This is a genomic window from Chitinophaga silvisoli (assembly GCF_003412465.1).
Classification (GTDB): domain Bacteria; phylum Bacteroidota; class Bacteroidia; order Chitinophagales; family Chitinophagaceae; genus Chitinophaga; species Chitinophaga silvisoli.
Map to the genome: position 1 here is coordinate 518,088 of NZ_QTJV01000006.1, position 115,343 is coordinate 633,430.

The window sequence follows — 115,343 nt, forward strand, 5'->3', positions numbered from 1 at the left end:
TGCATCGATCGCTTTGATCTGTTCGTTCAGTTCATTGATATCGAGACGGTAGATACGGCGAACCGGCTTCTCAGTCAGTTTCACAATATCCTCACGCATGATCTCCCGCTTCAGGTTCTTCTTATAAGGTACAAAGCGCTTGTCGATCGCAGCGATCACGGCATCCCAGTCTTTATGCTTTTCTTCCAGCTCCTTGTAAATCTGCTTTTCGAAGAAGATCTTTTCCAGGGAGGTGTAGTGCCATTTTTCCTGCAGTTCATTCAGCTTGATTTCCAGCTCACGTTTCAGCAGGTCTTTGGTGAACTCAGCGGAATATTTGAGCAGGTCAGAAACGGTAATGAAGCGCGGTTTATCTTCTACAATCACGCAGGCATTGGGAGAAATAGAGATCTCGCAATCGGTGAATGCATACAGCGCATCGATGGTGATATCAGGAGAAATCCCCGGTGCCAGCTGTACCTCGATTTCAACATCCTTGGCAGTATTATCTACTACTTTTTTGATCTTGATCTTACCGGTATCGTTTGCTTTTACGATAGATTCCATCAGGGCGGTGGTGGTTACACCATAAGGCACGTCCTTCACGATGAGGGTCTTTTTGTCCTTCTCTTCTATGTGGGCACGTACACGTACTTTACCACCACGCTTACCATCGTTGTAGTTAGCGATGTCGATCATACCGCCGGTCATGAAGTCCGGGTAGAGTTCGAACTTCCTGCCTCGCAGGTATTTTATAGAAGCATCAATCAGTTCGTTGAAGTTGTGCGGCAGGATCTTGGTAGACAGGCCCACGGCGATACCTTCAGCACCCTGTGCGAGCAGCAGGGGGAACTTCATAGGCAGTGCCAGCGGCTCGTTTTTACGGCCATCGTAACTTACCTGCCAGGAGGTCGTCTTTGGGTTGTAGGCTACATCCAGCGCAAATTTAGAGAGGCGAGCCTCAATGTAACGGGCTGCTGCCGCATCGTCGCCGGTGCGTACATCCCCCCAGTTACCCTGTGTGTCGATCAACAGGTCTTTCTGCCCCAGGTTCACGATAGCATCTCCGATGGAGGCATCACCATGCGGGTGATACTGCATGGTAGAACCGATAATGTTGGCCACCTTGTTAAAGCGTCCGTCATCCAGTTCCTTCATGGCATGAAGAATACGACGTTGTACTGGCTTTAATCCATCTTCCACGCTGGGTACAGCACGCTCCAATATGACATAGGAAGCGTAATCCAGGAACCAGCTTTCATACATTCCCCCGATGTGGGTAATGTTATGTAAGGATTCGTCCGTTGGTTGTGTATTATCGATGTCGCTCATAATCTATTTGTTGATCATCTTTTCAAATTCATCTCTCCAGATCCGCACCGAGTCATTCCGCACATCGTCCATGGAGTTCATTTCTATAAAGCAGCAGTCGGTGTCGGCTACCAGCTGATGCCATACCAGGATAGGTACTTCTATTCTGGCAGGAGCAATGGCCCTGGTGGTCTGAATGCTGCCGCCGCCCAAAGGACACCAGTGGATGCTGGCTTCTCCTGTGAGGAGGTACAATATTTCAGGATTCTTACCGGCACTTTTGCCTTCGTGGTAATGCTGTCCGCTGCTGCTGCCAGCTTTTCGGTAGCAAAGGATCATTTCGCCGGTACGGTCACTGGACCATATGTGGTTACTCCCTCTGTTGTCGGCACCTACCAGTTCTACTGGTGTTACTTTGATCATGATTATACCAGTTTAACTTCGAAGTCTTTGCTCGTTTTCAGTTCACCCTTACTTTCCAGTTTCCCCTGTTTCACCAGTTCTTTCACACGCCAGCCCAGGTATTGGTCCATGACAGGATATTTCATCTTACCAGTTACCTGGTTGACAACTTTATTCGCTTTCTGGAATTCTGCATTGCTTGCAGCCAGCAGGTCTTTATCGTAAAAAGTAGCCGGCTCACCTCTCAGTTTCTTTCCTCCTTCCAGCAAGCGGATGCCTGCATTCTCGTTCATCAGGCGGCTCCATTCATCACCATCCAGTTCGAATTCCGCCAGGGAAATCGCCCTTGCCAGTTTCTTTGCTTTCAGGAATTCTTTCGGGAGAATCTGATGCAGGTGAGTGGGATAAAAAACACCTCCTTTTTCATTCAGGAAAGGAAGGTTGTTGAGATAGATGATGAAGATACGGCCTGCGAAGTCATAGAGTTGACTTACCAGCCAGAAATAACCGGTCACATCACGGGCATTCTGCCCTGCCCAGATCCATACCTGGAGTTCGGGATCTGCCTTGAGACGTGCTTTGAGTGCTTTGAACTTTTCCGGGTCAGGGCTGGTTTCCTCTTCTACAGGTTGCGCTTCTGTCTCGTTTTCGATCAGTACAGGCGCAGCAGGTGCCGGTTCTACCCCTGCCAGCTGGTTCCACCATTGGCGGCGACCAGCCTGTCCATCTTTAGTATCGAGTATGAACAAGGGGCCGATGGACAGATCATCCTCAAAATACAGGATGTCTCCCTTCAGCTGCTCATCCAGTTCAAACGCGCCCTGAATGGGGGCTACGGATGATTCACCAAATACGATATGCACCGTTTCCATTCAGTCTTTATTCTGCTTCTTCAATCAGGTCTTTTTCGTACCTGAGGTTACCAATAATAAATTCCTGCCTTGTCTGGGTATTCTTGCCCATATAGTATTCCAGCAGTTTCTGGATATGTGTGTCCTTGGACAGGATCACCGGTTCCACCTTCATATCATCATTGATGAAGGTGCCAAATTCCTCGGGAGAGATCTCTCCCAGACCTTTGAACCGGGTGATTTCCGGTTTGTTGCCCAGTTTTTTGATCGCTTTCTGTTTCTCTTCTTCTGAGTAACAATAGATAGTTGTCTGCTTGTTACGCACACGGAAGAGGGGTGTCTCCAGGATGTACAGGTGACCATTCTTCACCAGGTCCGGGAAAAACTGCAGGAAGAAGGTCAGCAACAGCAGGCGGATGTGCATACCATCCACATCGGCATCGGTAGCTACTACGATCCTGTTGTAACGCAGGCCTTCCAGTCCTTCCTCGATGTTCAGCGCATGCTGGAGCAGGTTGAACTCCTCATTTTCATACACGATCTTCTTGGTCAGACCAAAACTGTTCAGTGGTTTACCACGCAGACTGAATACTGCCTGTGTTTCCACGTTGCGTGACTTGGTAATGGAACCGCTGGCACTGTCACCTTCTGTAATGAAGATGGTCGTGTTCAGGCGTTTATTTTCCAGGTCTCCTTTATCTCTTGAAGGTATTTCGTCATTGAAGTGCAGGCGGCAGTCGCGCAGCTTGCGGTTGTGCAGGTTCGCTTTCTTCGCTCTTTCATTTGCCAGTTTCTTGATACCCGCCAGTTCTTTACGCTCACGTTCACTCTGCTCGATACGGCGCTTCAGGGCATCGGCAGTAGCAGGGTTCTTGTGCAGGAAGTCGTCCAGGCTCTTGGAGAGGAATTCCAGCACGAAGGCCTTCATTGAAGGACCACCTTCATAAACAGTGAGGGATCCCAGCTTGGTTTTGGTCTGGGATTCGAACACCGGTTCCTGTACCCTTACTGAAATAGCCGCACAGATAGAGGTACGGATGTCAGTTGCTTCGTAGTCTTTCTTGTAGAAGTCCCTTACGGTCTTTACGAAGGCCTCACGGAAAGCTGCCAGGTGCGTACCACCCTGGGTGGTGTGCTGACCGTTTACAAAGGAGTAGTATTCCTCACCGTATTGGCTGGCATGGGTGATGGCCACTTCAATATCCTCCCCTCTTAAATGAATAATGGGGTAGCGCAGTTCATCCTCATTGGTTTTGCGCTGCAGCAGGTCCAGTAATCCATTTTTAGAGACGTATTTCTTATCGTTGAAGTTGATGGTAAGACCTGCGTTCAGGAAACAATAGTTCCAGATCTGGTTTTCCAGGAACTCGGGGATATAACGGTAATTGCGGAATACGGTATCATCCGGGGTAAAAGTCACCAGGGTACCGTTGGGTTCCTTGGTAGGTCCTTCCTTGTGTTCCCTGGTCAGAACGCCTCGCTCGAACTCGGCTACCTTGGAGCGGCCATCGCGGATGGATTCCACGCGGAAGTAATTGGAAAGCGCGTTCACTGCTTTGGTACCCACCCCATTCAGACCCACAGATTTCTGGAAGGCCTTACTATCGTACTTGGCACCGGTGTTGATCTTACTCACCACGTCTACCACCTTTCCGAGGGGAATACCACGCCCGAAGTCGCGGATCGTTACACTATGTTCTGTCACTTTAATATCCACCTGCTTGCCGAAGCCCATTGTGTGCTCGTCAATACAGTTATCTACCACCTCTTTCAGCAAAATATAGATACCATCGTCCATACTGGAACCATCTCCCAGCTTACCGATGTACATACCCGGACGAAGGCGGATGTGTTCGCGCCAGTCCAGCGAGCGTATGGAGTCTTCGGTATAGGCTGCTGCTGTTAGATCTTTCTTATCCGTGTTAGCCATATTATATAGAAATTCCAATTTTCAGTTCAAAATGGGGCAAATTGCCTGACCGGGAGCAATATTACTAAAACTTTTAGCAAAATCCGGTTGCGGGCAAAAATAAAGGTTTCATTGTATGATCCCAAGTAGAAATTATACAATATGAGGAATTAAGTGGTAAACAGGCCCTTCATATTATCAATTTCCTCCCTGCTTTCCGGTATTTTTCATAAAAACCCATGCAAAATTACACTTAAATGTTACTCAGTGCATTACCTTTACATGAGTAAATTTTCTATATTTACGAAGTAACATTCTTTTGTCTTAACACCTATGTCCTAAACTATGAAAACACTTTTTCTTATCCTTATGATAGCAATGCTCGCTGCAGCATTCGTGGTTACTTACCTGGTAAATAAGGAGCAGCGCTCCATGAACCGTTTAAGTGGTACTTTCATCAAGATGATCCAGAAGTTCGACTCCTGGCAGATGATGAGATAGTTTTGTTTTTTATTCTCCTAAAAATTATTCCATTTTCCTATGAGAACCAATCTTTTATTCAAGCTGGCGTGTATGGCAATTGCGGCAGTGGTGCTTTCTGTGCACCTCATGCGCAAGCGGCTGCGTGCTTAAAGAAATAACCTGATTAAGTAAAAAGCCGGATCGCAATTGCAATCCGGCTTTTTTGATTTAATCGAAAAAATTATCTGTTATAATACTTATTGACAGCGTCTGTACGGCTTCTTACATGTAGTTTCTCGTAGATATTGTGAACGTGTCTTCTCACCGTTTCTATGGAAATAAAGAGATTACTTGCGATCTCCTTGTATAAGAATCCTTTACTCAACTGATCCAGGATCTCCTTTTCCCTGGATGTCAATGCTTCGAGTGCCGGGTTTGGCTTCGCCTGCTTCTGGAAGTAAGCTACCACTCTTCTGGCAATCTGGGAGCTCATCGGAGAACCACCTTCATGCAGGTCCCTGATCGCTTCCAGCAATTCTCCCGGAGGTGTCTTTTTTAAAATATACCCACTTGCCCCTGCCTCCAGTGCCTGAAAGATTTTATCATCATCTTCATACACCGTCAGCATCATAAAGTGCATATCCGGATATTCGTTTTTCAGTCGCGCAATGCACTCAATACCATTCATCCCGCCAGGCAGGTTAAAATCCATCAGAACTACATTGGGTAACAAATTAGGGATCTGTTCAACGGCCGTCTCCCCATTATTGAAGGCACCAATACACGCATAACCATCAGAGCCATTGATCAACAGTTCCATGGCTGTACGAATATCATGGTTATCTTCAACAATCGCCACGGAAATAATATCCATGTTATCCTGCGATTTCTTCTTAGAGTATACAGTCATTTATATCAGTTGTTATTATTTTCTATGAGGTCAACCCAATAATACAAATATATAATTAAATTAATGGTATATCCAGGAAAACTCTGGTTCCATTGTCTGATGAGATATCAGCCGATCCGCCTACTGCCGCCATCCTTTTCTGGATGTTTTTTAAACCATTTCCAAACAACCTTACCTTCTCCTGATCAAAGCCCTTACCATTATCTTTTATCATAATGGTCATGTTCTTATGCATTTCTATTTGTATCACTACTTCAGTAGCCTGTGCATGTTTCACCACATTGTGTAAGGATTCCTTCACAGCAAGGTAAATATTCCGCCTGGTTCCGCCACTTAACTTAATATTGGGTATGCTTTCCGGGATATAAAACTGATGCGTTATATGCGCATGTTCCAGGAAGTCAGCCGCAAAGCTACGCATATATGCGATCAAATTCTCCAAAGAATCATTTGAAGAGTTCATCGCCCAAATTATTTCACTCATTTTGTCTACAAGCTCACCCGCTGCTTCCGAGATCCGCTCTATCTCCCGCGTCTGGTTCGTATCCTGGATCTTGCGCTTTGCAATTTCACTGAGTAATCGTATTGTAGACAAGCCGGAACCAAGGTCATCATGCATATCGCTGGAGATACGTGCCCTTTCCTGGTCTACCGCCTGCTCTTTTTCAAGTTTTAACTTCTCATGCCGGATCTTGTAGTCAAGGTAGAGCGTGGAGAAATAATACGCCACACCCAGCAGGAGTAACAACAACAGGAACCTGAACCACAGCGATTGCCAGAATGGAATACGTATCACAATTTCCAAAGTCGTAGGGGTACTGTTCCAGATATCGTCATTGTTGGATGCCCGCACATTAAAAGTGTAAGTACCCGGCCGCAGGTTGGTATAACGTGCCATCCTGAAAGTACCCGCCTGCACCCAGTCTTCATCTGCCCCATCCAGTTTATACTGCACTTTATTCTTCAGTGGATTAGTAAATTCCAGCGGCACAAATTCTATGGCGATTGTATTGTGGTTGTAAGGTAATTCGATCCTGCGCAACAGGGATAGGGCTGTATCTGATTCGTATGGTTTATCCAGCACTTCCATGCGCATGATTACAACTTTCGGTTTGGAAGGGTTGTTCCTGAAATCCTTCGGATAGAAACCATTCACCCCCCTGATGCCTCCAAAAAATAATTCACCATCGGTCGATTTATAAAATGCACCGGTGTTGAACTCGTTTGATTGCAAGCCATCTTCGTAATTGTATGTAGTGATTTCATCAGTGACCTGGTTGATCTGGGAAAGGCCTTTGTTGTGGCTCACCCAGATGCGGTCCTTATCGTCGAGTAATACACCGTAGAAATAATCATTCACCAGGGACGGGAAGGTGTAACTATTGTAATGCTGGATGATCTGGTTCTTTTCATCCATTACGAACAACCCTTTGGAAGTCGCTACGAGCAACTGTTTGTGCGCGTTCTTATTGATTGATTTTACAATCGTACCAGGCGGTAAATTGATCTTTTCCCAACTCGGGCTATCCGCCTTTTTCACATACACTGCTACCTTGGTGCCCACATATTTATTGCCCAGGAAATCTTCAAAATAAGTAGTCAGTATTTCGTCCGGGAACTCGTGGATGATAGAGGCTTTGTAAGTTCTGCCTACAGGCATCATCTGCAGCAGGTAACTGCCGTAATTGAAGTAAACTTCGCCGGTGTTGCGCTTGAACAGGAATGGATAAATATCTTCCTGGTTCGGCATGCCAAGTGCTTTTACAGATGCAGTAAGATCTTCGAAACGATGGTTGTGTACATTGAACAAACCGATGAACATATCAGAGAAATGGAACCATAGGTGTTCAAAATCTTCTCTGCAGATGGCATTCAGGTTCTTGGCAGGGAAGATATTATTCCGCCCGTCATCCCCCGGTATACGTTCCAGCCACTTCCCTCCTTTCTCATAAATATCCAGTCCATCGTGCATGAGGCCTACATAGAGTTTGCCATCATCATGCTTGTACACAGCCCTGACCATATTGTGCGTGATAAAGGGCGAGCGGTACAGGTTGAACACCTTCTTGTTCGGAGAATATTTTTTAATCCCATCCCCATCTGTGCCTACCCACATATTGTCGCTCGCATCGCGGTACAGGTAGGTCACAACATTCCAGCTCCTGGTTTCAGAGCCATTAAAAGTGACAATGTGATTGATAATTTCGTTGCGTTTAATGTTGTAGACGATGATTCCGTCCGTACCACCAATCCATACATTGCCATGCTGATCCAGCTCCATACAGAGCGGTACGAATGAGATATCTTTTTCATCGTGCTGGTCAAAGGTGAGTGGTGTATACTTATTCAGTTTTTTATTAAAGAGCACTACATGTCCCTGAGATGCGATAATGAGCGTATCACTATTCAGGTTGCGGATCACAGGGTGAGTGGTAATTCCCGGAAGACAGTACGTAGTAACGCGGAGTGTTTTGATATTCATGGCCAGCAGTTCACCGGCTTCGAAGATCATCCAGATTGTGTTGCCATCTTTGATTACGGCGGATGCCGACAAACCTTTGCGCAACATGGCTGGCGGATAGAGGATCAGTCGCCTGATGGCGTAGGTCTTGTAGTCGAGTACATAAAGGCCTTTTGCTGGTCGCCATACATAGAGCGCATTCTGTGCAGTATCCTCACCCAGGATCTTGAACTTACTGCCGGTATCCCGCTCGCCATTACTTGCCCAGGTAGTGTCTTCCAGTACGTTTTCAAAACTGTTGCGGTATTCGTCGTAGACACTGATACCGTAGTTATGTGTAAGTATCAGCTGGTGATGAGCGTTGCGGTACAGGGAATAGCCCTTGTAGCCTTTCAGGGCGAAGCGGTTGATGAGGGCACGGCCACCGGTGTTGCTCCGGGTCCCCAGATTGCCTTTCCCCTGCCCCGCTATCTCGCGGGAACTGGGGTTGTAACGGTATTCATTGAACACATAGCCATCAAACCGGTTCACACCGTCATGCGTAGCAATCCACATGAATCCCTGGGTATCTTCCAGAATGTCATACACGGAATTTTGAGAAAGCCCTTCATTCACCCCGTATGAGTCGAAGATATACGGCTTTTCCTGTGCCTGTAACACAGTCACTGGTAAGGTGCATAGGAAAAACAATAAAAGAGTCCTTATTTTCTGCGCCGCCCGTTGCAATGACAATATTAAAGTTAAAAGAGGTTAGTAATGCATGTTTAACTGTGTCCACAAAAACGCAGTGCTTGCAAATATATAAATCTGCTACACACTTTCTAATGATTTTGTAATTTTCTTGCCTGAACTGTCAATAATAACCCATGCAAAAATTCATCAAATCCTTACTCCTGCTACATTCTGTATTCTTTTTTCATTTTTCCCAGGCCTATGCGCAGCAAAAACCAGTCATTAAACTACTTGAAACCCCGCCTATAGCGAGTATCAGAGGTATGTCCGTCGTAAATGACTCCATTGTGTGGGTGTCTGGCACCGGCGGACAAGCAGGCTTGACCACTGATGGTGGCAGGCACTGGCAATGGATAAAAGTTCCCGATCATGATAGTATGGACTGGAGGAGTCTGCAGGCATTTAGTAGCCAGCAGGCACTGCTGTTAAATGCCGGTTCTCCTGCCCATGTCATGCGCACCACAGATGGAGGCAAAACCTGGAAGAAAGTATATGAGGACACTACAAAGGGCATTTTTTTTGATGATATCGTATTCCTTGATGACAACAGAGGTTGGGCTATCGGTGATCCCATTCCACCGGATGCTAAATTTGCTTTAATTAATACATATGACGGTGGTAAAACCTGGGTGAAAAGTCAACATTACCTGCTGGCAGAACCCGGAGAAGCTCTCTTTGCAGCCAGTGGAACAAACCTGGTAGCTCAATACTATGAAAATAAAATCGTGGGAGGTATGGTCACCGGTGGAAAGGTGAGCAGGTTCATTTACGATTATAACATCGTCGTATTACCTATCACCCAGGGCAGCCCCAGCAAGGGCGCTTTCTCCCTGGCATTTGAAAGGGATGGGCAAAAAGGCGTGATCGTAGGCGGAGACTACCTGCACGATAAGGATACTACCAGGAATTGTGTGTATACAAATGATTATGGGAAAACCTGGAACCTGTCTGTCACGTCTCCCGGGGGCTATCGGTCCTGTGTAGTACATGTAAGCGGAGATCTGTTCCTTGCCACCGGTACCTCGGGCACAGACATCTCCCGAGACGGAGGGGTGCATTGGGAAAAGATCAGTGATGAAGGATTTAATGTAGCCGGCGTGTCACCAAATGGAAAGAAGATCTGGCTGGCAGGCAGCCGCAAACTGGGTATCATCGAACTACCTTAATAAAAAAGGGGTATTGAAAAACACCCCCGAAAAAATAGGTTAAAGCAAAAAGTATATTATTCAGAGTGGAAAGATAATCCGGGAATGCATTACTTGTATGTGAATTTTCGCCAATGTGTTATTTTTACAGGTAACGGCAGATAACCAGCGCCGAATGATATAATATCAGGTAGCGTATCAGTTTGAATTTCATTTTAAAAAACAGGATTTTGTGTATAACAAAGCATTAAAATCCGGAAGAGGCCGGCAAACGGTTGCATTAAATTTAAACTGATCTGCTACCTAAAATCGAAACACTGTTATAACAATATTTTTTTGCCTAATTTAGGCACCGTTAGGGAAAGAGAATGGTTTTTAATAAAAGCGAACTATGCAAGTAACGACCTCATCTGGTAAGTATTCCGTGAAGCACTATCCGGATACAATTAAGGAGTGGAAAAAAGAAGGCAACTACTTCTATTTTTATACATCGGAGACCATCCTGGAAGTAAGGATTATATCAGATAAGATCATCCGGTTCCGCTATGCTGCTGATGGAAAGTTTCAACGTGACTTCTCGTACGCAGTAAGTGACCGGCTCGAAGAAACACCTGTCAACTTTGGACTTCGGGAGTATGAAGAGAACTTCGAACTCTACACTGATATTCTGCGCATTTACATCAACCGCGATGACCTGCGCCTCACTATTACCGACTCGGAAGGCCGCATCATCAACCAGGATGAAATGGGCTTCCACTGGCAGTATTACCTGCAAAAGGGTGGTAAAATAGTCTACTGCAGCAAGCAGATTCAAGAAGGCGAATGCTTCTATGGTATGGGCGATAAACCGACCGATCTGAACATGCATGGCAAGCGCGTAGAAAACTATGGCACGGATGCTTATGGCTATCAGAAAGACACTGATCCACTCTACAGAAATATCCCGTTTTATTACGGCCTGCACCAGGGCATAGGTTATGGTATTTTCTTTGACAACACCTTCCGCACTATCTTCGATTTCGGTAAGGAAAGAGAGAATACAACCAGCTTCTGGGCAAGAGGTGGTGAAATGAATTATTACTTCATTTACGGTCCTGAATTACTGCAGGTAGCCGAAGGATATACAAAGATCACCGGTACACCGGACCTGCCGCCACTGTGGGCTTTGGGCTATCAGCAATGCCGCTGGAGCTACTACCCCGATAAGCGCGTCAGGGAGATTGCCGCTGAATTCCGTAAACGCGAAATTCCCTGTGATGTTATTCATCTTGACATCGATTACATGGAAGGCTTCCGCTGTTTTACCTGGAGTAAAGAAGGATTTCCTGAACCTGCCGGATTGATCAAAGACCTTGCTGCCATGGGCTTCAAGATCGTTGTAATCATTGACCCGGGTATAAAGGTAGACCCTGACTATGCTATTTATCAGCAGGGTATTCAAAAAGACTATTTCTGTAAGCGTGCCGATGGCGCACTCATGGAAGGGGATGTATGGCCGGGCAAATGCGTATTCCCGGACTACACCAATCCCGAAGTGAGAAAATGGTGGGCGAGCCTCTTCAAAGGACTCGTTGATACCGGCGTGCGCGGCGTGTGGAACGATATGAACGAACCCGCCGTGTTCGAAATGGGCACCTTCCCGGAAGACGTGCGCCACGACTACGATGGCGAAGCAGTGAGTCACCGTAAAGCACACAACATCTACGGTCACCTCATGAGCAAGTCGACGGAAGCCGGTATGCGCAAATACCTCATGCCACACCGTCCTTTTGTGATCAGTCGCTCCTGCTATGCCGGTGCACAACGCTGGACTTCACTGTGGACGGGCGATAACGTAAGCAGCTGGGATCACCTCTGGCTGGCCACCATCCAGGCACAGCGACTCGCTGTATCCGGCATCTCATTCGTAGGCAGCGATATCGGCGGATTTATTGGCGAACCTGATGGTGAACTCTATGTTCGCTGGATACAGTTAGCCGTATTCCATCCACTCATGCGTACCCACTCCGCCAGCAATGAAACAGGGTTCAACCAGGAACCATGGAGCTTTGGCGGCGAATATGAAGTAGTAGCGAAGAAGTTCATCCAGCTACGCTACCAGCTCTTGCCTTACTTATATACAACCTTCTGGCAATACAGCGTGAATGGTACACCTATGATGCGCCCGCTCGCATTCGTAGACCAGCACGATAAACAAACACATGACCGTACACACGAATTCATGCTCGGCGATAACCTGCTCATCAGTCACGTGAGCGAAAAGGGCATGAAGGAAAAAGAAGTCTACCTTCCGGAAGGGCTGTGGTACTACTACTGGAATGACCAGGTCTATACCGGGAAGCAAACAGTGAAAGTGGCTACCCCGCTGGAAGAAATGCCGCTGTTTGTAAAAGCAGGAGCAGTCATACCTCATTACAATAAAATCCAGTACGTAGAGCAGCGCGATACGGAAGAAATGATCCTCCATGTATATTACAGCGATGTAGTCACCAGCAGCGTACTCTACGAAGATGCAGGCGATCACTACGGTTATAAGAATGGCCAGTACAATAATATCCGTTTCAAACAGGTGTCTACCAAACAACAGTTTGAGTTGAGAAAACGCTTCTTTGGCAACTACGATGCTGCTTACAGAAAGCATCATATTTACATCCACGGATTACCATTCAAACCAAAGGAATATATCATAGATGGCAAGGCCGTAAAACTCTCTGCTGCCAACGCCAGCGCGGGGGTATTCAAGATAATTGCTGAACGTAAATTTGAGACGCTTGTGATCAAATAAATAATCTTGCTTTTATAAAACTACAAATCCCAAATTCTCATTCCTGAAGAATTTGGGATTTGTAGTTTTAAACCAGTTTTGATTTAAAAAAAAAGGGCACTGTAGATTGAGATCTTAGTGCCTTTTCATAACCTATGCCAACTTTAGAGTTAATCAAAATTAATACGTTATAACGTATACACAAACACTCCGATCAAAATGAACAAAATGAACGGAACGCTGAACAATGAACGAAGCTTATTTCGTTAATAAGAAGTTATGAAAAGGATTTCACTTGTTACCACAACCATTTCCTTAACAAATTGTTTAGAATAAGGGCAGATTCGCTACATATTGTTAAGCATCCTCCACGCACCATACACCCTGAAAAGATGAAATAGTATGTCTAATCCTGTAATACAATGGGTTATAAATACGCGGCATAATAGTTGTGCCTCCTTTGGCAGAGAATATGTTTTATTATCTGATGTTAAACGGAACCCATTATTAAACCTTTCAAAATTCATTCTTATGGCTGCAGAACAAAACAATCACTTCACCCAGGAACAAGAAAAACTCGAAAGGGAGCATTCGCACGAGCACAATCATGGACATGAGCAACATGGTAACAATGCTCACCAGAGTCACAATTCTGAAGGAGAAGAAAAATCTAAATCAGAAACTCCTAGTCGCAAAGATAAACGCGGGTTTGCCTCTATGGATGCATCCATGCAGCGTGCGATAGCCAGTAAAGGCGGTCGTGCCGCACATGCACAGGGCGTAGCCCACGAGTTTAATTCTGCGGAAGCACGCGAAGCCGGCCGTAAAGGCGGCGTAGCAGTAAGCCGGAACAGACAGCATATGGCCGAAATTGGTAAGAAAGGCGGAGAAGCAGCGCACAATAAAAGAAAGAAAGCACAGCAACAACAGAACGCTGAATAACGGTTTTTTGCCCTGAAGTTTTTCCCAAAGAGGGATTACCTGGAATGTGGATCTCACATTGCGGTAATCCCTTTTTTTTATGTGGCGAACAAATTTCCACAAATGAGATTTTTTTTCCGGGGAATGGAAAATCAGATTATTTTTATTCCTATTATGAAAGCAAGCATCCGCCAACTCCGGTATTTTTTAATTCCCTACACCCTTCTTTTTGTCATTTCACTCACACTTAAGATCATCTTCACCAGGGAAGAGATTTACTTTTTTATTAATGGATTACATTTTCCGGCAGGAGATGTGATTTTCAGGTATGCGACCGAAATGGGCGGGGCTACGACAGCGGTATCGCTGGTGTTGATTTTATTATTCGTGCGGTATCGCTACAGTTTATTACTGGCCAGCAGTTACCTGCTGACCAGTCTCATAAATTTTCCTTTAAAATATATTGTAGGCGCTCCCAGACCTAAGCTGTATTTCACGGATTCACCCAAAACCATTTACTGGGTACCCGATGTGGAAGTGCTCTCCAATCATTTCAGTTTTCCTTCAGGACATACTGTGTGCGCATTTACCACGGCGGTTGTGTTGACTTTTATCAGCCCCCGCAGGTGGTATGGTTGTATTTACTTTTTGCTGGCAGTCATGGTTGCTTATTCAAGAATGTACCTCAGTCAGCATTTCTTTGAAGATGTGACGGCCGGTTCCTTTGAAGCAGTAGTTGTTGTGACCTGTTGGATTACCTGGTTTAATAATCGTGCTTTCTTCCGGCATCCTGCCTGGGAAGGAGCGCTGAGCAGGAAAAATGATGATGAATGATGAATGCCCCCCGGCATGCATGTTTTTAGTGCTGTTTCTTAGCCGATTGATGTGGCAACTGTGAGGGTTGTGCAGGCAGCTTTTTTGGAACTTTGTTGGTAATTGTATCCAGCTCTTCCGGACTTACCGGCTCTCCCCTCTTGTAGTATTCTTTTACCATGTTCCCATCTTCATCATAAATCTTCCATAGACCATCGCGAAGAGAAGTCGCATTTCTTTTGATCTCTTCAAATTTTTCCTCCTGTGTGATGGGGTCAATCACACGGTAGGTTTCTACGGTGTCGTCAATATCTTTGGCTACAAAGTTGCCCTCGGCACTGACCAGACCATTAGAGTAAAAATAACGGGCCGGACCATTCAGCACATTGTGCTTGTAGTTTTCTTCGGCAATCAGTGCGCCGGACGGAGCATACTTTTTCCACAGCCCCTCTTTGCGATCGTCAACATAGTTGCCTTCCCAGGTGTAGCCATCTTCACCTCGGGTGGCCGCCACTTCTTCGGACCATTCGCCTTGCTTGCGTTTCTGGTCATCCCTTTTGTTTTGTTTAATAGTAAAGCCCTGCGAATAGACAAAAAAGCATAACAGTTGTAGTACAGAAAAAACGAGGATTTTTCTCATTCAGAAGTATTTTTCACAAGTTAGTAATTTTTATCATATCTACTTTTTGAAAGCCATTGCATTCACCCTATTAAAATCACCTAGAATCTTTCTTTTGATCCCATCCCTCCAAAATGAAGAAAGGCTATATCAATAACGACATAGCCTTTCATTTTATGATTGTGTGTCTTATTCCTTATATCCTAAATACTCAACTTACTTACTCAGCTTAATTGCATCTACTGATGTGTTCTTACCAGTTTCAATCTTAACACCGGTAATGGTAGTATCAGCGTATCCATTGGATGCATTTACAAATACATTGTAAGTACCAGTATTCAGGCCCCTGATCTTCCATTCCCCATTTCTCCAAGGCAAAGCATAAGCAGTGTCAGTATCATTGTATACGGTCAGCACCGGATAAGCATCATAAGGAGTTACTTTACCGGAGATACTACCTGTTTCAGATACCAGGAATACGTGAATTACAGGGCGCAGTATAAACTTGCCATTGCCGGTTTGAACGATAGAACGATCTACATCAAAATCCAGCCACAGGCGATAGTTACCACTCTGGTATTCTTCCCACTCTTCAGGACGAATGTTTACAACCAGTTTAACCTGACCATTCAGCGCCTTCAGCGGGTACTGTACGCTGTCTTTTACAACGTAGCTGTTATCGCCCAGGTTGATCTGAATTCTTCTTACTTTACCTGTAGGCACTACACCTTCAGAGAGTAGCGTATCCGCTCCGTTACGCAGGGAGAGCACATCGTATACACCAGGAGAGACCGCCAGGGAATCCCATACCTTACAGGAATCGTCCCGGTCGTTTTTATCTTCACCCCAGTGACAACGGTTGTAATCATTGCCCCAGTCATAGTCCCCACCTTTGTCGCTGCCTTTACCTTTTCCATTTGCACCATCGCAGGTATCAACAAGTACCTGTACGGATTTGATGTCCAGAAATACATTGTCAAAACGGCTTCCCGGATCATCTGCCAGGAATACATTCAGTCTTTGCTGGTTGGCACCCAGGCTTGTTGATGCGCTGGAGTTATCCTTTTTACAGGAATACACGACTAAAGCCAACAATACTAACGTGGCCAGCCCCCATCCGGAAGTGCGGAGATAGGTCTTCATAAAAGAATGGTTTTTGGTTTAATAATAAAGATTGCGCCTACTACAGACGTGCATAATTGTTTACTGCTATCAGTAAGCTAACTTTAGATAGAAAAAATAAACAAAAGTTTAACAGAGTGTAATTATTTCCCATACCTCTCACAATAAACTATTATTCAATTTTTTACGAAGAGTGATTTTTGATTCTTTGTGCAATTTAGTGCTCTTCTTGATGGGGATTCATCGCGGAATTCAGGTATTTTACGACAAACATTGATCCAAAAAAAAGTCCTTCCCAAAGGAAAGGACCGCTAACTATCTAAATAAGAATAATATCTACACTTTTTTGAATATGGCAGCACCCAATGGAGGGAGTCTTAACAACAAAGTATACTCCTTCCCGTTATACGCTTCCTGTTTTGCTTTTACAACAGCTGTATTAATAACACCACTTCCAAAAAACTCTTCCGCATCACTGTTCAATATCTCTTTCCAGCTACCTGCATTATTCACCGCCAGCAAATAATTTTCTCTCGCCACCGGGGTCATATTCAGCACGATCAGGATATCCTCTTTCGGATCCATTCCCTTTCTCATATAGGCTAACACACTGTTGTCATAATCGGATACATTTACCCACTCAAAACCGTAGTACTCAAACTGCTTTATGTACAATGCCGGTTCCGCCCTATAGAGATGATTCAATGCTTTCACAAATGCCTTCAAACCCTGATGCGATGCGTGATCCATCAGGTGCCAGTCGAGCTGTGATTTATAATTCCACTCTGATGTCTGTCCAAACTCATCGCCCATAAACAACAACTTCGTACCCGGGTGCGTAAACATATAACTATACATCAAACGCAGGTTTGCAAATTTCTGCCAGTCATCCCCAGGCATCTTATACAACATAGGCGACTTACCATGCACCACTTCATCATGACTCAGCGGCAACATAAAATTCTCCGTAAATGCATAGGCGATACTAAACGTCAGCTGGTCCTGGTGGAACTTCCTGTAATAAGGATCGCGTTTGAAAAACGCCAGCGTATCATTCATCCATCCCATCATCCACTTCATCCCAAATCCAAGTCCACCCATAAACACAGGTCTTGACACACCATAGAAGGAAGTGGATTCCTCAGCGATCGTCTGCACATCCGGGAAGAGTGAATAGATCGTAGTATTCATATTCTTCAGGAAAGAGATCGCCTCCAGGTTCTCCTCCCCCCCATGTTCATTCGGTTCCCAGGCACCTGCATCGCGGGAGTAATTCAGGTGGATCATAGAGGCTACTGCATCCACACGCAAGCCATCCGCATGAAACTTATCTAACCAGAATATCGCATTGCTTAGCAGGAAAGACCGCACCTCATTGCGCGCATAGTTGAAGATGTAACTGTTCCAGTCAGGATGAAAGCCTTTCCGCATATCCGCATACTCATAAGTATGATTGCCGTCGAAACGAAACAGGCCATGCTCATCGTAAGGAAAATGCGAAGGCACCCAATCCAGGATGACCCCGATCCCCTCCTGGTGAAAGGCATCTACAAATGCCATGAACTCCTGCGGTGTACCATACCTTGAAGTAGGCGCATAATACCCCGTACCCTGGTAGCCCCAGGAGCCATCAAAAGGATGCTCCATAACCGGCATAAGCTCCACATGGGTAAAACCCATCTCCTTCACATATGGGATCAATCTTGCGGCTATTTCGCTATAATTATAAAATACTTCGTGGTTGTCAGGCTCGGGACGCTGCCAGCTGCCCAGGTGTAACTCGTATACTGAATAGGGGCTCTGCAGACTATTGTGCTGCGCCCGTGTCTTCATCCAGCTGCTGTCCTTCCATTGGTAGTCCAGCTCCCAGGTCACAGAGGCCGTTTTCGGGCGCAGTTCCCAGTAGTTGGCATACGGATCCCCTTTGCGTAGTTCCTCCCCGGAATTAGAACGGATAAAGTATTTGTAGAGAGTGCCCGGTGCTACCTGCGGTATGAAACCTTCCCAAATCCCCGATTTGTCCCAACGTGGATACAAATGGTGACGATGCTGATCCCAGTCATTGAAGTCGCCGATCACGGATAAGTAAGTCGCATTCGGTGCCCATACGGCGAAATACGTACCACTTACCCCCTGAAAGGTGGTTTGGTGGGAACCAAATTTTTCATACAGGTGCGGATGCAGGCCCTCCTGAAACAGTTTGATATCTTGCTCAGAGAAGAGTGAAAAGGGCTCTACGGGCTGTAATTGATGCGTGTTGTCTTTTGTCATAAACCGGGAAAGGGCTGTGGATACAAGATAGTTCAAATTTTGAATTTAGAAGGCCCAATCGTGATCATATCATCAACTATCCGGCCATAAAAAAAAGCAGGCCGCACAAAGTTGCCATCCATTATCACACAAAAAAATCCCGTCTTGCATTAAAGCAAAACGGGACTTCCTGATTTTATTCAAGTCGATTAATATCTCTTCTTAAATCCTGGGCGTGAACCTGCGCCAGTGCCACTTCCACTACCTTCCCAACGGCGTCTGCCACCACCGTCTTCACGGCTACGGCCGCCACCACCCGGGCCACCACTTCTGCGGCGATCGCCATCCTGTGACATTTCAATTCTTACGCTGCGACCATTGTACTCAGCTTTCTTGAAAGTCTCCTGGAATTTATCAACCACATCGTTTTCAACTTCGAAGAAGGAGTAAACACCCTTCAGGTCAATACGGCCGATCTTGTTACCACGTACGCCACTGGTATCGCACAGGTAGCGCAGCATATCGCCACGGGTAAAGTCGTCTACTGAACCCAGGTTGATGAACAGGCGGGTAAATTTACCATTACCACGCACGCCACGTTCGCCACCTTCGAAAGTACGTCTTTCTTCTTTCACGTTCAGATCAGGTGCATCCTGGTAGTATTCCAGGAACTGATTGAATTCAAGAGAAGCGAAACGTTTGATGATTTCTTCTTTGGTCATGTTCTGGAACTCTTCAAATATGCGTTCCAGATAGGGCTCGATCTGCTCTTCGTTTACAACTACGTTGTGTACTTTGTGTACGAGGCCAAACAGTTGTTTTTCACATACTGCGAAACCATCCGGTACTTCAGCTTTCACAAACTTCTTACCAATTACGCGCTCGATCTGGCGGATCTTACCGATGTCACGGCTGCTGATGATAGCGATAGATACACCTGATTTACCGGCACGTGCAGTACGACCGGAACGGTGGGTGTAGTTCTCAACATCATCAGGCAGTTCGTAGTTGATTACGTGTGTTACGTTGTCAACGTCGATACCACGGGCAGCAACATCAGTTGCTACCAATACCTGCAGTGACTTTTCACGGAAACGTTTCATCACTTTATCACGCTGTTGCTGGGTCAGGTCACCGTGCAGTGCATCGGCATTGTAACCGTCGCGGATCAGTGATTCAGCGATTTCCTGTGATTCTATTTTAGTACGGGTGAAGATGATACCGAAGATCTCAGGGTTGAAATCCACGATACGCTTCAGGGCCGCATATTTTTCGCGCGGACGCACTACGTAGTATTCGTGCTCGATGTTGGCGTTACCACTGTTCTTGTTACCTACAGTCAGTTCAAACGGATCGCTCATATATTTCTGTGCGATACGGCGTACTTCCTGTGGCATAGTAGCGGAGAACAACCAGGTTGTTTTCTCATCGGGGGTATTGGAGAGAATGCTGTTGATGTCTTCCTGGAAGCCCATGTTCAGCATTTCATCTGCTTCATCCAGTACTACATAACGTACGTTTGTGAAATTAACCGCTTTACGGTCAATGATATCCAGCAAACGACCAGGAGTAGCTACCACGATGTGTACGCCTCTCTTCAGGTCACGCAATTGCTGCACAATGCTGGAACCGCCGTATACCGCTACGATGCTTACGTCTCCCAGATGCTTGCTGAAGTTCTTCAGGTCATTGGTGATTTGCAGGCACAGTTCACGGGTAGGGCATAATATAAGCCCCTGAGGGTGACGCTGTTTAATATCAATCTGCTGTAAAAGAGGCAGGCCAAATGCTGCCGTCTTACCGGTGCCCGTCTGGGCTAAACCTACAAAGTCTCTATCTCCGCCGAGGAGTACAGGGATAGCTTTTTCCTGTATCGGTGTAGGCGCTACGAATCCGAGGTCCTGGATTCCTTTCAAAATGGGCTCTTGTAAGCCTAATGTTTCAAATGTTGTCATTGATTTGCTTTGATCAGGCTCCGTCGGGAGCCCTGGTATATCATCCCAGTCAATTCTATGCACTGGGTTACTTTTCCTGATGTTTCTTTTGAACGAAACTTACGCATTCATACCTGCGTTGGATGTGCTTCTAAACAAGTTCACCTTCCAGGTCATAATCGTAAGCTTTCGTAATTCTTACGTTGACAAATTCACCGGGTTTCAGGCGCTTGGTGGTGTTGATGATCACTTCATTATCTACTTCTACTGAATCGAATTCTGTACGTGCCAGATAACGGCCTGATTCTTTTTTGTCTACAATCACGCGATAGATCTTTCCAACCATCTCCTGGTTTTTCTCAAGGGAGATTTCCTGTTGTACTTCCATGATCTCCTGTGCTCTTCGTTCTTTTTCTTCTGCCGGGATATTATCTTCCAGGTCATAAGCGCTGGTACCTTCTTCATGGCTGTAGGTGAAGACCCCTACCCTGTCGAAGCGCATCTTTTCAAGGAAGGCCTTAAGCTCTTCCACGTCTTCAAGCGTTTCGCCGGGGAAGCCGGTGATCAGTGTGGTACGGAGCGCGATGCCGGGTACTTTTTCCCTGATAGCTGTTACCAGTTCCTCCATTTCACCACGGGTGATCTGGCGTTTCATGGCTTTCAGCATATTGTCAGCAGCGTGCTGCAGGGGCATATCGATATAATTACAGATGTTCGGGAACTCCTTCATTACATCCAATATTTCCATTGGGAACTTGTGCGGGTAAGCATAGTGCAGGCGAATCCACTCAAGTCCTTTCACGTTCGCCAATGCACGCAATAAATCTGCCAGTTTACGTTGCTTGTACAAATCCAGACCATAATAAGTCAGTTCCTGTGCAATCAGCATGATCTCCTTCACACCGGAGTTCACCAGTTTCTCTGCTTCTGTTACAATCGCTTCAATCGGCTTGGACACATGTCCGCCGCGCATAAGCGGGATGGCACAGAATGAACAGGTACGGTTACATCCTTCTGCAATTTTTAGATAGGCGTAATGTGTAGGTGTGCTCAGCAATCTTTCACCAAGCAGTTCTGCTTTATAATCAGCATCAAATTTCTTGAGAATAAGTGGTAGTTCCATGGTACCGAACCAGGCATCCACACCTGGGATTTCTGATTCCAGGTCGCCACGGTAGCGTTCACTGAGACAGCCGGTTACGTACACCTTGTCGAGACGGCCATGTTGTTTCAGTTCTACCTGTTCGAGGATGGTATTGATGGATTCTTCTTTGGCTTTGTCGATAAAACCGCAGGTGTTTACCACTACGATATTATGATCTTTTTTAGCACTCTCGTGCACTACATCAATTTCATTGGCAAGCAGCTGTCCGCTGAGTACCTCAGAATCTACCATGTTCTTGGAACATCCAAGCGTAATAATGTTAACCTTATCTTTCTTTAAAGTTTTTGTCTTCAAGCGCGAATAATTTTTTATCGGGCAAACAAGCAGATGGCTTGTCTGTTTACCGCCACGAAGACATCCAGACACGAAACTGAAGAGAACAGCGAGACTTGCTGTTTAGTGACTATGAGCCTTAGTGGGGGTTATATTTTGTTCAAAGAATTGCAAAGATAACTAATTAATTACGAATTGTCAATTCCCATTTATGTATAAAACGTCAATTTTGTGTACGTATTGTAGGAAATTCTAATTTTATCCCTATAAAAAAGCCCTGCAATTGCTTGCAGGGCTCCCAATAGTTTTATTCAAAATCAGCCATTTATACTGAACAAAGAATCTACAAATTCTTCTTTACTGAATACCTGTAAGTCCTCCATCTTTTCGCCAATACCGATATATTTAACAGGAATCTTAAATTGATTGGCAATCGCCAGTACCACACCTCCCTTGGCTGTACCATCCAGTTTGGTGATGGCCAGGGCCGTCACTTCCGTTGCCGCGGTAAAGTGTTTCGCCTGTTCCAGTGCATTCTGGCCTGTAGAGCCATCCAGTACCAGCAGTACTTCGTGTGGCGCATCCGGCAGTACTTTCTTCATCACACGCTTGATCTTACTCAGCTCATCCATCAGGTGTGCCTTGTTGTGCAAGCGGCCTGCAGTATCGATGATAATCACATCCACATCTTTGGCGGCACCACTCTGTACGGTATCGAAAGCCACTGCACCGGGATCAGAACCCATAGCCTGCTTCACGATAGGCACCCCCACGCGATCACTCCAGATAGTGAGCTGGTCTACGGCTGCTGCACGGAAAGTATCGGCTGCACCGAGCAGAACGGATTTACCTGCTTTCTTAAAATTGTAAGCAAGTTTTCCGATGGTGGTAGTTTTGCCTACTCCGTTTACACCCACCACCATAATTACATAAGGCTTTTTGCCGGCAGGGGTATCGAAATCACGGAAACCGCTATCTGGCGCATCCACGAGCAGACTGGCAATTTCCTCCTGGAGAATCTTATTCAGTTCACCGGTACCCAGGTATTTATCTTTAGATACTCTCTTTTCGATTCTGTCGATGATCTGTACGGTGGTGTCCACTCCTACATCCGCAGATACAAGGGCTTCTTCGAGGTTATCGAGTACTTCTGTATCTACGGTAGATTTACCTGCAATGGCACGGCCAATCTTGTTGAGGAAACTTTCTTTTGTCTTCTGTAATCCCTGATCCAGGCTTTCCTTCTTTTCTCTTGAAAAGAGCTTATTGAAAAAACTCATAGCTGTCTGTTTTTTGCCGCGACGGACTGACAAATGTGGATGAAATATTAATTACAGCGCCAATTTACAGAAAAATGTGCAGCTGGGTATTAAAATACTACCAGAAGCCCTGCTTGTTGCGATCAAACGGTCCTGGTTGGCCCTTCCTTCCGTTGAAAGAAACACCATCCTTTTCTTTCGGTGCTCCCCTTCATCTAAAGAAAAAAGCTGCCCCGTTTGTAAACGAGACAGCTTTCTATATAATTTATAAAGCCGAATTATTTAGCCATGTACTCCTGCACCTTGTCCTTGTGCACGATAGCCTCTTTAAAGGTATATGCACCAGTTTTCGGAGAACGTACAGCCTTGATCACCTTAGTCCAAACTTTGGATTCAGCGGCTGCTTTAGCATCTTTTACCTTCGAGTTCTTGGAAGCTGCTTTTGCCATAATATTTTTTACTTAAAAGTTAAGTGAATTGTCAAAAATTTACCCTGTTAATTGCCAATCGCATCAAGAGGATAAACGATTAACTACCAACATTAACGATCAATTATTTGATTTCTTTGTGTACAGTTACTTTCCTTAAAATTGGATTGTACTTCTTCAACTCCAGACGTTCAGGAGTGTTCTTTTTGTTCTTGGTGCTGATGTAGCGGGAAGTACCTGGCTGACCAGAAGTCTTATGTTCTGTGCATTCCAGTATTACCTGCACCCTGTTACCTTTTTTTGCCATTTTGTATACAAATTAAGTTGAATGCTTACGATTAGATTGTTTGTCCAGCTGCACGCAATTCTTTAACTACTGCATACAAACCGTTTTTGTTGATGGTTCTTAACGCATCAGCAGAAACTTTCAAAGATATCCAGCGATCCTCTTCCGCCAGGAAAAAACGTTTTTTCTGCAGGTTAGGCAGAAATCTTCTCTTAGTCTTAATGTTAGAGAAGGAAACATGGTGACCCGTAATAGGCTTCTTTCCTGTCACCTGACATACTCTTGCCATGATAGAAAAATTTTGGACTGCAAAAGTCGCAAATTATTTTGAATTTGCAAACTATCACACCCCGTGATTAATGAATAAAAGTATTTAATTTGATGTTTTACAACATTAAGCGGTGGATTTCAATCATTTACAAGCGAAGACGATTATTAAAAAACCTACACGAACAGTTTAAAAACCAAACGAACGGCTATTTAAAAATCCCAACGCCCTTAATATTTACTACCCACACCTTAGAAATCTGTCAGGAACGCCTTATGGCAGGCTTCCCGGTCATTATTGTTATCATAACAACCATTCCTGTTTTACAACAGTATCCAGATTTCCGCACCTTGAAAAACTTATCCACATTAACTGTCGGCAGGCCATTCATCCCTCCGAAATGCCCATGGCAATGACGAATTTCAGGATTATTGTTCTTCCGGTAAGATCTTCCCCGGTAAGAAACCTATCACTTACAGTAACACGATTAAACTTCTCAAAACCGCGCCCAGCCTAACTGCATCTAAGATACGGTTCTGGGTGGTGCCGTGTTTTATCAGTGCTTCTTCGTGCGAAGATACACACATTTCACATCCGTTCAAAGCAGAAACTACTAAACTTACCAATTCGAAGAATTCTTTACCTAAAACAGGGTTCGCCATAATGCTCATACGGATCCCTGCTGGTTGAGCTGTATAGAACTCTTTCTTTACAAAGTGACGGAAACGGTAATATACGTTATTAGCCACCAGCAGACTCGTACAGCTGATCACCTCCGCTACTTCCTTATCATTTGCACCTTCTGCCAGCGCCAGTTTCTCAAATGCCGCCTGCAGTTCAAAATGCTTCTCATTCACCGCTACTGACAAACCGATCAGGTAGGCTTCCTTCTTCGTTAAGTTACCTGAATTCAGTCCGTTTGTCACGTTTATCTTCAAATCTTTCAGGTAACGGGCATCTGAATTGGACAGTTGATGTAAACGGGTGGACAATGCACTCTCTGTCAGTCCCACTGCCTGCAACAGCTGTACAGCTGTATCCTGGTTGGATGTTGCGAACATATCTATATAATATTATAAAGTTACGGGTAAGAAAAAGTCCATAGCCGGACATCCCAAAAGGCGCTGACTATGGACCTCGAAATAAAAAAATTATGCGTTCAGGGTAGCCTGACCTTTTTCCCAGTTACAAGGGCACAGCTCGTCTGTCTGCAGTGCATCCAGTACACGCAGTACTTCCTTCACATTACGACCTACGTTCAGGTCGTACAGGGATACCCAACGAATAACACCCTGAGGATCAACGATGAAAGTAGCACGGTAAGCAACCTTCTCATTTTCCTCCAGGATACCTAATTCGGTAGCCAGAGATTTGCTGGTGTCAGCAAGCATTGGGAACTGCAGACCACGCAGATCTTCATGATCCCTTCTCCATGCAGCGTGTACGAATTCACTGTCAGTAGAAGCACCGATCAGGATGGCATCACGGTCCACGAAATCCTGGTGAGCTTTGTTGAACTCAGCGATCTCAGTAGGACATACGAAAGTGAAATCTTTAGGCCACCAGAACATTACTAACCATTTGCCGGAAGCTTTCAGCTCCTCAGAAGTCAGTTCATAAAACTCTTTTCCTTTCTCGATAGATACTACTGCCGTTTTCTTGAACTCCGGGAACTGTGCACCCAGAGATAAAGTTGCATTCTTCATGTGCTTGATGATTATTTATTATGTTGGTTACTATTTCGTCCTTTGGTTATTTTATCCGGGCATTGCCACGGTTGGTACTATTACTCCCCCTGGTTATTTCCTCCTTCGATTTTCTCCCCCACGGAAAATTTTCCTCTCCATTTTCCAACTTCGGGAAAATTTCACCCACACCCCGCGGTAAAATTTCCGGTGCAAAGGTCACAGTCTATTCATAATTAGTCAAATAGATTTTTCCTTATAGGTTATTGAAAAAGTCTATATACCTCCAATCCCGGTACCGTACTAATGAATTTCAATTATGTGTTTCACTTTCTCCCCCCTTTAATACAATCTTAACGTTTTTCGAAAGTATTCGTAACATTTTGGCACGTTATTTAGTTATATAAGTATACTCATCAATTATTTAAAACGACAGGATATGAAAACGAAAAATGTACTCTTAGCGATCCTTACGATAGGCCTTGCACTGATTCCGTTCATCAAAAACAGTTTCAGTAAACATGATGAATTTGATGCCACTCAAGATCTGTTCATCTAATGTTTGACGGGCAACGGTGTTTCCTACACTCACCATTACTACTTCCCAAACCGGGCAGTCAGGTTCCTATTGCCCTTAATTATTCCAATCTTTTTCTACTATATCCATAATAATTTAACTGTTCCTTAGCCATTCATTATATGGCAAAGGAATGGTGTGTTTGTCAAACTACCCTTTTACTCCCTGATCCTCCATTCAAATGCTGTCATTTTCCGGCTTTTTGCACCCCGCAGTCTTCATGCTATAAATGCAATAACACATTACAACAAATTGATAATCAGTAAAATAATTATCGAAACCGGGCGTGATCCTCAGGTTACATTTCCAATAAGGTCATTAAAGCTCCTGATACCCAGCATCTTAGCAGTCGTAAACCCTTCTGCATAAGGTACTCCTACCAGTTGCCCGAAAGACCTGTCCCGGCTAATAATATTCTCAAAAAATGCAGGGGAAGAAATAAAGGTAGCCGGCTCATTGTCTGCCGCCGGTGCCAGAAATTGTGTCTTAAATGCCCTGATCGCATCCTTCTTCCGCTCTATTACAGAAGAGATATCTACCACGAAATCAGGATTTTCTATTTTATTCTGCAACATATGGAATACCTGTTTGGGGCGCCAGGCTTCCTGTGATTGTCCATCTAATGCTGTCTCTATTCTCCTCAAACCAGAAAGAAAACAACTATCTGCTACCAATACCGCCGCACGGCCATGATCCGGATGCCGGTCCTCACGGGCATTTGTCAGCACGACCTCAGGACGGTATTTCCTGATCATCGTAATCACTTTCAATTGCTCCTCAGTATCATTCCTGAAAAAACCATCCGGCAAGCCCAGGTTCTCTCTTACATCCAGTTCCATGATCCGGGCGGAGTCTGCCGCCTCAGCTGCGCGTATTTCGGGAGTACCACGGGTACCTAATTCTCCCTTTGTCAGGTCCAGAATACCGATTTTCATTCCCTGTGCCGCGTGTACCATCAGGGTACCTGCACATGCCAGCTCCACATCATCGGGATGCGCGACAATTGCTAATATGTCTAATTTCATCGTAAATACTTTCCTTTCGGGTGCAAATATAACCCGAATGGAGAGAACTGTTTTTATCTTCAGAAAAGACCTTAATCCCCTTTTTAGCTCTTACCGCACTTTCATATCGTTTTATTTCGATGTAATGATCACCCCCACCTTCTTATCCTTCTCCTTCACATCGTACTTACTCTTCAGCGTCGCCGCATCTACCACCACCAAACTCCCAATCCCTTTCTTCTCCAGCGCTGCCAGCATATTCATAGAGGCCTCGTCTATTTTAGTCCCATCCAGGATGTACTGGAACAAACTATCACTCCCATACTTCTTCAGTGCCGCCTCAAAAGCCGGTGATAACTCCGAAAACAAACGATTATAACGCCTGCGCGCAAAAGGTTTCGTCTCTATATAAATGATCCCATTCTCCGCCCTGGCTCCATATTTCGCCTGTAATGTCGGACTACTGACCACATTCATAAACGCAATCTTATCAGGAGATAGGTTATTGAGACCATTCTCCACCTCAACGCTGTCAACTATAAACAATGTACCGTCCTGGGCCTTAGAAACCATACTCCAAAGCAGGAAGCCCGCTAAAATTAATCTGAATTGCATCTTTGTAAGGTATAAAAAAAGCGGCAGGTGCCGCTTCAAAGTCTTGTTAATTATATAATGGAAAGTGAATTTCATGGATGATGTATGTACAGTTAATTATATGCCCGTGAACCCCGGTATATTTCTATTTCCTGCACAATCGCCTCTATATCCTTGTCTTCGTTCAAATCATACTCACTTTTCAGATTCCCGCCAAAGAAAAAAGCCACCGTTTGCCACATCCTCGCCGAAAATCCACCCTTCAATTCCTTGATGATCTCATAACAGTTCTGCCCCGTCTGCCGGTTGATCAGCTTCATTAAGATCCGTCCCTGGTATATCGACAGATTCTCCAACTTATCGCCGAACTGTGCCTTCATTTGCTTCTCCACCGATGCCAGGTATGCCTTCCGGTCCTTTTTGTCATGTAAGGTAGCCAGCCTGCTGTTTACATCCCTCAGTATCCGGGATGCCTGCACCGCATAAGGGTATGTGACGTACACCGCATTGCGCAGCCGCGTCCAGGCCTCACGTTGTTTACGGAACTTCTTCGGTAATTTATCGATTACTTCTACTATCTGGAGGGTAATACTGGGAATAGTGTCGCCATTGACTACAATCGCGCTTACAGGAATGCTATCCAGACCGTGCCTGGTCTGGGCATTGACCCCTACACGACTAAAGAGGCATAGCATGATAAGCATGAAGAATGCGGATATTGAGCGACCCATTTTCTTAAAGTTCTCCTAATACTATGCTAAAGTTAAGGTAAATTAGTATAGAATGTGTTATTAATATTTCATGATATTATACCGCCAGGAGAAGGAATTTCCCCCTTTGAAAATCAATTACTTTACAATCATCCCCTTTAAAAATCAATTACTTTATAATCAATTATCTGCCTGCTGCATCACCGTATCCATCTTCAGCCGCTTTTGCGCAAACTCATATATCTCCCTCTCCACCCCCTTCACATCATGCGATGTCATATAACAGCCTATCACATGAGTCCCCGCTTCCGGTATGGCCACCGCATCCTTCAAACTATCCGGCGTACCCAGCAAGTGCTCCATCTTCAGTATGGCACTCACCTTCACCGTCGGGTCCTGGTGATTCAAATCCTTATAATAATATAAATTCAATACCGGCTGCTTGATTTTCCTGAACGTCGCCGGCACCATGGTGCTCTCCAGCAATCCCTGCAGCTCTCCTACCGCTTCCAGCCTGTACTTATTATACCAATATTGCGCCCGCAGCGCATTCGTATCTTTCGATTGGTTATAATTCCCATGCATCACGATCCTGGACAACTGCAATCCCCAGGGATTATTCGTCAGGAATGCCATATCATTATTAATCTCGATATTCGGCGATAAGTTAATCACCGCATACACATCATTCGGGTACATTGCTGCCAGGTACAATGCCAGGGTACCACCCGTAGAGGTGCCCATCAGGATCACCTTCTCCCCCAATGCCTTCCCAATCGCCAACGCTTCCTTGGCATCCCGCCATAAACCAGTCGCCGTCATCGTCAGCAAAGGCTCTGTAGTATCCAGGCCATGTCCATCCAGCCTGGACAGGAACAGGTTACAACCATATCGCTTTGCAAAATCCAGGTGTACAGGATTACCCTCTCCCTGGCTGGCTGAAAATCCATGTAAATACACTATCGCGTATTCTGTTTTGGTATGCAGGGAATCATGCCATATTATCCTCGCCTGGTTATCCGGCTTCAGGCGATGCCGGGATTCCTTCTGGTTAATGTACTTTTCCAGGCCGGCAGCATCTTCCGGTACCTGGGGAAACTTAGGATCATAAACAGGTACGGGAGGTCGGGGACCCAGGTAGTAAATCAGGATCAGGGATGTTAAAACCATAAGGGCTACGCGCAGCCATCTGCTATTCATACAAATAGTATTAAAAAACAATACAGGTAATAACCGGAATTATTACCTGTATTCAATATTATATAGTCAGGCTATTAAACTGCCCTTTCCTTCGTCAAAGGCTTCTTTACAGCTGGCTTTTCTTTGTTCTGACGCAGGCGCTGGAACATACTCATAATGAAACCGATCACCGTTACGATCACCCCAATCCATAACACGTTGATGAATGGGAAGATGAAGGCTTTCATCACTATGTAATCCCTGAAAACGGTGGATTCTTTTACTTCCAGTTCTACTTTTTTATCCTTTGGAAGAATTTTACTAAAGCGAACATAGAGTGACAATGGTGCCACGGTATCCGGGATATTATATTCGTAACTACTGTCGCGGATCAGGTAAATCGGCTTCAGGTTGTACTGGTCATTGTTCTTGGTATACACCTTCAAAGTTGCACCTACTGCCAGGTCATTTGGCTCAGCCTGATAGTTACGGTTAGCCGGTTGCGGGTCAAGGCCTTCCATGACCATGTAACCATTGGAGAAGAAGATCGAATCACCCTGCGCTACCACATGCGGCTGATAAGTCGCTGTGTCACTATCATCTTCTTTCAGGGGAACTGCTGTAATATAAGTAAAGATATCCTTGTTCCAATAATGTTTTGAATCCGGGTTCGGTGTCAGTGTCTGCTCTCCCTTGTTACTCAGGAAGGCATCCGGATGTAAGGTAAAGGCTTCCAGTGTCTTACCGCTGGTAGGATCTTTACGCTCGTATCTTACCAGGTAATAAGTCTTGGATTCCCCGGCCGGCAGGGAGTCACCCGCATAGGTGACATGATAATCGCCCATCTGTACCGGGAAGTTACGTGGCAACATCAGGTTCTCACGTGGATTCTCCTTGCTGTTCGCACCAAAGAAACCACCGTCCAGCATCTTCATTCTGTCGATGGAGATCGTCTCTTTCTTTGAGGAAGTGATCACTATACCCAGCAACACCATACCGAAACCGATGTGTGCCACAGAAGCGCCTGCCGCCTTCAGCTTACCTTTCTGGCCGATCCAGATGTAAGCGAGGTTTGCAATAATCGCATAGTAGCTGGCAAACATCATCAGGTAAATCGCCATCAGGAACCCTGCCCCATATGTATCGTAATTCACCTTACCCAGCCAGCCGGAAAGCACGGTAGCAATCAAAGCCAGGGCAGTAGGAATCATCAGTTTGCGGGTAAACTCCCCTCTTGGCGTATCCTTGTATTTCAGGAACTGCACGATAGCGGATAGAATACCTATCACAATCGCCACCCAGATCTGGATTTTATTATAGTGGAATACACCGTCAGATGGAGGTGCAATATCGTTTGTCAGGTTCAGGAGTTTCTTGATCCCCAGGTTGTTAATCAGCTTGTTCCACACCGGGATGGAAGTGGTAAAGGTGATCTGGATAGCGGCGATCATCAGGATCAGTGAACCGATGAAGAGCCAGAACTCGCGGGAATAAGTACTTTCTTCCTTGTGAACAGTAGGGATCTCTTTCCTGCGGGCGATCAGCATGCCAAAGGCAGGGATGAACGCGAAAAGGAAGAAGGTAAGCTGTCCGCTCATACCCAGATCAGTAAAGGAGTGTACAGATGTATCACCCAATACGCCGCTACGGGTCAGGAAGGTAGAATACAGGATTAAAATAAAAGTAATGAAGAAGAAGAAGAATGTCGCCTTCAGTGCATGGCCGGATGACTTAAAGGCCAGCAGGGTGTGAATACCCGCTACCAGTGTCAGCCATGGTACCAGCGATGCATTTTCTACAGGGTCCCATGCCCAGTAACCGCCGAAAGTGAGTGATTCATAGGCCCATGCAGCTCCCATCATAATACCCAGGCCCAATGCAGCCGCGCTGAACAGGGCCCATGGCAGGGCTGGTTTAATCCATTCTTTATATTCCCTGGTCCAGAGACCGGCAAAAGCAAAGGCAAAAGGCACAACGGTAGAAGCAAAACCCAGGAACAATACCGGCGGGTGAATCACCATCCAGTAGTTCTGCAGGGAAAGGTTCAATCCATTACCATCCTTGATGAAGTTCAGGTAATTAGGACTGTTTACCCATGGCAGGCCCTGGTTCTCTGCCGCATGGCGCAGCAGCAGGAATGGGTTGCTACCTACTTTATAATCCAGGATGAAAATACCGATCAACATACTGCTCAGGCACACCTGCGCAAATGAGATCATGGTCATTACAGGAGCTTCCCACCTTTTAGTGGTACGGATCAGCACCAGGCCCAGGATACTCTGCCAGATAGACCAAAGCATAAAACTTCCCTCCTGGTCAGACCAGAAGCTGGACAAGAGCAAACTAACCGGCAGATCGCGGCTGGAGTTGCGCCAGACATATTTATATTCAAAATAGTGATTGTATAATGCAAAATACAGGCAACCAAATACGGCAAATACAGATGCTGCCTGGATGATAAATGCCCAACGGCCCTGCAATCTCCAGGAATTACGTTTTACCTCGTCTCCGGTACGTACGCTTACCCAATAGCTGGCAGTGGCCACCATCGAGGCAACCAGGGCCAGCACTGCAAAAAAATGTCCAAACTGCCCGGGCAATAAATGCTCTCCTATATATGTCGTCTTCAAGATAAAAGGTGCTAGAATGAAGAAATAGCCCGACGGTGCGGGCCATTAACTACTTTTTAAAATATATGAATGCGAATGGCTTATACTTTATTGCCAACCGCTACCTGGTCATTTTTATATTTGGATGGGCACTTCATGAGGATTTTACCACAATGAAATTCACCATCTTTGATCATCTTGCCGGTCAGCACGACGCTTTCTGCTTTCTCAAAGTCAGTGGGCTTGGTGCCGAAGTAAATAACTTTACATACATCACCGGATTTATCCTTTACGTAGAATGTAAAAAGGTTGGCATCCTTAGCAGCATCGTATACCATGGTTTTGGTAGTATCCAGTGTTCCGATTACCTGGAATTCTTTTCCTTCTTTCTGACGAGCTGTGGCAAATGTTTCATAAGTACTGAAATCACCGGCAACTGTTACAATCACCCCAATTGCTACTGCAATCAGCACTAATAAAACAATATTAGATTTCTTCATATCGCAAATAGTTCTTAAGCTTCCTAAAATGCTTCCCCTTAATGTGCTTGTTAATGTGCTTTTTTATCCATCAAAACGGTCCATTCACATTTCGATGCGCAAAATTACGGCAAAATGAGGTGTGAAAGTGGATTTTTTACATGAAAGGAGATATGATATTTATCATAAATGCCGGCGCAAGCGTACCGTGCTGGTCCGGAAGCCCCAAAGCATCCACGCTGTACAATACCGCTTTATGTATAAAGTACTATCTTTGCGCCGAAAATTAGTATAAGAACTTCATAATCATGGCGGATTTATCCAACTTTGATCCCAATTCTGTCAGCCTGGTATCTAACAATATCTTTGGCTTACCTACGACTGAAGAGGATGCATCACTCATCTTACTTCCTATTCCATGGGAAGTGACAGTATCTTACTGTCACGGCACCGCAAGAGGACCCGAACAAATCTGTAAAGCAAGTTTGCAGATTGACCTGCTCGATCCGGATGTAAAAGAAGGCTGGAGGAAAGGTTTTTATATGCGTGATCCGGACAAGCACATGTTGCTGCGTAGTGATTACCTGCGTAAAGAAGCTGAACTCTACCTAAAATTCCTTACCGAAGGTGGGGATATTTCCGAAAATGAATTTTTGAAGAAGACGCTGGTAGATGTAAATAAGGGCACGGACCTTATGAACGAGTGGGTGTACAACCAAACGAAGGCCGTACTGGAACAGGGCAAGATGGTAGGCCTGGTAGGTGGTGACCACTCAACTCCTCTCGGCTATATTAAAGCATTGGCAGAAGAGAAAGGGGAGTTTGGCATTCTGCAGATCGATGCACATTGTGATTTGAGAAATGGGTATGAAGGGTTCCAGTACTCTCATGCTTCTATTATGTATAATGTACTGAATGAAGTTCCCCAGGTAAGTAAGATTGTGCAGCTGGGCATCCGTGATTATTGCGAGGAGGAGCTGCAGTATATCCAGGATCACCCGGAGAGAGTGAATACGTTCTTTGACAGGGATATTAAACACCGTCAGTATGAGGGAGCTACCTGGGCTTCTATCTGCGATGAAATTGTAGCGCAGCTGCCGCAGCAGGTGTATATCAGTTTTGATATTGATGGATTGGATCCAAAGCTTTGTCCGCACACGGGAACGCCTGTACCAGGTGGATATGACTGTGAGCAGATTTATTATTTGTTCAAAAAGCTGCTGGCAAGCGGCCGTAAATTAATCGGCTTTGATCTGAGTGAAGTGAGTAGCGCACATGAGGAGTGGGATGCGAATGTGGGAGCAAGAGTGCTTTTCAAATTATGCAATTTGATGGTGCACCCGGGTAATAAATAGTCTTTTGTATTGGAGCGTTCTGAATAAGCGCGGCTTATTGATACAAAAAACCGTTCGAATCTGATAATCTGGTAAAAGGTAGTTTTTAAGTTCAGGAAGCAATATCACATGCAATCTTATAAAATCAGGATCTTACATCCCAATGCCATGACCCGCCTGCGCCTGCAACCCGCTATGCATGGCCTCATCGGCATTCTCTTTTTACTCATTACCATTGGCGTATACAACCGCCCTGATCCTAACTGGGCAGTAGCTGCATTCTTCTTCCTCCTCGGAATTGGAAGCCTCGTCTTCCCGTTTATGATGAAGCGGTTTAAGAATATCCAATCTGCGAACAGCCTGGCCCGTACTGTACAAGCCTTCGCCTGTCTGACCGGTTGTCTTTTTGTGCTGACGCATATGCAGCCCCTGGCAGCTGGGTTCCTGTTCCTGACAGGCATTGCAGCTGCTTATGTAGGCTATGCTGAATACAAGATTTTCATGCCTTCATATATAAAGGTTGATTTCAACGGGGCGACTTTGCCAACCACCTTCTCAGAAAAGGTGATTAGCTGGAGCCGCCTGAATAACTTAATTTTGCGCAACGACCTGCTCACTTTAGATTTTAAAGACAACAAAGTACTGCAACTGGAAGTCCTGGATGAACCCGGTGCAGATAAGGAAGCTGAAATGAATGCATTTTTTAAGAGCAGGCTTTAATCACAACTCAATATGTTAAAACAGTCGCCGTATATTTTATATTCCGACGGAGAGGGGAATATATTTGAAGATACTTCTATGCTCACCACCGGTCGTAGTGGCTGGGATGCGTGGCCGATAGAACTGGACGAATGGATTGAACTGCCGGAAGGTGGCTCACTGTATGAATTACCTGGTCGCCGTGGAATTGGTTTGAATGCCGAAACCGGTGAAATGCAGTTGTGCGACAAAGGATGGGCAGTAGCTGCCTTTATACCGCCTGCACATACTGGTTTTTACATGGCGGCATATGAGACCATGCCGGATGCCCCTACCCTGCCATTGTTCTGCTATACGGCAGTAGGTTGGCTGGATGGTAAGTTCTATGTACCAGCGGTAAGGATTGAGCAGGATATCAGGCAGGAATGTGGTGGTTTTGATGAGAAGAAGGTGAAACAGGGGGTAAAAGACCTGATCCAGGCATATCCGCATAACAGGCTGGTAAAGCACCTGGCCGATAACTGTGCACTGACATATCATTGCCCGGCAGCACGTAACTATTTCATGGGTCGCTGGGAATGTCCGATTCCTTCCTCGCCGGCATGTAATGCAAATTGTATAGGCTGTATCTCGTTCCAGCCGGAAGAGGAGACCATCGTTTCCACACAGGATCGTTTGCGTTTTAAGCCTACCGCGGAAGAGATTGTTGAGTTTACAGTACCCCACCTGGAGACAGCCCCTTTCCCGATTGTGTCTTTTGGACAGGGATGTGAAGGAGAGCCTTTGCTGATGTGGGAGACGATTCGTGAGTCGATTATAGAGATGAGAAAGCATACTTCTAAAGGGAGTATCAATATCAATACGAATGGGAGTAAGCCGGATGCGGTGCGTGAACTGTGTAAGGTGGGATTGAACAGTATCCGTGTGAGTCTGAACTCCGCGCAGGAGAAGTATTATACGCCTTATTACAGGCCGAATAACTACCAGTTTGAGGATATCGTGGAGAGTTTGAAGGTAGTGAATGAGTTTGATGGGTGGACATCGATCAATTACTTTGTGTTCCCGGGTATGACGGATAGTGCGGATGAGTATGAGGCACTGAGAAAGTTGATTAAGGATACGAACCTGAAGATGATCCAGTGGAGAAATTTCAATATTGATCCGGATTGGTATTTGGGTCGGCTTGGCATTACGGAGACGGGGGAGTGTTTGGGCGTGAAGCAGTTGCAGGAATTGATATTAGAGGAGTTCCCGCATTTGAAGTACGGGTATTTTAACCCGCCGATGGAAAGGATCAAGGGGGATTATACGCAGGACTTCGCACATTTTTAAATTACACAGAAAGGCAAACTATTACAGTTTGCCTTTTTTATTGGAATTACCGAAAAACGGGGCAAGTTTTCTCGAATAAGTGACATTGCTGAGGATGAGTTCCTGTTTATTTCGTTTTAGTTTTACGATTGCTTTAGAGAGATCCATCCACAGAGAATCGAGTCTATGAGAATATTTGTCAGGATCTGCAGGTGGTATAGATTTCAATTCCAGTCTTTTTTCTGCATCATTCCATTTCCAGGTTCCTTCGGAAAAATAAATAGCCGCGTTGTACCCATTGAATTTGAAAGTGCTGTCAGCATACAAACAAATGCAGTTACCTCCGAGCATATGCCATCTGGGACTGGCATAACAGACATTTCCTGTCATAGTGGTGACAACCTTTTTATAGGAGCAGGAAACTGTCAGGAGAATAAGGATAATACTAAAGGATTGTTTCATATTTTTCGATGTAAAATCAGGGGAATAATGACTTTAACAGGATGCTTAAAATAATGTATTTCCATAAAAGCCAGTTTTAAGGGATGTAAACCAGTCGGGCTGTATATCTTCTATTTTCGATAAGATGAAGGGGCACTTTTTTCACACAATCTGTAACACTGGAATTAGACTTTGCTAAAAGTGTAAAATAATAAAGATCCCTGCTGAATGAAGCAATGCCTCCCCCGCTATGACACCATTCAAAACAACCAGGTATGTCTTCCACTTTCGTCTCTCCACCATCTTTGCCTCGCATAATGATTTTAAATGTTTTTGAATCCATGCTAAACTGTTCGGGATTATAATGCGTTTTAAATTTATTCAGGTAGTGACATCTTAACTCATTTTCTGTAGGCAGTCTATATCCCTGGAATTGGCTAAGGTTCCTAATCATGAAATGCTGTATTGTGAATTCTCCATCAGGAATATTATAGGCCGGTGAATATCCATTGTCAGTATTCATTTTATTACAATAAATAAGCAGATCAGTTAAACGAAAATCTTCATAAAATGAAGTTTGATCAATATCAGGGCCATTATCAAACAATAATGAAATGAAATTTCTATTGTTTAAAACCTTTCTTTGAATGAGAAATGGAGAATTAATCTCATGAGAAATTTCCCAACCATTATTATAAATTACTTTAAGGTCCTCAACAAACATATCCGGATTCATTTCCTCATAAAATTTCTTTGCCATATCCATCCCTTTAAAATTCATTTCCCTTATATACCGCGGATTACGGTGGGCTTCCTTCGCCAGGAAAAACTCAAAAATAGATTTATGGGCAAATTTCCAGTTGCCCACACCATCACAGGTTAACAATGACTGTCCTGTGATTTCGTTCGGCCTGAGATCTATTTCAAACAGTTTTGCAGTTTCTACCGCTTCCTCCTTTGATACACTCATCCTGCCATCCTGCTTCCAGTTCGCATGAATAGCAATCGCTATCTGCATCGATAATTCACGAAGGTTTTTTATAAAACCCGCCCTGCCGGCAATACCGGTCCTTTTCTCCGCCTCCCGCAATAACCATTTATCTACCAGCGTTTCATAGATATTACAGGTATTCACTGCCACCATTTCATCTTCAATCAAATAATCGATATAACTCAGCAACATGGGCCGCATAACCAGGTTCCTTGACTGGGACACAATCCGGAGCGCCCTGCGTTTCTTCTTCTGATTAATAAAAGGGATGATTCCAAACTTCCTGTTTAAGTAGCTCTTTACCTCCTTTTCATTAAATGGGGATATATACAGCTTATTGAGTGTATACAGTCCGCGCTCATCAGGCCGTTTTACTTTTAACTCATAAGGATCTTTTTCCTGGCCCGGGAAATACTGTGTACGACAGGTGATCACTACTTCTTTAAAATTCCTCGTAATATCTATTATTTCATCAATCCTCTTTTGGAACGCCTGCGCATCGCTCACATTAGGATCAGTAGATATAATTCCGGGATCCTCATCCAGCGCATCCAGCAATAAAATGGTTTTCTTAGCGCCCGCGAGGCTGATGGCTTTGATCTGCCCAATCATGTCAGGGTTAGAGAAGCGTAGTAATTTTATATCGTCCTTCTTCCTGGAAAAACGGGAAGTATAACTCATATAAAGATTGATCATAAACGTTGTCTTCCCCATACCGGAATCTGCGAGGATCAGGTAAAAGCGTTCTGAATCTATCTCTTCATTAAAAGCAGTTTCTATAAAAAATGGAATAAGTTTATCCCGCGCGATGTATTTATGCGTAAACCCCGGTTCATCCTGCCTGGCAGGTGAAGCGTTTTGGTATTGGGTCTGTATATAAAATCGCCTCGCCTTTTTAATTGACAGGTGATCAAACTGGGGTTTGATATCTGCCAGGGCCGCTTTTTTAAAATTATAATGCTTTAATAAAAACTGGTACAGTTTTACAATGCCGGCTGTAAACAGTGAAATGAAAACCAGCGAAAGAAAGGCACTCCATTTATCGCCTACTCCTAAGCGTTGAAAGATCCAGCCAAAGGGCTGTAAGTCGAGGAACTTTTCAATGATTGCGTCCATACGTGGGATAAGTTTGATAAGATCAAAAAGACATTCTTACTTCAAAATCGAGTAAAATTGCGCTCATTATCAAACCATAACATGCCTATCTCACAAAGAATAACTGCGTTTTTTCTCAGTCACCTTCTGGTACAAATAGTTAAACCCAACTGCGGACATCAGGCATAAACCTGCTGCTACATACCACCACACCTTAAATCCATAATGTGCAATCATGGCCGAACCGATTGTAGGAGACAGGATCGTAGAAACCGCAAAAGACACTGTATACAAAGCAGCATATTGTCCGCGGTTATGCTCTCCACTCCTGCTGATAAAGAAAGCTGTCATAAAAGGGATACTCAGCATCTCCCCTGCCGTGAATAACACGATAAACACAATACTTACAAAACCTGCTGCCGGCAAAATATTAAAACTCAGGTAGGCCAGGCTGGCCAGTGCCACTCCACGGGTCATGAATTCCAAAGGGTGCTTGCGGTTTTCTATTTTATAGATGAGCACCATTTCTATGGCGGCGACCAGCAATCCATTGATGCCCAGGACCATCCCGATCTGTGCTTCTTCCAGGTGGAGCACCTCCTTGAAGTATAAAGCCACCATGGTAGAGAGCTGTAAGAAACCTGTTGTAAACAATATACTTAAGGCAATAAAGGCAAGATAAACTCCATCCCTGTACACACTTTCTGTCTTTACCGTAGCCTGCTTCACTTCGTGGGTTTTAGGTGCTACATGTACCGGAGGAATCAGGATCCGCATGACAAGTATTGCTACCATGCAGGTAAGACCATCTACCCAGAACAGGAGATGGTAACTAAAACTGGCTACGATGCCTCCTACCGCAGGGCCTACAGACCAACCGAGGTTGGATGCCAGCCTGTTCAGGGAGTAAGACCTTGTCCTGTTTTCCGGGTTACTATAGTGAGCGGTAGCGGCGGTATTCGCAGGCCGGAATGCATCGCCGACTGCACTGAGCACGAAAATGCAGATACAGAACTGGAGAAGGGTATGCATTTGTCCGAGAACTAAAAAAATCATCCCTTGCAGGAGCAGGCTCCAGAACTGCACGGGGTAAAAGCCGTACCGGTCGGATAAACGGCCGCCGGCAAATGCGCCGACAATGCCGCCGATACCATAGCAGGTCATGACCAGGCCGGCCTGTTGTACAGAAAAGTGAAGTTGCTGGGTGAGGTAGACGGTCATAAATGGAATTACCATCGCGCCACAGCGATTGATAAGGAGTACAACAGCAAGTATCCAGGTTGAGGTCGAAAGGCCAGCGTAGGCTTTTTTGTAAAGAGAAAACAAATGAATGTGGTTTTTAAAAGCAAAAATCAACGCAAAGGTAGTTAGAATTATTTCTATTAAAAATCTTCAGTTTTGCGGCGGGAAACTGGTTTTCTGCGCTTTACCCCGGGGCAGGACTGGCAACCCTGTTTTCCTTTTTAAACCACAAACCTGAATTTTCAATACCAAACGCAACACTGAATTTTCAATACTAAAGCAACACCGGAATTTTCAACAACAAATGCAACAGCGATTTTCAAAAAAAACGATACTTCTCACTATAATATTTTCGTTTACCCCTTATAGGAATTCTCCCTTATAAGCCTTACTGTAATCTTTATTATTGTAGGTGTATAGATCACGAAAATTTTGCTGGTGGTTTAATGTTTTGCATACCATTTTTTGGGCGAGCGCTTTCCAATTTTTAGTTCCTTTTCTTCCCACGTGTCCTGGAAGGATAAACATACTCATTTAATTCCCTGCCTCCCTCCTGAAAATGTAACACAAATTCAAAAAAAGGAATAAGTTGCCATCACCCGTTTTCGCCCGGATCATGACATCACCTGGCTCCCTGAGCATATAAACCATAGTGCAGGAATGAAGCCCCTCTTTGGAATGGTTTCTGTTATAATAAAACCAACCTGGAATCATATCCAGGTAGTTTTTAACAGTACACCCACATACACGTATTAGAAAATATCTTATTTTTGATCTATGCAGCTACAAAAAAGTAACTTTTCAAAAAGTAACTATACCAATACCAATACGAAGGAAAACAATACTGACAAAAACATAAAAGCAGTCGGTGTCACTATTGCCGTGCATGCTTTAGTTTTATTAGCATTGATCCTGGGTGGATTCTCCGCACCTCCTCCCCTCCCTAACCAGGACCTGGGCATGGAAGTGAACCTCGGTACATCCGACGACGGTATGGGCGATGAGCAACCACTCAACCCCAACCCACCCAGTGCTGACGCTGCCAATGCATCAACCCCTCAAAACGAGCCGGTACCTACCCAGGACAACTCCACCCAGGAAGATATCGCTACCCAGGACAACGAAGACGCTCCCGAAGTAAACAAGCCGGAAAAACCGGTGGAAAAACCAAAGGAAGTCGCAAAAAACCTGGACTCCAAACCAACAAAAACAACAAAGAAAACATCTGAAAATAATCCGGTTGCAGTAGAAAAACCACAAAAGGCAAAAGCCGTATTCGGTGGCGGTACCTTCACCGGCAACAATAGCGGTAACAACGCCAGCGGTTCCAACAACTCCACCGGCGAAGGCAATACCGGCAAGCCCGGCGATCGCGGCCAGATCAATGGCAATCCGAATGCCAGCGGCTATACCGGCGGTGGCTTAGGTGGTGGGAAATCAGATTTCCGCCTGAATGGCCGTAGCCTCATCAGCAAACCGAACCTCACCTACGACGGAGATGAATCAGGTTATGTCGCTGTAAACATTAAGGTTGATAGAAGTGGCAACGTTATCGAAGCCACTCACTCCCTGAAAGGATCTACTCTCAGCAACCCCCGCAACATCGCCACAGCGATCAGAGGAGCGAAAGAATTGAAATACAATGTAAATGCTGATGCGCCTGATATCCAGTATGCCACTATCCGCTTCTTCTTTAAAGTGCAGTAAGCAAAAAAAATTATAGAAAATCAATCCCTTCCTACAGCAGGAAGGGATTTTTTTGTGCATCTCCCTAAATAGCTCATTCTATCCTCATTTATAATAACATAATTTAATAACAATAATATATTTAGATATATTTGCATGGGAAATTCTTTTGTAGCGCTCGCCAATATATAGGTACTTTTTGCGTTATAAAGGAGAAAAACCGTACTGCCAACTAATTAGATATATGCTGTTTAGAGTAATTCGAGCCTTAGGCCTTGCAACTGTCATTGCCATATCTTTAATCGAGCCATACAAGGCAAAGGCCCAGATGAATATGAACATGGGCGGGTATGCAAATAGTCATTACGCAGGTATTTATGGAGTACCCTCCAATCCCGCAATGGCTGCAGGCACACACTTCAAATGGGACATTAACGTGGCTGGGGTAAACGCCGCTTTGGGTAACACCTATGCACGCTTTCCAAAGTCGCTCATCTTCCATCCACCTGATTCCCTGGAAGGATTGAAACGTAACAGGGACTATTTCCTGGACACATTGTCGACCGGGAAACAATTCGGCTGGGGTAATATGGATGTGATGATGCCATCCTTCATGTACTCCCTCGATGAAACCAAATCTATTGCATTCGTTTGGCGTGTTCGCGCCCAGGGCAATGGCGGTGGTATGAATACCGACGTGGCTAACTTCTTTGCGAACAACTTTCCAAATTCACAATACAACAACCAGCGTTTCGATATGGAAGTAGCCAGCGGCAGCTTCCACATGTGGAACGAATATGACCTCACTTACGCGCAGATCATTAAAGACGATGGAATGCACCTGCTCAAAGGTGGTGTGACACTGAAAATACTGAATGGGATCGCTGCCGGCTACGCCCAGGTAGAAGATGCCAGCTTTACCATGAACTCCGCTACCAGCGCCGACATTTATAGCGGTACGCTGAAAGTAGGTTACAACGACGGTATTAATAACTGGAAAAAACCAAACACAAGCAATTACAAGCCCTTTACGGGTAACTGGGGCTTAGGTATGGACATCGGTGTGGTCTACGAATGGAGAGCCGAAATGGACGGTCTGCAGGGCTATGACGATACCGACTGGAACCCTGAAGGCGATGACTATAAGATGCGACTCGGTGTAAGTATTACTGACTTCGGGGGCATCTCCTACAAAAAAGTAGCATCCAACACCGATCTCAGTCTGATCGCCAGCAACATCAATCCATACGAGATCAAAATGAGAAAAGGCGAAGGCTGGCAGTCTTACTACCGCCGCCTGCAACAATACTTTACACCGATTGCCAGCGATGAGAAGTTCCGTATGAACCTGCCGACTGCACTGAACGTTATGTTCGATTACAATATCGATGCACGCTTCTTTGTAAACGGTGCTGCGGTGATGTCACTGAACAGTGGTCGGTACGATCCGAGCAAGACTTACATGGTATCTCACTTCACCATTACGCCACGCTATGACGGCCGCCATTTTGGAGTGTACATCCCAATCGATGTCAATAACCATACACAGTTTGATATGGGTGCCGGCTTCCGCCTGGGTCCGCTGGTGATTGGCTCAAACACCGTGCTGTCTAACCTGTTCCAGAAGAACAAGAACAGACTCGATGGTTTCGTAGCTCTGCGCCTGGTACCCATGAGATTTGGTAAGACCCTGCTGGGTTGTCCTGCAGCACAGTTCTAAACACCTTTATCTTTTTATATAAAATGGTTGTATCAAAAGTATATTTTCCAGGAATTAATCCGGATTTCGAACGAAGAGCATTTTGTTTTATTGATTCTCAATGCCCTCAAATTACTTTTGGTACAACCTTTTTAGAACCTTAGCTATTCCCCCCACAAGCGTAATTTCTTAAATAACGATGGCCGGCCATGAAGCAGTGTCACCTGTTATTTTGATCTTGATGAATACCTGCTCCCTTATCTCCAAACATCTGCCAGGGAATATTTGCGCTATAATTGTAATGCTGCAGCTAGTTGCGCCTTAAATAACAGGCAACCGGTGCAGCGATCCATATATGTTTAAGTGGGCGAAATTGGAGGAGGAAGAAGTTATTTAATTATTCGAAAAAGGAGGCTGGTTTATTAACAGTTTTCTATCTCCGCTTTAAACAACTCCTGGCAAATAATCAACACGCTTTAAGGCAAGCTTGCAACTTCTCTAATTGCCCTGCCAATCTTATTGATAAAGGATAATTACATTTATCCCTTACCAATTATTTTTTTATGGCAAAGCAAACTTCGATACTGACATTTACTGGCAGATTAGGGCCGTTAACAGGTTTCAAACGAAATGGGAAGCATTACTTCCGGAACCGCCCTGATGGTATTCGGCACACTCCCAATATGAAACGGGCAGCACAGCGTTTTGGACAGGCTAGCCGTACCGGGGCTTTTATCCGGAAGGCATTGGGAATAAAAGGTGATGGAGGGCATGTGAATAGGTTTACTAAATTGCTGATTCCTTCTGCGGGTGTCGATCTGCATCCCCTGACAGGACTGCAATTCAATAAATCCAAACCTACCTCATCTCATTTCTCCAAATTACCGGTATTAGGGAAAGATGGCAGATTATACATCCCGGCACAAGCCTTCCCAAAAGGCATCCGGCATGTAGCAATTAAATTAATCGCTGTCCGAATTGATTTACAAACCAGGCAGGTAATAGGCAGCAATACAGCTGTCATTAATATCGACACTTCTCAAAAATTTGAAGGTGCGGAACTTTGTGCATCTGTACCTGGAACAGGCACATTGATCACGGCGTTGTCTGTAAATGACAGCGCAGCGATCATTGCGGTGAAGGAGACACAGGCGGTTTCCATCAGGCCTGTTGAACCGCATTTTATTCATGTTAATGTACCTGCGGTGCCATTTATAGTACTCTTGGAATGATAGCTGTTAGCCATACAAGGAATAATTGGTAGATCGGATGAACCTATGAAGAAATATAAATTTACTACCACAGTGGAAATAACTGTGGGCATACTACTATTGTATTTTTAGCGCCATATCTCAGGAAAAAGCCAAAAATCTCTCTCCACCACGAGTCCACGTTGAAAGGTTCCTGGACCTGATTAAGCCCCCTTTAATCCAGATGGTAAATACTGTTTCCTTTATTCTTAACCTTACAAGACTTAATGGGGTAATTCTATATTTTATTTATGAATACCTCCTTTTTTTCTACTTTTAAGAAAATGTGAATTTATGGCCCCCCTCTTAGTTAACCTCGATCAGCTCATTGGATCGAAAAGAAATGTGTATCATAAAGGTTTGCAGCCAGGACTTTCTCCTGATGAAATACATGCATTGGAAGAAAAATATGGCATTACCCTGCCCGAAGATCTGAAAGGCCTGTATCAATGGCATAACGGTCAGCGGGATGATAATTACGAAGCCTTCGTCAACAATTGCACCTTTGTACCGCTGGAGCATGCGCTGGATACAGCAGCTGAGCTTACTTCCATGATCGGTAGTGATTTTGAATTGCCGGATATGTGGCATGAGACCTGGATTCCTATCTTCAGCAATGGCGGAGGGGATTATATCTGTTATGACCTGGCAGGTAGTTTTGACGGACAGGCCGGTCAGTTGATCGAATACTGGCATGCGGATAATGACAGGAATATTATTGCAGGGGATTTGGCTGGTTTGCTGCAGGCATTGGTAAATTTGTATGAAGTGTATGATCCGTCTGATGAGTTTATGCAGGTGGAAGATTTGCCAGGATACCCACTGAGGCACGAGATAGCATGATGTCATTTGCATTTTAAAACCACCCATCAGGGCAGCAGTCTACGCAACAACGCCGGACCTGGCAGCGGCCTTCAATTCTGCCGGCTTTATTAAATTCAAAATGAACCGGCACTACGCTTCTGCAAATTGTACAGTAATCTATTTTTCATTTACTTTTGCGCATGAACTACCAACAAACTCTGGACTACCTGTATGAGCGCCTCCCCATGTTCACCCGTGTAGGTGCAAGCGCTTTCAGGAAAGACCTGCATAATACCATTGCTTTATGCGAACAACTGGGCAATCCCCAGCGCCTGTTCAAAACAGTTCACGTTGCCGGCACTAACGGTAAAGGCTCTACCAGTCATATGCTGGCAGCCGTATTTCAACAAGCAGGCTACAAGACCGGGTTATATACCTCTCCACACCTGAAAGATTTCAGGGAACGGATCCGCATTAACGGCGAGATGATTGACCAGGAATTTGTAGTGGAATTTGTGCAGCAGGTACAACCCTCTATAGAACAACTCGATCCTTCTTTTTTTGAACTCACCGTAGCCATGGCATTCCAGTACTTTGCACTGGAACAGGTAGATATCGCCATCATCGAAGTAGGCCTTGGCGGCCGCTTAGATAGCACCAATATCATTACACCGGAACTCTCTGTCATTACCAATATCAGCTATGACCACATGAACATGCTGGGCAATACCCTGCCGGAAATAGCCAGTGAGAAAGCAGGTATTATCAAACCGCAGGTACCGGTAGTAGTGGCACAGACACAGACTGAAGTAGAACAGGTCTTTATTGACAAAGCGAAGGCCATGGAAGCCCCCATTACCTTTGCTGACCAGCACTGGCTCGTACAGGACAATGACCTGGCAAACGGCCACCTGCATATCCAGCTACGCCCCCTGCATAGCGAGCAGGTATGGGACCTGAAACCAGACCTGAACGGACAGTACCAGGTGAAAAATATCATGGGGGTACTGAGTGCAGTAAAGGTATTGCAACAGTCAGGATGGGAACTGCCGGATGAAAGTGTGAAGACCGCACTCAGTCATGTAAAGAAGTTGACAGGACTGAGAGGCAGGTGGGATATAGTGGCACAGCATCCACTCACCATCTTTGATGTAGGACATAACGAAGCCGGCATTGGTGAGATCGTAGGCCAGTTAGAACACATGACTTATAGGCATTTGCATATAGTGACAGGTTTTGTGAAAGACAAGGAAGTGAGTAAGGTCTTAAAATTATTCCCGGCGGCAGCGACCTACTATTTTACAAGGGCACAGATCCCGAGAGCGCTGGATGAAAATGAACTGGCGGAGATGGGTGCGGCAGCGGGCCTGAGAGGGAAATCTTATCCTAATGTGCAACAGGCTTTCCAGGCGGCAAAGCAGCATGCGCACGAGGAAGATGTGATCCTGGTATGTGGTAGTTTTTTTATAGTAGGAGAAGCGATGTAATTAAAAAAGAGCTTGTATGAAAAGTAAATTGAAGGTATTGAGAATAAATTCTCTCCGCCCGTTACCCGGATTTATTCCCGGGTATTTTACTTTTGATACAAGCTCTTTTAATTATAGCAAGGTCAGTTCTTTCAACTTTAATAAGGCATAAAAGATACAAGTCACATGCAGACTTTGCAACAGCTCATTGTTTTTAAGCATCGTCTCCAACTCTTCCATTTCCAGGAGCACTATTTCAATCTCTTCATTCTCATCCAGGTCCTGCTCCTGCACCTTCTTCCCTCCTGTAGCCAGGAACATATGCGTAAAATTATTGCTGCTGGCAGGGTTCGGGGCGATCTTTCCTAAGTTGATCAGCTGATCAAACTCATATCCCGTTTCTTCCAGCAATTCACGACGCATAGCGTATTCAGGAGAAGGGTCATCGTTATCCATAGTCCCACCCGGGATTTCCAGTAAAGTCTGACGGATGCCATGACGATATTGTTTCACCATAATCACCCTCCCCATATCATCCAGGGCTACGCAATTTACCCAGTCATTGTATTCCAGTACATAGTACGGAGTAACAATCTTTCCCTGGGGTGTCTCGCATTTGTCTTCGCGGGCTGTTAACCAATTACTTCTAAAAAGATACTTTGACTCAAGCAGTTTCCAATCTAATGCCGACATATATTCAGTTTAAAGTTTATTGCCAGTTATTCCGCTCTTTCAGCTTTTCGATGTGTGCCAGGTGGTGTTTTCCATGCCAGGAATAGGTTCCGGCAACCTGTCTGAGAAAGAAGGTTTCACCATGTTCCGGATGGGTGAACACGCGCTCCCATTGTTCGGGGCTCATGTTGTCCATCAGGGATACCCAGCGGGTATGCAGGGCATGGAGCAGTGTGAGGGAAATATTGATGGGCGTTTTAGATACATCCGGGAGTTCGGCCCAGGCGGCTTCGTCGTAGGGCTTGATGACAGGGTTGTCTTCTGTCAGGGCCAGTTTGAAGCGGGTGTAGGCATTCATATGACTATCTGCGAGGTGATGCACTACCTGGGTCACCGTCCAGCCGCCGGGGCGGTAAGGAGTGGCGAGTTGGGGGGCATCGAGTGTCTGAACGGCTATTTCTACCAAAGATGGCAGGAAACGAATGTCGTTGATAAAACTCCTGAGCTGTAAGTCAGATATTTTTGACGGGGCCTGAAACCGGCCGATCGGGTATTTGAGATCTTCCATGATAATGATTCGTCCGGTAAGGAGGGCCTTACTTTTTTTGTATTAAATGCGGTCGTATTAAAGGCAAAAAGCGTTTTGAATTAAAAGCAAAAGCATGTTGAATTAAACAGAAACATGTTGAATTAAACAAAAGCACCTTACATTAAATTCAGAACGCACCCTGTATTAAACAAAAGCACCGATCCTGGTCCAGCTTCAACTTCAGTTTACACTTCCCTCAGCGCCTCCCCTGTCAGCGCAATAAACACATCCTCCAGGTTCGCCTTCTTCACCTCCTTCTTCCTTTCAAATCCACCTGCCACCAGTTTATCAATCAGCGCATCCGGCGATTCCAATGCAATAATCCGACCATGGTCTACAATCGCACAGCGATCACACAAAATTTCTGCTTCATCCATGTAGTGCGTAGTGATCACCACCGTGGTCCCCTGCTCACGCACCTGCAGGATCAGGTCCCAGAGATTACGCCTTGCCTGCGGGTCTAAGCCCGTAGTCGGTTCATCCAAAAAGATAATCTTCGGTTTATTGATCAGCGTAGTGGCAATGGAGAAACGTTGTTTCTGTCCGCCGGACAGCTCTTTGAACTTATTTTTGGCTTTGTCTTCGAGGTTGAAGATTTTGAGCAGCTCTTTTGCATCGGCCTGCTGGTTGTAGAGACCACAGAACAAATCTATGAGTTCTACCAGGTTGAGGCCCGGGTAATAACCAGAACTTTGCAGCTGAACACCGATGACTTTTTTAATCCCCTCCGGATCCTTGTCAAGGTCCATTCCATCTACGAATACCTTTCCGGATGTCTTTTCACGGAGGGTTTCGATAATCTCTAAAGTAGTGGATTTACCGGCACCATTGGTACCCAGCAGCCCGAATATTTCATTTTCATAAACATCGAAACTGATACCATTTACTGCTGTAAAATCCCCATATTTCTTGACAAGGTCCTTAACTTCTATGATCTTCCTCTTTTCCATAGGACTAAATTAGCACAAAAAAAATCGCTTTTGCTGCTGGCAAAAGCGATTTTTTTTACTGAAGGTTCAAAACCTTTATTTCTTTGGAGCGGGTGCTTCTTTATGTACGATAAACACCTGTGTAAAGAATATAATCCTGCTGTCCTTAGAGGAATGCGCGCTACCGATACCGATCCGGTCAAAATTGCCCAGCATATTTTTCCTGTGGCCGGGGCTCTTGATCCATCCGTTTACTACCTGTTCTGCATCCAGGTTCCCATAAGCTACATTCTCGGCTGCACCGGGAATATTACCAAATACAGTGCTGAGTCTGGCCACACGCTCTTCAAAACCGTCATGACCAAAGGCGGTCGCCCCTGTTGCCATTGCTTTACTGTGCTTGTACGCCTGTCCGCTGCAAGTAGCATCAAGGATCAATGGCGGTTTACCCTGGCTAGCCCTGAATTTATTGGTATAATACAGGATTTCCTGCGCCATGTTGGTATCATTACCATCGGTGTTCGATCGGGTAGTCGTAGGAGTAGACTTTGTAGTCGCAGTATCTGCCGGCGCAGCGCCTCGTGTACAGGCCAACAGGTTCAGCGACAGGATACTGAATAGCGTCAGTAATGTAAGTTTGCGTGTCATATGTTTTTGAATAAATAAAAGAAATTCACCATTAGACTAAAATCACTAATGCTGGTTTAGCAATAGTTATACCAAAAACTTACATGTTAGTATTTTTTTAACTATTCACTATTCTTTGCCAAACGTCCATCATGTTTTTAGAGCCCAGGAAGACCGGAACCCGCTGGTGCAGCTTGGCTGGTTTCAGCTCCAGCAACCTTTGTCTGCCGGTAGCCATAGCCACCCCGCCTGCCTTTTCCATAATGAAAGACATCGGGTTGCACTCATAACATAAACGTAAACGCCCCCCTGCATATTTTCCAAAAGCCGGATACATAAAGATCCCGCCCTGGATCAGGGTTCTGTGCACTTCTGCCACCATACAGCCTACGAAACGGTGGCGATAGATCTTGCCATGCTCATCTTTGGCCAGCCAATAGTCGATAGCCTTGCGGATGCCATTCTCGTAAAGGTGGTAGTAACCAATGTTAACAGAAAAAATGTCACTTTCAGGCGGACATTTCAGGTTAGGGTGTGACAGGCAAAATTCACCGATGCTTGGATCGAGGGTAAAGCCCTGCACACTCCTGCGGGTGGCATACACCAGCATGGTAGAGGAACCGTAGATAATATAACCAGCCGCAATCTGCTCGTAACCGGGCTGTAAGAAGTCTTCGAGCTCGCATACGGAACCTACGGGGGTCAGACGGCGATATACAGAAAAAATAGTACCGATGGATACATTTACGTCAATATTGCCTGAACCATCCAGGGGATCGATCAATACCACGTACTTGGATGCTTTGGAGTATTCGTCAGTAAAGGGAATGAAGTCTTCATTCTCTTCAGAAGCCACGCCGGCGCAGTAAATACTGTGTTTCAATGCATTGATAAACTGGTCGTTTGCGAATACGTCCAGCTTTTTTACGTCTTCTCCCTGTACGTTGACCTTATTGGCCTCGCCCAGGATATCGGCTATACCAGCCTTATTCACCTCCACATTTACTCGCTTTGCAGCCAATCCGATATCCCGTAGTAAACCTGATAATTGTCCGGTAGCGCCGGGGTAGTTCCTCAATTCCTGGATTGTAAACTCGTCAAGAGTCATTACTTTTCTATTGATACTCATTCTATAATGGATTAGTGAATATTCATTGCACAAGGTTACACTAATGTAACAGATTTCGTCCTATTTTAATGGAACTGTCATTTTCAGCGAAACAAATTTTTAAACATATTCAAAGTTGATTTACTTTGCCCCGAATTTTTTTAACGGAAGATAAACTCACATATGAAGGTTTTCAAATTTGGCGGTGCAAGTTTAGAAAGTATTGAACGAATCCAGCAAGTAGCTGCGATTGTTCAGTCATTTCCTGATCAACAGATCCTGATCGTTATTTCTGCTATGGGCAAGACGACGAACGAACTGGAAAAGGTAGCCGAAAACTTTTATCTCCGTAAGCGCGAAATTGCGGCGCAGTTGCTTTTCAACATCGAAAAATCGCACACAGAAGTGGCAGAAAAGCTGCTGGGAAGCAGGACTCACCCTGTTTTTGATCAGCTGCAAACGTTCTTTACCGAGGCAGAATGGACCCTGGGCGAGAAGCCAGGCCGCCCCTACGACTATTACTACGACCAGCTGGTAAGTCTGGGGGAACTGCTCAGTACTGCCATCGTCAGCGCTTACTTTAACCTGGCAGGGGTACCTAATACCTGGCTGGATGTGCGGGATGTGTTCAGAACAGACGATACTTTCCGTGAGGCAAACATCGACTGGGAAGTTACAGGCCGCCAGGTGGAACAAAAAGTACTCCCCCTCTTCAAAAAAACCAATGTGGTAGTAACACAGGGCTTCATTGGCAGTACCGATGAAAATGAAAGTGTGACCCTGGGCCGGGAAGGTTCTGACTACTCAGCAGCTGTGTTTGCAAACCTGCTGAATGCAGAGAGCGAGACTATCTGGAAAGATGTGGAAGGGCTGAAGAATGCGGATCCTAAATTATTCCCGAATACGATCAATATCCCTGAAATCAGTTTTAGCGAGGTGATTGAAATGGCCTATTATGGGGCACAGGTAATTCATCCAAAGACGATCAAGCCTTTGCAGAACAAGCAGATTCCACTGTATGTGAAGAGCTTTTTGAATAAGGACCTGCCAGGTACGGTGATCAGGGAGGATATCGATGTAAAACAGCTCCCTCCTATTATCGTAGTGAAGAAGAACCAGGTTTTACTGACTATCACGGCCAAGGATTTTGGGTTTGTAACGGAAGACAGGATCAGCGATATCTACGAACTGTTTCACAAACTGAAAATTAAGATCAACCTGATGCAGAACGCAGCCATCAGTTTTAGCTGCTGTATAGATAATAGTCCGGAGAAGATTGAGACCCTGATCAAGGCGCTCCATGAGAATTATAAGATCGAGTATAACGAAGGGCTGGAGTTGCTGACGGTGAGGTATAATAAGGACGGGGTGATGAATGAACTGATTAATAATAGAACCGTGTTGCTGGAGCAAAGGTCTCCGGTTACGATCCAGGCTTTACTGAAGTAATAAAATAAAAAAGGCTTTTACCTGGGTAAAAGCCTTTTTTATTTTTATAACTAATTCAATCTTTTCAGGTAATACCAGGTACCGCTATACCAGGAGTTGTACAGGATCAGCAGCCCGTTCTTTGTCTCCAGCGGACGCAGGTCAAAATCATCTGAAGTCCCCCCTTCCACACCGGTCAGGTTCATTCTATAATAGATTTGTGTCTGTTTTTCAACGTCATATATCCATTCCATTGCATAATGATGCGTAGTATCATTCTTTGTCCAGATCAGGGAATCTGCTGTAATCCGGATAAAGAAATTGGTGTACAATGTAGTATCCTGCAGGGACGGCATAGAACCAGGCCCGTAAATGGTCTGGGTCACCTGAAATGAGCCGGTAGAATACTTTTTGATTACTTCAAGACTTTCCTTCGCAAAAGAATGGTTATCCTCGATAGTAAAGGGAGGATCTTTCTTACAGGAAGCCATCACAAGAACTAACAGGCTAATAATCAGACATCTATTCATAAGGGTATAGGTTTTCAAGGATATATTGAACATTTTAGTAATACAAATTTATTAAAATTTTTAATAATTCCTTATAAAATGGCTATCTGCGTAAAAATTGATGATTTGGTCATTTTAACCTGAAATATTTTCAAAAAAAAGTGTGACCTTTCTGCAACCTTTTTTCGGCTATATCGTCTTTTAATAAAACAACCCATATGAGAAAGGTATTCATATTCACTATTATAACCCTGGGTATGCTTACCATTATTGCGCTGGAGGGCCGTTCCTTACATGACCAACAACTAAGGGATCACTGTTACGATAGTAAAATCTTACCAGTATTCCTGCTCAACTTCGGATACCAATGGACTAAACCGCTAAGTCACGACCACAGCCATCAACTAGAGATCTGATTGTTTATGAAAAAACTCATCATGCTTATTTTGCTTACCTATGTAAGCTACAGGGAATGCCATGCTCAGAATGTAAATGGAAAAGTCACGGTGAAGGTGATGGACGAGAAAGGGCAGCCCCTGCCATTTGCCAGCGTAGTGCTGCGGCTTACAAAGGACTCTACCCTGGTAAAGGGAGAACTGAGTGCGGCAGATGGCAGTGCCAGTTTTGAAAAAATAAAAAATGGTCAATACTTTGTTCAGAGCTCTTTAATGGGCTACCAGACAGCTTACACGCCGGCCTTCTCCATTGACCCTACCCATACCGCTGTACAGTTTCCGAACATGACACTGTCCGGCTCTTCGAAGAACCTGCAGGGAGTGACCATCTCTGCGCAAAAACCTTTTATTGAACGCAAAGAAGGTACCACCGTATTGAATGTAGAAAGCAGCGTAGCCGCGGCAGGCAGCAATGTACTGGATGTACTGCGCCGGGCACCGGGTGTGCAGATAGATAAAGACGATAATATTTTACTGAAAGGGAATGGTGGGGTGACCGTCATGCTGGATGGAAAACTCACCTACCTGAGTGGCGAACAACTCGCCAATTTGCTGAAAAGTTTGCCGGCAGAAACCGTCTCACAAATTGAGATCATGACTTCTCCTTCCGCCAAATATGATGCTGCCGGCAACTCTGGGATTATTAATATCAAAACAAAAAAGGGAGTCGCTACAGGTATTAACGGCTCCCTGAATGGGAGTGGTGGTTTTGGCCGCTATGGGTTTTATAATACCGGGCTAAACCTGAACTGGAGAACTGAAAAGTTCAATGTGTTTGGCAATTACAATCATGGTGACAGGCATTTTTTCAACGAGCGACTAGCTACAAGGATTGTAAACGGAGATAATAAGGAAGAAGCGCAGTTCTTTTCTGCACCACAGTTTGGAAAACGCAACTTTATCAGCAACCAGTATAAACTGGGCTTTGACTATTTTATTACCCCAAAGCATACGGTGGGTGTGTTAGTGAATGGGTATAACAATTTCTTCCGTAGCACGATCAATAACACCACGAATATTTACCGCCTGGGAAATCCGACCCTGGATTCTTCCCTGAACTCAGTGACCACCAATGATCATAACTTTAATTCCAATACAATCAATTTTAATTATAAAGGTCAGCTGGACACAATTGGTACGGAGATCAGTATAGATGCAGATTATGCAAAGTTTGGCTATCACCGCCGGGTGTACCTGAATGATAGTATGTACTATCCGGAAGATCCTAAATTTAAGAATCCCCATTCGATCAGGAACTTCACTACGACCAATATTACCATCAAAAGTATTAAGGGGGATTTAGTACTGCCTTTCAACAAAACGACCAAACTGGAAACGGGTGTGAAGGGCAGTTTTGTTACGACGGACAACGTACTCCTGTACGATTCACTATATGAAGGCAAATACATTCCGGCACTCTCCCAAAGCAATCATTTTATCTATACTGAAAATGTGCTGGCGGCATATGGAATTATCAAGAAATCTTTCAAAGGCGGTACGGATGCACAGCTGGGTCTGCGTGTGGAAGGGACCAGTTCGAAAGGGAACTCTGTCACCTACAATTCTGTGGTAAAAAGACACTATGTGAGTTTCTTTCCGAACCTGACGGCGGATCATACTTTCAGCAAGGATCATAAACTGGGTATCACCTTTGCCCGGCGGATCAACAGGCCTGAGTATGAGGATATGAATCCTTTTATATTTTACTCTGACAGGTATACCTATGGACGGGGAAACCCTTACCTGAAGCCGGAATTTACAAACATCGCGGAGCTGACTTATACCTATAAGCAACAGTATATTGTGAGTGTAAGTTATGACCGTACGGAGAATTTTATTGCGGAGTATTTAGAGCAGAATGATTCTACAAAGGTGACCACGAGTTATGACAAGAACTATGATCACAGGCAGGGCTGGCACCTGACACTGACACTACCGGCCAACCCGACCAAGTGGTGGAATATCAATAACACCCTGAATATGAATTACAATTACTATGCGCTGAAAGATTCAGGGATGGATATTGTGAATTCAGCCGTAGGGGCGCATTTTGAAACCACGCACACATTCACGCTGCCGGGCAACTGGAAGGTGGAGCTGAATGCATACGCGGGCACGCCTTACCAGTGGGGGGTATGGAAAGGAAAGGCTTATTATGCAATCGGTGGCGGGGTACAGAAAACGCTCCTCGATAAACGTCTGAATTTGAAACTGAATTTTACGGATGTGACGAACGGGGATCAGTTCAGGGGAGCTGCGGTATATGGAAATGTAGATTTCCACATTCATAACCAGTGGCAGAACCGGACGGCGAGTCTGAGTGCGACGTATAGTTTTGGGAATAGTAAGATCAAAGGGGCGAGGGAGCGGCAGACGGCTACGAGTGCGGAGGCAAAGAGATCCGGTGGATAAGATTTTCGAAGGTATAGGTCCGTTTTTTTAGGTTTTGAAATATAAATTAAAACGGCTGCTTCTTTTTGGAAGTCAGCCGTTTTTGCGTTTTATCTGGTACCTTTGATATAACCTTCGAGGTTATTGATAATGTATTTTTGCTCATTGATAATGTACTTGACCACATCACCTATGGAGATCATCCCTACCAGCCTGTCCTGATGGTCCATGACCGGAAGGTGGCGGATGTGCTTTTCAGTCATTTTCACCATACAGTCCTCAATAGAATCATTTTCGGTGACCGAAATGGGGTTTTCTGTCATGATCTCCCGGATCAGGGTTTCCTTGGAGGCGCGGCCTTTTACGATTACCCTACGGGCATAGTCACGTTCAGAAAAGATTCCACAGACTTTTTCATTGTCCAGAACAATGAGTGCGCCGACATTTTTGTCTACAAGCACGCGGAGAGCTTCAAAGACGGTGATGTCGGGATGGATGGAGTAGACTGCATGCCCTTTGGTTTGCAGAATATCGCGTACTGTTCCCATAACGAGGAGATTTAGGAGGTGAAGAATGGAGTACTGCTTTATTTCTAAGTTAAGATTTTTGGGGGAAAATAGCAAGTGGGGAGGTGGGAGCCAACTATGGGTAGCAACATCTATTTTGGGGGATATGCCTTTAGGGAGATAGGCCTTCTGGTTTCAGGAAGATACGCCCTCCGGTTTCAGGAAGTTACAACTCCGGATTCGGGAAATACCAAGCTGGTTTCGGGAGATACAACTTCGGTTTCGGGAGATACCACTCCGGTTTCAGGCAAATACGCCTTCCGGCAGGAAAAATCAGGCAGCAAGGTTAAATTCCGTCATTCTCCTAAAATATCGGAGACAAAATATTGCATTACAAATTTTTAAATATTACTTTACGCAAATTTTACATCAAAACATGTATTATTTGCTACCCTAATAACATTCATCATATATGAATTATCGAACACAATTCCGGGTTTTGATCGCTACTGCAGCGCTGTTCGTGAATCTGGGAGGGACATTTGGCCAGAAAATATTTAAGGAATGGCCCCTTGGTAGTGAGCCGAACGTCATCGGCCCTTATGTAGCTAATCACTATGTAGCATCTAACTTTGACAACTTTGGCTCTTCCGAGCCGCCAACTTCCATTACCTATCCTGAAGTACTGACCTGGTACGGTGCCCTGCAGCTGGCAAAAGTAACAGGCGACAAAGCGCTTGCTGAAAAACTGGCTCTCAGGTTTGAACCACTCGTGGCACAGGCACACCATATGATGCCCGCTCCCGATATGATGGAGCACAGCGTATTTGGCGCTATTCCACTGGAACTCTACCTGCAAACCAATCAAAACCGTTACCTGGACATCGGTAAACCATTTGCTGACCAGCAATGGGATCTGCCTGAAGGGCCTAAGCCGGAACAACAGGTCCTGGCAGGCAGGGGCCTTTCCTGGCAGTCGCGCATGATGCTCGAAGATATGTTCCTCTTCTCCCTCGTGCAGACACAGGCTTTCAGGGCTACAGGTACCAAAGAATATATTAACAGGGCAGCCACTGAGCTGACTGTATACATAGATGCCCTGCAACAGCCAACGGGCCTGTTCAACCAGGCGAATGATGTTCCCATCTACTGGAGCCGTGGCAATGGCTGGGCAGCAGCAAGTATGGCATTAATTCTCAACTACTTACCTGCTGAGAATCCAAACCGTGCCCATATCCTGGACTGTTATAAGAAAATGATGGGTGCCCTGAAGCAATATATGACTCCTGATTACAAATGGGGCCAGATCATTGACGATGAAAAATCCTGGACAGAAAACTCCGGTAGCGCCATGTTCACCTACGCGCTCGTCATGGGTGTGAAAAGAAAATGGCTGGAAGATGAGGCATATGGTACTTTGGCCAGAAATGCCTGGATGGCCATTGTAAAAGGACTGAACGAAGCTGGTGACCTGAAGGATGTGTGCGAAGAAACCAAAAAGAAAAACGATCCAAATTATTACCTCAACAGGGAGAAAGTAACGGGTAGCCTGGTAGGACAGGCTCCGGTATTATGGACTGCCGCCCTGTTGCTGGACAAGTAATAGCATCTTTATGCACCGGAGCCGCTGTTGCCGAAAGGTAACAGCGGCTTTTTTTTTGAAAATAATCTCTTTGTTTTTATACCTTTAAAAAAACTCAGGTCTCATTATGAAATTCCACCCATGGCTCGCATGCGCATTCCTTTTAGGAAGTGCCTCCGCCATTCATGCACAAAAGAAATTTACTTTACTTTCTCCGGACAAGTCTGTGACCTTGTCTGTATCTGTAGGCAATACAATCACCTATACTGTATCGCAGGACAACAAAACACTGATAGGCAATTCTGTCGTTTCATTGAATAAGGGCAGCTGGAAGGTCAGCAAAGCTACACAAGGTTCGCACCAGGGTACACTCAAGCCTGTGGTGAAGCAGAAGACGGCTGTCATAGACGACCGTTACAATGAGCTGCATCTTGATTTTAGCAATGCATTATCACTTGAATGGAGGGCATATGACAATGGTATTGCCTGGCACTGGATCAGCCGGGAAAAGGGCGCTTATAAGGTGACTGATGAGCAGGCAGAGTTCAATATGGACAAGGCAGGCAAAGCCTGGTATCCGCAGGAAGATGGGTTTTACTCCCACAATGAGCGGAAGTATCTTCCTTATACCATCAGTGAGATAGGCGATAATAAACTGGCAAGTCTGCCCGCACTGTTCGAAGTGAATGGCACAAAACTACTCATTACAGAATCTGGTTTGTATCACTATGCGGGCATGTGGCTGCGTGGTGGCAACAGCATTCATGGGGTGTTTCCACAATATCCGAAAGAGCTGAAAGTGACGAGTGACAGGGATGAACAGGTAGCTTCCAGGGAAGATTACATTGCAGCATTACATGGTCCGCAGGCATTTCCCTGGAGAGTCGTGATGATTGCGCGGAAGGATGCGGATCTGCTCACGAATCAGCTGGTATACCAGCTGGCACCTGAAGCGAAAGGTGATTTTAGCTGGGTAAAACCCGGAAAGGTGCAGTGGGATTGGTGGCATTACAACAATGTATACGATGTGGATTTCAGGGCGGGGATTAATAACGATACCTACAAGTATTATATAGACTTTGCGGCTAAGAACGGGATTGAATATGTGCTGCTGGATGAAGGCTGGTGTAGTACGCGTGACTTGTTTAGCCTGTCACCGGAGATCAATGTAAAAGAGCTGGTGGCATATGCGCAAAAAAGGCATGTAGACATCCTGCTGTGGACGAGCTGGATGGTGCTGAACCAGCAAATGATACCTGCGCTGGATAGCTTTGCCGCCTGGGGGGTGAAGGGGATTAAAGTAGACTTTATGCAGCGGGATGATCAGCCAATGGTAGAGTATTATGAGCGGGTGGCGAATGAAGCTGCAAAGCGCCATTTGCTGGTAGATTTTCATGGGGCCTATAAACCCATTGGCTGGCTGCGTACACACCCGAATGTACTGACATCAGAAGGGGTGATGGGGAATGAGATCAGTAAGTTTGCTAACCTGATAGATCCCGTGCATACCACTACCCTACCCTTTATCAGGCAGGTAGCAGGGCCGATGGATTTTACACCGGGCGGTATGCTCAATGTACAGAAAGATGCATGGAGTGCACAGCCTGCGGAGCCGATGACCCTGGGTACGAGGTGTAATCAGTTAGCCATGTACGTTATATTTGAAAGTCCGCTGCAGATGTTGTGCGACATCCCCACACATTACCTGCATGAACCGGAAGCAATGGAATTGCTGAGCAAGGTGCCGGTACAGTGGGCGCAGACGATTCCTTTGCAGGCGAAGGTGGGAGAATATGTCGTGATGGCAAGACAGGCATTGAATGGGGATTGGTATATAGCGGGGATGACAAACTGGGAGGCAAGAGAGGTGAATGTGGATTTGTCATTTTTACCAGCGGGTACTTACCAGATGGAATTGTGGAAGGATGGGGTCAATGCAGACAGGAATGCGAAAGATTTCAAACTGGAGAAGAGGGCGATTGCGAATGGGGCGCGTTTGCCGCTGAAACTGGCGCAGGGAGGGGGATTTGTGATAAGATTGAGTCATTAAATGTTTAAAAATAAGTCATTGAGTGTTTTTTATTAGCCAATGATATTCTTTAAATAGTCAATGATTGTTTTAAATAAACCATAGTGACTTCTTTAAACAAGTCATTGATTGTTTTTAAAAGGCCGTCTCCTTCTATTACAGGGACGGCCTTTTTTTGATTTATTCCAAAGTCTTAGCCCCACCTACAGTAGCAGCACTCGTCTGCAACAAGTCAAACACCACAATTTCATTCTCTCCTTTCTTCAACCACGGTGCCGGGCAATACAGGCGTTTCTGCGGCCCTATTTCCCAATAGCGACCCAGGTTATGTCCATTCACCCATACAATCCCTTTCTTGAAATTACTCATATCCAGGTATGTATCAGCTACGGTGTTTATCGTGAAAGCTGCTTTGAAGAAGATGCCAGGACGGCTGGTGTCAGCACCTGGTTTCAGCTTTGATACAAAGCCATCTTTCATCGGCAGACCATATACCTGCCAATCCATCAGTGTCATACCTTCCAGGGTGACACGTTCCGTGATCCCTTTGCGGTCGATGAGTTCCTGTGCGAAATTGATCCGGCCCATTGCTTCTACAAAGATTTCCAGGATAGGATCTTTCACATCGCTCTTAGGCAGGTTGATGCTGTTTTCACCAAGACGGCGATCTATTTTACCCACGTATTTACCATTCAGGAATACGGTTGCATAGTCGTGCAGGTCAGTGATTTTCAGTGTACCATGTTTACGGCCAATAAGTTTTGTTTTGTAAACCATAAAACCGTAGTCCTGACCATAGGCTTCAAAAGGTTTCGGCTGTACGGAAGCTACCGGTGCAGGCAGGTTGTCCCATACGTTCGCATAGGGTTTTACCTCGAAGTTAGCCACTACGGTAGCAGGAATGGGTGCCGGGATAGCGGGCAGTTTCTTCTTTGTATAACTGGCAATGAGGTTACGCAATGCCATGTATTTTGCGGTCGGTACACCTTGTTCATTGATAGGTGCATCGTAGTCGTAAGTAGTCAGATCCGGTTCATAACCTTTGCCACCTGAGTTAGCACCGGCCGTGAAGCCGAAGTTGGTACCTCCATGGATGACGTAGAGATTGAAAGAGCGCTTGGTACTGAGCAGGAACCTGATTTCTTTCAGGATACCGGAGGTATCAGGATGAGCAAAATTCTCGCCCCAGTGTGTTAACCAGCCGGGGTATGATTCGCTGCTGAAAGCAGGTACCTCAGGATTCTGGCGTTTAGCAGCATCGAAGTCGCCTTCGGAACCACCGGAGTCAAGACCGATCGCAGCACCTGGTACAGAACCTGCTTCCAGCAAGGGATCAACAGGACCATCGGCGGTGTAGAAAGGCACATTGATACCATTTTGCTCCCAGAGGGCTTTCAGTTTGTAGAGGTATTGTTTGTCGTTGGCATAACTACCATATTCGTTTTCCACCTGTACCATTACGATCGGGCCACCATTGGTTACCAGCAGTGGTTTCACCTGTTCGCTGAGGGCTTTTACATAGCGCTCAACGGCGGCCATGTAGCGGGGATCAAGACAACGTACTTTGATATCCGGAGTGCGGAGAAGGTAGGGAGGTAAGCCACCGAATTCCCACTCACCACATACGTATGGACCTGGACGGAGCAGGACCCACATGCCTTCCTGCTGAGCGATTTTGATAAACTCAGCCACGTTCCTGTTTTCCGATGAGAAATCGAAGGTACCTTCTTCCTGTTCGAGATAGTTCCAGAATACATAAGCAGCAATGGTGTTGCAGCCCATGGCTTTGGCCATCTGGATCCTGTGGCGCCAGTATTCTTTGGGAATACGGGCAGGGTGTAGTTCACCGCTGATGATCTGGTAAGGTTTTCCATCGAGGAGGAATTCACTTTTTGATAAGGCAAAGGTGTGCTTTGCCTGGGCCTGTACCATTTGACAGCTGAGTAGCGCGAGCGCGCTCATGACAATTAGTTTTCTCATTCGTCCCTGTAACAATTGATTAAGTGGGCAAAATAAGGAATGTTATGGGAATAAAAAGGGTAAAATAGTATTAGTAGGAGTATCAGAGAGGGCAAAAGAGTTAAATTAAAAGGGCTTATGGGTGTGTTATGGAGGCTTATGGAATATTAAAGTTTAGTGCATCCTATACTTACATTTCGTATATGTCAGAAAATACATCCTGTAGTGTTTGAATAATTAAATTATCCCCATGAAGAAATATACAATCTCGATCGCCGAACCATGTTCTGTACCATTGCAGGATATGACCCCAGTTGAAGGAGGACGCTATTGCAGTAACTGCCAGCGGCAGGTAGTTGATTTTTCTGGTATGACGGATCAGCAATTCATTGCTTATTTTGAAAAGTATGGCAAGGGCTGTGGTACCTTTCGCCCTTCGCAATTAAACAGGGCGATGGCTATAAAACCCACACGGAGATGGATGCCGGCGGCATTACTGGCTGGAGTCTTATCAGTGATCTGGCCGGAAAGCGGGAAGGGGCAATATAAAATAACAGGGGTAGTAAAAGATGCACAATGTGCACCGATCCCTGGGGTCAGCATTTTTTTGATTAATAAAGATGGAAAGGTAGGTGATATAAAAGGTATAACGGAAAAGGAAGGAAATTTTAGTTTAGTCTTCCCTGAAAGTGGGGATTATGGGGATGTGCTGAAATTTAATTTGCGTTGTATAGGGTATCAGACCAAAGAGATGCAGGTGAGTGTTGCACAATTGAAAGCGAAGAGTGCTTTGACGTATGAATGGAACCTGGAGGAGGTTGTAAATGGGAATTGGGACGCGGAGGTGGTGATGGTGAGGAGGAACTGGTGGCAGCGGTTGAAGTATAAATTGTTTAATTGAGGTTGGGCGTGACGGTAATTGGGTTACATTCGGAGGAGCCATTGGAATATCTTATCGTACTACCTGGTGGCAACGTTTAAAATGGAGAGTTTTTAGATGACGAAACATCGGCTAAAATAAAAAATTACAACCTTACCGGCAATGTATACAACACCGGCACCGCCACCCCATTACACCTCCCCGGCTTCCACACTGGCATCTTCACAATCACATGCTGCACCGCACTATCCAGCACTGAAAACGCATGGATATGATCCCCGAACCTGATTTTACTAACCCTCCCACTTGTATCTATAATAAAACTCGGAAAACTCGAAGCATAATACGGCTGTTCAATATCCTCCCGATAAGGAATATGTAAATTCCTGGACAAAAACATCACCAAAGAATCCAGCCCACCCGGAAACACAGGCTCCACCTCAGGCTCACGCATCACCCACTCGTCCAGGATCTTATCCTTTTCCAGTTTACACGCACCTTGCGGCAATGTATCCGCCTTCGCAGACAAATACCAAAATAATAAAGAGAATAACATAATCAATTAGCCATAGGTAATCTATCATCTCAACCATCCACCACAATAATCAGGAATAAAATTAAATTATATTTTTATTTCATTCAAAAACGAGCACACGAATTTATAAAGAGCCTATATCCCACCAGAATCAAACAAAAAACCCCTCTCCCACACCCGCCAAAAATTATCCCAAACAACCTGAACAATTCCACCGCTCACCTTGTTATCGTTGTTGCCCTTTAGCAACATACAATAAATTAAAGTCCCTATATGATGCCCCGTAGTGTCTTGTTCGTCTTATTCTTTTTAATAGCCATACCTGTCTATTCCCAATCCCCGCCCCCTCCAACCATTACTTCTTTTACCCCTGCAACTGCCTGCCAGGGCTACCAGGTCGTCATTACCGGTACAAATTTCACCGGTGTCACCAACGTTACACTAGGCACGCAGGCGGCAGCTTCCTTCATCATTAACAGCCCTACCAGCATCACTGCCACCGTCGCAGAATATGCCGGCAGCGGCCCCGTAATGGTAGACGGCGTAAATGGTGGTAATATCAGTATAAAGGCATCTCCTAAACCTTCTTTAAAAGACCTCAACCCAATCGATGCCCCATTTACTAACTGTGATGGCAATAAGAACTACACCCTAAAAGTTGAGAACACCTCTGTCGTCACAGGCACCGGTTACAACTATGAGATCAACTGGGGCGATGGTAGCACTCCTTTTACCCAGTTAGACTGGCCTTTGGGCGCACAACTCACGCATGCTTTTAATGCACAGGGTTATTTTATAATCTCTATAAAAATCTCAGCGCCCAATGGCTGTGATAGAATTACCACCTACCAGTTCTACAATGGTCAAAATCCAATAGCCAGTATCACAACCACTAACTCTACTACCGGCCTTTGTGCACCGGCACCCGTAGAGTTTCAGATTGGCAACTGGTTCAATAACTCACCCGGTACGGAGTATATTTTAGATTATGGAGACGGCACACCGCTGGTGACCCTGACCCATCCATTGAACACAACAAACACGATCTTTAAGATCTCTCATACCTATAACAAGTCCTCCTGCCCCAAAACAGATTTCACGGCTATCCTGTATACAAAAAATGGGTGCTATACTACCACCTATACACTCAACCAGATCGTGATCCGCTCTAAACCAGTAGCAGATTTTTCCGTCAATAGTACTTTCTGTCTGGATGATAATGTATGCGTGATCAATAAATCCAATACCGGTACAAGTGGCAATTTTTGTAGTTCCAGCACTGACTATGAATGGGATTTCGGGGATGGGTTTACTTCAACACAACGTGACCCTGGATGTCATAAATATGCGCTACCTGGGAATTATAAAATCACGTTGAAGGCGACCAGTGTCACCTGTGGGACCGATACGAAATCTATCGATATTAAGGTCTTGCCCAATTCTCCCTTACCTGCTGTGACCACGCCGGTAGTCTATTGCCAGGGAGCGACTGCAACACCCCTGAATGCAACAGGAACCAGTCTGAAATGGTATACTCCTGCCGGTACTTTATTGCCCGGGCCTCCGACTCCTTCTACGACTGCTCCGGGGAATACAACTTATTATGTCACACAGACACTTCCCGGGCAATGCGAGAGTCCTAAAGCCCCCATCCTTGTCACAGTAAATCCATTGCCGGGAAAGCCAGGTGTAAGCTCTCCCCTGCAGCTCTGCCAGGGCACTACCGCCACACCTTTGACAGCTTCAGGTACAGTGTTAAAATGGTATGCCGCAGATGGTACCTTATTCCCCTCAGCACCTACACCTGCTACAACGACGGTAGGAAGCACCAGCTATTATGTCACGCAGACAAGCAATACTTGTGAAGGCCCCAAAGCTGAAATTATAGTGAATATCGGCACATTGCCAACAACACCTGCTGTAAACACCCCTGTCAATTATTGCCAGGGCCAGACAGCCACTGCATTGACCGCCAGCGGTACAGGCCTAAAATGGTATAATGCAGGAGGTACTTTATTACCAGGAGCACCTGTACCTGCTACCTCCTCAGCGGGTACTACCACTTATTATGTTAGTCAAAGTAATGGTTGTGGTGAAAGTCCCCGGGCAACTATTACAGTCAATATCAATCCTGCACCTACAGCAGCTATCAGCTATTCACCTGCTATTTTGTGTAATGCTGCAGGAAGCCCGGTAGTCAATGTTACGCAGACAGGCAGTACAGGTGGTACTTATAGCGCGCCGGCCGGTTTGACTATCGATGCGACTACCGGCGCGATTACTCCCGCTACAAGCATTCCGGGCAACTATACGATCAGGTACACTGTAACAGGCACTGGTGGTTGTGCAAATGTTGTAGCAACATCGACAGTAGCTGTGAATAGCACACCTCATGCGACGATCAGTTATCCTGCTATGTGTTCATCTGATGGCCTGACAGCGGTAATAATCAATGGCAGTACTGGCGGGATATTTTCATCTACCGCAGGTTTAAATATCAACCCAACCACAGGTGCCATCACACCTGCAACAAGTACGCCGGGGAATTATTTAGTGACTTATGATATACCGGCAGCAGCACCCTGTCCGGGTTTTCAAACGACAGCAAATATTATAATTACAAAAGCACCCGCAGCTACGATTAATTATACACCGGCAACCTTGTGTAATACCAGCAGCAGTGCAGCTGTCAACGTAACGAGGACAGGAGATGCAGGAGGTACCTATTCCATTACACCGGCAGGTTTGACAATCGATCCGGCTACAGGCACCCTGTCACCCGCAGGTGCTTCAGCAGGCAATTATACAATCAGGTATACCCTCACAGGAAGCGGGGGTTGTAACAATGTAATTACGATGACTACGGTGACCGTAAGCAGTACACCCAATGCTGGCATTTCTTATGCAGGCAGTCCTTATTGCGGGGATCTCAGTACAGCACAGGCAGTGACACAAACGGGCAGTACGGGAGGTATTTACAGCGCGCCCGCGGGATTAAGTATCAATGCGGTCAGCGGCGCAATCACCCCTTCTTCCAGCACACCGGGAACTTATACAGTGACGTATACAATCGCAGCTGCGCCCCCTTGTCCGGGATACCAGACCAGCACTAATATTACCATTACCAGACCGCCGGCTGCCAGCATTAGTTATACACCGGCAACCTTGTGTAATACCAGCAGCAGTACAACCGTCAACGTAACAAGGACAGGTGATGCAGGAGGCACTTACAGCATTTCTCCTTCGGGGATGACAATCGATCCAAATACCGGAACATTGTCACCTGCAAATGCAATACCGGGCACCTATACTATCAGGTATACCCTGCCGGGTAGCGGTGGTTGTGCGAATGTAGTGGCCACAACGAATGTTACCGTGAACAGTACCCCTAATGCAACAATATCTTACTCCGGTAGTCCCTACTGTGGCAATATCAATAGTCCGCAGGCGGTAACGCAGACGGGCACACCGGGAGGTAACTACACCTCATCCCCGGGACTCCTCCTCGATGCTAATACAGGTGCGATTACCCCCGCCGGCAGTACACCGGGCAATTATACAATTACCTATACAATCGCCCCTGCTCCACCCTGCCCCGGTTTTCAAACCACGACAAATGTGACGGTGTATGAAAGTCCGCTCATTAGTTTCCCTGTTGCAGACCAGGAAGTCTGCTCCAACCAAAGCGCAACTTTTACCCCAATATCCTCCGTTCCTAATACGAACTATTCCTGGGCTGTTTCCGGCACTTTACCACCAGATGTAAGTGGTGTAAGCAGCGGCAATTTTACGGGCAATTTAAGCCTCTTATACACCAACAAAGGGAACAGTGATGTCATGATCACGGTAAGGGTCATTCCATACAATCCGCAGCAAACTACCTGCGCTGGTGTTGCCTATGATCTTCACCTGACTGTGCATCCTGAAGTACCGCCTCCTGTAAGCAGCGATATAAGTACCTGTATGGGAGCTGCGCCTGTTACCCTGCAGGCCACCGGCTTGCCGGGGCATACGATCCGCTGGTACGATGCGCAACAAAACCTGTTAGCTACAGCACCCATTATACCGACTACTGATTCCCTCCGCCTCCAATACTATGTGAACCAGCGCAGCAGTTTTGGTTGTGAAGGACCGAAAATAAGTATCATTGCAATTGTGCATCCGACCCTGAAAATCACAGGCGCAGATTTTACCCATCCCACTGCCTGTGGTATTCCTTCCGGAACAATTGTATTGCAGACCAGGGATCTGAACGACCAGCTTGTAGCGCATGTACCCCTGATCGTACATTATAAAAAGTTTCAGACTGACCTGGTCGCCTCAGGTTTTACTGACGACGATGGTAAAATTACATTACCATTAACCGCAGGTAGCTATACTGACTTCTATGCTGAGAGTACCGGTGGCTGTACGACTGCTCACCTGAATGATGTCTTCGTATTGAAAGATCCTGATCCACCGGCGAAACCGGTAGCAGGGTATAATCCCCCTATCTGCAGTGAGACACCACTTACATTAACGGCATTGTCAGCTACCAGTCCTCAGGAAGGAGAGATTGAATACGTATGGGCAGGCCCTGCTTTTGGTCCATATCCTGATACCGTGAACAATACGGTGCTGAGCTTCCCTTCGGCCAGTATTACTGATGCAGGCACCTATGTAGTCTACGCAATGCAGCACAATTGTATCTCTGCCGCAGACAGCTTTATTGTTGTCATCAACAGATCACCCTCCAAACCAGTGATCAGTACCCGCAGCCCTCTCTGCGTAGGGGATGCATTGTACCTGAGTGCAACCAGTGGCATTGACGGCAATTCCACACTCACTTACCTGTGGACAGGCCCCGGCCGGGGATTCCCGGTGAATGGCACGCATGCCGGTATTGATAATGTGATACTCACGGATGCCGGCAGGTATACCATCACAGTTACCGCTGCCGAAACAGGTTGCGCATCTACCACTGATACATTGATCGAAATAGGCAATTATCCTGTTATACAATTCGCTACTGACACCCTCATTCTTCCGACCGGATTTAAAATTACACTGGATCCTGCTATCCGGAATGCCACTGAACCCGGTATCCTGCCTATGCAAAATTATACCTGGACACCAGCCGATGACCTGGCATGTAATGACGCAATCTGTGATAAGCCCATACTCACAGTAAAGAACGATGCCTGCTATGCCGTGAAGGCAAGCAATGTGTATGGCTGTAGTGACAGCGATACCATTTGTGTAAAGGCTTTCTGCGAAGATGCACAGGTCTTTGTACCGAATGCCTTCACGCCCGATGGCTTACCGGAAAACAGGATCCTGATGGTACGTGCCAGCGGCATTGCTACTGTAAAATCTTTCAGGGTCTTCAACCGTTGGGGCAGGGTGATGTACGAGCGGAGCAACTTCGCACCGAACAGCAGCGAGTATGGCTGGAATGGATATATCAATGGTAAAAAAGCAGATACCGGCGTATATGTGTATACGGTAGAAGTAGTCTGCGAGAATGGTACCCCTTATACATTGAAAGGGAATGTAACATTATTCTAAACTATGCATCATGAAGAAGATCATCGTCTTTTTGTTTTTATATAGTTTCAAACTGAGCGCACAGGATGTGGGCTACTCTCAATATTACGATCAGCCTATGCTCAGGAACCCTGCACTGGCAGGAATCTTTGATGGTGATATCAGGGTGACGGCTTCTTACAGGAATCAATGGGAGAGTGTAACAGTGCCTTACAGAACTTTTGGATTGAGTGCTGAATACAAGACTCCATTCCATGCGTTGTTTTCTGAAAACAGCACCGTTACTTATGGCTTGCAGGTATTGCGGGATATAGCAGGTACTTCCGAGTTTAGTACCACGCAAATTATGCCGGCAGTAAATAGTAGTTTTTTTATAGGCAGAGAAAAGGTTTCCTATATCTCAGTAGCTTTTATGGGTGGACTGATGCAACAGCGCTTTGATCCAGCCAAACTACAGTTCAATGATCAGTTTGTAATGGGCAGTAACGGGACATTCAGCATCCTGCCTTCTTCGCAACAAACTTTTGATCAGACAAGCGTGAGTTATTTTGACATGGCAGCAGGCGTGAGTTACAATGGTACTTTGAAAAATGAGATTGATTTATTCGTCGGCGCAGCAGGGTATCATTTGAATAGTCCGCAGGTGGGATTTTTCAAAGGGAATAAAATTACCTTGAATAAGCGGGTATCTTTGAATGCTGGTCTATCAGTACCAACAAGTGAAATGAACAGGTTTATTCTATATGCAGATTATTTCAGGCAATTCAGAAGAATAATACCAATGGATGCTGTAGGGATCAGCACCATGCAGTTTGGTGCGATGTATAGCTGGGATTTATCAGACCAGATAGACCTGTCAAAGAATTTTACCCTGGGAGTATTGTATAGGAAAAATGATGCGATTATCCCGGTGGTCAGGTTGGAGATGTATAATTTTCTTTTTGGATTGAGTTATGATGTAAATGTAGATAAACTGGCAGCGGCCTCTCAACGGCGTGGTGGTCTGGAAGTGATTGTTTCTTACAGGGGGTTCTTAAGTAGCAGGAATGAGAGCCGGCGGCAGACTTTGTGCCCGACATTCAGGCGCTGATTATTTTAAATACTAATATATTGAGGTAAGGGAATAGGTCCCTGATCCTATTTAAGCATTCCGCGACAACAGCTCAACTTGCATCCTTAAAATTAAATTGAAAAAAATAATGTCCGCTTATTATTTTTGCACCCTGATAATTCAGCCTAATTGCCAGCTACACCACAATACAGTGACCATGAACTGCTGTCCTTACTAAAAGAAGACAGCGATACCGCTTTCACACAGATTTATTATCAATACTGGAAGCTGCTGTTCGCTATTGCTGCCAGCAAGCTGGAAAATACCGCAGATGCTGAAGAAATCGTTCAGGAAATCTTCACCGACCTATGGCGGCGCCGCCACGAAATCAGGATAGAGCAATCACTTAAAGCTTATCTTGCTGCCGCTGTCAAGTTCCAGGTCTATACCTACATGGCCAGAAAGCATCAGGAATCGCAAAGACAGGCCTACTCCCCCAGCCCTGACATCCTTGCCACCACCCCTGAAGACCTTCTTCGCCGCAAGGAACTCCAGGAGCAATTGTATGACATCACCCAACAACTTCCTGAAAAATGCCGCCTCGTCTACCAGCTGAGTCGCGAAGCAGGTCTTTCGAACAAGGAAATCGCGGCCACCCTCTCCATTTCAGAAAAAACCGTTGAAAACCAGATGACCAAAGCCCTCAAACGCCTGAAATTAGCCTTCCGGTCATTTTTATTTACTTTTTTTTAATTCCCCGTAGGGGATCATCCCTTAATTCTATACTTATAGAATATGCCTGAAGAAAAAGACTACTACCACGAACTTGCGGATAAATGGTTGAAAGGCACCATTACTGAAGCAGAAAGACTTGCGCTGGAACAATGGTACCAGCAGCAGGATCTGACTGTACACATTCCGCCTGCCCAGGCAGTGAGCGAGGCCGCACATGCTGCCCGTATGCTGAGCAGCATACGAAGCAGGACGAAAGTACGCACTGCCAGGTATTGGTGGGCGGCAGCAGCCTCGGTGGCCCTGCTCATAGGCGTGGGGATCTTTTATAAATTCAGGAGCCCTGTAGTTATTGCAAAAGTAACGGATGTAGCACCCGGTATGAATGGAGGCATGCTCACCCTGGCAGATGGCAGCCAGATTTCGCTGGATAGCCTGCACGAAGGCAGGGTCACTACCCAGCAGGGCGTACAGGTAATATTCAAAAACGGGCAAATCAGTTATGAGGGTAATGGAACAAGTGTAGCCTATAACAACATCACCACTCCACCAGGCAGGCAGTTTCATATTGTACTCGCCGATGGCACAGGCGTATGGTTAAATGCAGGCAGCTCGATCACCTTCCCTACCGCATTTACAGGTGTGGACAGAACCGTGAAAGTAACCGGAGAAGTGTACTTCGAAGTACAGGCTTCCGCAAAGCAACCATTTCATGTACAGGTCAATGATGGCTATAACATCCAGGTATTGGGCACACGTTTTAACGTGCATGCATACAAGGATGAAGATTATATACAAACAACATTATTAGCAGGGGCAATCAAAGTAAAATCGCAATTATTAAAGCCAGGACAGGAACTGATTGAGGGCAAAAAACAGGAACAATTATTATCAGGCATTGACACCACACAGGCCATCGCATGGAAAAACGGGCAGTTCTCTTTTAAAGCAAGAACACGTATCGATGAAGTGATGCGTCAACTCGCCCGCTGGTATAACATTGAAGTAGTATATGAAGATGGTGTACCGGATATCGTTTTTGCCGGAGACATGCAAAGAGATTTATCCCTGATGCAGGTAATCCGGGGAATGGACGACATGGGAGTTTCGTTTACATTAAACGGTCGCCAACTGCTGATCCGTAAGCAAACAAAGTAAAACAACATAGTTCAATTCAGCATGGCCTGTACACGCAACGGTACAGGATAGCATCGCCATGCCTATCACCAAAATCAAAACAGATATGAGATCTAGTTTAATTGCCTTCTTTATTGCGGCGCTGTTCATGACGGGCTCTGTCATGGCTCAGACTATCAACTACACCGCGAAGAAGGTTTCTCTTGAAAAGGCCATCAGTACGATCAAACAACAAACGGGCTATTCCGTGATGTACAATCCGGATATCCTAAGCGGGGCCCCCGCAGTATCTGTCAATGCCAAAGACATGCCACTGAAGGAATACCTGGAACAGATCCTGGCAGGTAACCCACTGAAGTATACGATTGAAAACAAAACCATCTTTATCAAACATGACCATTCCAAAATGAATCATGAAGATGGCGGCGGCTTTCGCATGGTACGCATCTTCCATGTAACAGGTAAGGTAACAGGGGAAGACGGGCAGGCATTACCACTGGTTTCAGTAGCCATCGGTAATACTCCCTACGGCGGTACGACGGACAAAGAAGGTGTGTTTACCTTGCATGAAGTAAAAGAAATGCAGACACTTACCTTTACCTACATGGGCTACAAAAAACTCTCCGTGAGCATTGCAGCCTGCTGTGGTAAAGAATCTTTGCCGGAAGGTGTCAGCTCCACCATGGTAGACCCCAGTAAGCTGTCACTGACCGTACGCCTGGAACCTGATGTAAAATCACTGGGAGAAATAGCGATTGCCAATACCGGTTACCAGCTGGTATCCAGGGAAAGATCTTCTGCTGCAATGACAACGGTGAATGAAAAGGAACTGAATACACAACTGAATAATAACATGACCACTGCCCTTGAAGGTAAGGTTGCAGGTGTGAGTTTTTACCGCGGCGAGCCGGCAATAAGAGGTACGAATACCTTTGGGAATGACACCGCTGGTGCCAAACCCCTGCTGGTAATTGATGGTATGATCACGGAAGGCGAATTGGCTGACATCAATGTATATGACATCGAATCGGTAACTGTGCTGAAAGATGCTGCCGCCTCCTCCATCTATGGTGCCAGAGCAGCAAATGGTGTGATTGTACTGACTACCAAAAAAGGTAAACGCGGTGCAGGGGTACAGATCAATGTGAATGCTGATCATTTCATCACTATGAAACCCGATGTGGCAAAGATGCATTATGCAAGCACCAGCCAGATCATTGACTATGAAACAGACAAGTATAATTACGAACTGAATAACTATGGCGGCAATATCACAGAGCTGTTTAACAGCTATGGAAATACCGGCAGTGGTACTATCAAATACTATTCTCCCCTGTACGCATTGTACCAGAACCAGGCGAATGGAAAAGTGACACAGGAAGAGGTAGACAATACAATTGCACAATGGAGAAAGAACGACTACATCAGGGACTATACCAAATACGTGTGGAAGAACGAGATGAAACAACGTTACAACATCTCCCTGAGCAATGCAGGCGATAAGACCAATACCTATGTTTCTGTGAATTACGAAGGTAACCAGCAACGGGTAATGAACAATACCAGCGATATCCTCTCAGTATACTTTAAGAATACCTACTCCGTAAATAAATGGCTGGATGTAACGGCAGGACTGAATGGCCGCTACAGCACAGAGACCACCACCTACGACCTCTATAACACCTACGATTTACAACCAAGGTATTCAACTATCCTGGATGCAAACGGCAATAAAGTTTATGCAGATTATGTAAATGTAGAAGACGGTTTCAGTAGTTCTGACGGAATGAATGCACAGGTGGCAGGCGCTATTGCCGGCAACTCCAATTTTAAATCTGTAAAGTTCAATGTACTGGATGAGCTGAACAATGGCTTAACCAAAAACAATACACTCTGGCTGCGTTCTTTTACAGATGTCAATATCCGCTTCAGTAAACACCTGAAATACGGAGTAAAGCTGCAATATGAAATGAGCAGGAAAGAACTGAGCATGCAGAACGAAGCTGACTCCTACCGCATGCGCTACCTGTACAATGCCATGCTTACCTACAACAGTACCACAGGAAAGTATACTGAAAGCATTCCTACCGGGGACCGCCTTTATACAGCTAACTCCAGGGCCAGGAATTTTACTTTCCGGCAACAGTTAGACTACAACAATGATTTCAAAGTAGCAGGTAAAAACAGTTCTCTTTTCGCCATTGCTGGTATGGAAACCAGGGAACTCTACACCCCTGGCATCAACAGTTCACTGATCTATGGATATAACCCTGTGACATTGAGTTCTACCCTGGTAGACTGGTATTCTATGACAGAGAACGGCATTAACAGCTATCTCTATGGTACCACCACCCTGAGCTACACCCCGGGTAAAGTAAGGACAACTACGCGTCACCGCTACGTATCATTCTATGGCAACTTCGGCTATACCTTCAATGAACGTTATAACCTGACAGGTAGTGTGAGAGTGGATCAGACAGACCTGTTCGGTACTGATCCCAAATACAGGTACCGTCCTTTATGGTCAGTAGGTGGTGGATGGAATGCAAAGAATGAACATTTTCTGCAGGATGTATCCTGGCTGAACTTCCTGAAGCTGCGCACAACCTATGGTATAGGTGGTAACGTAGATCAGAGTACCTCACCATTCATCAGGGCTACTTTGAAAAGCGATAACCTGTTTCCAGGTCTGCAGTATTCCAACGTGAGCACCTTGCCAAATCCGAAGCTGCGTTGGGAAAAGACAGCTACACTGAACTTTGGTGTCGATTATACAATCTTCAATAATGTATTGAGTGGTAGTATCGATTACTACCGCAAATACAGTTCTGACCTCCTGGCAACGACCGACCTTGATCCTACCGTAGGTAACACTTCAATGACTATTAATAATGGTGCAATGAGTAACCGTGGTGTTGAAATCATGGTAAACAGCACCTGGATGAACAGGAAAGATTTCACCCTGGCTTCACGCCTGACAGTAGGGTTTAACAGGAACAGGATCGAAAAGGTGACGCACTCGGTAACGGATGCTTATAACCTGATTGGTTCACCCAATGCGAACTACTATGCAGGTACACCTCTGAACGCAGTGTACGCCTATCAATATGCTGGTATGACGAATGGTTACCCTACCTTCTACGACCAGGATGGCAAAGTGAACGTGACCTTTGATGCAACGGGTACCCCTACTACAGTGACTGCACTCAACCAGCCAGCCGTGGTAAAACTGATGGGTACTTCAACCCCAAGGTATACAGCATTCTTCCAGCAAATGGCAGGCTATAAGGGCTTTGAGCTGACAGTGAACTTCGCTTACTACGGTGGCCATAAGATGAGAAAAGATGCGATAAATCTGAATGGATTTGATCAGAAAGATGAGTCACTGGCAAGAAGGTATAACGAAAATAATACGAACACAGATGTTCCAAGATTACAGGTAGATTATCCTGCTGCGCTGATGGCGTATGCAAGCACATTGTCTACTTACTATTCCTATTCAGACCTACAGGTGGTAAGTGCAGCGTCCATGAGACTTCGCAACGTGGCGCTGGCTTACACACTCTCCGGCAAGTATTGCAAGCTGCTGCATGTAAAAGGGCTCAGGCTCACAGCACAGGCAAATAACCTCTGGTTGTGGACAGCGAACAACGATGATATAGACCCGGAGACCTTCAGTTTAAACACTGGGTTTAGAAACCTGCCAACACCAAAGTCTTATTTATTCGGCGCAGCCCTTTCCTTCTAATCTTTTAAAATACGGTAATGAAAAAATATATCGTCATATTCTTGCTTTCATTTCTTGTCCTGGGTTGTAAAAAGTACCTGGATATTACGCCTACAGGGCAGATTGTAGTGGAGACAACGGAAGATTTTTATAACCTGGTGAGTTATCCGGGCAGGGGTTATCCTATCAATAACTTCCAGTATTTAGTAGATGATCAGTGGATCAGGGAGAATGCAGTGATCGGTGTGGCGAAGAATATTGATATCATCAATGTAACCTTCGATACATCCGTGAGCCGGGTAGATTACATGAGTGCTTCTACCCTGTATAATCGTACCTACACTTACATCAATCGCTGGAATATGATTGTGACACTGGTGGATGAGAGTAACGGCGATGAGAACACCAGGAAAATAGCGAAGGCAGAGGCGAAGGTACTGAGAGCGTATGATCACTTTATACTGGTGAATACATTCGCGAAGATATACAATCCTGCTACAGCAGCGACTGATGGCGGCATCTGCATCATGGACAAGTATGACCTGGAAGCAAAGCCGGTAAAGGCTACAGTAGCAGAAGTATATGATTTTATAGAAAAAAACCTGGACGAAGCAATCCCGTACCTGCAACAGACACCGAAAGACGTGTATCATCCCTCACTGGCATTTGCCTGGGCGTTCAAGGCAAAAGTACTTTTATTTAAGAGAGAGTATGAGAAGGCAAAAGCGGCAGCTTTACAGGCGTTGACCTACAATAACAGTCTCTTTGACATGGTAGCTTATTCCAACCAGGGAGGACCTTCTGTACTGGCTATGCCAGCGGGTTCTAACCCGGAGACCCTAAGTTATATGTATATGACTTCTTACAATGAAACGAACTTTGGATATTCTTATAAGATCAGCGGCGAGTTGAAAACCTTGTTTGGATTGCATGATGCCAGGTATAACCTGTTCTTTGATTCCACCAATAAGACCTACCTGGATATAGGCGCACATACGGCTTACTGGAAGGTAAAGTATACAGCGTTCTTTTATCCGACAGTCGGCATCCAGGTACCTGAAGTGTACCTGACTCTGGCAGAGTGTTATGCGCGTACAGGTGACCTGTCATCCGCAATGGATATCGTGAATAACCTGCGAAGCAAGCGTATTACAGATGCTGCGGAAGCAAAGCTGGAGAACCCAGGTAATACGGTGGATGTGGTGAAATATATCATTAGCGAACGCCGTAAAGAGTTGTTGTTTGGGTTTAACAGGTTCTGGGATCTGAAGCGGTATAATACGGAGCCGGAGTATGCAAAGACAATTACCCGTACGTTCCCCCTGGTAAGTACGGCTGTGCCACATCAGACATACACCTTGCCACCGGATTCAAGGTTATATGTGATTCCGTTTGCACAGGATGTGCTGAAGAAAAACCCGAACCTGACTATTAATACGAATGAAACCCTCCCCTGGTAAGATGGGTTTGTAACATTCATAAAAACCAGATTGTGCAAATGATTAGAATGACAGTACTGCTTGCATTGTTAGCGCCTTTTGCAAAGGTGCAGGCACAGGATACAACAGCGTATAAGAAAATCATCACCCATGCGGCGGTGACGAGGCAGGGGATGTTTACAGTGCACCAGGTAGACGGGAAGTATTACTTTGAGATCCCTGATTCGATGTTTAACAGGGACATACTTGTGGTGAACAGGTTCGTGGCTACACCGGAGGAATCGCAGGTATATGGCGGGGAAAAGGTGAGTGAGCAGACGGTATATTTTGAAAAGGGTGCAAAGGTATTTTTGCGGCTGGATGCATCTAAGGCGATGGTGCGGGACACTACACAGGCTATCTATAAAGCCGTGCGTAACGCAGGTGTTCGCCCGATCGCAGCGGCCTTTGACGTGAAGACGACAAATCCCGAAAATGGCAACGTGGTGATAGAGGTGACAGATTTCTTCAGAAAAGATAACCTGCTTACTTCATTGCCTGCGGACATGAAGACAGAACGTAAAATTGGCTCCTATGCTGATGACAGGTCTTTCATTGGCAGCATTCACACCTACCCTATCAATATAGAAGTCCGGACTACAAAGACTTATTCTTCTACGGCTAATGCCGCAGGTGCGGTCACGTTTGAGTTGAATACATCGATGGTGATGTTGCCGGCTAAGCCTATGCGTAAAAGGTTCTTTGATGAGCGGGTTGGTTATTTTGCAAACAGGACAGTGTTGTATGATGATGATGCCCAGTCTGCGCAGAATTATTATGTGATACAACGGTATAATTTACAACCTTCAGATGTAGAAGCGTATAAGCGTGGTGAGCTGGTAGCGCCGGTGAAGCAGATCGTGTACTATATAGATCCGGCTACGCCAAAGAAATGGCGGCCTTACCTGATAGCAGGTGTGAATGACTGGAATAAGGCGTTTGAGCAGGCAGGGTTTAAGAATGCGATCGTGGCGAAGGAATGGCCGGAAGGAGATACTACCATGAGTATGGAAGATGCGCGGTTTTCAGTGATCAGGTATTTTGCTTCTGAGACATCTAATGCTTATGGGCCAAGGATCAGTGATCCCCGGAGCGGGGAGATTATTGAGAGCCATGTGGGTTGGTATCATAATGTAATGAAACTGGTGCATGACTGGTATATGGTACAGGTAGCTGCGGTAGATCCGAGAGCGCGGAAGATGGTATTTGATGATGAGCTGATGGGGGATTTGATCCGGTTTGTATCGTCTCATGAGGTGGGGCATTCATTGGGTCTGCGTCATAATATGGGAGCAAGTAGTCAGACACCGGTAGCATTGCTGAGGAATAAGAAATGGGTAGAGGCGAACGGCCATACAGCATCTATTATGGATTATGCACGCTTTAACTATGTGGCGCAGCCGGAGGATAGTATTGGGAAAGAAGGCTTGTATCCGCGGATCAATGTGTATGATAAATGGGCGATTCAGTGGGGGTATAAGCAGATCTTTGGAACGGAGGATGAGTATGCAGATAATAAGGTGTTGAATAAATGGATAGTGGATAGCCTGGCAGCGAATCCGCGTTTGTGGTTTGGTGGTGAAGGGAAGAACGAGGATCCGCGTTCACAGACGGAGGATCTGGGAGACGATGCGGTGAAAGCAGGCGATTATGGAATTATGAATCTAAAAAGGATTATGCCTTCTCTCCCGGCATGGACAGCAGAAGAGGGGGATTTATATACTAACCTGAAGCGGATTCATTCAGCGGTGTTGAAGCAGTATAACCTGTATGTGTATCATGTGATGAAGTATGTAGCTGGCTCCTATGTGACGCAGAAGAGTACAGATGAAGCAGGAGATGTGTATGCTCCGGTATCTAAGACTACAATAAAATCGGCTATAGACTTTTTGGGCAGGCAGGTGATGCAACCGCCGCTGTGGTTATATCCGCCGGAGATAAGCGGGAAGGTGAAGCTGACCCCAATGGAAGATATTGCGAACATGCAGAATAACCTGTTGAATACCTTGTTTAATCCTGGGATGTTGTATACGATGATGCAGCGGGATTATGCACTGGATGAGTACCTGAATGATGTGAAAAGGATAGTGTGGAGGAAGCCTTCAGGGAATGCGACGGAGGATGTATACCTGAGAAATATGCAGCGGATGTATATAGAAAGGATTGCGATGATTTTGAAGCCCAAAAGTATGGAAGAAGGCAAGATGCTGACTAATGCGGAGCGGAGTGATGGAAGGTTGTATGTGAAGATGCATCTGGAGAAATTGAAGCAAGAGATAATGGTGATGCCTGCGGTGAATAGTTTACAAATTTCTCATAAGCAGGACTTGTTACTGCAAATTAAAAAGGTGTTAGAAGCACCGTACAAGTGATGAATTGATGCCCTGGAACTCTTTCCGGGGCTTTTTTTTATTGGTAATGGTACCAGCTTCTATAGGGAAACGATATCGGAACAGATTTGGGCATGATTGGCAACCGGGGTGTGAGAGTTACAGGCGAGGATGATAGGGAGTAAGTATTTCATGGTAAGGCTGAATGATTACAATTCGTTGAGGCTGTAACACCGTTGATCTTCTAATTGACAATAAAAACAGATTTTTTCTGCCTTCTTTTTGTCTGTAAAACCGATATAGGGCGAAAGCGTTTCTCTGAAAAACGAAATCATTCTGCTATTCAACATACTGAAAGCCTGCAGGTCAGGTTCGGGGTGTGTCAGCAGGTTCTTAAAAGTATTTGCCAGGTAAGCTGCCGTGCCTATCATATTTCCGGGAAGGCAGGTTTTCTTTTTGCCCCATTTACTCATTGTTGTATAATAATATGAACCAGGATCAGTCGTATCAAATTGTACAGGCAATTCATTTTCCTTACACAATTCAATGAAATAATCAAAGCATTGGCGTTCAAAAGTTCTTTTCTCAAAATAGATCTGAAATTCTTCCCAGGAGCCGTAGTTAAGCCTGAAAATTGACATATATACCTGGTAGCAACAGGCATACAGAGCTACCATCTGTTTATAATCAATTTCGATCCTTATAGTATTGGCAGGTTTCCGATTTCTATTTTCTGATAAGAAAGAAAGGAAGTTAATATTTTCATAAGTTCTCAGGCCATTGCAATTTCCTTCTTTCCAGTAATTTTCAAGTTGTTCATCGGAAATATGGTGCAGGATAGCAGGATGAGCGATACTAATGAGGATATTGCCTAATTCTGATATAGTGGATTGTGAAATGGTACTGGTATTTATTTTCCAGGAATATTCATCCTTCCCGGGCAGGAGATAACCAATATTTTCTCTGTAATGAAAATCTACATGAGAAGGATTGGTGCTTAATTTACAGCCCTGAAGTTTTGTAAGGAGTGTGGAGCGGGTGTATAGATAAATGGTAAAATTCAGTTGACCAGGACGGGTGGGAGCCGATATGTAAAAGCGAATGGCACCGAGATTTCCTGACTTTTTCAGGTAAAAGGATTCTCCATTTCGCTTATAGCCGAGCGGACTTAAAAAGGTCGCTGCTGCCTTTAGAATTTGTTTATATAGGTTCACGATCAGGAGTAGGTTTTAATAAAATCTGAGAACCATCTTACGTTAAAAAAGTGTGCCAATAGTTGCGATGATTGGTATTAAAGATTTGTTAATTGATGCAGCCGCTACCGTTTAATGTAGGTGATTTTAATTCTTTTTAACCTTTATATTTTTAAGAGAAGCAGGTTGCAAATTTCAACTACATCGTATACCCAATCCTCACCTTAATCGCACTCGTCGCCGGTACACTCCTGGCCGCCAAAAAATCATACAACACCATCAGGTTCCCTTTCAGTTTCCCACTGATCTTATACTTTTTACTCAGCCCCAACAATGCACTCCCCGTCCACAAACTCAAATCCTTCAACTGTGATACATTTGTAATCGCCGTCAGGTAATTTTCCTCAAACCCTCCATTCAAATAAAACGTTCCCTTCAACTTCCAATCCACATATGACCTCAACCCTATCCCCTGATGTGTAAACGCTATATGGTTCCATCCTGTACCCATCCCCAGCTTATAAGACACCCCTATTCCAACAGATCCGTTCTTATGAAACTTATACCCCACTTGTCCTGCGATATCTGTAGTAGTAGGATAATAAGACGTATTCTTCTGGAACTGCAGATTTCCTCCAAACTCCAGGCGTTGTAAAAAACTCTTGGTCTTCATCGGATTCGGCTTGAAATCAGGCATATCTCCCGCATTATCCAGGTTAGCATACTTATCCTTCAACTCATTCAACTGTGACTTCGCCTGTGCCAATTGCTGACTCACCGCCTGCTGCGCACTGGGATCATTGCCCAGTCGCTGTGATACCAACTGTTCTACCTGGCTCCGCGTCTGTAATCCTGCCAGGCTGGTAGAATTACTACTTGCTCCTATCAAATTAAACAGACTTGCAAACTGTGAATGCTGTGCAAGAAAATTATTATACGCCGGCATTGTCTTTAACAATGCCACCGCCTTCTCCTCCGCCTTTTTCCTATCAGACAGGGTAGCCTTATATTCATTCAGCTGTTGCCCATAGTAGTACGCCTCTTTATTGAGATTCGTCAGGTCCTTGCCAAACCCTGTATAATTAGCCAGTTGCTGCTTTAATAACTGCCTTTGCTCCCGCAAATAAGCCTTTACCTGTTCCGCCTGTTGCAGACTATTCTGCAGGTTGTCTACGCTGGCTGTTGCACTTGCCAGTTTACCACTGTTTGCACCCAATACACTATTAGACCCTTGCAGGAACTTCAGGGAATTCTGCAAGGTATCCATATAAGCACCACCGGCATTCGAAGTAAGGCCGCTCACCTTCCTGCCCAAACCCGCCTTCATATTATTGAGACTGTCTATCGACTGGGAAAAGATCCTTTTTGCTGCTGTTGAATCCACCTTCATCAGCTTCGCCTGCATCCTTTTTTCCTGGCGCGCAAAGCGATCCAGGGCTTGTGCCGTGCGCTTGTCCACCTGCGCTTCGACATGTGCTGATTTACGTTTTACCTGTGACAGATATTTGTCAGGTAAGGTAATAACACTGTCCTTTCTAATTGTTGAATCACTTGCCGGATTATTGAACAATACAGTAAAAACAGTGAGTAGAAATACGTTCATAGTTGTATAGAGAAAGGTTTACAAACTTACGGAGTAAAAGTATTGCTATATGTGCAAGGCAGAAATAACACCTTAGTAGTATATGCCAATGATTATACAAAACACAATGCCCTCCTTACCATCAATTAATGACAGTAAGGAGGGCATTTATCTGGCGACTTAAATATTACCTTTCTTCATTTCTTTATACATGTAGTCCACAGCACGCGCCGTAAGTGCCATATAGGTAAGCGATGGATTCACGCATGCTGCCGATGTCATGGCCGCACCATCTGTCACGAATACATTTTTCACTGCATGCATCTGGTTATAGCCATTCAGGATGGAAGTCTTTGGATCACGACCCATACGGGCGGTACCCATTTCATGGATGGCCATGCCCGGATAAGAACCGTTGTCGAAAGTTTTGATATCCTTCATACCTGCAGCTTCCAGCATTTCTGCGGCATCGTTCATCATATCCACACGCATCTTCTTTTCGTTCTCTTTGAACTCTGCATCGAATTTGAGTACTGGCTGGCCCCAGTCATCCTTTACAGAATTGTCCAGGGTAACCTGGTTGGATTCGTAAGGCAGACATTCGCCGAAACCACCCAGACCGATGGACCAGTTGCCCGGTTCTGAGAGCATGTCTTTGAAGTCCTTACCTACGCCCAGTTCAGCGACACCACGAGACCAGCCTTCACGGCTGGCACCGCCCTGGTATCCGAAACCACGGAGGTAATCACGCTTGTCACTACCAATGTTGCGATAGCGTGGAATATAAATACCGTTTGCACGGCGGCCAAAGTAATATTTATCGTCAAAGCCTTCTGCCCTGCCGGAAGCGCCTGTGCGGAAATGGTGATCCATGAGGTATTTACCCAGTACGCCGCTGTCATTGCCCAGGCCATTCGGGAAACGGCTGGAAGTAGAGTTCAGCAATACAAAGGTGGTACCCAGGGTAGAACCATTGACAAAGATGACTTTGGCATAGAACTCAGTCATCTGTTTGGTGTGTGTATCAATGACACGTACACCGGTGGCCTTGTTTTGCTTCTCATCATAGATGATGGAGTTTACAATGCTGTCCGGGCGTAAGGTCAGGTTGCCGGTGGCCATGGCAGCAGGGAGTGTGGAAGACTGTGTGCTGAAATAAGCACCGAAAGGACAACCACGGCTACAAAGGTTACGGTACTGGCAATTAGTACGACCGGGAAGTGGCTTTGTGATATTTGCTACCCGGCCCATAGTCATGATACGGCCTTTAAACTGGCTTTCAATACGTTTCTTCACTTCTTTCTCCACGCAGTTCATTTCCATGGCTGGCATGAACTGGCCATCAGGCAGTTGGGGTAGTCCTTCGGCCTGCCCACTGATACCTGCGAATTTCTCCACATAATCGTACCATGGTGCAATGTCTTTATACCGGATGGGCCAGTCAACTGCAATACCGTCTTTGAGATTGGCTTCAAAATCGATATCGCTCCAGCGGTAAGACTGACGGCCCCACATGATGGATTTACCTCCTACGATGTCGGGACGGAACCAGTCAAAGCGCTTCACCTCATTGTAAGGTGATTTGGAATCATTGAGCCAGAAGCGCTCATTGTATTCACTATATGGATAGTCACGGCTTAATTTAGGGTGTGATTCCTTTTGTGCTGCTGTGATTTTGCCACGGTGTGGGAACTCCCAGGGAGCCTTGGTGGCGGTATCGTAGTCCTTAACGTGTTCCAATTTTTTGCCCCTGTCCAGCATGAGCACTTTGAGACCTTTTTCTGTCATTTCTTTGGCAGCCCAGCCACCACTCACACCAGAGCCGATCACGATGGCATCATACGTGTTTTGCTCCTGAGCTTTAGTATTCAGATTCATGGAATTACTTCTTGAGTTGATAAATTAATGTGCGCGAACGAGTCTTATCTATTGAGGTCGGATGGGCCGATAGCTGTTATTGTCGAATTACTCATTAGCTATTGCCCCGAATTACTACATAGCCCAGGCTTTCTGACCTTTGGCGTAAGGAATACAACCTTCATATTTACCTGGAACCTGTACATAGCGAAGGGCTTTGGTAGCGCCGGCTTCGGAAGTGAAATACCCTGTCAGCGTCAGTTCTTTCAGGATCTGGAAATAGTGCGTTGGATCCTTTTCTTTTTTGTTTTCACGTTTATTATAAGCGATACGTTCCTTGTCGATCTCAGTCAGAATGCCTGTTTTCTGTTCTGCTGTCAGGTCTACGAATGGCTTTTTGAATTGCTTTTGAGCGGCATCATCGATTTTTTTCAGACCATCCAGTACCACTTGCTGGTCTTCGGGTTTGTAACAATCGTTGAGCATGAGGGCAATAAACTCGTCTACTTTGGCTGTTTTAGCACCAGGTGTATCGGTTTCCGGGATGATCGTCTCTACAATCTCAGCCAGCATCTTTTTGGTCTCCGGTGCCTGTAATGCGTAGTTATCAGGGCCTTTTGGATTACAGCCTTCCAGGGCTGACAACGTGGACGCGGAAACTGCCGACCCTAAGAGAATGGCAACGTTCCGAATGGCTTCTCTTCTGTTCATAATAGTAAATTGATTTGACCTTTGTACTCAAGTTTCATAAAAAAACTGACTTTTCATAGAAAAAATAAATAAACGGAAGGAAAAGTTACAAAAAGAAAGGCGGGTATGAAACAGAAAAGCGCTCCTACCTAAGGCAGGAGCGCTTTTTAAGGAAGCATTGGTTCCTTACATAATATATTGGCCTTTGTTGTCTACAAGGACAACCGGAAGGCGGTGGTGCTGTTCGAAATAATCGTAAGCGGTTTTCAGGTCGGCCCAGAACTTGGTCGAGGTTTTATCGTCCGGGTTCAGTTTTACCCCCTGCAGGTATTCATAAGAGCGGGTACGGCCGAATTTAACCGGGAATACGTGTACGGGAATGAAGTCCTGGCCGGCGTTCTTGGCATTTACTGCCAGAATGTATACCTCTTCGATGAATTCATCGGTGAGGGGAATACAGCCGATGGTAAGACAGCTACCATGGATATAAATTTCATTGCCTGGTTTCTTCTGATCGCTCAGGATCTTGTCAGAGAAGTTCGGATAATTGATACCCAGTGACAGGTGGTAGTTGCTATTCGGATTGAAGTCATTGATATAGTAGAATCCTTCCGGTACCTGCTGGTCCCCTTCCTTGCGTTTAGGGCCCATTTTGCCTGACAGGGTACATACCCGGTAGGATTTAAACAACCGGAAAGTATCGGTAGCCTTGTTTTTTACCCAGATTTCCAGTTCACTATCCAGTTTGAACGAGCGCAGGAAGATGTATTTAGCCGGGTATTCCAGGCCTTTCTTTTCAAATTCCTTCTTTAATTGCTCTTCTTTATCCCTGTAAGCTACGCCTACTTTCGGGAACATCTTCTGGTTGTCCAGAAATGATTGCTGCTGGGCAAACACTTTTCCTACCCCAAGTAGTATCATTACTGCTAAAACGACCTGCTTCATAGATATTATATCCCTTTTACAATTTCACGTTTACGGTTTAACCGGTGTGGCATCCGGTGGTGTTGCATTGAAAGTCTTATACGCAAGATAAAACAATAATATTGAAAATATAATGTATATCACAATTCCTATTTTGCGATTCGCAAAACGGAGGATATAATGGCGCTCACCCTGGTAGATCAGTACAGCTGTAATCATCTGAAAAATTCCTGCCAAAAGAAACAATGCGCCTAATAATGTTTGTACTCTCATAAACAACGATCTGTTATGCAAATTATTTCAAATTTTGCAACAATAGCAATACCCCGAATGTGCAATGGCGGAGGGAACAGGGCCATAGTCGCGGCTGATGGGGATAATGTGCTCATTGTCAAGGAAATGTTAAACTATGGAAGGTCTTATTAAAATAAAAAAGGGCCGCTCCGGTTTGGAACAGCCCTGTTTGCTAAAAACAACAATAGAACGGCGGATCTTCAATAGAACAGACCTCCCCGGTTTACAGGTTACCTCTTAATGCCTGTTCTCTTTCAATAGATTCAAACAATGCTTTGAAGTTGCCCTTTCCAAATGACTGAGCACCTTTACGCTGGATGATTTCAAAGAAAACAGTGGGTCTGTCCTGTACCGGTTTAGTAAAAATCTGTAACAGGTAACCTTCGTCGTCGCGGTCTACGAGGATCCCCAGCTCTCTCAGTGGCTGCAGGTCTTCGTCGATCTCTCCTACCCTGTCCAGCAAAGTATCGTAGTAAGATCCCGGAACTTTCAGGAATTCCACGCCTCTGTTTTGCAGGTCGGTTACTGTCTGAATAATATTGTTGGTGGCGATGGCTACGTGCTGTACACCGGGGCCACCGTAAAAGTCGAGGTATTCTTCGATCTGGGATTTCTTTTTGCCTTCTGCAGGTTCATTGATCGGGAATTTCACACGGCCATTGCCATTGCTCATTACCTTACTCATGAGGGCAGAATACTCAGTAGAAATATCCTTATCGTCAAAGGAAAGCAGGTTGCGGAAGCCCATGACCTGTTCGTAGAAGTCTACCCAGGTATTCATTTCATTCCAGCCTACATTGCCCACGCAGTGGTCTACATACTGGAGACCAGTACTGGTTGGGTTGTAAGTGGTGTTCCATTCCCTGTAACCTGGCAGGAAAGGACCGTTGTAATTCTTTCTTTCTACGAAAATGTGTACAGTATCGCCATAGGCATGAATGCCGCTGCGGATGACGGTACCAAATTCATCTTTTTCTTCTTTGGGTTCCATGTAAGGTTTAGCACCTCTCTTTACAGTCTCTTCAAATGCAGAGCGGGCATCGTCTACCCACAGTGCGAGCACCTTCACACCATCGCCGTGTGCAGCAATGTGTGCAGCCATATCATTGCCAGGCTGGAGTGGCGTAGTGAGTACAAAGCGCAGTTTGTTCTGCACCAGTACGTAAGATGCACGGTCTTTCACACCTGTCTCAGGACCTGCATAAGCGAGAGACTGGAAGCCGAAAGCGGTTTTGTAATAATGGGCGGCCTGTTTTGCGTTGCCTACGTAGAATTCAACGTAGTCAGTGCCGTTCAATGGTAAAAAGTCTTTTACATTGGCAGGAGCTGCTGCTACAGCAGCATCAGGAGCAGTACTCATGGTGGTTTGATTTTAAGAAGGTCAGGAAAGTTTTGGTGTATGTATATGTGAACGAATGACAGCAATGCGTATCAGCATTGACATCATCAAAAGGAGTGCTTACAGATATGTAAATAATGAAAATTGGGGCATACCTGTAATCAGGCGATTACAGCATCCATGGCCAGCGTGGACATCAGGAAGCAGTACTTGCTGTGACGCTGGTCTGATTTGGAAGAATGGTATGTGCGCGTAGTGTGCATTAAATAGTTGCTCATGCAATAATATGCATTCCTGATGGAAAAACAAAATTCAGGAATTGAGGGGGGGTGTCGTTTGATTATTTCGGATTTCTATGGCTAATGAGCTATGCCCAAAGGTCTACAGGAAAGGGAATTTTGTTGGTAGTTGTAAATAATTGATTCTACAATTCAAAGGGGTTAAAGTTTGGGGTAAAAATAAACCGGATCCCTATCTCAAAATTTAGGGATCCGGTAAGGGCCAGCGGCCGGATTAATTAAATCAATTCTAACTGGTATAACTTATCGTTAATATACTTGATCTCTTCTGCACTCAACTTCACATTGATCGCTCTTGCATTCTGTATTGCCTGGTTAGCATCGCGGGCACCTACCAACGCTACAGTAATCCCTGGCCTTTCGATCGTCCAGCGGATGACCAGCTGAGCCAGTGTCGCATTTTTACTCTCTGCCATAGGGCGGATCTGATCCAGGAAGGCATTGATCCGAACCAGGTTTTCTTCCTTGTAATATTTTGAACCGGGACGGGTATCACCTTCGCCGAATTTATGGCCAGGTTTAATCTTGCCGGTCAGCAATCCTCTCTGCAGCGGACTATAGGCCAGGATCCCTTTCTTATGCTCTATGCAGTAAGGCACTGTCTCCTTTTCAATATTGCGTTCTACCATGCTGAAAGGCACCTGGTTGGAAGCGAGTTTTACTACGCTCTCAGCCTGCTTCATCTGCGCTACACTGTAGTTGCACACACCTGCTTCACGGATCTTACCCTGCTGCTTTAATTGCGCTACTGCTTCAAAAGTTTCTTCAATAGGTGTGGTAGCATCAGGCCAGTGGATCTGAAACAGGTCGATATAATCCGTTCCCAGTCGTTTCAGACTGTTTTCACATTCAAGGATAACACTTTCCTTACCTGCATATTTGTAGATGTCAATATCCTTGCCGCTGTTGTCCTTGCTTTTAAAACCAAACTCACCTTTTGCAAGATCCCAGCGCATCCCGAATTTAGTCAGGATTTGTACTTTGCTGCGGTCTGTACCTTTCAGTGCTTCACCTACAATTTCTTCACTCAGGCCCTGCCCGTAAATAGGAGCAGTGTCTATAGAAGTCACACCTTCTTCGATAGATGCTTTGATGGCTTCCACGGCATCTTTGCGCTCTGCGCCGCCCCACATCCATCCACCAATTGCCCATGCGCCAAATGTGATAGCGCTTACCTTCAGTTCGCTTTCGCCTAATTGTCTAAATTCCATTTTGTTCCCGTTTAGTGGTGCAAGATAACTAAAAGATGGCAGTGAGTCGGGCATTAAAAGCTGCCAGCATTGGTTTCCTGGCTGCTGACTACAACCGCTTCTTTTTATATCCAGCTCATCGTATAACTCTCATCTTCTATTCCCAACGCCTCTTCTGTAATCTGCAAAGGATGAAAGGTATCCACCATCACGGCCAACTCCTTTGTCTCCGTCTTCCCGATACTCTTCTCCACCGCTCCCGGATGGGGCCCATGTGGTATACCACCGGGGTGTAATGTGATCATCCCACGTGTCACATGCTTACGACTCATAAAATCGCCATCCACATAATACAACACTTCATCACTATCAATATTACTATGATTATAAGGCGCTGGAATTGATTCGGGATGATAATCATACATTCTCGGTACAAATGAACACACCACAAAATTATGCCCTTCAAATGTCTGATGCACTGGCGGTGGCTGATGCACCCGCCCTGTTATCGGTTCAAAATCATGGATCGAAAAAGCGAACGGATACTCGCATCCATCCCAGCCTACCACATCGAACGGATGATGTGCATAGTGGATCGGATACATCATGCCTTTCTTTTTAATCTTAATGAGATAATCGCCCGCCATATCAACAGTAACCAGGTTCTCCGGCTGCCGGATATCCCGCTCGCAATACGGTGCATGCTCCAGCAGCTGCCCATACTTACTGAGATAACGCTGCGGATAACGGATAGGACTAAATGATTCTACGATAAACAACCGGTTCTCCGGTGTATTGAAATGAATCTGGTAAATTGTACCGCGTGGCACTACCAGATAATCACCATAGCCGAAAGATAGTTGTCCATATTGCGTGAGCAAGGTACCACTTCCTTCATGTACAAAGATCATTTCATCGGCATCTGCATTCTTGTAGAAATATTCCGTCATACTCTCCTGCGGAGCCGCCAGAACGATGTGCAGGTCGCTATTCACCAATACCGGCTTTCGACTCTGCAGAAAATCCTTCTTGGGCATAATGTTAAAACCCTGGAAACTCCGGTGCTTCAGCATCTTTTCTTCTGCAACTTTGGGTGCTACAGAAAAAGGGGCATCCACTTTCACAATTTCAGTAGGTGGATGGCAATGATAAAGCAAGGTAGAATTGGAAGAAAAACCTTCAGTGGAAAATAACTGTTCGGAATACAGGGACCCATCCGGTTTGCGGAATTGGGTATGACGCTTGTGCGGGATAGTTCCCAGCTTACAATAATGAGGCATTACAATATGTTTTGGATGTACGAGTTACAATTCTATGACAAACGACTAGTAAATAAGAGGGGCATCCATGGCCAGTGCTGCCAGGAGGAAACAGTATTTCCAGCGGCGCTTATCGATATAATATGTGAAGTTTCGGAAATAAGGCATCGTAACGTGGTTACCTCAAATGTAAGAAATTAGTGAATACCAACTTATTGTTAGCAATCCCAAAGCATTACCCGTAAATTTTAACAAAAAACCACCCTTAAATTTAAATTATTTCAAAATTCTGACAATTCATTTGCTAATTCAAAACATATTCCAGACTTTTGTTTGCGAATAGTAAATTATACAAAATAGTGCTACCGATAGTTACATACATCACTTCTGCCTCCCGCACCATCCCCGGTGCTGGTTTCAGCACTATTATTACTACCACAATTATTACCCCGCTCCGGGGTTAATTTTCACATATCATCCAACGACCACTGAGCGTGGTAACCAGCAGCAAAAGCGATAGGATCTTTACGTATTAACAATTACAGACATGCAAGTATTAAAATTTGGCGGTACCTCCATGGGAAGCGCCCAGGCGATAGAACAGGTTTGCGAGATCGTTAAAAATAAAAAACAAAACGGCCGTCTTACCATTGTAGCTTCTGCTATGAGCGGCATCACCGACAAACTCATACAGGTAGGCACCCTCGCCGGACAAGGACAGGAACAATATAAAAGCGTATTAGAGGAGATTGAAAACAAACACCTCGACACCATCCGAACCCTCTTCCCTATCACTGCGCAGAGCAGCATTATCTCTCAGGTAAAAAAGCGCGTTAACGTACTGGAAACACTGTGCGACGGTATCTTCCAGGTAGGTGAACTCAGCGCAAGATCGTTGGATAAAATCATGAGCTTTGGCGAACTCGTATCCTCTTACCTGCTCGCTGAAAAACTCAAAGTCAGCGGCCTTTCTGCCGCATGGAAAGACAGCCGTGAACTGATCGTAACCGATGGTTACTATGGTAACGCAGCTATCAATTTCATCGCTACCAATCATCAGACTAACCAATACTTTCAGCAGGAAAGCGCTACCTATGTGGTACTGCCGGGTTTCGTAGCCGCTACTGCCGATGGCGAAACCACTACGCTAGGCAGAGGTGGTTCCGACTATACCGCTGCTATCATCGCAGCTGCCCTCAATGCCGATGTACTGGATATATGGACTGATGTAAGCGGGATGATGACCGCCGATCCACGCCTTGTATCCCAGGCTATTCCAATCCCTCATATCAGCTATGCTGAAGCGATGGAATTGTCTCACTTTGGTGCCAAGGTAATCTACCCCCCTACCATCCAACCGGTAATGGACAAGAAAATACCTATCTGGATCAAGAACACCTTTGCGCCAGATGATTATGGTACCCTGATCCATACCCCTGACGGCAGCAACCGCACTTACCCTGTAACCGGTATCAGCGGCATCCAGAAGATCGCCCTGCTCACCCTCGAAGGTAGTGGCATGGTGGGCATCCCGGGCTTCTCCAAACGCCTCTTCGAAGCCCTGCTCCAGGAGAAGATCAACGTGATCCTCATCACCCAGAGCTCTTCCGAACACTCTATCACCGTAGGTATCCATGAAGCAGATATGCTGAAATCCAAACAGGCGGTGGATAGCGAATTCGCACAGGAAATACAGGAAAAACGCATCCAGCCACTGGTAGTAGAAAGAGATATGAGCATAGTAGCGGTAGTAGGTGATAAAATGAAAAATCACCATGGCACCAGCGGCAAACTCTTTGCTGCCCTGGGTCGTAATGGTGTCAACATCCGTGCGATCGCACAGGGTTCTACCGAAAAGAACATCTCTGTGGTGATCAACAAGAACGATGTAAAGAAAGCACTGAACGTCATCCACGAAGCATTCTTCGAAACCCCGCTGAAACAGGTGAACGTATTCATCGCAGGTGTGGGCAACGTAGGCAGTAAACTGCTGGAACAACTGAACCAACAGCACAACTTCCTCATGAATGAACTGGGACTGCATGTTCGTGTAGCCGGTATCGCAAGCAGTAAGAAAATGGCATTCGGCCACACTTCCATCAACCTGCCTGAATGGCGGCAGTTGCTCGAAAACGGCGAGCCTTCCGATATAAAAAACTTTGCGCAAAAGATCAAAGCCCTCAACCTGCGCAACAGCGTATTTGTTGATAACACCGCTAGTCCTGAAGTAGCAGCAATCTACGGCGAATTCCTGCAACACGGGATCTCTGTCGTAACCTGCAATAAAATCGCCTGTTCTTCTGACTACAACTACTATAAGAGCCTGAAAGAAACTGCACGCAAGTTCAACGCTTCTTTCCTCTTCGAAACCAACGTAGGTGCAGGTCTGCCGGTGATCAACACCCTCAATGACCTGATCCGCAGCGGTGATAAGGTAAACAGTATCGAAGCAGTACTGAGTGGTAGTCTGAACTTCGTGTTCAACAACTTCGTAGATGGTGCCAGCTTCCGTGAAGTAGTAAAGGCTGCACAGGACGAAGGGTATACCGAACCAGATCCACGCATCGACCTGAGTGGTGTGGATGTAATGCGCAAGATCCTGATCCTGGCCCGTGAAAGTGGTGCAAGAATGGAACTGGAAGACATTACCAACCATTCCTTCCTGCCTGCCGAAGCGCTGAACGCTCCTTCTGTAGCTGAGTTCTACGAACAACTGGATGTTCACGCAGCTCACTTCAAAGGCCTGTACGAAGCAGCAAGCAAAGAAGGCAAACGCCTGAAGTTCGTAGCCCGCTATGAAAACGGTAAAGCGTCCGTAGGACTGCAATCCGTAGCGCCCGAGCATCCTTTCTACAACCTGCTTGGAAAAGATAACATTGTGCTCTATACCACTAACCGCTATGCTGACCAACCCCTCATCGTAAAAGGTGCAGGTGCAGGTGCAGATGTAACAGCGTCTGGTATCTTCGCAGATATTATCCGTTCTGCCAGATAATGTTTATCTTAAATGTTCAATCACAAAGCAAAGACTGATGGAAAATGATTGTATAAAAGTATTTGCCCCCGCAACGGTAGCCAATGTAGCCTGTGGCTTTGATGTGATCGGGTTGGCGATGGATGCACCCGGCGATGAGTTCATTATGCGCAGGAGCAGTAAACCGGGCGTGACGATCACCAAAGTACATGGTGCAAATCTGTCTACAGATCCTGCACAGAATGTATGTGGTGTGGCAATACAGGCATTGTTGCAAAAGCTGGGACAACCGGATGCAGGTATAGAACTGGAATTGTTTAAGAATATTACCCCTGGCAGTGGCATTGGCTCCAGTGCCGCCAGTAGCGCTGGTGCTGTTGTAGGTGCCAATCACCTGCTGGGCGAACCTTTCTCCCGCAAGCAACTGGTTCGCTTTGCTATGGAAGGAGAAAGGCTGGCCAGTGGCGCTGCGCATGCAGACAATGTAGCCCCCGCTATCCTCGGTGGCTTCACCCTTGTAAGAAGTTATAAACCGCTTGATATTACAAGCCTCCATACACCGGGCGAACTCTGGGTGACCGTGATCCACCCGCAGATCGAAGTAAAGACTTCCGATGCCCGCGAGATCCTGAAACAAAAAGTACTCATGACAGATGCCATCCGCCAGTGGGGCAATGTCGGTGCACTCGTAGCAGGCCTTTACCAGGAAAACTATGACCTCATCAGCCGTGCACTGGAAGATGTGATCGTAGAACCCGTACGTGCTATCCTTATTCCTGCTTTCTACGAACTGAAAGTAAAATGTAAGGAAGCCGGTGCCCTGGGTGGAGGTATCTCCGGCTCCGGTCCGTCTGTATTTATGCTGAGCAAAGGAGAAGCCAATGCCCGCAATGTAGCAGAGATGATGAATACCGTATATGCTCCGCTGGGCGTGGATTACAAGATCCATGTATCCAAAATCAATACGGAAGGTGTGAAAATATCAAAAGCGTAATCAACAAATGAAATACTATAGTTTACAAAATAAACAACACGTCGTATCGTTCGAAGATGCAGTAGTAGCAGGCCTTGCCCCGGACAAGGGATTGTATTTCCCGGAGCAGATTCCCGCATTTGACAAACAGTTCCTGGACAACATCGGCGAAAAGAGCGAGGTGGAAATCGGCTATGCAGCGATCAAACCCTTCGTAGGCGAAGAAATTCCCGATGAAGTGCTGCGGAAGATCATTGCCGATACCCTGAGCTTTCCCTTCCCTGTTACACCTGTTCACGATAATATTTATTCCCTTGAACTCTGGCATGGTCCTACCCTTGCCTTCAAGGACGTAGGTGCCCGCTTCATGGCAGGTTGCCTCGGTTACTTCCGCAGGAATGATACCCGGCCGGTAACAGTGCTGGTAGCTACCTCGGGCGATACCGGCGGCGCAGTCGCCAATGGCTTCTACGATGTACCGGGTGTGAAAGTAGTGATCCTCTACCCCAGCGGTAAAGTAAGCACCCTGCAGGAAAAACAACTGACTACACTGGGCAGGAATATCACCGCCCTGGAAATAGCCGGCACCTTCGATGATTGTCAGCGTATGGTGAAAACCGCTTTCCTCGATGCAGAACTGCAGGCCCACAGCCTGCTCACCAGCGCCAACTCTATCAACGTAGCCCGCTGGTTGCCACAGATGTTCTACTACCTGCTGGCGTATAAGCAACTGCAAAAAGAGGTCGTCTTCTCCGTACCGAGTGGCAACTTCGGTAATATCTGTGCCGGTATGATGGCTGCTGCTATGGGCCTGCCTGTAAAACATTTTGTAGCCAGTACCAACGTCAATGATACCGTTCCCCGCTTCATGGAGAATGGTCAGTATGCACCCGGTCAGGCAAAACCTACGCTTTCAAACGCTATGGATGTAGCCGACCCGAGCAACTTTGTAAGGATCCTGCAATTGTTCATGAACAATCTACCGGCATTGAAAGAGAAGCTCACCGCCTACAGCTTTGATGACAAGGCGACAGTAGCCACCATGGAAGCCGTATGGAACGAGCATAAATACATGCTGGATCCCCATGGCGCAGTAGGTTACCTGGGGCTGCAGAAATACCTGGCAACTGCGAAAGATGCCACCGGTGTATTCCTGGAAACGGCTCACCCTGTGAAATTTGCCGACACCGCACCAGCTGCCCTGCAAGCACAGATAGTAACGCCTGAGAGTGTACAATACCTCTACTCACTGGAAAAACAATCCGTTCAACTCCCGAATGACTACGCAGCCCTGAAAGACTGGCTGATGAAGCAATAAAGGTTTTAAAAAAATAAGCATCTCAGTGAGATGCTTATTTTTTTAATTTAATATTGCTGTATGAAATACCTGGCCCTTTTTGCACTGCCAATCATGTTTGCCTGCAACTCCAACTCTCCGGAGCATACCGCAGATGCAGCTACCGACTCCGCGTTGAACGCGCCTATGATACAGCCTTTGACAGACTCTCTCAATAAATTTCCTGACAATGCAGACCTGCATTTCAGAAGGGCACTTTTATTATTCAATACCGACCCGGGCCTGGCCCAAAAAGACTTTGAAAAAGCAGCACAGCTCAAACCAAATGTACCTGACTATTGGGCAGGTGCCGGTGAAGCCGCTATCTTAATAGGTGAATTCAAACAGGCTGTGGCTAATTTTGAAAAAGCCCAGCACCTGGCACCCAAATATGCGTACCTGCAATACCGGCTGGCCACCGCCCTCATCGAAGATAAACAATACAAGCGCGCAGACAGTCTGGCATCGAAACTCGCCAATGACCCTGCCAACCACGATAAAGCCTACTATCTCAAAGCTAAAATTGCCGAAGAGAACAAAGATACCCTACTTGCTATCCAACACCTGAGAACAGCCATTGACCAGGCAGGTCTGCAGAGTGATTACGATGCTGTTATGGAATTGGGTGACCTGCTGAAAGAGCGCCACATACCTGCTGCTTTACAGTATTATCAACTGGCTGCCAGAATGGATTCTACCAATGACGACGCAATTTATGCCATCGGTAAATTTTATGAGCAGGAAAGTAAACTGGCAGATGCTATTACCGCCTATAAGAATGCCATCAATATCGATCCGGAAGACGGTGACAACTATTTTGCCTTAGGCAGCATTTATTTCAAACAACAGGAATGGCAGCCCGCATTTACCTATTTTAACATGGCGTGCAAGTCGGGCCCGACAGATGGAGAAGCCTATTACTACCGTGGCAGGTGCAACGAAAAGCTGGGCCGGAAACAGGCAGCTATCGACGATTATAGCAAGGCCATCACCTTCAAAAAAGATTATACAGCCGCCAAAGAGGCGCTGGCCAGCATACAGAAGCAGTAATGCCATTCAAAATTAAAGCCGGCCGCAGGCGTATATTTCAGTTGTGTTGCAGTTTTGATTGTATGGCCAATGAGCTTCGGTCCATAACCTGCAGAAAGATTTTTTAATAGTGTTAGAAAATTAGCTTAAACAAATCCACTATCGATATTTTCACGGGATGAAATGCAAAATGAATCCGTTACATTCGTAACTCAAAAAAACGTTGTTCCTTTGAAAAAGAAAACCACCCTTATAGCACCCTCCCTCCTCGCCTCCAATTTCCTGGAGCTCGGCAAGGAAGTAGATATGCTGAATAACAGTGAGGCAGATTGGTTGCACCTCGATGTAATGGACGGACGTTTTGTGCCTAATATCAGTTTTGGACTACCCGTCATTTCCCATATTAAAAAAGCAGCCCGCAAGATCTGTGATGTGCACCTGATGATAGAAGAGCCAGAGAAGTATGCGGAAGACTTTAAAAAAGCCGGTGCAGACATTCTCACCGTACACTATGAAGCCTGTACACACTTACATCGCAATATCCAGCAGATTAAAAACCTCGGCATGCAGGCAGGCGTAGCCCTGAACCCGCATACTCCTGTTCAGCTGCTGGAAAATGTGATTAAGGACCTGGACCTGGTACTCATCATGAGCGTAAATCCCGGCTTCGGTGGCCAGCACTTCATAGATCAGTCACTCACAAAAATAAAGCAACTGCGCGCCCTGATAGAAGCACATCAGGCCCATGCATTGATTGAAGTAGATGGAGGTATTACTACGGAAAATGCTGCGGAAATAATAGCGGCCGGAGCCGATGTATTGGTAGCTGGCAGTTCGGTATTCAATGCCCCTGATCCTGCGGCAGCTATAAAAGCACTCAAGTTTGCATAATCGTGTTCAAACACATATTTGGTCCCGCCGTTTACGAATGGCGGGATTTTTATTTACTCCGCCTGGAGTTTATTAATAATCTCGCTTGACAAAGGTTTCGTGAGGTACCCTTTTACAAAAGCATAATCGTCTACTTTCTTTCTGTCACTGTCGTCGATAGAAGAGGTGAGTACAAAAATGCCAATCTTCTTAGGTAGTTGCTCATAAAATCCGGCATAGTCATTCAGGAAGTCCCAGCCATCCATGACCGGCATGTTCAGATCCAGCAGAATCAGGTCTGGCAGCAGGTCCGGCTCATAGATGTACTCCCGCAGGTAGTTGAGCGCGTCCTGTGCTTCGGAAAATGCCTTCACTTTCTCCCCGATCCCTTGTCGTTTGATCATCAGATTTGCTATTTGCTGATGAATCGGGTCATCATCAACGATAAAGATCATATTGAGCAATTGCATACAGGGATTTATTCGGTTTTAAAGGTAATAATAAATTTGGTACCCCGGCCAGGTGCACTTTCTGCACTTATACTTCCTCCCATTGCTTCTACCTGGGTTTTTGTAATAAATAAGCCGATTCCCCTTGCGTCAGCATTTTTATGAAATGTCTTCCTGAATCCAAACAACTTGCTGCCAAAGCGATGCATATCGATTCCCTGTCCATTGTCTTCTGCTGTCAGGGTGATCATTCCGTTGTCTTTCCGGCTGCTGAAATGGAGTGTTGGCATTTTGTCAGGCATGCGGTAACGAATGGCATTGGTAATCAGGTTTTGCAGAATACTATCCAGATAGATCCTCGGGAACCTTATTAATGGTGCATCCTGCAGATCTGTACTGATCCGCAGTCCACTCTGGCTGATTTCGAGCATCAATACCTGCGATACGTATTGCAGCCTGCTTTCAATGGAAAGCGGCTCCTGCTGAATATTTGTTTCTTTTCGTATCTGCACTACGTTTACCAGGTCATTGAGCGTTTCATCCGTTTTGTTGATCACGGATTCGAGCATACCCAGGTATTCGATTTTCTCCTCTTCTTCATCAGAATGGTTGTGCAGTTGCATCAGTGCTTTCAGGTTGGCAATCGGTGCCCTTAAGTTATGGGAGGTGATGTGCGCAAAATCCTCCAGCTGCTGGTTTTGGTTCAATAAGTTCCGGTTCAGCTTACTCAGCTGACTGTTGGCCCTGTGTAGTTCTTTTTGCAGTTTACGGCTTCCCGTAATATCCCGGATAAAGACAGATACGGTGTTGTCACGCATAGGTGTGACCAGGAAATCGTACCATTTATCCGTTTTATAGAAATAGCTGCTGAAGGATGCTGATACAGTACTTTTCATAGCCTTCGCCAGCCTGTCCAAAAATGGAGACGGCGTTCTAAACTCAGGGACAATGTCAAAGATATTACACCCCGGTTGAATTTCCACACCTGCCATTTGCGCCGCCTTCCGGTTCATGAAATTTACCCTGCCGTCACGCTCCAGGGTAGCATATCCCATATCCACCGCATCGAAGAAAAGGTGCAGTTGTTCTGTATTGCGCTGTAGCTCTGTTCGCATATAATGCTCGAGCTTTCTGTCTGTAATATCATTTATGAGTACGACTACGATGGTTTTCCTTTCGATCGGGTCCAGGAGCGGGAAGAATGTAAAATCCAGCCAGCGGGCCTGTGATAGGCCGGTATAGGTGGTTTCCAGGGAGAAGTCCACCTCTATTTCTTTGCGGATCATCCTGTTTTCCGAAATGACTGTCATGATCATTTCATTGAAGCCATACAGACGGGCAAAAGGATCGCTCATCACATTGTAGGTATCCAGTTCCCCGCCAGGGACCACCTGCAGGAACTCGCGCTGATATTGATTGATACGGCGCAGGAAACCATGGTGATCGAACTGTGCATAGCCGATAGGCAGATGTTCCACCACACTGTCCAGCAGGCGTTCGCTTTTTTCAAGGCTCATGAGTTTGAGCTTTTGTGCAGTCACCTCCTGGAGTAAGAGGTACAGTTCAGTAATTTCTTTTTGCTGGTTAAAGGCGGGGAAAACTGTTGCCTCATAGTAACAGGGAGATAACCTGATGGCCTCGCCGACAGCCAATTCCTGGTAGCGTAACAGGAGTTCTTTTTTGACAGCCCTGCCGGTGGCCAATGCTTCTTCAAATAGCTGACTAAGGCCAATCTGGCGGTAAACAGGGTCCCGCAGGATATTGTATCCCGGCTGTATAAAAATAGGGTGATGAGGGCCCCAGATCTCTCTTTGTAAGGGATTGCTTTTGACAGGGAATCCATCCACGGAAAATTGTTGAATACCCAGTGGAAGGTGATTAAATAGTTTATCTGGCTGGGCGGTTTCCTGCCCCAGTAATACATAATATTCGTCCTGTGACAGCAGTTGCCATACTGTCCATTGTCCACCCGGGCCTGCAAATTCTACGCAGGCTTTGAATCCGTTCTGTAAGCTTGCTAATAGTGCTCCCCAGTATATGCCGGTTCTCTCCCCGATTAGGTGATCATAGTGGACTTTTCCTGCATTCCCCCCCGGTAACTGCACAAGTCCCCTGGCCCGATCATTGGCCGATAACAGGTTTCCATTAAGGTCTAGTAACAGTGCCGGTACAAACGAAGCGAGTGCCTTGTTTATAATGGCATCATTCATAAATTTCTGTAGGATAAGTTCTTAAAAATAGGGAATATATTATTATTTTTTAGTAGATATTTTTCTACAGGCATAGTCTGCCATAACAATTTGTTTATTTGATCATTTGAACTTAGTGCTTATATTCCATGTTAAAAATCCGGGAATCGATTCATTTCAGGCCTCTCTGGCACTCGCTAAGGGCTGGGAATTGAATTTTTCCACTCATTGTGGATTTCGCATTTTTATCAAATTTGAAATGGTACCTATCTTTGGCCAAATCAAAGGGACCTTCTAATCTCAAAAAGGAAAACAGAATGAATGTAAAATGCTCATGAGTAGATCACTGCTAAAGAAAAACTGCTTTGGCGTGGTTATTGCCGCTGCTCGTTAAGACTGCCGCAATGTCGGGCGTGGCACCCTTTTCACTTTTAAATAAGACAACACTTGACAGAATCAATCATTAACTTAGACAGCATTAACCCTATCGAGTTTTTTGGGGTCAACAATGGAAAGCTCGACCTGCTGAAGAAAAAATTCCCGCTGCTAAAGATTCTCTCCCGGGGTACTCAACTCAAAATTTCCGGTGCACCGGAAGAAGTAGCTACAGCACAGGAAAAAATCACGCAAATCATCACTTACCTGGAGCGCAATGGTAACCTGAGCGAAAATTACTTTGAACAAATTTTAGGCGACGAAGAGACTGTCGACAATTTCAAAGACCGTAATTCAAACGAAATCCTCGTCTTTGGTCCTAACGGCCGCAATGTAAGAGCAAGAACCGCCAACCAGAAAAAGATGGTAGCGATGGCAGAAAAGAATGACATCATCTTTGCCATCGGCCCTGCAGGTACCGGTAAAACTTACACTGCTGTGGCGCTTGCCGTACGTGCATTGAAAAATAAAGCTGTCAGGAAGATCATTCTGACCCGCCCTGCCGTAGAAGCCGGCGAAAACCTTGGCTTCCTCCCGGGCGACCTGAAAGAAAAGATTGATCCGTACCTGCGCCCGCTCTACGATGCACTGGATGACATGATTCCCGCCGATAAACTGAGCTATTACATGACCAACCGTGTCATCGAAATCGCTCCGCTGGCATATATGCGTGGCCGTACACTGGACAACTCTTTCATCATCCTGGATGAGGCGCAGAACGCCACCGACCTCCAGATGAAAATGTTCCTGACCCGTATCGGTCCAAATGCAAAGGCCATCATTACCGGTGATATGACCCAGGTCGATCTGCCAAAGAATCAGCAGTCAGGTCTGGCAAAAGCAAGCCGCATTCTTCGCAATGTAGACGGTATCGGATACCTGGAACTGGATGAAGAAGATGTGGTAAGACACCGCCTGGTAAAAGCCATCATCCGTGCATACGATGCAGCAAAGGAAAAAGAGGATCAACACCAGCATCAAAATCAAAATTTCAGAAACAGGGAAAGGGATAGAGACAGAGATAGGGATAGGGATAGGGAAAGAGACAAAGAAAAAGAGGAGCGCAGAGACAATTAACACTTCCTTAACAGCGTTTATTGTATGTTCACTTTTTATTATGCGAATTGAACAACAATACGAACCTGTACCGATGGACAGACACAACAAAACCTCCTTCCAGGAGTACAAGTGTGCTGCCATGACCAAAGACTCATCATCGCTTTTTTGTAAATTTCTAGTTTCCTCCTATTTTTGTTACCTCTTATTTATAATGAACAATTGCATGACCAAATATCTGCGCTTTCTTGTCCTGGTTTTAATATCCGGTGTTGTACTGAGCGGTTGCAAAAAACAGGCTTCCCCACAGGAGGTAGCGCTGAATTTTATGCACGCCATTCAGGAATCTAATTTCGACCTCGCCAGAGACTATGCGACAAAAGAATCGCAGCAGGTAATCCAGTTATATTCATTTTTCGATGCCCGCCGCAATGAAACCGAAAGGGAAAAAATCAAGAAGGCTGGCATTGAAGTGGTCAATGCGGAAGAAAATGGAGACAAAGCGACGGTGACTGTATTGAACTCTTCCTCTAAACAGCAGGAGAGATTACAACTGGTAAAGGAAAACGGTCAGTGGAAAATATCGCTGTCATTAGAAAGTATAATTCCTAATTATATGCCTCCGGCAACACCTACAATGGATTCTGCCAGCATCATGCAACAGGATTCCCTGAGTATATCGTCTCCGGACCAAAAATAGTCCTACCATCCCTGTAAATTTGGATTTACAGTTGAGTTCCTTATTTTTGCGACGCGCCAGCAAAAGTTAAATTCCACATTGCATAAGGTTAAACAGCTGACCTAAGTCCCGCAACCGACTTGGACAGCCTATTTCTTTTTGTAATACTGACAATGCCGGCGGCACCAAAATAATAATAAACAATAAAATAGTTTTGAAGATGACGACGAATAATCCCTGGCATCAAGTCAGCACAGGATCTGAATCACCCAAAGTCGTAAATGCGATTATTGAAATACCAAAAGGCTGCCGCGCTAAATATGAGCTGGACAAGGAAACTGGTCTGCTCAAACTGGATAGAGTGCTGTATTCTTCCGTATATTACCCAGCAAACTATGGCTTTATTCCTCAGACATACTGCGATGACCATGATCCACTGGATATCCTCATCCTGTCACAGGTGGATGTAGTGCCAATGTGTATCATGGAAGCAAAGGTAATCGGTGTAATGCAGATGATTGATGGTGGCGAAGCAGATGACAAAATCATCGCTGTAGCTGCAAATGATATGAGCGTAAACTATATCAACGATATTACCGAATTGCCGCCTCATTTTACTGCTGAAATGCGTCACTTCTTCGAAGAGTATAAGAGACTTGAGCACAAAGAAGTAAAAGTGGCTGAATTCCAGAATAAAGAAGTTGCTGAAAGAATCATTCTTGAGAGCATAGAAGGCTACAAGAAGAAGTTCAATAAATAATCAAAACAAAAAAAGCTTTTGCGGAATGCAAAAGCTTTTTTTGTTTATGGGCTGTTTTTACATGTCTTTTGCCCATTAGAAATATCGTTTGATGATCCTCAGATTGTGCGTCCTTACCCCTGTCTCCGCATTAATTATCCCCTGGTTATCTATCGGATCTACCCTTACCTTCCCAGATGAATGTATGATCTCATGATCGTTCAACAGGATGCCTACGTGGGTAATACGCCCTGCCTCATTGTCAAAAAATGCCAGATCGCCCAGCTTTACCTCCTGTAAAAAATCTACCACCGTACCCTGTGTCGCCTGCTGGTAAGCGTCCCTCATGAGTGAGATGCCCAACGTCTTAAATACGGTTTGTGTAAAGCCGGAGCAATCTACGCCATATACTGACTTTCCACCCCATAAATAAGCAGTATTCAGGAACTGAAAAGCCCTTTCACGCAGGCCGGCTTCATCCAAAAAAGGATTTAAAAGTTTTTCCTCAAACTGTATCTTATACTTTCCCCAAACTGTCTCAGCCTCATCGGTGGTTTTTACCAGGCATCCAAGTGGCACCTGCATGGGTTGTCCATTTACCCTGACACGATTGACCCATTTGGCAGTATAATGTGTATATGGCGCATTAAATAATTCTTCTTCAATGATTTCCAGGTGATTAACTGTTGCCCAGCCCTCGTATTCATCATACTGACACTTCACCTTTACCCAGCCATCCTGTCCTGTCACTGTGATGGTTACGCATTCTCCCCACAATGTTTGTGAGATCATTTCACTTCTATGGGCGGGTTCTGCCCTTAAAGGCATGACAGGCACCACCGTTATTGCATATGGCATATTAATTGTCTAAAATATTTATATGTCTAAATGGAACCTTTTAGGTTTTCATATGTAAATATAGGTAACACTATGCTACAGCAGTTAACTAATTTGTCGGACAAAGACTTAATTTCCCGGGCGAGAAAGTTGAAAGACCAGGAAGCCGAAGGTGTTCTTTTGGAAAGGTATAGCCACCTCATGGTGGCCGTATGTCTGCCCTATTTAAATACCGCCCCGGGAACGGCCGCGGACGACGTGTTTCCGGCGCTGCTACAGCGCCTGAGCAATTCTTTGAAGACCCAGACCATTCACAAGGTGAATGAGTGGATCCATTACAATGTAAAGGCCATTCAGGATAAGTCTGACAGGAACCTACCCTTCTTTTCTTCAACTGAATCCAGAGAAATCCAGCAAGTCGAAAACAGGATTGAGCAGGCTGCCATGAATCAAAAAGAACAGCAGCAGCTCATTGCGCAGATGAATGTGGTGATCAGTCAGTTGCCCGCTGAAGAAAAATACTTCCTGACCCAATTTTATCTGGAACAGCAACCCCTGGCCCAACTGGCCGGGGCAAAAAAATATTCCATCGATAAAACGAGGCAGATACTGAAAAATGCTAAACAGCATATGGCTTCAATACTGATGAAACAAACCTATGAGCAGTAATTTGGAAAATAACGATAAGATACTCAAGATCTTCAGCACGGTCCGGTGTATGAACAGGGACCAGCTACCCCGTTATTTAGACGGGCGGCTTACAGACCTGGAAAAGCATTTGCTGGAACAACACCTGGTAGACTGCGATCTTTGCTTTGACGCGTTACAAACGCTGTCACAGGCAAGGTATAGAGAGCAATACCAACCGCTGTCTGTAAGTATCTCCCAGTATATCCGCAACAGTATCCGCAAGGTATCGACGACCCAGAAGGTAGAGCGGTATCAGCGCCTGGAGCAGAAAAAAGAGAGTTTCCTCATTTATTTCTGGGTAGTCGCAGCTGTGGCCATGGGTGCCGGTGCCGTATACCTGATCCAGCAGCAGAACAGGCTGAGGGCCCTGACCCCGTCGCAACCAATTGCAGCTGTAGATAAGGTGATGGAACCTATTCCTACCAGCCATAGTCAGCCAGTAGCAGCTCCACCTGCTGAAACCGCGGCAGCGCCGGCTCCCAGGACCGTAGCACCTGCTACTGCCGCTATTGCAGCAGGCCCTGTAGCTGATTCATTACAACGCAGGCCCCCTGCAACCGAAGTAAAGGTAATACCTGCAGTTAAAAAAGATACACTGAAAGCAGCGCCGGCCACACCTAAGCCAGCACCATCAAAGGATTCGGCCAGGAACCCCCCTCCTGCTGAGCAGAAAGAAGAGAAATCTACCCTGCAGCCGGCTAAAGAAACTCCTGCCCCCGTAGCAGATAAGGTGGAAAAGAAAGAAACGCCGCCTAAGAAAGAGAAGGAAAAGGAAAAGGACGATGATGATAATAAGAAAACGGCGGATGCTCAACCCAGCGGTACGGACGAATTCCTGTACAAGGCAGCGATGGTCTACCATCAGCAGGGAGATTTGAATGAAGCCATCTCAAGGTATAAACACCTGGCGGACAGTAAATCCAAATATGGGGAGCTGTCCCGTTATCAACTGGCCGTTTGCTATCGCAGCAAGGGTCAGACGGGCAAGGCCCGCAGGATGTTTAAAGAGGTGGTGCGGATGAATGGCCCGATGAAAGAGAAAGCACAGTCTGCATTGGATAGTTTGTAATTGTTTCTTCTGATTATTATAAAAAAGAATTGGGTCGCCTTTGGTGACCCAATTCTTTTTTATGGAATTCCTGCAGACATGCATCTATATATTATAAGTTTCTACCTTTATCCCGTGAATATCAAGAATAGCCAGGAATTAACAGACGAAGAACTGCTGCAACGGTACAAAGCCGATGACAACAGCCACTGGGTAGGCATCCTATTTGACAGGTACGCCCTCCTACTACTCGGTATGTGCATGAAATACCTTAAAAACGAGGAAGATGCAAGGGATAGTGTACAACAGATCTTTTTGAAGGTATTAGCAGATATCAACAAACACCAGGTACAGTTTTTCAGAGCATGGATCTATATGGTCACCAAAAACCATTGTCTCATGCAACTCAGACAACGAAACCAGGTCAGACAGGAAGAAGTCAGTGAAAAACACCTGAATGATCCCGCCCCTCCTGAAGAAAAAACTACCTTAGCAGAGAAAGAAGTCCTCCTTACCAATATGGAACAGGCACTGGAACAGTTGAATGAGGAGCAGCGCAGCTGTGTGAAATTGTTCTATCTTGAGAAGTGCTCTTACCAGGAGATTACTGACAGAACAGGCTATACCCTGTTGCAGGTAAAAAGCTATATCCAAAACGGGAAAAGAAATTTGAAGTTGTTATTAAGCAAATAAGGAAAGCAATAATCATGGACGATTTTATGAATGATGCATATAATGATTTGTTCACGACAACGCAGTGTCCGAGCCAGCAGGAGCTGATGGATTATGTGCAGGGGAAGTTGTCGCCGGAGAAGCAGCATGAAGTGGAATTGCATTTGTCAGACTGTGAATTGTGCAGTGAAGCAGTAGAGGGCTTAAGTGCGTTTGAAAAGAAGGAAATCATTCCGGTATATCTGCGGCAGATGAAGTGGCAGATGTTACGTAAATTAAAAAGCAGGAAGCAAAAGAAAGATCAGATAGCGAGTCATACACAGCTGGCGATTATCTGTATTATCATATTATTTATGTTGCTGGCAGCCTTTTGGGCTTATCATTTTGTTACGCATCCAGGTAAGTAAAATAAAACGACTCAGAGAGGTGCAAAATTCTTCTAAAACAAAAGGCCCGTTGCATATGCAACGGGCCTTTTATATTTATCACGAATCTATTAATTCAGTGAATCCAGTTTCTTCTTGGTAGCTTCTACTTTTGCATTATCATTCTTGATCGCATAGATCTTCTGTAATGCATACAGGCAGCTCTGGTAAGTCTGTTTATCACTGGCATCCAGTGAAGAAGCCTTAGCAGTAAAGTTCTGGTCTGCTTTTTCAAAATAAGGCAGTGACTGATCCATCAGCGCCTGTACTTTGGTCTGCAGTTCCTTTGCTTTAGGTGAGTTCTGTTGTTTGCTATCCATATCGTTCAGTTCCTTGTTGAAACCAACCGCACGGTTGAAGTACAGTGCACCCAGCTGGAAGTTTGCAGTAGCATCATCAGCTTTCAGCTCAATTGCTTTCTTGTATGCAGCTTCAGCTTTACCCATCAGTTCTTCGTAATTAGCTGGTTTAGCAGCATCTTTACCATCTTCTGCACGTGGGTTAGCTACGTTATCTACACGGATACCATAATCCAGTACTGTGTTGAAATCATTTGGATTCTCAGCCATCTTCTTCTCCAGGATGCCCAGCAGTTCGTTAGTCTTGCCAGTCTTAGAGTAGTAGATCATCTCCATATCGTTAAAACGCTTGTCCTTAGGGAAAGCCGCTTTACCTTCTTCGATAGCCTTCAGCCAGTTGTCGTTCTGACCTTTCTCTTCGTAAGCCTGTGCCAGGATTACATACAGGGCAGGTTCAGTTTTGAACTGTAAATCAGCTGCTTTTCTCAGGTAAGTGATGGCATCATCTTTCTGGCCTGCCTGGCTAGCTGCGTAACCAGTGTAGAAGGTCATTGATGTATCAGTTGGGATAGAACCACCCAGGCTCTTGCTGTTGTAGAATTCAGCGATAGAGAACGCTTCTTTGAAGTGTATATATGCAGAATCCCATTTCTGATCATTCAGGTTACCATAACCTGCGTTACCTACGGTAGCATACAGGTTAAACATGCGCTGGTTCAGTTCCAACAGCGCATCTGGTAATTTTGGATTGATTTCCAGTGCTTTCTTATATGCTTCGAATGCTTCGAGGGCTTCAGCAGAGCTCTTATGATCGGTAGCCTGTGCTTCCAGGATCTTACCCTTTACATAGTAGGTCTTTGCATCGTTCTTGGTCTTATCATTTTCCAGCGCAGCCTGAATATCAGCAGTTGCCTTTGCATAGTCTTTGCTTTTCAAGGCTTCTTCTGCACTATTCACCTTAGCACGCTGAGCGACAGCTGCCAATCCTGCACTGCAAAAGACAAATGATACCAACAGTTTTTTCATGATCAATTTTTTTTATTTGCTATAAGTATGGTTAAGTATGATTTACGAGTTCAGCATTATTATTAAATACAACCAACCGCCCCTTAACCATTAGTTCGCACAGGCAAATTGCGGTAATTTTATCAATTATTCATTGGGTGCTTCCCCGGTCTCAGCCTGATCTTCATCAGTCAGGTCTTCTCCGCTGGTAGCAGCTGCATCGCTGATTTCCTGCTGAGCAATCTCTTGCTCAACGTTTTCCAATTCCTGCTCTACTTCCTGTTCTTCCTGCTCATCCAGTCTTGCTACTGCCGCAATCTGATCAGTATCATCCAGGCGGATCAATCTCACACCTTGGGTAGCCCTGCCCGCTTCGCGGATATCTGCTACTGCCATACGGATGGTGATACCAGACTTACAGGTGATCATCAGGTCATCCTTTTCTGTTACGTCCAGGATGGCGATCAGACGGCCGGTTTTTTCCGTTACGTTGATGGTTTTAACACCTTTACCGCCACGGTTGGTCACACGGTATTCTTCGATATCTGTACGCTTACCAAAACCATTCTCTGAAACCACCAGTACAGTACGATTTTCGTCTTTATTTACACAAATCATACCAACTACCTCGTCCTTATCATTGTCTACTTCGATACCTCTTACACCAATTGCACCGCGCCCTGTGTCACGTACGGTATTCTCAGGGAAGCGGATCGCACGGCCACTCCTGATAGCCATCATGATCTCACTGTTTCCGTTTGTGAGTTTAGCTTCCAGCAGCTGGTCGCCTTCATTGATAGTTATCGCGTTCACACCGTTCTGGCGTGGGCGGGAGAATTCTTCCAACAGTGTTTTCTTGATGATACCATTGCTGGTGCAGAGTACAATATAATGGCTGCTGATAAAGTCTTTATCACCCAGGTCCTTGATATCAATAATTGCACGGATCTTATCGTCAGTCGGCAGGTTGATCAGGTTCTGAATTGCTCTACCCTTACCGCTCTTCTCTCCTTCCGGAATTTCGTATACTTTCAGCCAGTAACAACGCCCTTTCTCTGTAAAGAACAGCATGGTATGGTGCGTAGAAGCTACGAACAGGTGTTCGATATAATCTTCTTCACGGGTCTTGCCACCCAATGCACCACGGCCACCACGCTTCTGCTGACGGTAATCGTATGCAGAGGTACGTTTGATATAACCCAGGTGTGAAATGGTGATCACCACATCTTCTTCTGCGATGATATCTTCCATTCTCATTTCACTGGCCAGGTACTGAATTTCTGTTTTACGCTCGTCGCCAAAACGTTTCTTTACATCTTCCAGTTCTTCACGGATGATTTTGAAACGCAGGCCTTCGTCGTTCAATACATCTTTCAGGTAGCCGATCAGTTTCATGATCTCTTCATATTCTTCCTTGATCTTGTCACGCTCCATACCTGTCAGTCGTTGTAAACGCAGTTCCAGGATGGCTTTTGACTGAATCTCGCTCAGTCCGAACTGACTCATCAATCCGTCTTTCGCTTCATCAGGCGTACGTGAACCACGGATCAAAGCAATCACTTCATCCAGGTGATCCAATGCGATCAGGTAACCCTGTAAGATGTGTGCTTTTTCTTCTGCTTTACGCAGATCGAAACGCGTTCTTCTCACCACTACTTCGTGGCGGAAGTCTACGAATTCAGCCAGCAGATCTTTCAGTGCCAGCACACGTGGACGGCCTTTTACAAGCGCCACGTTATTGATCCCGTAAGAAGTCTGCAGCTCGGAATATTTATACAGCTGGTTGATCACCACGTTTGCAATTGCTTCACGTTTCAGATCAATTACCAGGCGCATACCTTCGCGGTCACTCTCATCACGTACTTCGGCGATGCCTTCAATGATTTTATCATCTGCCAGTTGTGCAATCTTCTGGTGCAGTACCGCCTTGTTAATCTGGTAAGGCAGTTCATAAATCACCAGGCGTTCACGACCGGCTTTGGTCGTTTCCACGTTTACTTTACCACGTACTACCACACGGCCACGGCCTGTTTCAAATCCCTGCTTCACACCTTCGTAACCGTAGATGATACCTCCGGTCGGGAAGTCAGGCGCTTTCACATATTTAATCAGATCCTCACTGGTGATTTCTTTATTTTCAATGTAAGCGATCAGACCATCCACTACCTCGCTGAGGTTGTGGGGCATGATGTTGGTAGCCATACCTACAGCGATACCACTGGCACCATTCACCAGCAGGTTCGGGATGCGGGTTGGCAATACAGTAGGCTCTTCGAGGGTATCGTCAAAGTTCAGCGTGAAATCCACTGTCTCTTTGTCGATATCTTCCAGCATCGCTTCTGCTACTTTCTGCAAGCGGATCTCCGTATAACGCATGGCCGCTGGCGCATCACCATCGACGGAACCGAAGTTACCCTGACCGTCTACAAGGATATAGCGCAATGTCCAGGGCTGTGCAAGACGTACAATGGTGTCATAAATGGAAGCATCGCCGTGCGGGTGATATTTACCCATTACCTCACCCACAATACGCGCTGATTTCTTGTATGGTTTATTGCTGTTATTACCCAGCTCACTCATACCAAACAACACCCTGCGGTGTACGGGTTTCAAACCGTCCCTTACATCGGGAAGCGCACGACCCACGATCACTGACATAGAGTAATCGATGTAAGCCGTTTTCATCTGCTCCTCAATGTTAATCTGGACAATCCTTCCTTCCTGAGAATTTTCAGTATTTTCTGACATTTAGATGGTTGTTTTGCTTATAAAACAAATGAGCGCAAATATAGCCATTTCAAGGCGAAATACGGCCATTTTGGCATTAAATGTGAATAAAAAAGGAATTGTCATATTGCGTTAAAACACAATGCGATAATAAATATTTTCCGTAGCAGAGTCTGAATAATCTTTTAAATTGCAGTCACTGCCAATATTTATTCCATATCAGAAAAAATTAGAATATGGAGAAAATGAAATATTGGCAAACAATTTGTTTTTAACCCTATGAAAATCAGAGTCTCATGGGACAAAGCGCAGTAAAAGAGTCAAAGATGGTTTCGAAATTTGCTAAAATTTCGAACATTACTAATACCACTGATGTTAAATCCCTGTTCCGTAAACCATAGTAAAGATTTATATTAAGGTAACATGAAGAATATTTTATTGTTTGGTGCCGGGAAATCGGCCACCTGCCTGATCGATTATCTGCTGGTAAATGCTCCCCGGCAGAAATGGCATGTGACTGTAGCGGATCATGACCTGATGCTGATCAAGTCTAAGACCGGCAAATCCTACTACGTAACCCCGGCAGCTATCAACATCCAGGACGAAGCAGCCAGACAACAACTCATTCAGGAAACTGACCTTGTAATATCCCTGCTCCCTCCCACTCTTCATATTATTGTGGCGAAGGACTGCCTCAAATTTGGCAAAAACCTGCTCACCGCATCTTACATTGATCCGGAAATAAAAGCGCTGGAAAAAGAAATCGAAGATGCAGGCCTCCTGTTCATGTACGAAATGGGACTGGATCCCGGTATCGATCACATGAGCGCCATGAAACTGATCCACTCTATCGAAAAGAAAGGCGGACAGATCTCCTCTTTTAAATCTTATTGCGGTGGCCTCATTTCTCCTGAGAGCAATGATAATCCCTGGCAGTACAAAATATCATGGAATGCCCGCAACGTTGTAATGGCGGGTAGCTCCGGCGCTGTATACAAAGAGAAAGGAAAAGTAAAGGAAACTGATTATGTCCATCTCTTTGACCAGAGCAAAACCATCCAGATCCCTACCCTGGGCAAACTCGCATGGTATCCCAACAGGGATTCATTAGCCTATATGAAAGCATATAAGCTCGATGATATTCCCACCTTTATGCGTGCTACCCTGCGCTATCCTGACTTCTGCGAAGGATGGAGCACCCTCGTAAAACTGGGTCTGACTGACGACAGTACCAAGGTACAGACAGATAATCTGACCTACTACCAATGGGCCAGTCAGCACCTGAAACCCGTGAAAGACCTGAGTAATGAGGAGAACATCGCAAATTTCCTGGGCATCTCTGCCAAGTCTAAAATCATTCGCCAGCTCAAATTCTTAGGCTTACTGAATGGTGAAACCATCCACCAGGGAGAACTGACAAATGCAGGCGTACTACAGCATATCGTTGAGTCCAAACTAGCCATGGAACCAACTGATAAGGACATGATCGTGATGATTCACGAGATAGAATTTGAGCGCAGAGGCATCACAACCCGCCTGCACAGCTATATGATCGTACAGGGTGAAGATCACCTGCGTACCGCTATGGCTAAGACTGTGGGACTGCCACTGGGTATTATGGCAAAGATGATCTTACAGGGAAAAGTAACCCTTACCGGCCTGCAGATCCCTGTCACACCTGATATCTATAATCCTGTTCTGAAAGAACTGGAAGAATATAATATTCGATTTGAGGAGAGTTTCGAATAGAAAAAAAATATTTTCCTATGGTAAATGACCCTCATTCAAAGAAAAAGGCTGACCATTTGGTCAGCCTTTCCTATTTATGCTGCTTTGATCGGCACTCAATTATTCTGGCTTTGGATATACCTCTGCACCAGCTCTTTTAGCTCCTTCACGCCCTCTGTAGCAGGCTTCTCAATCAAATGAAAATAAGGTCGCTGCTTCACATTCGGCAGGTGCTTATCTATCACATACACGGGTACATGTTTTGGCACAATATCCAGCAATCCTGCCGCCGGATACACCAGCAATGATGTGCCGATCACCACAAAAATATCTGCCTGTCTTACCAGTGTCACCGCCTGCTCAATCATTGGCACCTCCTCCCCAAACCATACAATGAAAGGTCTCAGCTGACCACCATCTGCAGCCAGGTCTCCCAGTTTAATATCATCATTGTAAGGGTAAGTACGATCTGTATCCAGCACACTCCTCATCTTAGTGATCTCTCCATGTAAATGCCACACCTGCTTTGCACCTCCCCGTTCATGCAGGTCATCAATATTCTGGGTAATAATATGCAGGTCAAAATGCTCCTGTAGCGCTGCCAGTCCGGTATGCGCAGCATTGGGCGCTGCCTTCAGAATATCCTGTCTGCGCATATTGTAAAAGTCCAGCACCAGCTGCGGATCCTTTTTCCAGCCATCAGGAGATGCTACTTCGTATACATTGTAGCCTTCCCAGAGGCCATCACTGTCGCGAAAAGTGCGTAAGCCACTCTCAGCACTGATGCCCGCACCAGTTAATACAACCATCCGTAACTTCTTCATACAATGACTGTTTTTATGATTTTCAGCTTCGAATATACTGGTTTTAACATTTAACGTAACTTTATATATTATTTCCAAAATGGACCAGCCTTGAAGATCACTTTTACGCTTATTTTCTGTTCGCTGATTATTTTATTAAATATCACAGCCAATGCTCAGAATGATACGACCCATGTGCCAGCAGATAGCGCCAGCGCTAAACAACAACTGGATAGTTTACAGCATAATAAACCGCTGACGGAAGAAGATACTGCCATCAGTTACCGCATCAACAGGGTATACCTGAAGAGCATCTGGACAGATCTGAAATACACCGTCGCACGCCCCGCTCACTGGGAGAAACGCGATTTTATACGTTTAGGTATTGTAGTCGGTGGTGCCGGGGTCTTGATGACCGCAGCAGACTACGAGGTAAAGCAGTTTATGCTGCGCAATCACACCGGAGGCTGGAATGCGATCACCGGGCAGATAGAACCTTTCGGGAATGCCTACTCCCCTTACCTGATTGGAGGGATGTACCTGGCAGGTGTGATTGCAAAGGACAGGAAACTGGAGAATGCCGGCCTGATGTCAGCAAAATCACTGTTGATTTCCACCCTGCTTTATACAACTGCCAAATCCATTATTCGCCGCGGCCGTCCTACTTACTTCGACTCTCCGTTTGAGTACAATCGTCCGTTTACCATGAATAAGGAGCATACTTCTTTCCCTTCCGGGCATATGAATACGGTGACTACGGTGGCGACTGCACTGGCAGAGATTTATGGAGAGAAACATCCATGGGTGCCCTGGGTGACGTATAGTGTTGCAATCGCTACGGGGGCTACCAGAATGTACCAGATCAGGCACTGGAGTAGTGATGTATGGGTAGGGGCATCGCTGGGGTATTTTGTAACGAAGAGCATCTTCCGCCATCAGCGGGAAATGGAACATAAAAAGGCCTTGGCTGCAAGAGCAGCAGCAATGTAAAAAAGAAGGGCTTTTGCATAGCAAAAGCCCTTCTTTTTATTTTTTCATTCCACCCATTTCCAGGATGGTATTGTATTCGTCCTCCGTCACCGCACATACTGAAAGCCTTCCCTGCCGGATCAACTGAAAATTCTCCAGTCGCTTTTCTGCTTTCATCTGTGCCAGTGTTACATGCTCTTTAAAAGCTTTCACCGGTTGTAAATCTACCACTACCCAGTTCGGATCGGGCGTAGTCGGATCCTGGTAAGCCTCCTTCGCTACTTTTGCGATACCTACTACTGCCAACCCTTCATTGCTATGGTAAAATAACACCTGGTCGCCTTTCTTCATTGCCTTCATATTATTCCTGGCCTGGTAGTTTCTTACACCGTCCCAGAAGGTTTTTCCATCCTTCATGAACTGTTCCCAGGAATATTTAAATGGCTCCGACTTAACTAACCAATAATTCATCAAAAAGAAGTTTTTTTAAAATATGCAGTCACTACATCGGCAGTGCGCATGGCATCAGTATTCCGGCCTGAATCTCCAATTACCATCCACTTGCCAACACATCGGCAATATGCATGGTCTTAATATTCAGGTCATGTTTTTTGATATACCCATCCAGGTGCATCAGGCAGGAAAGGTCTGTTGAGATCAGATAATCTGCTCCTGTAGCAATCGCATTATGTACCTTCTGCTCGCCCATTCCAATAGAAATCGGCTCATACTTCACCGCAAATGTACCACCAAAGCCACAGCAGGTTTCACAATCATTCATCTCTGTCAGCTCCAGTCCTTTCACCTTACTCAGGAGGTTTCTTGGCCCCTGTTTGATATGACACTCTCTCAGTGCTCCACAGGAATCGTGATAAGTCGCTACGCCATTCAGCGTGGCTCCCAGGTCAGATACATGCAGTACTTCCGTCAGGAATTCTGTAAACTCATATAGCTGCTTGCGCAACAGTTTTACATCATTATGAGCGGCGGAGTTGTCGAACAGCTTCCCGTAATAATTGCGTACAAACCCGGTGCAGGAACCGCTGGGTGCTACGATATAGTCAAAAGTGTGAAAGTCTTTTAAAAACTTGGTTGCCACAGCTCTTGACTCATCCCAATACCCGGCGTTAAAAGCAGGTTGTCCGCAGCAGGTCTGATTGGCATTGTAACTAACGTTACAGCCCAGCTTCTCCAATACTTTCACCATATTGAAGGCTGTTTCGGGGAATAACTGATCTACAAAGCAGGGGATAAAAAGCTGAACGTTCATCGAGTTAGTCTTTATTAATAGCTTAAAAGCTATTGGAAATTTACATTGTCCGGTGCAACTTCCACATCATCCAGATATCAGCCTGCCGGCTAACAGCAAGCTTAATTTTTCTTCTGCAGCTTCCTCATCATACTGATCATCTTCAGCGCGGTCAGTGCACCTTCTTCACCTTTATGTCCGTGTTTGCCACCCAACCTTTCCTCTGCCTGCTCCAT

At 45.5% G+C, this 115,343-nt stretch carries 94 protein-coding genes (2 of these 94 cut by a window edge); 41 read left to right on the forward strand and 53 right to left on the reverse strand.

All coding sequences use genetic code 11. The features are described from left to right. The 4 genes in view from DXN04_RS17575 to DXN04_RS17590 are tightly spaced (at most 7 nt apart) and all read right to left on the reverse strand, a layout consistent with a single transcriptional unit that may run on beyond the window. A protein-coding gene (locus DXN04_RS17575; protein ID WP_116854694.1) for a DNA gyrase/topoisomerase IV subunit A crosses the window boundary here: on the reverse strand, window positions 1-1,311 show its 5' portion. The gene continues 1,230 nt to the left of window position 1, outside the view; 1,311 of the gene's 2,541 nt are visible here — the first part of the coding sequence; it begins with the start codon at window positions 1,309-1,311; its stop codon lies beyond the left edge, outside the window. 3 nt (window positions 1,312-1,314) lie between these two features. Beyond that, a complete protein-coding gene (locus tag DXN04_RS17580) occupies window positions 1,315-1,713 on the reverse strand; it encodes a hypothetical protein (protein ID WP_116854695.1) in 399 nt (132 codons plus the stop codon). Between the two features lie 2 nt (window positions 1,714-1,715). Next, window positions 1,716-2,564, reverse strand: a complete 849-nt coding sequence (locus tag DXN04_RS17585) for a DUF1835 domain-containing protein (protein WP_116854696.1) — start codon at window positions 2,562-2,564, stop codon at window positions 1,716-1,718. 7 nt (window positions 2,565-2,571) lie between these two features. Then, window positions 2,572-4,473, reverse strand: a complete 1,902-nt coding sequence (locus tag DXN04_RS17590) for a DNA topoisomerase IV subunit B (RefSeq protein ID WP_116854697.1) — start codon at window positions 4,471-4,473, stop codon at window positions 2,572-2,574. A 324-nt stretch (window positions 4,474-4,797) separates the two neighbouring features. Between DXN04_RS17590 and DXN04_RS34820 the strand changes: the two genes are divergently transcribed. Continuing rightward, window positions 4,798-4,953, forward strand: coding sequence for a hypothetical protein (locus DXN04_RS34820; RefSeq protein WP_158569063.1), 156 nt, complete (start codon window positions 4,798-4,800; stop codon window positions 4,951-4,953). A 202-nt stretch (window positions 4,954-5,155) separates the two neighbouring features. Here the strand turns inward: DXN04_RS34820 and DXN04_RS17595 are convergent, their stop codons facing one another. Beyond that, the gene (locus DXN04_RS17595) at window positions 5,156-5,824 is read right to left on the reverse strand and encodes a response regulator transcription factor (RefSeq protein WP_116854698.1); all 669 of its coding nucleotides are present in this window, start codon (window positions 5,822-5,824) and stop codon (window positions 5,156-5,158) included. Between the two features lie 55 nt (window positions 5,825-5,879). Continuing rightward, window positions 5,880-8,945: a sensor histidine kinase gene (locus DXN04_RS17600; RefSeq protein WP_147319969.1), complete on the reverse strand. Its 3,066-nt coding sequence runs from the start codon at window positions 8,943-8,945 to the stop codon at window positions 5,880-5,882. A gap of 206 nt (window positions 8,946-9,151) precedes the next feature. Here DXN04_RS17600 and DXN04_RS17605 point away from each other — a divergent pair, with 206 nt between their 5' ends. From DXN04_RS17605 to DXN04_RS17620, 4 genes are all read left to right on the forward strand, one after another. After that, window positions 9,152-10,183: a YCF48-related protein gene (locus DXN04_RS17605; protein ID WP_116854700.1), complete on the forward strand. Its 1,032-nt coding sequence runs from the start codon at window positions 9,152-9,154 to the stop codon at window positions 10,181-10,183. 370 nt (window positions 10,184-10,553) lie between these two features. Further along, window positions 10,554-12,947 (forward strand): glycoside hydrolase family 31 protein, encoded by a 2,394-nt coding sequence (locus DXN04_RS17610; protein WP_116854701.1) that lies wholly within the window; start codon window positions 10,554-10,556, stop codon window positions 12,945-12,947. 510 nt (window positions 12,948-13,457) lie between these two features. Beyond that, window positions 13,458-13,868 (forward strand): KGG domain-containing protein, encoded by a 411-nt coding sequence (locus DXN04_RS35215; RefSeq protein ID WP_199415073.1) that lies wholly within the window; start codon window positions 13,458-13,460, stop codon window positions 13,866-13,868. A 153-nt stretch (window positions 13,869-14,021) separates the two neighbouring features. Next, complete coding sequence (locus DXN04_RS17620) at window positions 14,022-14,681, forward strand: phosphatase PAP2 family protein (protein WP_158569064.1); 660 nt, start codon at window positions 14,022-14,024, stop codon at window positions 14,679-14,681. Between the two features lie 25 nt (window positions 14,682-14,706). Here the strand turns inward: DXN04_RS17620 and DXN04_RS17625 are convergent, their stop codons facing one another. The 17 genes from DXN04_RS17625 to DXN04_RS17705 form a co-directional block, all read right to left on the reverse strand. Then, window positions 14,707-15,300: a toxin-antitoxin system YwqK family antitoxin gene (locus DXN04_RS17625; RefSeq protein WP_116854703.1), complete on the reverse strand. Its 594-nt coding sequence runs from the start codon at window positions 15,298-15,300 to the stop codon at window positions 14,707-14,709. Between the two features lie 195 nt (window positions 15,301-15,495). Beyond that, a complete protein-coding gene (locus tag DXN04_RS17630) occupies window positions 15,496-16,422 on the reverse strand; it encodes a DUF4382 domain-containing protein (RefSeq protein WP_116854704.1) in 927 nt (308 codons plus the stop codon). Window positions 16,423-16,737: 315 nt separating this feature from the next. After that, window positions 16,738-18,708 (reverse strand): 1,4-alpha-glucan branching protein GlgB, encoded by a 1,971-nt coding sequence (glgB, locus tag DXN04_RS17635; RefSeq protein WP_233525618.1) that lies wholly within the window; start codon window positions 18,706-18,708, stop codon window positions 16,738-16,740. Between the two features lie 152 nt (window positions 18,709-18,860). Then, on the reverse strand, window positions 18,861-20,606 hold the full coding sequence (locus tag DXN04_RS17640; RefSeq protein WP_116854914.1) for a DEAD/DEAH box helicase: 1,746 nt from the start codon (window positions 20,604-20,606) through the stop codon (window positions 18,861-18,863). A 130-nt stretch (window positions 20,607-20,736) separates the two neighbouring features. Continuing rightward, window positions 20,737-22,044 (reverse strand): 30S ribosomal protein S12 methylthiotransferase RimO, encoded by a 1,308-nt coding sequence (gene rimO, locus DXN04_RS17645; RefSeq protein WP_116854706.1) that lies wholly within the window; start codon window positions 22,042-22,044, stop codon window positions 20,737-20,739. Window positions 22,045-22,340: 296 nt separating this feature from the next. After that, the gene (gene ftsY, locus DXN04_RS17650; RefSeq protein WP_116854707.1) at window positions 22,341-23,303 is read right to left on the reverse strand and encodes a signal recognition particle-docking protein FtsY; all 963 of its coding nucleotides are present in this window, start codon (window positions 23,301-23,303) and stop codon (window positions 22,341-22,343) included. A gap of 257 nt (window positions 23,304-23,560) precedes the next feature. Then, a complete protein-coding gene (locus DXN04_RS17655; RefSeq protein WP_072357218.1) occupies window positions 23,561-23,731 on the reverse strand; it encodes a DUF4295 family protein in 171 nt (56 codons plus the stop codon). Window positions 23,732-23,834: 103 nt separating this feature from the next. Further along, window positions 23,835-24,017, reverse strand: a complete 183-nt coding sequence (gene rpmG, locus DXN04_RS17660; protein WP_012790733.1) for a 50S ribosomal protein L33 — start codon at window positions 24,015-24,017, stop codon at window positions 23,835-23,837. A 31-nt stretch (window positions 24,018-24,048) separates the two neighbouring features. Further along, window positions 24,049-24,285, reverse strand: coding sequence for a 50S ribosomal protein L28 (gene rpmB, locus DXN04_RS17665; RefSeq protein WP_072357217.1), 237 nt, complete (start codon window positions 24,283-24,285; stop codon window positions 24,049-24,051). Window positions 24,286-24,737: 452 nt separating this feature from the next. Further along, a complete protein-coding gene (locus DXN04_RS17670; protein WP_116854708.1) occupies window positions 24,738-25,325 on the reverse strand; it encodes a carboxymuconolactone decarboxylase family protein in 588 nt (195 codons plus the stop codon). Window positions 25,326-25,415: 90 nt separating this feature from the next. Next, window positions 25,416-25,970: a peroxiredoxin gene (locus DXN04_RS17675; protein ID WP_116854709.1), complete on the reverse strand. Its 555-nt coding sequence runs from the start codon at window positions 25,968-25,970 to the stop codon at window positions 25,416-25,418. 849 nt (window positions 25,971-26,819) lie between these two features. Further along, complete coding sequence (gene bshB1, locus DXN04_RS17680; protein WP_116854710.1) at window positions 26,820-27,551, reverse strand: bacillithiol biosynthesis deacetylase BshB1; 732 nt, start codon at window positions 27,549-27,551, stop codon at window positions 26,820-26,822. Window positions 27,552-27,662: 111 nt separating this feature from the next. Beyond that, window positions 27,663-28,145 (reverse strand): hypothetical protein, encoded by a 483-nt coding sequence (locus tag DXN04_RS17685; RefSeq protein WP_147319970.1) that lies wholly within the window; start codon window positions 28,143-28,145, stop codon window positions 27,663-27,665. Window positions 28,146-28,237: 92 nt separating this feature from the next. Beyond that, the gene (locus DXN04_RS17690) at window positions 28,238-28,855 is read right to left on the reverse strand and encodes a DUF4294 domain-containing protein (RefSeq protein ID WP_116854712.1); all 618 of its coding nucleotides are present in this window, start codon (window positions 28,853-28,855) and stop codon (window positions 28,238-28,240) included. A gap of 159 nt (window positions 28,856-29,014) precedes the next feature. After that, complete coding sequence (locus DXN04_RS17695; RefSeq protein ID WP_116854713.1) at window positions 29,015-30,034, reverse strand: alpha/beta hydrolase; 1,020 nt, start codon at window positions 30,032-30,034, stop codon at window positions 29,015-29,017. 74 nt (window positions 30,035-30,108) lie between these two features. After that, window positions 30,109-32,643, reverse strand: coding sequence for a cytochrome c biogenesis protein CcsA (ccsA, locus tag DXN04_RS17700; protein WP_233525619.1), 2,535 nt, complete (start codon window positions 32,641-32,643; stop codon window positions 30,109-30,111). A gap of 80 nt (window positions 32,644-32,723) precedes the next feature. Continuing rightward, window positions 32,724-33,122: a cytochrome c maturation protein CcmE domain-containing protein gene (locus DXN04_RS17705; RefSeq protein WP_116854714.1), complete on the reverse strand. Its 399-nt coding sequence runs from the start codon at window positions 33,120-33,122 to the stop codon at window positions 32,724-32,726. 287 nt (window positions 33,123-33,409) lie between these two features. Between DXN04_RS17705 and DXN04_RS17710 the strand changes: the two genes are divergently transcribed. The 3 genes from DXN04_RS17710 (at window position 33,410) to DXN04_RS17720 (ending at window position 36,466) form a co-directional block, all read left to right on the forward strand. Continuing rightward, window positions 33,410-34,456, forward strand: coding sequence for an agmatinase family protein (locus DXN04_RS17710; RefSeq protein ID WP_116854715.1), 1,047 nt, complete (start codon window positions 33,410-33,412; stop codon window positions 34,454-34,456). Window positions 34,457-34,564: 108 nt separating this feature from the next. After that, on the forward strand, window positions 34,565-35,155 hold the full coding sequence (locus tag DXN04_RS17715) for a hypothetical protein (protein WP_116854716.1): 591 nt from the start codon (window positions 34,565-34,567) through the stop codon (window positions 35,153-35,155). 12 nt (window positions 35,156-35,167) lie between these two features. After that, window positions 35,168-36,466 (forward strand): radical SAM protein, encoded by a 1,299-nt coding sequence (locus tag DXN04_RS17720; RefSeq protein WP_116854717.1) that lies wholly within the window; start codon window positions 35,168-35,170, stop codon window positions 36,464-36,466. Between the two features lie 21 nt (window positions 36,467-36,487). Here DXN04_RS17720 and DXN04_RS17725 read toward each other — a convergent pair whose 3' ends face one another. The 3 genes from DXN04_RS17725 to DXN04_RS17735 all read right to left on the reverse strand — a co-directional run bounded on the left by DXN04_RS17725 (window position 36,488) and on the right by DXN04_RS17735 (window position 40,328). Then, window positions 36,488-36,907, reverse strand: a complete 420-nt coding sequence (locus DXN04_RS17725; RefSeq protein ID WP_116854718.1) for a hypothetical protein — start codon at window positions 36,905-36,907, stop codon at window positions 36,488-36,490. A 76-nt stretch (window positions 36,908-36,983) separates the two neighbouring features. Beyond that, the gene (locus tag DXN04_RS17730) at window positions 36,984-38,993 is read right to left on the reverse strand and encodes an NACHT domain-containing protein (RefSeq protein ID WP_116854719.1); all 2,010 of its coding nucleotides are present in this window, start codon (window positions 38,991-38,993) and stop codon (window positions 36,984-36,986) included. A gap of 90 nt (window positions 38,994-39,083) precedes the next feature. Beyond that, window positions 39,084-40,328, reverse strand: coding sequence for an MDR family MFS transporter (locus tag DXN04_RS17735; RefSeq protein ID WP_394337842.1), 1,245 nt, complete (start codon window positions 40,326-40,328; stop codon window positions 39,084-39,086). A 663-nt stretch (window positions 40,329-40,991) separates the two neighbouring features. Between DXN04_RS17735 and DXN04_RS17740 the strand changes: the two genes are divergently transcribed. From DXN04_RS17740 to DXN04_RS17760, 5 genes are all read left to right on the forward strand, one after another. Next, window positions 40,992-41,921: a hypothetical protein gene (locus tag DXN04_RS17740; RefSeq protein WP_116854721.1), complete on the forward strand. Its 930-nt coding sequence runs from the start codon at window positions 40,992-40,994 to the stop codon at window positions 41,919-41,921. A 223-nt stretch (window positions 41,922-42,144) separates the two neighbouring features. Continuing rightward, a complete protein-coding gene (locus DXN04_RS17745; protein ID WP_147319971.1) occupies window positions 42,145-43,620 on the forward strand; it encodes a DUF5723 family protein in 1,476 nt (491 codons plus the stop codon). 542 nt (window positions 43,621-44,162) lie between these two features. After that, window positions 44,163-44,831 (forward strand): hypothetical protein, encoded by a 669-nt coding sequence (locus tag DXN04_RS17750; RefSeq protein ID WP_116854723.1) that lies wholly within the window; start codon window positions 44,163-44,165, stop codon window positions 44,829-44,831. Window positions 44,832-45,143: 312 nt separating this feature from the next. Then, complete coding sequence (locus DXN04_RS17755; protein ID WP_116854724.1) at window positions 45,144-45,692, forward strand: SMI1/KNR4 family protein; 549 nt, start codon at window positions 45,144-45,146, stop codon at window positions 45,690-45,692. A gap of 161 nt (window positions 45,693-45,853) precedes the next feature. Further along, the gene (locus tag DXN04_RS17760) at window positions 45,854-47,140 is read left to right on the forward strand and encodes a bifunctional folylpolyglutamate synthase/dihydrofolate synthase (protein WP_116854725.1); all 1,287 of its coding nucleotides are present in this window, start codon (window positions 45,854-45,856) and stop codon (window positions 47,138-47,140) included. Between the two features lie 111 nt (window positions 47,141-47,251). Here DXN04_RS17760 and DXN04_RS17765 read toward each other — a convergent pair whose 3' ends face one another. The 5 genes from DXN04_RS17765 to fbp all read right to left on the reverse strand — a co-directional run bounded on the left by DXN04_RS17765 (window position 47,252) and on the right by fbp (window position 51,065). Further along, entirely contained in the window at window positions 47,252-47,812 is a 561-nt protein-coding gene (locus DXN04_RS17765) for an NUDIX hydrolase (protein WP_116854726.1), read from the reverse strand. Between the two features lie 16 nt (window positions 47,813-47,828). Then, entirely contained in the window at window positions 47,829-48,359 is a 531-nt protein-coding gene (locus tag DXN04_RS17770; protein WP_199415074.1) for a YfiT family bacillithiol transferase, read from the reverse strand. Window positions 48,360-48,565: 206 nt separating this feature from the next. Continuing rightward, on the reverse strand, window positions 48,566-49,330 hold the full coding sequence (locus DXN04_RS17775) for an ABC transporter ATP-binding protein (RefSeq protein WP_116854728.1): 765 nt from the start codon (window positions 49,328-49,330) through the stop codon (window positions 48,566-48,568). 75 nt (window positions 49,331-49,405) lie between these two features. Further along, entirely contained in the window at window positions 49,406-49,957 is a 552-nt protein-coding gene (locus DXN04_RS17780) for a CAP domain-containing protein (protein ID WP_116854729.1), read from the reverse strand. Between the two features lie 97 nt (window positions 49,958-50,054). Then, complete coding sequence (fbp, locus tag DXN04_RS17785) at window positions 50,055-51,065, reverse strand: class 1 fructose-bisphosphatase (protein ID WP_233525620.1); 1,011 nt, start codon at window positions 51,063-51,065, stop codon at window positions 50,055-50,057. A gap of 162 nt (window positions 51,066-51,227) precedes the next feature. Between fbp and DXN04_RS17790 the strand changes: the two genes are divergently transcribed. After that, the gene (locus DXN04_RS17790) at window positions 51,228-52,493 is read left to right on the forward strand and encodes an aspartate kinase (protein WP_116854730.1); all 1,266 of its coding nucleotides are present in this window, start codon (window positions 51,228-51,230) and stop codon (window positions 52,491-52,493) included. A 50-nt stretch (window positions 52,494-52,543) separates the two neighbouring features. Here the strand turns inward: DXN04_RS17790 and DXN04_RS17795 are convergent, their stop codons facing one another. Next, window positions 52,544-53,002 carry a hypothetical protein gene (locus DXN04_RS17795; RefSeq protein ID WP_147319972.1) on the reverse strand — a complete coding sequence of 153 codons (459 nt, stop codon included), beginning with the start codon at window positions 53,000-53,002 and terminating at the stop codon, window positions 52,544-52,546. Window positions 53,003-53,199: 197 nt separating this feature from the next. On the opposite strand from DXN04_RS17795, the gene DXN04_RS17800 reads away from it, so the two are divergent. Next, window positions 53,200-53,397 (forward strand): hypothetical protein, encoded by a 198-nt coding sequence (locus DXN04_RS17800; protein ID WP_116854732.1) that lies wholly within the window; start codon window positions 53,200-53,202, stop codon window positions 53,395-53,397. A 6-nt stretch (window positions 53,398-53,403) separates the two neighbouring features. Then, the gene (locus DXN04_RS17805) at window positions 53,404-55,848 is read left to right on the forward strand and encodes a TonB-dependent receptor (RefSeq protein ID WP_116854733.1); all 2,445 of its coding nucleotides are present in this window, start codon (window positions 53,404-53,406) and stop codon (window positions 55,846-55,848) included. An 89-nt stretch (window positions 55,849-55,937) separates the two neighbouring features. On the opposite strand, the gene DXN04_RS17810 is transcribed toward DXN04_RS17805, so the two are convergent. Further along, window positions 55,938-56,375: a CBS domain-containing protein gene (locus DXN04_RS17810; protein WP_116854734.1), complete on the reverse strand. Its 438-nt coding sequence runs from the start codon at window positions 56,373-56,375 to the stop codon at window positions 55,938-55,940. Window positions 56,376-56,471: 96 nt separating this feature from the next. Here DXN04_RS17810 and DXN04_RS34580 point away from each other — a divergent pair, with 96 nt between their 5' ends. The 3 genes from DXN04_RS34580 (at window position 56,472) to DXN04_RS17820 (ending at window position 59,965) form a co-directional block, all read left to right on the forward strand. Beyond that, window positions 56,472-56,738 carry a hypothetical protein gene (locus DXN04_RS34580; protein ID WP_147319973.1) on the forward strand — a complete coding sequence of 89 codons (267 nt, stop codon included), beginning with the start codon at window positions 56,472-56,474 and terminating at the stop codon, window positions 56,736-56,738. 67 nt (window positions 56,739-56,805) lie between these two features. Then, on the forward strand, window positions 56,806-57,936 hold the full coding sequence (locus DXN04_RS17815; RefSeq protein WP_116854735.1) for a glycoside hydrolase family 88/105 protein: 1,131 nt from the start codon (window positions 56,806-56,808) through the stop codon (window positions 57,934-57,936). Window positions 57,937-58,042: 106 nt separating this feature from the next. Further along, entirely contained in the window at window positions 58,043-59,965 is a 1,923-nt protein-coding gene (locus DXN04_RS17820) for a glycoside hydrolase family 97 protein (protein ID WP_116854736.1), read from the forward strand. 159 nt (window positions 59,966-60,124) lie between these two features. Here DXN04_RS17820 and DXN04_RS17825 read toward each other — a convergent pair whose 3' ends face one another. Further along, the gene (locus DXN04_RS17825; RefSeq protein WP_233525621.1) at window positions 60,125-61,906 is read right to left on the reverse strand and encodes a glycoside hydrolase family 35 protein; all 1,782 of its coding nucleotides are present in this window, start codon (window positions 61,904-61,906) and stop codon (window positions 60,125-60,127) included. Between the two features lie 247 nt (window positions 61,907-62,153). On the opposite strand from DXN04_RS17825, the gene DXN04_RS17830 reads away from it, so the two are divergent. Further along, window positions 62,154-62,804, forward strand: a complete 651-nt coding sequence (locus DXN04_RS17830; protein WP_116854738.1) for a carboxypeptidase-like regulatory domain-containing protein — start codon at window positions 62,154-62,156, stop codon at window positions 62,802-62,804. 124 nt (window positions 62,805-62,928) lie between these two features. Here DXN04_RS17830 and DXN04_RS17835 read toward each other — a convergent pair whose 3' ends face one another. Then, window positions 62,929-63,312, reverse strand: a complete 384-nt coding sequence (locus tag DXN04_RS17835) for an energy transducer TonB (protein ID WP_147319974.1) — start codon at window positions 63,310-63,312, stop codon at window positions 62,929-62,931. A 279-nt stretch (window positions 63,313-63,591) separates the two neighbouring features. Here DXN04_RS17835 and DXN04_RS17840 point away from each other — a divergent pair, with 279 nt between their 5' ends. The 7 genes from DXN04_RS17840 (at window position 63,592) to DXN04_RS17870 (ending at window position 79,341) form a co-directional block, all read left to right on the forward strand. Further along, on the forward strand, window positions 63,592-68,865 hold the full coding sequence (locus DXN04_RS17840) for an Ig-like domain-containing protein (protein WP_116854740.1): 5,274 nt from the start codon (window positions 63,592-63,594) through the stop codon (window positions 68,863-68,865). A gap of 10 nt (window positions 68,866-68,875) precedes the next feature. After that, on the forward strand, window positions 68,876-69,934 hold the full coding sequence (locus DXN04_RS17845; RefSeq protein ID WP_116854741.1) for a PorP/SprF family type IX secretion system membrane protein: 1,059 nt from the start codon (window positions 68,876-68,878) through the stop codon (window positions 69,932-69,934). Between the two features lie 150 nt (window positions 69,935-70,084). Continuing rightward, complete coding sequence (locus tag DXN04_RS17850) at window positions 70,085-70,648, forward strand: RNA polymerase sigma-70 factor (protein ID WP_116854742.1); 564 nt, start codon at window positions 70,085-70,087, stop codon at window positions 70,646-70,648. A gap of 42 nt (window positions 70,649-70,690) precedes the next feature. Further along, entirely contained in the window at window positions 70,691-71,785 is a 1,095-nt protein-coding gene (locus tag DXN04_RS17855) for a FecR family protein (RefSeq protein WP_116854743.1), read from the forward strand. 85 nt (window positions 71,786-71,870) lie between these two features. Then, window positions 71,871-75,512 (forward strand): SusC/RagA family TonB-linked outer membrane protein, encoded by a 3,642-nt coding sequence (locus DXN04_RS17860; RefSeq protein ID WP_158569065.1) that lies wholly within the window; start codon window positions 71,871-71,873, stop codon window positions 75,510-75,512. 17 nt (window positions 75,513-75,529) lie between these two features. Then, window positions 75,530-76,951, forward strand: coding sequence for a RagB/SusD family nutrient uptake outer membrane protein (locus DXN04_RS17865; RefSeq protein WP_116854745.1), 1,422 nt, complete (start codon window positions 75,530-75,532; stop codon window positions 76,949-76,951). Between the two features lie 47 nt (window positions 76,952-76,998). Continuing rightward, window positions 76,999-79,341: a zinc-dependent metalloprotease gene (locus DXN04_RS17870; RefSeq protein ID WP_233525622.1), complete on the forward strand. Its 2,343-nt coding sequence runs from the start codon at window positions 76,999-77,001 to the stop codon at window positions 79,339-79,341. A 167-nt stretch (window positions 79,342-79,508) separates the two neighbouring features. Here DXN04_RS17870 and DXN04_RS17875 read toward each other — a convergent pair whose 3' ends face one another. The 9 genes from DXN04_RS17875 to DXN04_RS17915 all read right to left on the reverse strand — a co-directional run bounded on the left by DXN04_RS17875 (window position 79,509) and on the right by DXN04_RS17915 (window position 89,947). Beyond that, on the reverse strand, window positions 79,509-80,513 hold the full coding sequence (locus DXN04_RS17875; RefSeq protein WP_116854747.1) for a hypothetical protein: 1,005 nt from the start codon (window positions 80,511-80,513) through the stop codon (window positions 79,509-79,511). A 178-nt stretch (window positions 80,514-80,691) separates the two neighbouring features. Further along, window positions 80,692-82,095, reverse strand: coding sequence for a GumC domain-containing protein (locus DXN04_RS17880; RefSeq protein WP_116854748.1), 1,404 nt, complete (start codon window positions 82,093-82,095; stop codon window positions 80,692-80,694). A 159-nt stretch (window positions 82,096-82,254) separates the two neighbouring features. Further along, on the reverse strand, window positions 82,255-83,952 hold the full coding sequence (locus tag DXN04_RS17885) for a GMC oxidoreductase (protein ID WP_116854749.1): 1,698 nt from the start codon (window positions 83,950-83,952) through the stop codon (window positions 82,255-82,257). A gap of 114 nt (window positions 83,953-84,066) precedes the next feature. Beyond that, on the reverse strand, window positions 84,067-84,642 hold the full coding sequence (locus tag DXN04_RS17890; protein ID WP_116854750.1) for a gluconate 2-dehydrogenase subunit 3 family protein: 576 nt from the start codon (window positions 84,640-84,642) through the stop codon (window positions 84,067-84,069). A gap of 165 nt (window positions 84,643-84,807) precedes the next feature. Then, on the reverse strand, window positions 84,808-85,566 hold the full coding sequence (locus tag DXN04_RS17895; RefSeq protein WP_116854751.1) for a L,D-transpeptidase family protein: 759 nt from the start codon (window positions 85,564-85,566) through the stop codon (window positions 84,808-84,810). A gap of 30 nt (window positions 85,567-85,596) precedes the next feature. Then, window positions 85,597-85,818 (reverse strand): hypothetical protein, encoded by a 222-nt coding sequence (locus tag DXN04_RS17900; protein ID WP_116854752.1) that lies wholly within the window; start codon window positions 85,816-85,818, stop codon window positions 85,597-85,599. A 244-nt stretch (window positions 85,819-86,062) separates the two neighbouring features. Then, window positions 86,063-87,199: a 4-hydroxyphenylpyruvate dioxygenase gene (gene hppD, locus DXN04_RS17905; RefSeq protein WP_116854753.1), complete on the reverse strand. Its 1,137-nt coding sequence runs from the start codon at window positions 87,197-87,199 to the stop codon at window positions 86,063-86,065. A gap of 496 nt (window positions 87,200-87,695) precedes the next feature. Then, on the reverse strand, window positions 87,696-88,688 hold the full coding sequence (locus DXN04_RS17910; protein WP_116854754.1) for an aldo/keto reductase: 993 nt from the start codon (window positions 88,686-88,688) through the stop codon (window positions 87,696-87,698). A gap of 104 nt (window positions 88,689-88,792) precedes the next feature. Continuing rightward, complete coding sequence (locus tag DXN04_RS17915) at window positions 88,793-89,947, reverse strand: homogentisate 1,2-dioxygenase (RefSeq protein ID WP_116854755.1); 1,155 nt, start codon at window positions 89,945-89,947, stop codon at window positions 88,793-88,795. A gap of 526 nt (window positions 89,948-90,473) precedes the next feature. Here DXN04_RS17915 and thrA point away from each other — a divergent pair. The 5 genes from thrA to rpe all read left to right on the forward strand — a co-directional run bounded on the left by thrA (window position 90,474) and on the right by rpe (window position 97,129). After that, the gene (gene thrA, locus DXN04_RS17920; RefSeq protein WP_116854756.1) at window positions 90,474-92,921 is read left to right on the forward strand and encodes a bifunctional aspartate kinase/homoserine dehydrogenase I; all 2,448 of its coding nucleotides are present in this window, start codon (window positions 90,474-90,476) and stop codon (window positions 92,919-92,921) included. Between the two features lie 37 nt (window positions 92,922-92,958). Continuing rightward, window positions 92,959-93,894, forward strand: coding sequence for a homoserine kinase (locus DXN04_RS17925; RefSeq protein WP_116854757.1), 936 nt, complete (start codon window positions 92,959-92,961; stop codon window positions 93,892-93,894). Window positions 93,895-93,901: 7 nt separating this feature from the next. Next, window positions 93,902-95,191, forward strand: coding sequence for a threonine synthase (thrC, locus tag DXN04_RS17930; RefSeq protein WP_116854758.1), 1,290 nt, complete (start codon window positions 93,902-93,904; stop codon window positions 95,189-95,191). Window positions 95,192-95,251: 60 nt separating this feature from the next. Continuing rightward, a complete protein-coding gene (locus tag DXN04_RS17935) occupies window positions 95,252-96,259 on the forward strand; it encodes a tetratricopeptide repeat protein (protein WP_116854759.1) in 1,008 nt (335 codons plus the stop codon). 210 nt (window positions 96,260-96,469) lie between these two features. Then, window positions 96,470-97,129 carry a ribulose-phosphate 3-epimerase gene (gene rpe, locus DXN04_RS17940; RefSeq protein ID WP_233525623.1) on the forward strand — a complete coding sequence of 220 codons (660 nt, stop codon included), beginning with the start codon at window positions 96,470-96,472 and terminating at the stop codon, window positions 97,127-97,129. 53 nt (window positions 97,130-97,182) lie between these two features. Here rpe and DXN04_RS17945 read toward each other — a convergent pair whose 3' ends face one another. Together DXN04_RS17945 and DXN04_RS17950 are read right to left on the reverse strand one after the other, a co-directional pair. Continuing rightward, window positions 97,183-97,578 (reverse strand): response regulator, encoded by a 396-nt coding sequence (locus DXN04_RS17945; protein ID WP_116854761.1) that lies wholly within the window; start codon window positions 97,576-97,578, stop codon window positions 97,183-97,185. An 8-nt stretch (window positions 97,579-97,586) separates the two neighbouring features. Continuing rightward, window positions 97,587-99,767, reverse strand: a complete 2,181-nt coding sequence (locus tag DXN04_RS17950; RefSeq protein ID WP_116854762.1) for a sensor histidine kinase — start codon at window positions 99,765-99,767, stop codon at window positions 97,587-97,589. A gap of 426 nt (window positions 99,768-100,193) precedes the next feature. On the opposite strand from DXN04_RS17950, the gene DXN04_RS17955 reads away from it, so the two are divergent. The 3 genes from DXN04_RS17955 (at window position 100,194) to DXN04_RS17965 (ending at window position 102,676) form a co-directional block, all read left to right on the forward strand. Next, window positions 100,194-101,258 carry a PhoH family protein gene (locus DXN04_RS17955; RefSeq protein ID WP_116854763.1) on the forward strand — a complete coding sequence of 355 codons (1,065 nt, stop codon included), beginning with the start codon at window positions 100,194-100,196 and terminating at the stop codon, window positions 101,256-101,258. A 205-nt stretch (window positions 101,259-101,463) separates the two neighbouring features. Beyond that, window positions 101,464-101,937, forward strand: coding sequence for a DUF4878 domain-containing protein (locus DXN04_RS34825; RefSeq protein ID WP_158569066.1), 474 nt, complete (start codon window positions 101,464-101,466; stop codon window positions 101,935-101,937). Between the two features lie 199 nt (window positions 101,938-102,136). Next, window positions 102,137-102,676: an inorganic diphosphatase gene (locus DXN04_RS17965; RefSeq protein WP_116854765.1), complete on the forward strand. Its 540-nt coding sequence runs from the start codon at window positions 102,137-102,139 to the stop codon at window positions 102,674-102,676. 75 nt (window positions 102,677-102,751) lie between these two features. Here DXN04_RS17965 and DXN04_RS17970 read toward each other — a convergent pair whose 3' ends face one another. Continuing rightward, a complete protein-coding gene (locus DXN04_RS17970; RefSeq protein ID WP_116854766.1) occupies window positions 102,752-103,513 on the reverse strand; it encodes a C40 family peptidase in 762 nt (253 codons plus the stop codon). A 72-nt stretch (window positions 103,514-103,585) separates the two neighbouring features. Between DXN04_RS17970 and DXN04_RS17975 the strand changes: the two genes are divergently transcribed. The 4 genes from DXN04_RS17975 to DXN04_RS17990 all read left to right on the forward strand — a co-directional run bounded on the left by DXN04_RS17975 (window position 103,586) and on the right by DXN04_RS17990 (window position 106,309). Further along, a complete protein-coding gene (locus DXN04_RS17975) occupies window positions 103,586-104,161 on the forward strand; it encodes an RNA polymerase sigma factor (RefSeq protein ID WP_147319976.1) in 576 nt (191 codons plus the stop codon). After that, the gene (locus DXN04_RS17980) at window positions 104,151-105,251 is read left to right on the forward strand and encodes a tetratricopeptide repeat protein (protein ID WP_116854768.1); all 1,101 of its coding nucleotides are present in this window, start codon (window positions 104,151-104,153) and stop codon (window positions 105,249-105,251) included. The genes DXN04_RS17975 and DXN04_RS17980 overlap by 11 nt, the downstream gene beginning before the upstream one ends. 114 nt (window positions 105,252-105,365) lie before the next feature. Next, entirely contained in the window at window positions 105,366-105,923 is a 558-nt protein-coding gene (locus tag DXN04_RS17985; protein WP_116854917.1) for an RNA polymerase sigma factor, read from the forward strand. 14 nt (window positions 105,924-105,937) lie between these two features. After that, window positions 105,938-106,309: an anti-sigma factor family protein gene (locus DXN04_RS17990; protein WP_116854769.1), complete on the forward strand. Its 372-nt coding sequence runs from the start codon at window positions 105,938-105,940 to the stop codon at window positions 106,307-106,309. A gap of 89 nt (window positions 106,310-106,398) precedes the next feature. On the opposite strand, the gene DXN04_RS17995 is transcribed toward DXN04_RS17990, so the two are convergent. After that, window positions 106,399-107,652 carry a tetratricopeptide repeat protein gene (locus DXN04_RS17995; RefSeq protein ID WP_116854770.1) on the reverse strand — a complete coding sequence of 418 codons (1,254 nt, stop codon included), beginning with the start codon at window positions 107,650-107,652 and terminating at the stop codon, window positions 106,399-106,401. A 126-nt stretch (window positions 107,653-107,778) separates the two neighbouring features. After that, the gene (gene gyrA / locus DXN04_RS18000) at window positions 107,779-110,379 is read right to left on the reverse strand and encodes a DNA gyrase subunit A (RefSeq protein WP_116854771.1); all 2,601 of its coding nucleotides are present in this window, start codon (window positions 110,377-110,379) and stop codon (window positions 107,779-107,781) included. A 402-nt stretch (window positions 110,380-110,781) separates the two neighbouring features. Between gyrA and DXN04_RS18005 the strand changes: the two genes are divergently transcribed. Then, window positions 110,782-112,107, forward strand: a complete 1,326-nt coding sequence (locus tag DXN04_RS18005; protein ID WP_116854772.1) for a saccharopine dehydrogenase C-terminal domain-containing protein — start codon at window positions 110,782-110,784, stop codon at window positions 112,105-112,107. A gap of 95 nt (window positions 112,108-112,202) precedes the next feature. Here DXN04_RS18005 and DXN04_RS18010 read toward each other — a convergent pair whose 3' ends face one another. Further along, window positions 112,203-112,910 (reverse strand): Sir2 family NAD-dependent protein deacetylase, encoded by a 708-nt coding sequence (locus tag DXN04_RS18010; protein WP_116854773.1) that lies wholly within the window; start codon window positions 112,908-112,910, stop codon window positions 112,203-112,205. 90 nt (window positions 112,911-113,000) lie between these two features. Between DXN04_RS18010 and DXN04_RS18015 the strand changes: the two genes are divergently transcribed. Beyond that, window positions 113,001-113,879 carry a phosphatase PAP2 family protein gene (locus DXN04_RS18015; RefSeq protein WP_116854774.1) on the forward strand — a complete coding sequence of 293 codons (879 nt, stop codon included), beginning with the start codon at window positions 113,001-113,003 and terminating at the stop codon, window positions 113,877-113,879. 36 nt (window positions 113,880-113,915) lie between these two features. Here DXN04_RS18015 and DXN04_RS18020 read toward each other — a convergent pair whose 3' ends face one another. The 3 genes from DXN04_RS18020 to ribH form a co-directional block, all read right to left on the reverse strand. Then, window positions 113,916-114,329 carry an EVE domain-containing protein gene (locus DXN04_RS18020; protein WP_116854775.1) on the reverse strand — a complete coding sequence of 138 codons (414 nt, stop codon included), beginning with the start codon at window positions 114,327-114,329 and terminating at the stop codon, window positions 113,916-113,918. Window positions 114,330-114,408: 79 nt separating this feature from the next. Further along, the gene (locus DXN04_RS18025) at window positions 114,409-115,128 is read right to left on the reverse strand and encodes a (Fe-S)-binding protein (protein WP_116854776.1); all 720 of its coding nucleotides are present in this window, start codon (window positions 115,126-115,128) and stop codon (window positions 114,409-114,411) included. 101 nt (window positions 115,129-115,229) lie between these two features. Then, window positions 115,230-115,343 carry the 3' portion of a 6,7-dimethyl-8-ribityllumazine synthase gene (ribH, locus tag DXN04_RS18030; RefSeq protein ID WP_116854777.1) on the reverse strand. It continues 390 nt past the right edge of the window, so the window shows 114 of its 504 coding nt (coding positions 391-504); its start codon lies beyond the right edge, outside the window; the stop codon is at window positions 115,230-115,232.

Excerpts from the sequence above, each read along its gene's own strand:
- DXN04_RS17580 (WP_116854695.1), bottom strand. The coding sequence starts at position 1,713 with ATGATCAAAGTAACACCAGTAGAACTGGTAGGTGCCGACAACAGAGGG.
- DXN04_RS17585 (WP_116854696.1), bottom strand. The coding sequence starts at position 2,564 with ATGGAAACGGTGCATATCGTATTTGGTGAATCATCCGTAGCCCCCATT.
- DXN04_RS17590 (WP_116854697.1), bottom strand. The coding sequence starts at position 4,473 with ATGGCTAACACGGATAAGAAAGATCTAACAGCAGCAGCCTATACCGAA.
- DXN04_RS34820 (WP_158569063.1), top strand. The coding sequence starts at position 4,798 with ATGAAAACACTTTTTCTTATCCTTATGATAGCAATGCTCGCTGCAGCA.
- DXN04_RS17595 (WP_116854698.1), bottom strand. The coding sequence starts at position 5,824 with ATGACTGTATACTCTAAGAAGAAATCGCAGGATAACATGGATATTATT.
- DXN04_RS17605 (WP_116854700.1), top strand. The coding sequence starts at position 9,152 with ATGCAAAAATTCATCAAATCCTTACTCCTGCTACATTCTGTATTCTTT.
- DXN04_RS17610 (WP_116854701.1), top strand. The coding sequence starts at position 10,554 with ATGCAAGTAACGACCTCATCTGGTAAGTATTCCGTGAAGCACTATCCG.
- DXN04_RS35215 (WP_199415073.1), top strand. The coding sequence starts at position 13,458 with ATGGCTGCAGAACAAAACAATCACTTCACCCAGGAACAAGAAAAACTC.
- DXN04_RS17620 (WP_158569064.1), top strand. The coding sequence starts at position 14,022 with ATGAAAGCAAGCATCCGCCAACTCCGGTATTTTTTAATTCCCTACACC.
- DXN04_RS17625 (WP_116854703.1), bottom strand. The coding sequence starts at position 15,300 with ATGAGAAAAATCCTCGTTTTTTCTGTACTACAACTGTTATGCTTTTTT.
- DXN04_RS17630 (WP_116854704.1), bottom strand. The coding sequence starts at position 16,422 with ATGAAGACCTATCTCCGCACTTCCGGATGGGGGCTGGCCACGTTAGTA.
- DXN04_RS17640 (WP_116854914.1), bottom strand. The coding sequence starts at position 20,606 with ATGACAACATTTGAAACATTAGGCTTACAAGAGCCCATTTTGAAAGGA.
- ftsY (WP_116854707.1), bottom strand. The coding sequence starts at position 23,303 with ATGAGTTTTTTCAATAAGCTCTTTTCAAGAGAAAAGAAGGAAAGCCTG.
- DXN04_RS17655 (WP_072357218.1), bottom strand. The coding sequence starts at position 23,731 with ATGGCAAAAGCAGCTTCCAAGAACTCGAAGGTAAAAGATGCTAAAGCA.
- rpmG (WP_012790733.1), bottom strand. The coding sequence starts at position 24,017 with ATGGCAAAAAAAGGTAACAGGGTGCAGGTAATACTGGAATGCACAGAA.
- rpmB (WP_072357217.1), bottom strand. The coding sequence starts at position 24,285 with ATGGCAAGAGTATGTCAGGTGACAGGAAAGAAGCCTATTACGGGTCAC.
- DXN04_RS17670 (WP_116854708.1), bottom strand. The coding sequence starts at position 25,325 with ATGTTCGCAACATCCAACCAGGATACAGCTGTACAGCTGTTGCAGGCA.
- DXN04_RS17675 (WP_116854709.1), bottom strand. The coding sequence starts at position 25,970 with ATGAAGAATGCAACTTTATCTCTGGGTGCACAGTTCCCGGAGTTCAAG.
- bshB1 (WP_116854710.1), bottom strand. The coding sequence starts at position 27,551 with ATGAAATTAGACATATTAGCAATTGTCGCGCATCCCGATGATGTGGAG.
- DXN04_RS17685 (WP_147319970.1), bottom strand. The coding sequence starts at position 28,145 with ATGCAATTCAGATTAATTTTAGCGGGCTTCCTGCTTTGGAGTATGGTT.
- DXN04_RS17690 (WP_116854712.1), bottom strand. The coding sequence starts at position 28,855 with ATGGGTCGCTCAATATCCGCATTCTTCATGCTTATCATGCTATGCCTC.
- DXN04_RS17695 (WP_116854713.1), bottom strand. The coding sequence starts at position 30,034 with ATGAATAGCAGATGGCTGCGCGTAGCCCTTATGGTTTTAACATCCCTG.
- DXN04_RS17705 (WP_116854714.1), bottom strand. The coding sequence starts at position 33,122 with ATGAAGAAATCTAATATTGTTTTATTAGTGCTGATTGCAGTAGCAATT.
- DXN04_RS17710 (WP_116854715.1), top strand. The coding sequence starts at position 33,410 with ATGGCGGATTTATCCAACTTTGATCCCAATTCTGTCAGCCTGGTATCT.
- DXN04_RS17715 (WP_116854716.1), top strand. The coding sequence starts at position 34,565 with ATGCAATCTTATAAAATCAGGATCTTACATCCCAATGCCATGACCCGC.
- DXN04_RS17720 (WP_116854717.1), top strand. The coding sequence starts at position 35,168 with ATGTTAAAACAGTCGCCGTATATTTTATATTCCGACGGAGAGGGGAAT.
- DXN04_RS17725 (WP_116854718.1), bottom strand. The coding sequence starts at position 36,907 with ATGAAACAATCCTTTAGTATTATCCTTATTCTCCTGACAGTTTCCTGC.
- DXN04_RS17730 (WP_116854719.1), bottom strand. The coding sequence starts at position 38,993 with ATGGACGCAATCATTGAAAAGTTCCTCGACTTACAGCCCTTTGGCTGG.
- DXN04_RS17740 (WP_116854721.1), top strand. The coding sequence starts at position 40,992 with ATGCAGCTACAAAAAAGTAACTTTTCAAAAAGTAACTATACCAATACC.
- DXN04_RS17745 (WP_147319971.1), top strand. The coding sequence starts at position 42,145 with ATGCTGTTTAGAGTAATTCGAGCCTTAGGCCTTGCAACTGTCATTGCC.
- DXN04_RS17750 (WP_116854723.1), top strand. The coding sequence starts at position 44,163 with ATGGCAAAGCAAACTTCGATACTGACATTTACTGGCAGATTAGGGCCG.
- DXN04_RS17755 (WP_116854724.1), top strand. The coding sequence starts at position 45,144 with ATGGCCCCCCTCTTAGTTAACCTCGATCAGCTCATTGGATCGAAAAGA.
- DXN04_RS17760 (WP_116854725.1), top strand. The coding sequence starts at position 45,854 with ATGAACTACCAACAAACTCTGGACTACCTGTATGAGCGCCTCCCCATG.
- DXN04_RS17765 (WP_116854726.1), bottom strand. The coding sequence starts at position 47,812 with ATGTCGGCATTAGATTGGAAACTGCTTGAGTCAAAGTATCTTTTTAGA.
- DXN04_RS17770 (WP_199415074.1), bottom strand. The coding sequence starts at position 48,359 with ATGGAAGATCTCAAATACCCGATCGGCCGGTTTCAGGCCCCGTCAAAA.
- DXN04_RS17775 (WP_116854728.1), bottom strand. The coding sequence starts at position 49,330 with ATGGAAAAGAGGAAGATCATAGAAGTTAAGGACCTTGTCAAGAAATAT.
- DXN04_RS17780 (WP_116854729.1), bottom strand. The coding sequence starts at position 49,957 with ATGACACGCAAACTTACATTACTGACGCTATTCAGTATCCTGTCGCTG.
- fbp (WP_233525620.1), bottom strand. The coding sequence starts at position 51,065 with ATGAGTATCAATAGAAAAGTAATGACTCTTGACGAGTTTACAATCCAG.
- DXN04_RS17790 (WP_116854730.1), top strand. The coding sequence starts at position 51,228 with ATGAAGGTTTTCAAATTTGGCGGTGCAAGTTTAGAAAGTATTGAACGA.
- DXN04_RS17795 (WP_147319972.1), bottom strand. The coding sequence starts at position 53,002 with ATGAATAGATGTCTGATTATTAGCCTGTTAGTTCTTGTGATGGCTTCC.
- DXN04_RS17800 (WP_116854732.1), top strand. The coding sequence starts at position 53,200 with ATGAGAAAGGTATTCATATTCACTATTATAACCCTGGGTATGCTTACC.
- DXN04_RS17805 (WP_116854733.1), top strand. The coding sequence starts at position 53,404 with ATGAAAAAACTCATCATGCTTATTTTGCTTACCTATGTAAGCTACAGG.
- DXN04_RS17810 (WP_116854734.1), bottom strand. The coding sequence starts at position 56,375 with ATGGGAACAGTACGCGATATTCTGCAAACCAAAGGGCATGCAGTCTAC.
- DXN04_RS34580 (WP_147319973.1), top strand. The coding sequence starts at position 56,472 with ATGGGTAGCAACATCTATTTTGGGGGATATGCCTTTAGGGAGATAGGC.
- DXN04_RS17815 (WP_116854735.1), top strand. The coding sequence starts at position 56,806 with ATGAATTATCGAACACAATTCCGGGTTTTGATCGCTACTGCAGCGCTG.
- DXN04_RS17820 (WP_116854736.1), top strand. The coding sequence starts at position 58,043 with ATGAAATTCCACCCATGGCTCGCATGCGCATTCCTTTTAGGAAGTGCC.
- DXN04_RS17825 (WP_233525621.1), bottom strand. The coding sequence starts at position 61,906 with ATGAGCGCGCTCGCGCTACTCAGCTGTCAAATGGTACAGGCCCAGGCA.
- DXN04_RS17830 (WP_116854738.1), top strand. The coding sequence starts at position 62,154 with ATGAAGAAATATACAATCTCGATCGCCGAACCATGTTCTGTACCATTG.
- DXN04_RS17840 (WP_116854740.1), top strand. The coding sequence starts at position 63,592 with ATGATGCCCCGTAGTGTCTTGTTCGTCTTATTCTTTTTAATAGCCATA.
- DXN04_RS17845 (WP_116854741.1), top strand. The coding sequence starts at position 68,876 with ATGAAGAAGATCATCGTCTTTTTGTTTTTATATAGTTTCAAACTGAGC.
- DXN04_RS17855 (WP_116854743.1), top strand. The coding sequence starts at position 70,691 with ATGCCTGAAGAAAAAGACTACTACCACGAACTTGCGGATAAATGGTTG.
- DXN04_RS17860 (WP_158569065.1), top strand. The coding sequence starts at position 71,871 with ATGAGATCTAGTTTAATTGCCTTCTTTATTGCGGCGCTGTTCATGACG.
- DXN04_RS17865 (WP_116854745.1), top strand. The coding sequence starts at position 75,530 with ATGAAAAAATATATCGTCATATTCTTGCTTTCATTTCTTGTCCTGGGT.
- DXN04_RS17870 (WP_233525622.1), top strand. The coding sequence starts at position 76,999 with ATGACAGTACTGCTTGCATTGTTAGCGCCTTTTGCAAAGGTGCAGGCA.
- DXN04_RS17880 (WP_116854748.1), bottom strand. The coding sequence starts at position 82,095 with ATGAACGTATTTCTACTCACTGTTTTTACTGTATTGTTCAATAATCCG.
- DXN04_RS17885 (WP_116854749.1), bottom strand. The coding sequence starts at position 83,952 with ATGAATCTGAATACTAAAGCTCAGGAGCAAAACACGTATGATGCCATC.
- DXN04_RS17890 (WP_116854750.1), bottom strand. The coding sequence starts at position 84,642 with ATGAACAGAAGAGAAGCCATTCGGAACGTTGCCATTCTCTTAGGGTCG.
- DXN04_RS17895 (WP_116854751.1), bottom strand. The coding sequence starts at position 85,566 with ATGAAGCAGGTCGTTTTAGCAGTAATGATACTACTTGGGGTAGGAAAA.
- DXN04_RS17900 (WP_116854752.1), bottom strand. The coding sequence starts at position 85,818 with ATGAGAGTACAAACATTATTAGGCGCATTGTTTCTTTTGGCAGGAATT.
- hppD (WP_116854753.1), bottom strand. The coding sequence starts at position 87,199 with ATGAGTACTGCTCCTGATGCTGCTGTAGCAGCAGCTCCTGCCAATGTA.
- DXN04_RS17910 (WP_116854754.1), bottom strand. The coding sequence starts at position 88,688 with ATGGAATTTAGACAATTAGGCGAAAGCGAACTGAAGGTAAGCGCTATC.
- DXN04_RS17915 (WP_116854755.1), bottom strand. The coding sequence starts at position 89,947 with ATGCCTCATTATTGTAAGCTGGGAACTATCCCGCACAAGCGTCATACC.
- thrA (WP_116854756.1), top strand. The coding sequence starts at position 90,474 with ATGCAAGTATTAAAATTTGGCGGTACCTCCATGGGAAGCGCCCAGGCG.
- DXN04_RS17925 (WP_116854757.1), top strand. The coding sequence starts at position 92,959 with ATGGAAAATGATTGTATAAAAGTATTTGCCCCCGCAACGGTAGCCAAT.
- thrC (WP_116854758.1), top strand. The coding sequence starts at position 93,902 with ATGAAATACTATAGTTTACAAAATAAACAACACGTCGTATCGTTCGAA.
- DXN04_RS17935 (WP_116854759.1), top strand. The coding sequence starts at position 95,252 with ATGAAATACCTGGCCCTTTTTGCACTGCCAATCATGTTTGCCTGCAAC.
- DXN04_RS17945 (WP_116854761.1), bottom strand. The coding sequence starts at position 97,578 with ATGCAATTGCTCAATATGATCTTTATCGTTGATGATGACCCGATTCAT.
- DXN04_RS17950 (WP_116854762.1), bottom strand. The coding sequence starts at position 99,767 with ATGAATGATGCCATTATAAACAAGGCACTCGCTTCGTTTGTACCGGCA.
- DXN04_RS34825 (WP_158569066.1), top strand. The coding sequence starts at position 101,464 with ATGACCAAATATCTGCGCTTTCTTGTCCTGGTTTTAATATCCGGTGTT.
- DXN04_RS17965 (WP_116854765.1), top strand. The coding sequence starts at position 102,137 with ATGACGACGAATAATCCCTGGCATCAAGTCAGCACAGGATCTGAATCA.
- DXN04_RS17970 (WP_116854766.1), bottom strand. The coding sequence starts at position 103,513 with ATGCCATATGCAATAACGGTGGTGCCTGTCATGCCTTTAAGGGCAGAA.
- DXN04_RS17975 (WP_147319976.1), top strand. The coding sequence starts at position 103,586 with ATGCTACAGCAGTTAACTAATTTGTCGGACAAAGACTTAATTTCCCGG.
- DXN04_RS17980 (WP_116854768.1), top strand. The coding sequence starts at position 104,151 with ATGAGCAGTAATTTGGAAAATAACGATAAGATACTCAAGATCTTCAGC.
- DXN04_RS17990 (WP_116854769.1), top strand. The coding sequence starts at position 105,938 with ATGGACGATTTTATGAATGATGCATATAATGATTTGTTCACGACAACG.
- DXN04_RS17995 (WP_116854770.1), bottom strand. The coding sequence starts at position 107,652 with ATGAAAAAACTGTTGGTATCATTTGTCTTTTGCAGTGCAGGATTGGCA.
- gyrA (WP_116854771.1), bottom strand. The coding sequence starts at position 110,379 with ATGTCAGAAAATACTGAAAATTCTCAGGAAGGAAGGATTGTCCAGATT.
- DXN04_RS18005 (WP_116854772.1), top strand. The coding sequence starts at position 110,782 with ATGAAGAATATTTTATTGTTTGGTGCCGGGAAATCGGCCACCTGCCTG.
- DXN04_RS18010 (WP_116854773.1), bottom strand. The coding sequence starts at position 112,910 with ATGAAGAAGTTACGGATGGTTGTATTAACTGGTGCGGGCATCAGTGCT.
- DXN04_RS18020 (WP_116854775.1), bottom strand. The coding sequence starts at position 114,329 with ATGAATTATTGGTTAGTTAAGTCGGAGCCATTTAAATATTCCTGGGAA.
- DXN04_RS18025 (WP_116854776.1), bottom strand. The coding sequence starts at position 115,128 with ATGAACGTTCAGCTTTTTATCCCCTGCTTTGTAGATCAGTTATTCCCC.